The following is a 115343-nucleotide window of genomic DNA, read 5'->3' as shown; positions in this document are numbered from 1 at the left end:
TTATTGTTCTACGTGGTTATCTCTACGCTATTTTCAAGTTTCGCGCACGGGTGTCTTTAAGGTTACTAATTCTTCGGACATCGTCGGGTGAACGGCTACCGTACGGTCAAAATCTTCTTTGGTTGCACCCATCTTTACGGCTATGCCTGCCAACTGGATCAATTCGCCAGCGTGATCTGCGACGATATGACAGCCCAACACCCGCCGGTCCGTTTTAGATACGATAAGTTTCATCATCACCCGGTTTTCACGCCCGGCAAAGCTGGAGTGCATCGGCTTGAACGCTGTTGAGTACACTTCTATCGGGCCCTGTTCAACTGCTTCTTCTTCTGTCAGGCCAATCGTTCCAAATTCAGGCTGGGTAAAAACGGCGGATGGGACAAGATCATGGTCCGGTGCCGTCGGGTTACCTTTGAATACTGTCTCAACGAAAGCAACACCTTCACGAATGGCGACAGGTGTCAGGTTGATCCGGTTTGTCACGTCGCCGACTGCGTAAATCGATGGTACCGCAGTTTGCGAATATTCATCGACAATAATTTCGCCTTTGCGGCCCAGCGCAACGCCGGCGTTTTCGAGGCCAAGGTTTGACGTATTCGGCACCCTGCCCGTTGCATACATCACATGATCATAGACCGCTTCGTCGCCATTTGTACCAACGACTTTCAGGCCATCTTCGACCTTTTCAACCGAAATAACATCTGTTCCAACATGGAGGTTTATTCCATTCGCGCGCATTTCATCTGAAATATGACCGCGTGCTTCGCCATCAAAGCCGCGTAAAATCTGCTCGCCGCGGTAATACTGGGTAACGTCAACACCCAAACCATTCAAAATGCAGGCGAACTCACAGGCGATAAAACCGCCGCCCACGATCAGAACAGATTTAGGAAGCTCATTGAGCAGGAATATCTCATTCGACGTAATCGTATGTTCTGCCCCCGGAATATTTGGCACAAACGGGTGGCCACCTGTCGCAACAAGGATGTGTTTTGTTGAAAATCGTTCGCCGGTAGACAGTTCAATCGTATGCGCATCCACGACAGTTGCGCGCGCGTCATAGGCTGTGACTCCGTTTGTCTTCAGAACATTGCGGTAAACACCTTCCAGCCGATCAAGTTCTGCCCGAAGTTTTGGACGGAACACTTGCCAGTCAAAGCTTCCTGCCTCGGCGTCAGCCCAGCCATAGGAACGGGCGTCTTCAATTGTTTCACCATAGGTGGACGCAAAAACCATCAGCTTTTTCGGAACACACCCACGGATCACACAAGTTCCGCCCATACGGTATTCTTCGGCCAAGCCCACTTTAGCACCAGTGTCGCCTGCTGCCAGACGTGCTGCCCGCACTCCACCAGAACCACCGCCAATTACAAATAAATCATAGTCAAAAGTCATGAAGCACCCTTCGGATTAAAGATCAGAGAAGAGGTTCGCGCTTTCAACAAAGTCTATCTTGTCCTCTTCGACAGTCCCCGCATTTATGTCATGTACTTCGACTTTTCCACTCCCATAACCGATCACAACTGCGTCACAAATATCAATGAACAACCCATTTTCTACCACACCTGGTATCTGGTTGATCACCAGTGACATCTGGCGCGGGTTTGCGATCCGGTGAAGATGAAGGTCAAGAATATAGTTCCCTTCATCCGTCACAAAGGCAGCATCACCATTCATCCGCAATGTCGTAGTGCGGCCAAGAACATCAAGACCGATCAGCGTTTCCTCAACCAATGCCTTGGTTGTCTGCCAGCCAAAAGGAATGATTTCTATTGGCAGCGGAAAGGCACCAAGTGTTTCAACTTTTTTGGAAATATCAGCTATGACAACCATCTGATCGCTGGCGGTTGCCACTATTTTTTCCTGCAACAATGCGCCGCCACCGCCTTTGATAAGGTTGAGGTTGCCATCGTATTCATCAGCCCCGTCAATTGTCACGTCGAGCCAGCGGGCCTCGTCAAGCGAAGTGACATTGATCCCTACCTGGCGTGCCAGATCGGCAGTGCGGCTTGAGGTCGGTACGCCGACAATATTCAACCCGTCATCCCGTACCAATTCACCCAGACAACGCACCATCCACGCAGCCGTTGACCCTGTTCCCAAACCAACGCGCATCCCGTCTTCGACGTAGTCGCAGGCACGCTTGGCGGCAACAAATTTTGCCTTGTCGATTGGTGACAATTCTCCGGTCATGGCAGCGACTCCTTAAAATGCTTATCGCCTTATACGAAATGTCACGCCGGGCTGCGAGGGGGGAAATGACGCTCTTGTGACTGATCTCTGACGGTGCACACACCAAATATACAAAATTCGCAATTCTATGGCGCAAATATCGTCGGTCTGGTCGTTCGGTGTCGCTTTCTGGCGCGCCGAAAACCCCAAAATCGTATCACTTGCCCAAAACGGAGTCGCCCCATGTACAAGCTGCACTATGCACCTGACAACGCATCGCTCATCGTGCGCCTCGTGCTTGAGGAGCTTGCCGTGCCTTACGACTGCGTTCTGGTTGATCGCTCCAAAAATGAGCAACGCAGTCCCGCGTATCTGGCGTTAAATCCTCAAGGCCTGATCCCTGTGCTGGAAACGCCCCAGGGGCCAATGTTTGAGACAGGAGCAATTTTGCTTTGGCTATCGGAAACGCATGGATACATGGCACCTCCCCCAAGGCACCCTGAACGCGCAATGTTTTTAAAATGGCTTTTCTTTTTATCAAACGCCGTTCACACCGACCTGCGGCAAATGTTTTATACGGAAAAATATGTCGGATCCGAACCGATTGCGATTTCCGGCTACCGTGAACTGGTTAAGGAACGGCTTAGAAAAAACCTCTCTGCTTTTGACGGCCTTGTCGGCACCGCACCGGCGTGGCTTGGGGCTTCTGAACCATCTGTTCTCGATTACTATCTTGCTGCATGTCTGCGTTGGTTGGTGCTATACCCAATAGATGACCCAAGTTGGTTTAACCTTTCAGAAACACCAAACTTGTTGACACTGGCACGAAACCTTGAAATCCGGCCTGCGGTTATTTCTGCTGCCGAGGCCGAAGGATTAGGCCTTACACCCTTTTCCAACCCCACCTACGCCTGCCCCTCTGAAGGCGGCGCCACCTGAAAGACCGATCACCATGTTTCTCTCTGTTTTCGACATGTTCAAAGTGGGTGTTGGCCCATCGTCCTCGCACACGATGGGTCCGATGGTTGCCGGTGCCCGGTTTCTGAATTTGCTGCGCGCCAGCCCGTTTAATCCTGCTGGAGTGCGTGGCTCGCTGCATGGTTCACTGGCGTTTACCGGCGTTGGGCATGCGACAGACCGTGCAACCATACTGGGGCTCGCCGGATTTTTGCCGGAGAACTATGACGCCGCCAAGGCGGAGACTACCCTTGCCGAAATTCGTTCCACAAAGACAGTGCATCCAGAAGGCCTGCCAGAGTTGGGGTTTGATCCCGACAGTGATCTGGTCTTTGACTATGGCCCCGCCCTACCCGGTCACGCGAATGGCATGATCCTGATGGCAACAGACAGTCAGGGCGACGTAATCCTTCAGGAGACTTACTATTCCATCGGCGGTGGTTTTGTTCTGACCGAAAAGGAACTGGCCGAAGGCGCCGCAAAGAAACCTTCGGGAGTGGCCTATCCCTTCCCGTTCAACACAGCAAATCAGATGCTGGCCATGGCAGAAGAAAGCGGCAAAACAATCGCTGAGATGAAACGAGCGAACGAACTTGTGCACCGCAGCCATGCAGAGCTTGACTACGACATGGAACGCATCTGGCAAGTCATGAACGACTGCATTGAACGTGGCCTGATCACTGATGGTATTTTACCCGGTGGTCTGTCTGTTCGCAGACGTGCCAAGGGAATTCACGATGCACTTGTCGCCGAACAGGGCATGAACCTGAGCGCACCACATATCATAAACGACTGGATGAGCGTCTATGCGATGGCGGTGAACGAGGAAAACGCCGCTGGAGGTCAGGTTGTCACCGCGCCGACGAATGGTGCTGCTGGCGTCGTTCCTGCGGTTATTCGTTACTGGCTGGACCATGTCCCCGGGGCGACCTCTACACGTGTCGCTGACTTCATGCTCACAGCCGCCGCTATCGGCGGTTTGGTGAAACACAACGCTTCGATCTCTGGTGCAGAATGCGGTTGCCAGGCTGAAGTTGGCTCAGCAGCCGCGATGGCCGCTGCTGGCCTTTGTGCTGTTCTGGGTGGTTCGGTGAAGCAGGTTGAAAATGCTGCCGAGATCGCACTCGAGCATCATCTTGGGATGACTTGTGACCCGGTGAAAGGTCTTGTTCAGGTGCCCTGTATCGAACGAAACGGCCTAGGGGCGATCAAGGCTGTTTCCGCAGCCTCCTTATCGTTGCGCGGTGATGGCACCCATCTGGTGCCGCTGGACAGCGCGATCGAAACGATGCGCCAGACCGGCGAGGACATGAGCGAGAAATACAAGGAAACCTCTCTCGGCGGGTTAGCCGTCAACGTCCCCAACTGCTGATGGGATCAGTCGCAGCCAAAAGTGATCGTGTCGTGCTTGGTGTGCTCTGCATGATGACCTTCTCGATTTTTGGCCCGCTGATTGATGCCTTCGCCAAACTCGTGCCCAGCGAAATTCCGGTCGGTCAGATCATCGCAGCGCGTTTTGCCGTGCAGGGAATTATGCTTTTGCCGATGGCGGCGATGTTTGGGTGGTTGCACCGACCTAATAACCATGAGCTTGGTTTGCATATTGTTCGCGCCGCGCTGATCCTGCTGGCAACCGGGTGCTTTGTTGCCGCGATCCGCGTTATGCCCTTGGCTGATGCGATTGCGATCTTCTTTGTCGAACCCTTTATTCTCACGCTTCTTGGAGGTTTTTTGCTGGGTGAGGCCATCGGACCTCGCCGGATTATGGCCTGTCTTGTGGGCTTTTGTGGCGCGCTCTTGGTGATTAAACCCAGTTTCGCCGCCTTTGGACCCGTGGCTATGTTCCCGCTAGGAACCGCATTTTGTTTTGCGTTTTATATGGTGCTGACACGGCGCATGGCGGTCGCAATGCATCCGGTTACCTTGCAAGCCTATACCGCCATTGCGGCAATCGGATTGGCCTTTCCCGTTCTGTGGTTCTTTGACGGAAGTGGTTCGGTCGCGCTCGACCCGACGTTTCCGGAGCGATATGGGTTCCTGATGCTTCTGGGTGTTGGCATGTCTGCGACCATAGCACATATTTTTGTCAGCTTTGCCTTGTCACTGGCGCCTGCGGCGACGATCGCCCCCTTTCAGTATCTTGAAATCGTTGCGGCAACCGCACTTGGGTATTGGATTTTCTCTGACCTGCCTGATGCGCTGACGTTTCTGGGAATCGCGATCATCGTCGGCTCTGGCATCTATGTGTTCACACGGGAACGAAGGTTGAGCCGCTTGCCAACACCACCCCCTTAACCACCATTGCCATTTTGCATTCCGCCGCCTAGCGTCGCGCGGATGACACCTGACCGCCCTTTCCTTGGCCTTCTTTTAATGATTGGCTTTTGCGTTCTCGCACCCCTTGGTGACGGGATGGCAAAGATGCTGGGCGACACCATCCCATTAGGCCAGCTTCTGATTGTCCGGTTTGCAGCGCAGGCAATCATCCTGGCGCCAATCGTCATCGCAACGCGACGGCACTGGAAAATGTCGCGGCGCGTCACAACGCTCGCCTTTATACGCAGCCTGCTGCATATCGTCGGTATCGGAGCGATGTTCACCTCGCTTCGGTTTTTGCCACTGGCAGACGCGGTTGCAATTGCCTTTGTGATGCCCTTCATCATGCTGCTGCTTGGTCGTTTCGTGCTGGACGAAGAGGTGGGCTATCGCAGAATTATCGCCTGTTGCGTTGGGTTTGCGGGAACGCTTCTGGTGATACAGCCTAGTTTTTCGGCTGTTGGATTACCGGCACTGCTGCCCCTTCTGGTCGCGGTCGTCTTTGCGCTCTTCATGCTTGTTACGAGACAAATTGCCAAAGAAGTCGACCCTATCAGCCTTCAGGCGGTGAACGGGATCATGGCGTGTGTGGCGCTAACCCCCATTCTTTTGTTCGGGGCGGTAAATGAAATTGCGGCGTTTGGTTTTGTATGGCCATCAACGTTGAACTGGCTGCTTCTTGTCGGTATCGGCGTTCTGGGCACTTCGGCCCATCTGCTGATGACATGGTCGCTGCGTTTCGCTCCCTCGGCAACACTGGCCCCGGTTCAATATCTCGAAATCCCCTTTGCCACGGTGATTGGCTGGATGTTCTTCAGGGATCTTCCAAACGGGCTCGCCGCGATTGGCATTCTGATAACGGTCGGCGCGGGTATTTACATATTGCTCAGAGAGCAGGCAATGGCGCGGCTCGCGACAGAAACACCTTGACGCATTCTGCAAGGGCATCTCGCGGCAGGATCAACAGCATCTTTGCCGCAGAAAAACTCAGGCGCACAGGTCCGATAACGATGTTTGACGTGCCTACCAAACCATCGGGCGCAAATGGAATATCATCTATCGCCCAGCGCAAACCTTCGGACGACCCTCTGACAGGTCCCATTGGAAACAGGGAGACACGGCTGCCAGGCTTGAGATTCAGTTCGGTTTCAGTCGGCGCGAGAAAGGTGATGTCGTGGCCCCCAATCAGAATACACGGCTGATCAGGATAGCGCGCCATGACTGAAAGCGCGGAAAGTTCATGATCTAACCGCGCGCCGTTGAACCCAACACCAAGAATAAGAGGCACTGAGATACGTGAAATGCATTTCTCGAAGTCAGTGGTATCCTGCTCGGCAAACTGATGTAAGCGTTCTGCTGGTATGGCTGCTTTTGTCTCAGAACTTATTGAATCAAAATCACCAATCACTGCCAATGGCATATGGCCTGCTGCAAGCGCGACCTGCGCGCCGCCATCTGCCGCCACGAGATTCGGCGCAATTGCCAGAGCCGCCGCAAGTGCACCGTCAGCAGCAGCCCCCCCCCCGATCAATGTTATTGGGCCCGAATCGTGTATAATGTGTCTTTTCATTGTCGTTTGATGCGATTTTTCGCCTTTGGACACAATGTTGCCCTGAAATGATACCGGAAAAATCCCACATCTGGTCCTTTCTAGGATGCATTCGATGGTAAACAGTTTCTTGCAGGTTTAAGAGAAAGCGAGCAGAACGATGGTCGGAGCGAGCAAAATACTTACGGTCTCCTATGGCACATTTTCGTGCACATTGGAGGGGTTCGACGATTCCTTTTCAACGATGAAGGCAATCGCAGAGTATTTCCGTGATCTGGCGGCAGATGACCGCTACTTTGGTGCAGAGCCGGCGACACCGGATGCCGATATGCTAGCCCGGATCGCTGAGCACGAAATTAAGAAACGCGTTGAAGCTAAGGTTGGCGATAACAGCATTTTGTTGCGTGCGTCCGAAGAGCCCACTTCTTTGCCGCAATCCGAAGCTGAACACGTCGAACAAGAACCTGTATCCGAGCAACCTGCACCTGCCGAAGCCGCTGTTCCAGAAGCGCCCGCTACGCCATCTGTAGAACAAGAGGCAGAACAGCCACGCGAAACATTTGCTGCGCCCGAACCAGAAATTGAAATTTCCGAACCCGTTGCGGAGGCCCCAGCCTCGCCTTTTACGCCCGCCCCTGAGGGCGACAGTGAAAGCGTTGCTGCCAAACTTCAGCGTATTCGCGCCGTTGTAGCGCGCAATCAAAGCGTAGTATCAGCGACTCCTTTCTTTGAAGAAGAGGAGGACGCCGACGTATTTGAAGCAGCACCGCAAGAAGCTGCTGTTGAAGAATTAGCTGAGGTTGAACAACCAGTTTCAGAAGCTGCGCCAGCCGTAGAAGAAGAGCCTGTTGCAGAGGACGTATTTGAAGCGGAAGAAGAGTCTTACGTCGAGGACGCACCCGCGATGGAAGACGAACCAGCGGTTGAAGAAACACTTTTTGTTCCCGAAGAACCCGTTTCGGAACAGCTTGTTTCGGAAGAAACACGGCAAAGCGACGAAGAGGCCGAAAGCACTTTCAACAAAGACGCCGCGTTTGATGATGAGACATTTGATGACGAAGCCTCGGTTGAAGCAAGCGATTTAACTGCGCTTCTTGGTCGGGTTGCCGGAGGTGATGCTGCTGAAACAGCACAAGCCCAGCCCGAAGAAACAGCATCTGCTGACGAAGATCAGGATCTCAGCGCTTTTGTTGCCGCTGACCTGGAAGACCATGAAGATGATGACGCGCCTACTGCCGAAGACGAAGCGCCATTAGAAATAATGGCAGAAGAAGACACAGAAGAAGACGCTGAGCGGCTTGAAGCGGCATCGGCTGCTGCGCAACGCGCGCGTGCTCGTGTCATCAAAATGAAAAGCGAAGACTTTGAGGAAGCCGTTTCATCTGGCGCCCTGGAAGACGCAGTTGAAGCAGAGGGTGCGGATGTCAGTGAAGCCGCACCGGACGTCGCTGAAACAGAAGAAACACCTGAAGATGACACCACCGTATCTGATCTGACACCAGAGCAGGAAGCCGAGCTTATGCAAGAGCTGGCCGAGGTGGAAAAGGAAATGGAAGTAGTGCCCGCTGAACGTAGTGGCCGCGCGATTCTCGACAGTGCAAGCACCGAAGACGAAGCTTCTGTTTCGCGTTTGATGGAAGAAACAAATTCACAGTTGGATAGTCCCGAAACAAGCCGCCGCCGCTCGGCAATTTCGCACCTGCGTGCCGCAGTTGCAGCGACAGTTGCGGAACGTTTGATGGGGAGCCCCAAAGCTGACAAACCAGTGGAAGACGAAGCCGACGCTTTCCGCGCTGATCTTGCCTCTGTTGTGCGCCCAAGCAGCCGCCAGGAAGCACGAAAAGAACGCGGCAAAAACCGCCCAGCGCCACTCGTTCTGGTATCGGCTCAGCGCATTGATACCGATAAAGATAGCTCTGCGACTTCAGATGCCGGTGTTCGGCCGCGTCGCGTTCAAAAAAGCAACGCCACGTTGCGTGAAGTGGACGAAAGCTTTGGCAATGACTCAGAGGATGGTTCTTCTGAGGCGAATACAAATATATTTGCTGAAAACACCAGCTTTAGTGAATTCGCAGAAGGCACCGATGCTACGGAGTTACCTGACCTCCTGGAAGCAGCGGCTGCTTACACAGCATTTGTGCAAGGATTGCCGCATTTCACGCGTCCACATGTGATGCGTCTGGTTGCGCAGTTCCAGGGCGACAATCAGTTCAGCCGCGAAGAAGGCCTGCGCGCCTTTGGTCAGCTTTTACGTCAGGGCAAAATCCTGAAAACAAAACGTGGGCAATTTGAAATTGCCGACACAACGAAATTTAAGCCAGAAGCCCGTTATGCGGGTTAGTGAGAGGCCTTAACGGTCGATCATTTTTTTTATTAAGTGAGTCGGAGTACCGAAAGGTTACTCCGCCTTATTCTCATCTGAAACTTCGTCTGGGTCTGGTTTGCCGACACCGCGAAAAACGAACTTAAATGGCAAGGCCCAAAGCACCCCAAGCCCAACATAAATCGCCAGCTCAAGTACAAACGGCGGCCGTTCGAACAGATTAACCACAGAGATTGCCGCAACGATGTATGCCGGCAATCCAACAATCAAAATCAGCAGCGCAAGACGCCGCCTGGCTTTGTAACTCAGCGCCATCAGTCAGCGAACGGATCAGTGACAAGTATTGTGTCATCTCGCTCGGGCGAGGTTGACAACAGCGCGACCGGGCAATCGATCAGCTCTTCGACGCGGCGTACGTATTTAATAGCATTTGCGGGCAGTTCAGCCCAGCTTCGCGCGCCTTCAGTGCTTTCTGACCAACCCTGCATTTCCTCGTAAATCGGTATGCAACGCGCCTGTTGATCAGCGGCGGTTGGCAGATAATCAAGCCGCGTGCCGTCAAGTTCGTACCCCACACAGATTTTCAGCGTTTCGAAGCCGTCCAGAACATCCAGTTTGGTCAACGAAATGCCATTCACTCCGCTCGTAGCACAGGTCTGGCGCACCAGACACGCATCAAACCAGCCACAACGCCGCTTGCGTCCGGTCGTCGTGCCGAATTCATGGCCCCGCTCGCCCAGCATTTGGCCGTCTTCGTCAAACAATTCTGTTGGGAACGGGCCTTCGCCGACACGCGTTGTGTAAGCTTTCACGATACCCAGCACAAAATCAATGGCACCCGGCCCGACCCCGGTACCGGTTGCGGCCTGTCCTGCGATCACATTGGAGGACGTAACAAACGGGTAAGTCCCGAAATCAATATCAAGCAGCGCACCTTGCGCGCCTTCAAAAAGAATGCGTTTACCCGCTTTGCGCTTTTCATTCAGGACTTTCCAGACGGGGGCTGCGTATTCCAGTATCTTTGGCGCAATCTCCTGAAGCTGCGCCAAAAGGTCATCTCGGTCGATGGGCTCCAGGCCTAAGCCGCTCCGTAACGCATTGTGATGGATCAGGGCGCGGTCTACGCGCAACTCCAGCGTCGCTTTGTCTGCAAGATCTGCCACGCGGATCACCCGGCGCCCCACTTTATCCTCGTAGCACGGGCCAATTCCACGCCCTGTTGTACCGATTTTAGCAACCGAATTCTGCCCCTCACGTGCGCGATCAAGTTCGCCGTGAAATGGCAGAATGAGCGGCGTGTTCTCGGCAACCATCAGCGTTTCAGGTGTAATTGTCACACCCTGTTCTCTAAGGCCTTCGATTTCCTTGACGAGATGCCAGGGATCAAGAACAACACCATTTCCTATCACGCTCAGCTTGCCTTCGCGTACAACGCCCGAAGGCAGAGCGTGCAATTTGTACACTTCGCCCTCGATGACCAGTGTATGGCCCGCATTATGCCCGCCCTGGAACCGCGCGATCACATCCGCGCGTTCACTGAGCCAGTCAACAATCTTGCCTTTGCCTTCGTCGCCCCATTGCGCGCCGACTACTACTACGTTGGCCATGTCTCTCTCCGCAAATGCGTTAAAACCCGGCCTCCTATAGCCCTGTTATGCGTGTCGTGAAACCGCAAATTCGCCGCAGGACTGGACAGAGGCCGTTTTATTCGGCAAATCCTGTACAGGGAAAGAGGTTGTATCATGGCGTTTTTCTTACGTTGGGCCTTTGCTTTTGGCTTGTTGGCAATGACATTCAACCCAACCGAGTGGAACTACACTCGGTGGGCGATGGGCAATTACACCGACGAATTGCCAATAACGGTGCTGCTTGGTCTTTTATTGGTCATTGGCTACATCATCTACCTTCGTGCGACCTTAAGATCGATCGGTGGCTTTGGTATGTTCCTGGTCTTTGCCGTTATCGCCGCATTGATCTGGGTTTTAGCTGACTGGGGTGTTTTGACTCTTGAGAATACAAGCATGAATATCTGGCTTGGTATATTCTCTCTCTCTGTCGTGTTGGGTGTTGGGCTGAACTGGAGCCATGTGCGCCGCGTTTTATCAGGACAGGCTGACATGGATGACACGGGCGACTAGAATTGTTCAGCGTAGTTCACACCTGTGGCCAGACCTGGTGCCTCCGGCGGGGATATTTTTGGAAACTGGTAACTTTAAGCGATAACCTCTGCTCGTTCGTAGGGAAATGACGGTCGCAAAGGGGTTGCGGGGCGCGGCCGGAGCGCCTAGATAACCGCAACGAATGCAGTCAAGGTTGCCTTATGGAAAATGTACTTCTCATCGTCCACCTGATCCTCGCTCTGTGCCTCATCGGCGTGGTGCTTTTACAGCGCTCTGAAGGCGGCGGCCTTGGAATTGGCAGCGGTGGTGGTGGCGGCGGCGGCGTGATGTCGGGCCGCGCGGCAGCAACAGCACTTGGGAAATTGACCTGGCTTTTTGCAATCGCTTTCATTGCGACTTCTATCGCTTTGACAGTGATTGCCGCTCAGAAATCGTCTGGGGCATCGGTGATTGACCAGCTTGGTGCGACACCGGTTGAAGAGGAAACGATTCCCGCAATACCGGCGGGCAGCGACCTTCTGCCACCTTCGACAGGTGACGTTTCGCTGACGCCACCGGCTGCAACAGAATAGACATAAACCACAATAATTTGAGCCGGAAAGATTTTGTGCCGCATCATCTTGCGGTCTGGTTGCCTTCGGCGTGCGAATCCTTTATATCTTAAATCCCGTGATGATGCGGTTCTTTTGGGCCGGATAACGCACAAAAAGACGCAAATATTTCACGGGAGATGCCAACCGAATGGCACGATTTGTTTTCATCACAGGTGGTGTGGTTTCATCGCTGGGCAAAGGTCTGGCGTCCGCAGCTTTAGGTTCTTTGCTACAGGCACGTGGCTTTTCAGTAAGGTTGAGAAAGCTCGACCCCTATCTGAACGTCGATCCGGGAACGATGTCGCCGTTTGAGCATGGCGAAGTTTTTGTAACAGACGATGGTGCGGAAACCGACCTCGATCTTGGACATTACGAACGCTTTACCGGCGTGGCCGCGCGAAACACCGATTCTGTTTCATCGGGGCGTGTTTACTCAACGGTCCTCGAGAAAGAGCGCCGCGGAGACTACCTCGGGAAAACGATACAGGTCATTCCTCATGTGACTAATGAGATTAAAGACTTTATTTCAATCGGCGAAGATGAAGTCGATTTCATGCTTTGCGAAATTGGTGGCACAGTCGGCGATATTGAGGCTCTGCCGTTTTTTGAAGCCATCCGACAGTACAGCCAAGACAAGCCACGCGGTGAATGTATATTCATGCATCTGACGCTGTTGCCCTATCTGGCAGCCAGTGGCGAGCTTAAGACAAAACCAACCCAGCACAGCGTTAAGGAACTACGGTCGATCGGGATCGCACCTGATGTTCTGGTTTGCCGGTCGGAGCATCCTATCCCGGAAAAGGAACGTGAAAAGATAGGGCTCTTCTGCAACGTACGCAAAGAGAGCGTTATTGCGGCCTACGATCTCAATTCAATCTACGAGGCACCTTTGGCCTATCATCGCGAGGGGCTGGATCAGGCGGTCCTGGATGCCTTTGGTATTTCCCCTGCCCCAAAACCGGATCTAACCGTTTGGGAAGATGTGGCTGACCGCATCCACAACACAGATGGCGAAGTTAATATCGCAATTGTAGGAAAATACGTTCAGCTTGAAGACGCCTATAAATCGATCAAAGAAGCACTGACACACGGCGGCATGGCCAACCGCGTCAAGGTGAACGTCGAATGGGTTGATGCCGAGATTTTCGATACTGAAGACGCTGCGCCCTACCTTGAAGGGTTTCACGCCATTCTGGTTCCAGGCGGCTTTGGAGAGCGCGGCACCGAAGGAAAAATCAAGGCAGCCGAATTTGCGCGCACGCGAAAGGTGCCTTATCTGGGCATCTGTCTGGGCATGCAGATGGCCGTTATTGAAGCGGCACGCAATGTTGCCAAGCTCGCAGATGCAGGGTCTGAGGAATTTGATCACGAGCTAGGAAAGAAACGTTTTACACCCGTGGTTTATCACCTGAAAGAATGGGTGCAGGGCAACCACAAGGTGGAACGGAAAGTTGGCGACGACAAAGGTGGAACCATGCGATTGGGCGCCTATGACGCGACGCTTCTGGAAGGGTCAAAAGTCGCTGGTATCTATGATTCCACCCACATCGAAGAGCGCCACCGGCACCGTTATGAGGTCGACGTAAAGTACCGTGAAAAACTTGAAGCGTGCGGTTTGAGTTTTTCAGGCATGTCGCCGGACGGGCGTCTGCCAGAGATCGTTGAATGGAAAGATCACCCTTGGTTCATTGGCGTTCAATTCCATCCGGAACTGAAATCAAAGCCTTTCGCCCCGCATCCGTTGTTTGCTGATTTTGTCCGCGCTGCGATAGAGTCTTCCCGCCTCGTCTAAACATTTTCGCTTCGGGAAAGTCTGCACTATACTGCTTGCATGACCCTATGGCGTTTTTTGGTTGCATGCCTGGCCCTGACCATTGCTGCGGAACGTGCCGCCGCCTGCAGCGAGCCTGTCTGTATTGTTGACTATCAAAGTCTTCGTCTTTCAAAGATCATAACGTTCGAAGATTTGCCCAGTTCTATGGGACCGGGGCAAAAAATTGATGACGTTCTTGTGCAAAATGGCGCAAAGTTTGGTGAGCGATTTGCAGGTCAGGTCCGGCAGGCAGACGGCGACTACGACCGCATAGTGGGTCAAGCCAAGAGCCCCCTGACAACACGCGCTGGCAGCACTGATGAATCTCTCGGAATCCAACGGTTGTACGACAGCAATGTACTACTGGGTTACGGACCCAACCGGTATCCGCACCGCGATGCAATAGGTGAAGGTGCAATTGCAGTTCTCTTTGATATTGACCAATCCGCGTTTGGTTTTCGTCTGCGCGGAGGCGAAGACGGGTACGCGAGCATTATTTTCCATCGTCGTGACGGCACGGAAATTTCTTCAATGAGGCTTGGCCCTTTGGGCGAAGATTCCTTTGGGTTTGTCCGGCAAGACAAAGTGCCCGACATCGCCGGGTTCACGCTACACAACAACGATCCGGCGGGAATAGCGATTGATGATCTGATCTTTGACGATTCATTCCAAATCGGTAAGATAGCAACCGTTCAAACCCAACAGCCGGGTTAAGAGCTCTTTCCAAGTTCAACCTACCCCATTGGCAGTAGGTAAATCCTCGACTATATCGGAAACATGTTTGGACAACTTCTTAAACGCCTCATCGAGCCGCAAACCGAACCGCTTCCAGATACTGACGCACGCCTTGCGCTTGGCGCATTGCTGGTACGGATTGCAAAATCAGATCACAGCTATGCGGTGGAAGAGATTTCGCGGATCGACCGGATTTTGGCGAGCCGCTATAACCTGAACGCTGTTGAAGCGGCGAAGCTGCGTGCACATTGCGAAAAAGTTGAACATGACGCTCCGGACACCGTTCGGTTTACGCGCGCCATAAAAGATGCCGTTCCTTATGAAGACCGCGAAGCGGTTGTCGAAGCACTGTGGGATGTTGCCCTTGCGGACGGAATGCGAAGCGACGAGGAAAACTCGATCCTCAGAATGGCGTCCAGTTTTCTTGGTGTGAATGACCGTGACAGTGCGCTGGCACGACAACGCGTTGAAGCGGGAAGAAAATGATTGCGCACTTCGGTATGTACGACCGCGCAGAAACTGCGGAGGCGAATAATCGACTTTGGTCAGCAATACGCACGCAGCTGGGGTACGGGCCGGACACTTTAACGTGTGACGGTGATTTCTTTGAAATCTGGCAAAACCCCGACTTGCTGCTTTCTCAGACATGTGGCTATCCATATCGCGCACGCCTGCACGGGCATGTTACATTGGTTGGAACACCGGACTATGGCCTGGCAGACTGCCCTGCCGGCTATTACAACAGTGTTTTTGTCGCGCGGGCAGATGACCCCAGGTCGGAGCTTAAAGATTTCAATGGCGCGTGTCTGGCGTACAACGACGCGCTATCACAATCCGGTTGGGCTGCTCCGCGTGTTTATTGCGATGCGAACGGAATTTCACTTGGGTCACTTTTCCAAAGCGGTGCTCATGCAGCTTCAGCACGTGCAGTTCATGAAGGGCAGGCGGATTTTGCGGCGCTTGATGCGATAACATGGTCTATGATTGAAAGATGGGACCCCTTCGCCAAAGACTTGCGTGTGCTGGCGCACACGCCCTGCACACCTGGCTTGCCGCTGATTTCAGCAAAAGGCGCGGACAAGGCCAAACTTTTCAATGCGATTGCGAGCGCGATAGAAGATATCACCCAGCAAGATCGTGACACACTGTCGATTTACGGCTTTGTTGACATTCCGGCAGAACTGTATCTGGCAATCGAAAACCCACCATCCCCATGACAGAATGGCCGTTTTTTCCGCCTAAATGACTAAATGTGTTGGAACGATACGTAATTTGAACGTTGCATTAGCTGTTTTTTTCGGAATTACTGCGAGCCTGAAACAATAAAGACAACGGTTTAACGTGAACGACACCAAAACACCCGTCATCGAAATTCGTGGACTTCATAAGGCGTATGGCCAACTTGAAGTTCTTAAAGGTGTAAGCCTCTCAGCTCATAAGGGCGATGTCGTATCGTTGATTGGCTCTTCCGGCTCTGGAAAATCCACACTGCTCAGGTGCTGTAATCTTCTTGAGGACAGCCAACAGGGCGAAATTCTTTTTGACGGTGAACCGATAAAATGGCGCGGCCAGGGCCATTCCCGACACCCTGCTGACAAAGAGCAACTGATCAAAGTTCGCACAAATCTGTCGATGGTTTTTCAGCAGTTCAATCTGTGGGCCCATATGACCATCCTGCAAAACGTGATGGAAGCACCGCTTACAGTTTTGAAGCGTGATCGCGACCAAGTCGAGGCGAGCGCACGCGCCTATCTGGAAAAAGTGGGAATTGGCGATAAATGTGACGTTTATCCTGCGCAGCTGTCCGGCGGGCAACAGCAAAGGGCGGCGATCGCACGGGCATTGGCGATGGAACCACAAGCCTTGCTGTTTGATGAACCGACCTCCGCACTTGACCCGGAATTGGAACAAGAAGTTGTAAAGGTCATCAAGGATCTTGCCAAAGAAGGCCGCACAATGCTGCTCGTCACGCACGATATGCGGCTTGCTGCCGATGTATCAGATCATGTGATCTTTCTTCATCTGGGGCTTATTGAAGAAGAAGGCCCCCCTGCCGAACTATTCCGCAACCCTAAAACCGAACGTCTGAAACAGTTTCTAAGTGCAACAGTTTCAGAGTAAATTACGCGAACCACCATGGGAGAATCTATCATGAAAAAACTTATCTTAACCACTGCTGTCTTGGCGCTGAGCGCTGGTTTTGCAATGGCCGACACCGTTCGTCTTGGTACGGAAGGTGCGTATCCTCCATATAACTTCATTAACGATGCAGGTGAAGTTGACGGCTTTGAGCGTGAGCTGGGCGATGAGCTTTGCAAACGTGCGAGCCTGGAATGCGAATGGGTCACAAACGAGTGGGATTCTATCATTCCCAACCTCGTATCTGGAAACTACGATGCCATTATCGCTGGCATGTCGATCACTGAAGAACGTGATGAAGTTATTGATTTCACACAAAATTACACACAACCTGACCCGTCAGCCTATGTTGCACTGTCAGCAGATGCAGACATTGAAGGCGGTGTTATCGCTGCTCAGTCCGGTACGATCCAGGCGAGCCACATCGCTTCATCAGGTGCCACGCTGGTTGAATTTGCGACACCAGATGAGACAATCGCAGCAGTTAAAAATGGCGAAGCTGACGCAGTGCTTGCGGACAAAGCGTATCTTGCGCCAATCGCCGATCAGGATTCAGACCTGACATTGATTGACCAGGACGTGTTGTTGGGCGGCGGTGTTGGCTTGGGCTTGCGCGAAAGTGACTCGGAACTGCGTGACAAGTTCGATGCCGCAATCCAGTCCATGAAAGATGACGGCTCGCTGGACGAACTGATCACCAAGTGGTTCGAGGGTAACGCAGCCCTCTTCGGATCAAGCTCATAACAAACAAAGGCGGGGCCGACATCGGCCCCGCTTTTCACATGGGGTGAACATGTTTTCCTTCTGCGCCGATCCCGAAACACTATCAGGCCTGACGTGGGTCAGTTGCTACCTGACAACGGGTAAGCACATGGGGTTTTATGCCTCGTTTGGTACTGTGATGTTGTTGCTTCTTGTAACCGCACCTACGGCACTTCTGTTTGGCTTTGGCGGCGCGATGGCTGCGCGATCAGTGGTGGCCCCAATCCGCTGGTTCGGAAAATCCTACACCTCAATTGTTCGCGGTGTTCCTGACATTGCTTTCTTTCTTTTCTTTGTTATTGCGCTGGACCAGGGCATCGAATGGATGCGGCACAAAGTAAAATGCCCCGATTGGCCCGAGGCCGTTCGCCAGGGCAACGACTTTGTCGTCTGCTCTGAAGCCAAGATGCCACTTTCTTCTTCTGCACAATGGGTGCACGAGATTTACGGGTTTTCACTGGCGGTTCTGACTTTTGCCATCGTGTTTGGTGCCTTTGCTGCGAATGTTCTTTTTGGCGCTATGCGTGCTGTTCCGCGCGCGCAAATCGAAACCGCAGAAGCCTACGGTATGTCACGCAGGCAGGCGTTCTGGCGTATTCTGGTGCCGCAAATGTGGGTCTATGCCCTGCCCGGTCTTAGCAATCTCTGGATGATTCTGATCAAGGCGACACCGCTTCTGTTTCTTCTGGGCGTCGAAGACATTGTCTATTGGGCGCGCGAGCTTGGCGGGTTGAAGACCAACGCCTTTGCTTATCCGCACCCGGATTGGCGGCTTTGGTACTTCCTTGGATTGCTCGTTTTTTATCTGGTTCTGACACGGGTTAGCGAAATAGCTCTGGCTCGTATGATGACAAAACTGACACATGGTCAGGCCACAACCGGTGGCGAAGCCCAGAGAAAGGCCGCTGCATGAGCTGTCTTGAAACCATACAGGCCTATGGGTTGCGTTCAATTGGGATAGGTGAACGGCTATTGCCGCGCTCTGATTTCACGCTATGCGATCAGTTTACCCTGATCGGCTCTGGCATGATCTGGAACATTTACTTCGGTGCGCTCGCGCTTTTCATCGGGTTTTTCATGGCAACCGGCCTCGCGCTTGCCAAATTTAGCTCCAATATCTGGCTGCGCAAACCCGCCGAATGGTTCATTTTCATTTTGCGTGGCTCACCACTTTTCATTCAGTTTTTCCTCGCCTACGAAACCTTTGTTCTGCTGCCAAAAGTCGGTGTTGATATCAATCTAGGGTTTGCTGAAATCACCGCTGAAACCCGCTGGCTGACCAAGGCCTGGCTTGGTGCGCTTATCGTATTGTTTTTAAACACTGCTGCGTACTCCGGAGAGATTTTCTATGGTGCGCTTCGCTCTATTCCCAAAGGTGATGTAGAGGCCGCAGATGCTTATGGTCTTACTGGGTGGACCCGTTTCAAGCGCATTATCTGGCCAACCATGCTGCGTCTGGCATGGCCTGCCTACACAAATGAAGCGATCTTCTTGTTTCACGCTACAACACTGGTCTTCTTCTCTGGTTTTCCGGCGTGGCAGCAGCGTGGGGACGCGCTTTATTATGCGAACTATTTCGCAGATAAAACGTTCAACCCCTTTGTGCCTTATCCAATTTTAGCTGGTTATTTCATTTTACTAACCCTTTCTGTCATCACCGTTTTTGGTTTGATAAACCGGAAGCTCAACCGACATCTCCCGCAAGAACAGCGGCGAAAAATGCGGATCCGCCCACAGTTTATGCGCTAGAAACTTTTACTGATTGCCAAATGCTTTCCTAGGCATTGGCCCTTCTAACGAGGTCAGTATTCATGAAAATCGGCATACTGGAATGCGGCCACACCGAGGGTGAAATCGCTGAAAAGCACGGCACCTTACCAACGTTGTTTGCAAATCTGCTAGATGGGCATGGTTTTACCTTCGAGAACTGGGATGTCGAAAACCGGGTTTTTCCACCGGATGAATTCGCCGCGGACGGCTGGCTTGTGACAGGCTCAATTCACGGGGTTTACGAAGATCACGCGTTTATCCCAGCATTGGAAATCTTTGTCAGGCAGGCCTACAGCGCTAGCGTGCCAACAGTTGGCATCTGTTTTGGCCACCAGTTGATTGCACAGGCCCTCGGGGGGCGCGTTGAAAAGTTTCAAGGTGGATGGATGATCGGACATCAGGTTTACGATTTTGAGGAACACGGCGAACTAGGACTGAACGCCTGGCATCAGGATCAGGTTATTGAGCGTCCGACTGATGCACGTGTTATCGCATCGAACGATTTTTGTACCAATGCAGCGTTGCTTTATGGCAATCGCGCGCTGACAATTCAGGCGCATCCAGAACTTGGTGGCCCCATTATCGCAGCCTATCTAAAAATGTGTCGCGGCACACGTGATTACGATGATGCAATTATGGACAGGGCGGAAGAGAACCTGACAAGGCCTGACGCCTCTGCTTTCATTGGCGACCAGATCGCGTCCTTTTTCAAAGCTGCGTATCTTGCTCGATAGTCTGCAAAGCAGTCTCAAGAAACGGTTTTCCGTAATGTAAGAAACAAATGACCTGACCTGCTCCGCTCTGCGGGAGCAGCGCTATTGCAGCTTATACGGAGGCAACTTTTCGCGCGCGAAAACGCGAATTGAAAAAACTGTGGATTTGGTGGAAGAACTGTTCTACTGATTTTCCGAAAAGGTTGTTCAGGAAAGTTAAAATCATGACCTCCAATATATCCTCCACTGCCCCGAATGTTTATGACGCTGAGCCGATCCCGGAAGCTGCGCGCGCTGAAATCGACCGGCTGCTCGCAACGGGTGATCTGTTCCGCTACACCGCCCCTGACGCAGCACCCGTTGCCCTGCTTGAAAAAGAGTTTGCAGACCTGCTGGGAAGCCGGTTCGCTTTGGCTGTGTCTTCCTGTTCCGCTGCATTGTTTTTGTCGCTGAAAGCGCTTGGTTTACCTCGTGATGCTCGGGTTCTGATTCCGGCCTTTACATTCGCAGCCGTGCCGTCGGCCGTTGTGCATGCAGATTGCAAGCCTGTGCTTGTCGAAGTCGGCGAAAACTACCGAATTGATATGGCGGATTTTGAGGCGAAGCTTGATGACAGCATTCAGGCCGTCCTGATCAGCCACATGCGCGGCCATACCTCTGACATGGATGCGATCATGGCACTTTGTGACGCGCGTGGTCTGCCGGTTATCGAGGATGCCGCGCATTCACTCGGCACACTCTGGAATGGCCGCAATATTGGAACAATTGGCAAAGTCGGGTGTTTTTCGTTCCAGTCCTACAAACTGATCAATGCCGGCGAAGGTGGCATACTGGTCACCGATGACGCTGATTTGGTTGCGCAGGCTGTGATTATGTCCGGCGCCTATGAAAACAACTGGAAAAAACACCCGGTTTTGCACGCTGCCTTTGCCAAGTGGCAAAACAAGCTGCCGCTCTACAATCTTAGAATGCAAAACCTTTCTGCCGCCGTGATCCGGCCACAACTGGGCGAACTAGCCCGCCGCGTGCGCGATGGTGGTGCCAACCACGATTGGGTTGCAAAGCAATTGGATGCTTCACCCTGGCTTCATGTACCACCACCTCTGGCCCAGGAAACACGCGCGCCTGATTCAATCCAGTTCAACCTTGTTGGATGTTCAGAGGATGAAACCCATGCCTTTATCAACGCCAGCAAAGCCCGAGGTGTTGGCGTGCAGGTGTTCGGTCTGACAGAGAACAACGCACGTGCATTCTGGAACTGGGAATTTATCGGCCCACAACCCGATTTGCCGCAGACCCGCGCCATGTTGATGCGCGCCTGTGATGTTCGCCTTCCGGCACGCTTAAGCCGCGAAGACCTCTCCTATATCGCCAATGCGCTAACCAAAGCGATAGAAGAGGTTAAATCCACTGCCCGTGCGGTTGCATAGGGGCCAAAACTTATAACAAACGCAATGTGTTGCCGAGCCAGGGGATATTCGCCCGTGCTGGTTTAACGATCATATCGTCAAGTAATTTTCGCAGTCTTACCGCGGCCTGCGCGGGCATATCGCCCAACACATCGCGTCGAGCATTCAAAGAAATCGTGCGCGACAGGGGTGCAAATGGTAGCGGAACAAGGTCTGCTTTATCGCAAAATCGTTGTGCACGCAGATAGCCGAGGGGTGTCAATATGGTCCAGCCTGCACCACTGGCAACCATAGCCATAATCGCGTGATAGCTGTCGAGTTCAAACCGATGCGAAAGCCGCAGATTTTGGCGCGCCAGATGCGCCGCAATTTGACGGCCCATAACATGACGTGCTGTGTACTGAATTAACGGTAGCTTGTTGAGTTGCGCAAGAACATCGCCACCCTGATCAACTAATCCCTTTGGGACGGCAGCTAAAAATGGCTCTTCCAGCAGCGGATGGACTTCCATCCATGGGGCACTTGCACCCAGATCGGCGGCAACAATCACATCCAAGGCTCGCGCATCTAAAAGGTCAAACAACCGGTGACTTGCACCTGTTTCAAGCAAGAACTGGCAACCTTTCAGATCACTCGCCATCTCTGTCAAGAAATGCGGCGTCACATCGGCATCAAAATCCTCAATCATTCCGAGCCTAAACCGGGTCAGGGATGAAAGATCTGCTGTCGCAAGTTCGGCGCGTGCCTGCTCTGCCTCATTCAGTATAGATTGCGCGCGACGGCGGAAAATCTCGCCCGCAGGCGTCAAAGACACCGGTCGCGCACTTCGGTTGAACAATGTCGCGCCAAGGGCGCCTTCGAGATTGGTGATTTGTTGACTGACCGCAGAGGCGCTTGCCCCTAACCTGCGGGCCGCAGCGGAAATCGACCCCTCTTCAGCGGTCGCAGCAAAAACCTCTATTCCCCAAAGGGTGATCCGTCCCGGAGTATCCACCATGTGCAATTTCCACCCGGCTGAGAACCACACGCTGTTTGCTGGTTTGTGCGCCGTTCAATCTTAAAGGTTTGAAAGCTTTTTCTGCAGTTCGGCCAGTTGTTTTTTTATATCGTTAAGGTCGCCCGAATCTTTAGCTTCTGGCTCGGCCTTTTCCGTCTCTTCTTCCTGGCCGGCCCAACCACCTGTCATGGCTTTCATGAAGGCTTCTTGCTGCGCTTTCATGATCTCAAAGCCTGGCATTGATGTTATTGGGTTAATTGAGCCGATCTTTTCCATCACCTGGCTCTGACCGTCACGCAGCATTTCAAAAGACATTGCCAAAAACTCTGGCACAACACTTTGAGCCTGAGTTGTGTAACTGCGCACGAGATCGTTCAAAACGCCAAGTGGCAGCACATTTTCACCGCGGCTTTCATGGTCCGCAATAATTTGCAGCAGATATTGTCGCGTAAGGTCGTCCCCGGACTTCAAATCAATAATCTGCACTTCGCGTCCATCCCGGATGAATCCAGAAATGTCATCAAGTGTCACATAGTCGCTGGTTTCGGTATTGTACAACCGCCGGCTTGCATAGCGCTTTATCAACAGAGGCTTTGTGTCATCGGTCAAGGTCAGTCCCCTTCTGCAGTGCAGAGAAGACTAAGCTTGTGCAGCATAATTGCAAGAAAAAGAAAAAGGCAGGCCCCGCGAGGGACCTGCCAATGCGATAAATATCTTCAGGGAGGGGGAAGATATTCTATCGGGAAAGCTTATTTGCCAGCAGATTTTGCAGCTTTAGCAACGTCAGCAGTTGCTTTCTTAACAGCAACAGTTGCTTCTTCGCCCATGTCTTTGCCAGCTGCGAGCATCAGTTCAACAGTTTCCATTTGAACTTTTTTAGCAACTTCAGCGAAAGCAGCCATGTTTTCAGCAGCCATTTCAGCCGATGCAGATGCGAAATCTGTCAAAGATTTCGAATATTCTGTTGGCTCGTCTTTAACTGCAGAAACATCAGCCAGTTTAGCGATGGTTGCTTTTGTCCAGCTGGAAGAAATCTCAGCGGATTTGTCTGCTGCTTGAAGAGCAACTTTTGACATTTGCTCGCCAAGGCGGGCTTGAGATTTGAAAGCATCCTGAACAGCCGTTGTGTCCACTGGGAATGCGCCCATCATGTCTTGCATGATTTTGGTGAAGTCTTGTGTATTAGCCATTGTCTTGCTCCTGAAACTGCAGGTGGGAGGAACCTGCGTAAATTCTTTCTGTGCAAACAATATGCATGCTGCAGCGCGGCATTTCAAGTAAAAAATGCTGCGCTGCAGAAAGAAATTAATTTACTTATTTTTCAATGTTTTGCGGTGTAACAACATATGTTCCGGGCGCCGCGCACAATACTTTGTTCGTCGAATCACCCGGAATCCGCGCCAGAACCTGTTTGCCAGAACGTGCCGCAAGCCATTCGCTCCAGTGTGGCCACCACGAACCCTCGTTAAAACTTGCGCCCGCCTTCCAATCATCCGGATCACCAGAGACTCCGTCGTTCAGATAATGACCGTATTTCTTCTTCGAAGGTGGGTTTACGATGCCCGCGATATGGCCGGATTCCGACAGGATGAATTTTTTTGACTTGCTGCCAAATTGTTTGATCCCGTTGAAGCTCGACTTCCAGGCGGCAATGTGATCGGTCTCGCACGCAATCGCGCAAATTGGAACGGTGATGTCCTTGAGCGTCAGGTTTTCGCCAAGCAGCTCGTATCCTTCGTTCACAAGTTGGTTTTGCTGACAAAGATCGCGCAAATATTCCATAGTCATGCGCCCGGGCAAATTTGTCCCGTCACCGTTCCAGAACAAAAGATCAAAGGCCGGAGGCGTTTCACCAAGCATGTAACTTTTGATGGCCGGGCCGTACACGAGATCATTCGAGCGCAGGAACGAGAAGGTGCGCGACATGAAGTAGGACTTCAAGACACCATCAGCCTCTATCTGTGCCTCAATGCCATCGACAAAGTCGTCTTCCAGAAATACGCCAAATTCGCCCTGATCTTTGAAATCAGTCATCGTAGTAAAGAAGGTCGCCGATTTGATCGACTTGTCGCCCTTTTTCTTAAAGTAGGCCAGAGTAAGCGAAAGAACCGTACCCGCAACACAATAACCAACCGCATTCACTTGCGGCTCATTCGTAATTTTTTTAACTTCCTCAATCGCCCGAATATAGCCGTCAGTGACGTAGGTATCGAGCCCAACATCTGAATAGCTTGAATCCGGATTTACCCAGCTTACAACGAACAGGGTATAGCCCTGCTCCACAATCCATTTGATCATAGAATTTTGCGGCTTCAGATCGAGAATGTAGAATTTGTTGATCCAGGGCGGAAAGATTATAAGTGGCGTTTTATGCACGGTTTCAGTCTTTGGTGAAAACTGGATCAGCTCGAACATTCTGTTCCGAAAAACAACGGAGCCTTCCGAGGTCGCGATATTCTCGCCGACTTTAAACGCTTTTTTATCGGCGAGCGAAACCAGCAAGTCGCCTTCATTAGCCTCCAGATCGCGCACCAAGTTTTCCAATCCGTCGACAAGCGATTGCCCCTCCGTTTCGATCGCACGACTTAATGCTTCTGGATTTGTCGCCAGGAAGTTGGTGGGCGCAAGCATGTCAACGATCTGACGTGTGAAATATTCCAACCTCTGGCGATCTTTGTCTTCCAGACCATCCATATCGGAGACAGCGGTTTCTATCGCCTCGGTATTGAAAAGATATTGTTGTTTAACAAAGTTGAAATACGGGTTGGTATCCCACATCGGGTTTGAAAAACGGCGGTCTTTTGGACCGATATCTTTTGGTGGCTCAATCATCCCCTGAGTGAGCGCTTGTTGCGCTTCAACATAATGGGTTAGCGCTTTGCCCCAGTAAGAGACCTGATGTTCAAATAACTTCGCAGGATTCTGTACCATTTCGTTCAAATATGCTGCACCTGCTTTCACAAACAAGTCATGGCCAGGCCGTTCAAGGCTGGGATTCGCAGCTTTCTTTTTGGACAATACCGCTGCCAATCGTTGCGCAAGTGCTTCAACTTTAGCCAAATTTTCTGTCATTTGGTCCAATTCGCCACCTGCGTCCTGATGATCAGTTGTCATATAGAAAAATCCACCTTAAGTTCGCTGCAGTTGCAGCATAGCGTTAAAGGCTCTTAGGTCAAAGCGACGAAATGCAGCGGCAAGAAGCGTAAAAAGGAATGCAGATGCGGTATATGGCGACCTACGACCTTATGGAAGCGACGCGCAACACCAACCAGTGGCTCGGCGCAACCGCCCTTGCGATGGCATCGTCTCCTTTCACAGGCCTTATTCCAAATCCGATGTTTCAGGTCATGGCAGCCTGGGGTGAAGTGACTGAACGCACCTTTGCCCGAATGATCACCAAACCCGACTGGGGCATCCGCACATTCACATCCGGCGGTAAGGATCATCTCGTCACTGTTGAAACTGTTGTCGAGCGTCCCTTTGGCGACCTTATTCATTTTAAAGTACAGGGCAGCAAACCCAAGGCTCGAAAAGTCATGCTTGTTGCACCAATGTCTGGTCACTACGCCACCCTTCTTCGCTCTACCGTCAAAAGTTTACTCGTTGATTGTGAAGTCTATATTACAGATTGGCACAATGCGCGCGATATTCCTGTTTCCGAAGGCAAGTTCGATGTTGAGGATTATACGCTCTACCTTGCCGATTTTATGCGCCACCTTGGCCCCGACATTCATATTATTGCTGTCTGCCAGCCAGTCCCTCTTGCACTTGCAGCAACAGCTTATCTGGCTGGGGAAGACCCGGATGCACAACCGCGCAGCCTGACGCTGATTGGTGGCCCGGTTGACCCTGATGCTGCCGCAACAGATGTTACAGACTTTGGGCGCCGCGTAACCATGGGCCAACTCGAAGAAACCGCCATTCAGCGCGTTGGGTTCAAATATGCTGGTGCAGGCCGAATGGTTTATCCGGGGCTCCTGCAGCTTGCCTCGTTTGTATCAATGAACCGGGACCGTCATTTACAAGCCTTCTCAGACCAGATTGTCCGTGCTTCAAAAGGCGAAGCGTCAGACCACGATGCGCACAACCGCTTTTATGATGAGTACCTCGCGGTCATGGATATGACAGCAGAGTTCTACCTTTCAACGGTAGAGCGAATTTTCAAGAATCGTGAAATTGCAAAGAACTGCTTTGTCGTGAATGGCGTTACTGTCGATATAGGCGCGATCACCGATGTCGCCGTCAAAACCGTTGAAGGTGCTAAAGATGATATAAGCGCCCCCGGCCAGTGTGTCGCAGCACTTGACCTGCTGACCGGACTGCCAGAAAGCAAAAAGGCCAGTCACGTAGAGCCGGGTGCAGGCCACTACGGTATTTTTGCTGGTAAAAGCTGGCGGAACAATATTCGCCCGTTGGTCCTTGATTTCATCGATACGAACTCTGGCAAGCGCGAGAAAAAAGCAAAACTTAAAGCCGTCTGATTTCACTGGTCGAGACGGAGCAGAGTATCAAAAATGCGCCCTCTATCTCAGCACGACCGGTGCTGACAGCCATTCGCGCATGATCTCGGTCGTCGTCTCGGGTGCTTCAACGGTAGGCAGGTGGCCGGCGTCTTCAATCACGCGAAACTCGGCATAAGGGATAAGGGTTGCCATAAATTCCTGACGCTGCAACGGGGTCAGCCCGTCGTATGATCCGCAAATGACATAGGTTGGTATTCGTATTGTCCGAAGTGTTTTTTGCTGATCCGGGCGGCGTTGCAAGGCACGGGATTGCCGCACAAATATGTCTGCCCCAATTTCCAGCGCCATGCCTTGGATAAGGTTTAAAACGGTAACGCGTTGTGGACCATGTGCAAGATATTCCGGTTTCAAAACCTCTTGCATCACTTCGCCAAGCCGCCCCGCTTTTGCCCCAACGATCTGCGGTTCACGCTCTGCCGCTTGAGAAGGGGTTTCAGACAAAGCGCTCGTGGAAATAAGCGCAAGTCGACAGACCCGGTCAGGCGCGCGACGAAGTATCTCCAGTGCGACGATGCCACCCAGAGAAAGCCCCGCAAGCGCAAACCTTTCAGGCGCGTTTTGCAGGATGTGTTCGGCCATCACCTCAACGGTTTCGCCCTTGATCGCGGGCGAAATCACCACAATGCGCCCGGCTGAAAGCGCGGAAATCTGCGCCTCAAAAACCCGCGCATCGCACATCATGCCGGGCACCAGCACCAGCGGTTCAGCCATTTCATTCCCCCATCACGGTCTCGTTACCGTAACGCTACGGGAATACGCCGGATTTGCCTACGAAATTTCGGGGTTAATTTGGAAGTTTCGCCAAATTTGGAGATGGAATGCGCAAGCCGCGAAAAACAGGAAAATCGGCATAGCGCGCGCGCCGCTGTTCTTTTGTTTCTGACTCTTGCTCTGCGTGCCGCAGCAAAACGCCATTCCCACCAATCCATGTGCGAATTTCGCGCGTCGGCACCTCGTGCCAAGTCAGGTTAAAAGCACAAAGTTTCGGGAAAAACTGCATTTCCGAATACGGCAGGTGATCATGCACCCACCACGCCAGGTCCCGCCAGTCACGACCCAAGGCGTATTGATCTGCGAACCACGGAATAACGATTGTCGCACAGGCACCGACATGCCCCGCGGCATCGCGCCTGTCCCAGATGTGACCTGCATAGTCAGATACGCTTTTGGCGCAATTCAGAGCGTGTTCATTTCCAAAATCATTGACCGCTTCAGACCGCAAACCCGACCGAACAGATACCACACCAAAAGTTTCGACCATTGGATCAAGCAGATTTCCACACAGCCCCTCACCTGCCTTTATCGCAAGATCAGGATTATCGGGAATATTTTGAAGCTGGTGAAAATTCGCAATTTCCGAATAGAGGAACTCACGCATGAAGAAGTATTTTGACAACCGTACGCGGCCTAAAGTTTCAAGACTCCACATGCTGCCAGGCCGGCGCATTACCTCAGGCTCCATTCCATTGAAATTCCCCCTTCGGGCCAAGCGGTGAAAACGGGTTATGCGCCACTTCCCAGACGTGACCATCCGGGTCGGCAAAATAGCCGTGATAGCCACCCCAGAAGACGTCCTGAGCGGGCTTCAGAATACGTGCTCCCGCGGCTTCGGCCAACTCGAGCAACGGTTTTACATCCGCCTTGTCACGCAGGTTGTGGGCCAGCGTAACACCAGAGAACCCACCAATCGATGCTTCGTCAATGCCAAGCTCCTCGGCCAGTGCGGCGCGTGGATAAAGACCAAGGGTTTGCCCGATCAGGTCAAAGGCAACAACCCCGTCTGGACTATCGACTTTTTCCCAGCCAAGTGCAGCGTAGAAAGCTTCGGACACCTCAGTGTCAGAAACCGCTAAAGTTATCAGACTGATACGTTGATCCATATTTTGGCCCCTTTCCGTTGGAAAATCGCTCGATTTAACTTTTTATAACATCCTCAATGCTTGCAACGATCATCGCCAGGCAATCTTCATCTGAAAACCGGTGGTCAGCACCTTTGACAAGTGTCAGGCGAATGTCGGACCCTGCGGCGTGGTCAAGCAACCGAAGTGCAACAGACATATCAACGTCTTCATCAAGAGTTCCCTGCAAAAACCGTGTTGGAAACGGCAGGCTAAGCGGGCTGCGCAGGACAAGCTGGTTACGGCCGTCCTTGATTAGTTTCTCGGTGATGATGTAGGGGTCGTCCGCATAGTCAGACGGAAGTTCTATCAACCCGTTCTTTGCAAGCTCTTCTTTTTGATTATCCGAAAAACCTGCCCACATACTGTCTTCGGTAAAATCTGGCGCAGCAGCAACCCCAACCAAACCAGCAACCCGTTCAGACATAGCTTTACATACCAACAACGCGATCCAGCCGCCCATCGACGACCCAACTAAAATCTGCGGCCCTGTCGTCAGTTCCAAAATAGCGGCAATAGCGTCTTCAGCCCATTCCCCTATCGATCCTTCAGTAAAAGCCTCTGACGAATGGCCATGCCCGGAATAGTCAAACCGTAAAAACGCGCGTCCTTCAGAGCGCGCCCAAGCCTCAAGATGAAGGGCTTTCGTCCCCTCCATGTCCGACTTGAACCCGCCAAGGAAAACGACACCTGGCGCTTGCCCTTCGGATTTATGGTACGCGATACGGCGGCCCTGAGGCGTGGTGATGTAAGATGGTTGCACGAGAGGTCCTCTTTTTTCGTCGACGCCTTAGCGAAGCGATTATGCCACGCTTTTTCAATTCGATTATGCGTCCCTATGGCCCTGTACTGCAATGCTTGACATCCTGCCCAGCAGATCGCATTTACCCGGAATACCGCAACCGGGCGTTTCGTAGGCGCCAAACTGACGAGGAGGCCAAAGATGGCTCAGATCTCTCTGACTTTTCCCGATGGCAATGCACGTGACTTTCCCGCAGGCGTAACGCCTGCCGAAGTTGCTGCGGGCATTTCGAATTCGCTGGCTAAAAAAGCAATCTCTGCAACCGTAGACGGCAAGCACTGGGATATGCAGTGGCCAATTGAAAACAATGCCTCAATCGCCATTCACACGATGAGGGATGATGTGCAGGCTCTTGAGTTGATCCGGCACGATTTTGCGCACGTTATGGCGCGCGCTGTTCAATCGCTTTGGCCGGATGTCAAAGTTACGATCGGCCCCGTTATCGAAAACGGCTGGTACTACGACTTTGATCGCAAAGAGCCCTTCAGCACCGAAGATCTCGCCACCATCGAAAAGAAGATGAAGGAAATCATCAATCTGCGTGACATTGTTCGCACGGAAGTTTGGGATCGTGCGCGTGCGGTCGCGTTCTACGAAGCAAATAACGAGCCATATAAGGTCGAACTGATCGAGGCAATCCCGGGTGATGAGCCGCTTCGCATGTACTGGCACGGCGATTGGCAGGATCTTTGCCGTGGTCCACACCTGCAACATACGGGACAGTTGCCAGCAGACGCTTTCAAACTGATGTCAGTCGCCGGCGCCTATTGGCGGGGCGACAGTGACCGCGCAATGTTGCAGCGGATTTATGGCGTGGGCTTTCAAAACAAAGAGGGCCTGAAAGCGCATCTTCATATGCTCGAAGAGGCCGCAAAACGCGACCACCGCAAACTTGGACGTGAAATGGATTTGTTTCACATGCAGGAAGAGGCACCCGGCCAGATTTTCTGGCACCCAAACGGCTGGACGATCTATACAGAACTGCAAGACTACATGCGCCGCAAACAGCGTGCAGGTGGTTATGTCGAGGTGAATACGCCGCAAGTTGTTGATCGGAAGCTTTGGGAAGCCTCAGGCCACTGGGAAAAATATCAGGAGCATATGTTTATCGTCGAGGTGGACGAGGAACACGCACGCGAAAAATCTATTAATGCGCTGAAGCCGATGAACTGCCCCTGCCACGTACAGATATTTAACCAGGGTCTGAAAAGTTATCGCGATCTGCCGCTCCGGATGGCGGAATTTGGAAGTTGTAATCGGTACGAACCCTCAGGCGCGCTGCATGGGATCATGCGTGTGCGCGGTTTTACGCAGGATGACGGACATATTTTCTGCCGCGAAGATCAGATTGAAAGCGAAACGCGCATCTATATCGATTTCCTGTCGGAAGTTTACCGCGATCTTGGCTTTGAAAGCTTCCGGGTAAAATTTGCGGACCGACCGGAAAAACGCACGGGTTCAGACGAAATTTGGGACAAGGCTGAAGAGGCGCTGCTAAATGCAACACGTGCCGCCGGAATCGAGCCTGAAATGAACCCCGGGGAAGGTGCGTTTTACGGGCCGAAGCTAGAGTTTGTTTTGACGGACGCAATCGGCCGAGACTGGCAATGCGGCACCCATCAGGTGGATTTTGTTCTGCCAGAGCGTTTGGACGCGAATTATATTGCTGAAGATGGCGCAAAGCATCGTCCGGTCATGCTACACCGTGCGACGCTTGGATCGTTCGAACGCTTCATCGGCATTCTGATCGAAAGCCACGCTGGAAAACTTCCGTTCTGGATTGCACCGCGTCAGGTTGTCGTGGCGGCCATTGTGTCTGACGCAGATGACTATGTTCAAGACGTCACCGCCGCCCTGACAGCAGCAGGCGTTCGGGCAGAAGCGGATGTGCGCAATGAAAAGATCAACTACAAGGTTCGCGAACATTCGCTTGGAAAAGTACCCGTTATTTTGGCGGTCGGTAAAAAAGAAGTAGAAGATCGCAGCGTGTCGATGAGACGGCTTGGCGAAAAACATTCAACTGTAATACTGCTTGATGAGATCGTGAACAGCCTGTCAGTCGAGGCCAAGGCCCCCGACTTGTTGTAAGAAACTGAAAAATTTGGGGCACGCGCGTTGAAACAATTCCACGTGCGTGCCCATATTTTTCAGATACTTAACAAAGAAAAATCTCACAGAAACTGAACTCAGGTAACGCAACCGTGAATGACATCGTTGTGTATAGAAAAAGAGATAAACCTTTTGTTAACCTTTTCGTGTCGCAAGGACGCGATCTGTAAAACCGTTACAAAGGAATCTTTTATGTCTAACCCTGTAAAATCTCTTGTTGTTGCTGGCGCTGTTGCCGCTGCTTTGACTGCCCACACAACAACTCCTGCTGCTGCAGCTGACAACGAAAAATGCTACGGTGTTTCGCTTGCTGGCGAAAATGACTGCGCCGCTGGCGTTGGAACAAGCTGCGCCGGTACGTCAACCGTAGATTACCAAGGTAACGCATGGAAAGCGGTTGCTGCTGGTACATGTGAAACGATGGAATTGCCCGACGGCCGGATGGGCTCTTTGACTGCGCTTGAGCGTGATCTCCCAGCATAAAATTTTTATGCGCCCTCGCTGTTTGGCGGGGGCGCTTTTTTACGTGTACTTTGTTAGGATGTCTGATGCTTGACGCTGCCCGCCATATGTTTGACTCCCTACCGAACCGCCCTGGCGTAGGGTACAAACCTCAGCATTTTTCAGACATACTCGCTGACCCAACACCTGTTGAGTGGCTTGAAATTCATGCCGAAAACTACATGGGCGATGGTGGTCGCCCTCTGGCACAGTTGCGCGCACTTGCCGAACGTTTCGCATTTTCAGTGCATGGTGTCGGGCTTTCTATTGGTGGTGAATCACCACTAAATCCCGAGCATCTTGCGCGCCTCAAACACCTTGTGAACTGGCTGAACCCGGCAAGGTTTTCCGAGCATCTGGCATGGTCCACGCATGAAACGCATTTCCTGAATGACCTGCTTCCAATGCCGTACACCCAGGCAACGCTTGACCGAGTTGTAGAACATATCGACCAAGTTCAAGAAATCGTTGGGCGGCGAATGCTGCTAGAGAACCCGTCTTCTTATCTGGCCTTTGCAGAGAGCACCTTTGAAGAAGTGGATTTTCTTGCTGAGATCGCCAAAAGAACAGGCTGCGGTTTACTGCTGGATGTGAACAATGTTTTTGTTTCAGCAACGAACCAGAAAACCGATCCGCGTGCTTATATTGACGCTTTCGCGCTCAAACATGTTGGCGAAATCCATCTTGGTGGCCACGACGAGGATGAAGACGATACCGGCGCACCGCTTCTGATCGACAGCCATGGAAAAGAGGTTATTGATCCGGTTTGGGCGCTTTATGAATACACGATTGAAAAAACCGGTCCGCTACCGACCCTGATAGAATGGGACAATGATGTTCCTGATTGGCCCGAACTTGCCGCTGAAGCCGCGCGTGCGGCAAAAATACTGGACAAGGTGACGGTATGAGCGTCGACCAGACACAATTCACAGACGCACTGCTGAACCCGAAGCTAAGCGTTCCAAAAGGCCTGGTTGATCCCGAGGGCCGCCCGGCGGGCAAACGATTCTCCGTTTATCGCAACAACGTGGCGGTCAGCTTGACCGAAGTCCTGATTGGCGCCTTTCCCGTAATTTACAGACTGGTCGGCGATGATTTCTTTCGCGCGATGGCTGGTGTTTATCTTCGCAAGCATCCCCCGACATCTGCCTTGATGATGTTCTATGGCGACGAGATGCCAGGCTTCCTGGAAGAATTCGAACCGGCTGAAAACCTTGGCTACTTACCTGATGTTGCGCGGCTCGAAATAGCATTGCGTCAGTCTTACCATGGTGAAGACGTGCCGCCCATTCAGCCCGACATCTTACAAACCTTACCAGTAGACCGGTTAATGAGGGCAAAACTACTGTTTGCCCCGACAGTGCGTCTGGTCCGGTCAAGGTGGCCGATCCACGGAATATGGCTTGCAAACACACAACCAGATGCCCCAAAACCGGAAATGAAAGCTGAAAATGTGTTGGTAACACGGCCTGAATTCGACCCGCTCGTTACTTTGCTTGTACCGGGAGCCGGGCTTTTCATCGACAGCCTGACAAAGGGTAAAACCTTTGGTGAAGCCTATGATCTGGCGGCAGAAAAAGTAGAGAGCTTTGATTTGTCTGCCTTGCTGGGTGTGCTTCTTTCTAGCGCTGCTATTACAAAAATTACTGAAGGAGACAGCCAGTGAACACGCTGATTTCGCTACACAATTCTATCTTTGAAAAGCTTGAAGGTTTACTGGAGGGCTGGTTTATTCCAACACTCGCCCGCTTTACCTTTGCTGCCACATTGCTTGTCTATTTCTGGAATTCGGCAAGCACGAAAGTCGGAGAGGGGATTTTCGGTCTGTTTTCTCCGGCGTCCGGAGCTTACTTCCAGATTTTCCCAAAGGCGATCGAGGCAGCTGGCTATAACCCGGAAAACCTGACCCTTTTCCACACACTCGCCATCATCGCTGGAACAACTGCCGAGTTTTTGTTGCCCTTGCTTATCGTCATCGGGTTGTTCACCCGGCTTGCTGCACTTGGCATGATTGGATTTGTCACCGTACAAAGCCTGACAGACCTTTTCGGGCACGGCGGAATTGAGCATGAAGGCACATTAGGCGCCTGGTTTGACAACCTTTCGGACGGGCTAATTCTTGACCAGAGACTTTTTTGGGTTGCTATCTTGCTGACGCTCGTCGTGAAGGGTGCCGGGCCGCTTTCTGTTGACAAGATCTTGAGCCGTCAGTGACTGTCAGGCTGAAGAGCCGCCAGCGCGAGCACCCCACCCAAGCCACACATTGCAATTGGGAACATGGTGAACACACCGAATCCGAATGCATAGAGCATACCGGCAGCCGACAACAACATAAGGGCTCCACCAATTTGGGCACGGGCGCGTGACATCGCCCCACCCGCAATCGCCAACAGTGGGGAAAACAGACTCACAAAACGGACCAGACCAACGTTTTCAACCTGTTCAAGCACATCAGGCGCTTCGTTTCCCATCCAATCCACGAACTCGGTGTAACCGTAGCTGAAAAAACCGACGATCATTCCAATGATGCCGCCAACAATACCCAAAACCAATGCCGCATTACGCATGTTACGCCTTCCCTTTGCCCAGATCACATAAGAACGCGGGCCTACCTATCCAAGCCAACTTTCCGCAACGTCGCGTGACCAGCCTAACGTTAGCCTGTCCCCGTCTTCTATTACCGGGCGTTTCATAAGTGTTGGATGAGATGCCAGCAAGTCCAATGGCGCAGCATTCTTTTGATTTTCACTAAGCTCGCGCCAGGTTTTGGAATTTTTGTTAAGAAGCGAAGAACCGAAGGTTTTAAAAAAGCGGTCCATATCGGGTTTTTCAACACCATCCGCGCGCACATCTATTACAACCGGCGCGTATTCGGCCGCTTTCAACGCTTTGAGCGCCTTTTTGCAGCTATCGCATGTTTTCAAACCAAAAAAACGCATTGTCCCTCCTGTTTTTCGGCTGTACTATAAGCAAGTCTTTGCGCGGTTCGAGTGGTTTTTCTTGCAATTTCCCTGATTCTTGCGCATATGACTAACGTGACAACAGTTTTCTTTGACGATCGCCTTCTTCAAAAAGGGCAGCTGAAGTGAATGAAGACCTGGCTGCACCACCCCGTCACAATACCGTGGGCGGGTTCTATGAAGGAGATTACGGAATGGCTACTGGCACCGTAAAATGGTTTAATACTACTAAAGGCTTCGGCTTTATCGCACCAGATGGCGGCGGAAACGATGTTTTCGTTCACATTTCTGCGGTTGAGCGTTCCGGTCTGACCGGCTTGGCTGATAACCAGAAAATTGAATACGAACTGCAAGAAGGCCGTGATGGTCGTCAATCCGCAGTCGATTTGAAAGCGTTGTAAGCTTTTATATTTTGAACGAATCGTTAGCTTTATACTTTTTGTTCAAGACCTTTTCTGAATACCAAACGCCCTATTCCAAACGGAATGGGGTGTCTTTATTTAGAAATAACTAGGCGTATTGATCCAGTCTGGACATTACCCAACACCCCTAAGTCGTAATCTGCAAGTAGATGCGACGTTTTTTGAAAGATACTAAAATGGCTACTGGCACTGTAAAATGGTTCAACTCAACCAAAGGTTTTGGCTTTATCGCACCTGATGGCGGAGCAAATGACATCTTTGTTCACATTTCCGCTGTTGAGCGTGCAGGCATGACCGGCCTTGCAGACAACCAAAAAGTAGAATTTGACGTTGAAGAAGGCCGTGATGGCCGTCAGTCCGCGACAAACCTTGTTGCCGTCTAAAACTACCATATGGGAGATCGGAACTAAGCTTGCTCTTTCGGATCGTCTGAGCATCTAAAGCTAAGATTTCCCGCAAAACAAAATGAGACACCCCTTCCGAAAGGAATGGGGTGTTTTTTTATGCGCAATCTCATGGTTTCAGTTACTTTTCTTTGATCTGACATGCAATGCAAAGCCCCTGTAGTGTGCTTATTGCAAATATCCGCCAGAAGAGTGCATGCTCTTTAAGATTAATAAAGGCCTTACTCATGCTTAAATTCACTGTTGCTCTAACCACAAGTTTTTTGCTGTCCTCTGTCCTTTATGCTCAGGAAACAGCGGACGCAGTAGCACCGGAAGCAGCTACTGAAACCGCTGTCGTGGCGTTGTCACAAGCGGCACAAGCGGCACTTGAGGCAAAAGCGGCAGAGCGCCCTGTTCGAGCAAAGAACTGGATGGTTGCCGCTGCAAACCCCTACGCGGTTGAGGCAGGGGCCGAAGTTCTGAAAAACGGTGGGAGTGCGGCCGACGCAATGGTGGCTGTTCAAGCTGTTCTGGGTTTGGTTGAACCGCAATCCTCAGGCCTTGGTGGCGGTGCATTTCTCGTCTGGTATGACGCAGAAAGCGGCGGGATCACCACCTTGGATGGGCGTGAAACGGCACCTTTGGCTGCGACCCCACAGTTGTTTCAGGACGAAAACGGAGAGCCGCTGAAGTTCTTTGATGCTGTTGTCGGCGGCCTTTCCGTCGGCACACCAGGTACGCCCGCACTGATGGAAGAAGCGCACCGTCGCTGGGGAAAGGCGAATTGGGGAAGCCTGTTTCAAAACGCGATCAAGTTGGCTGATGCGGGTTTCTTAGTGTCGCCTCGGCTTGCCCAGCTTGTTCAAAATGATGCAGAGCGGCTTTCGCGATTTCCCGCAACTGCGGCATATTTCTTGCCTGACAGCGTGCCAATCAAGGATGGCGACACACGTCGAAACCGTCCCTATGCCGAAACGTTAAGGGCCTTGGCGGAAAATGGGTCCGAAGCCTTTTACAAAGGCGTCATTGCCGAAGATATTGTCGCCACCGTGCGCAATGCCTCTGGCCGCACAGGGGCGCTTTCAACCGTCGACCTTGCGCTATACAAAGTTATTGAGCGCCCTGCCGTCTGCGCCGACTACCGCGAGTACGATATCTGTGGGATGGGTCCACCATCGTCTGGCGCGCTGACGGTTGGTCAAATCCTTGGTATACTTCAGTCGCATGACCTTGGCGCACTCGGCCCGGAAAGCACCGAGAGTTGGCGTTTGATTGGCGATGCGTCACGTCTCGCATTCGCTGACCGGGGCAGATACATGGCCGATAGTGACTTTGTACCGGTGCCGGCCAAAGGACTGATAGATAATGCTTATCTTGCGGAGCGAGCTCGACTGCTGGATCGTGAACGTGCATTGGAAAACGTTTCCCCCGGAACACCAAGCTGGGATCACGCGCAGCTTTGGGGTGACGATGTGTCAATCGAACTTCCCTCGACCAGCCACATTTCGATTGTCGACGGCGATGGCAACGCTCTTTCGATGACGACAACAATTGAAAATGGTTTTGGCAGCCGTTTAATGACCCGAGGTGGCTTTCTTTTAAACAACGAACTGACAGATTTTTCGTTCCGCACGCATTCAAACGGATACCCGATTGCCAACCGGCTTGAGCCCGGCAAACGCCCGCGTTCGTCCATGGCACCTACAATTGTGTTGTCTGAGGGCACACCGGTTTTGGTGATTGGATCCCCAGGCGGAAGCCGGATCATCGGATATGTCGCGCAAGCCATTATCGCGCATCTTGATTGGGGAATGGATGTACAGCAGGCCGTCGCAATGCCGCATCTGGTGAACCGGTTTGGCACTTACGATCTGGAGGCAGGTACATCTGCGGCCGCGCTGGAAACGCCATTAGGGGCACTGGGCTTTGAGATCAAAACCCGCGACCTGAATTCAGGGCTTCATGCAATTTCGATTAATCAATTTCTCGAAGGCGGGGCAGATCCGCGTCGCGAAGGTATCGCTCTTGGAGAGTAGACATAAAACAAAGCGTCAAATGCTTTCAGATGGACAGCCGCGTTAGCTCTGCTTGCAATCGTGGTGCGGCAAAATCCAGAAACGCCCGAAGCTTAGGGGCAATCAAACGGTTTCGCGGGTAAACAAGATGGACCGGAACAGGGTCTGGAAGAAAATCCTCCAAAACTGTTACTAGTTTCTTCTGACGAACATGATCCGCAACCATGTAGGAGAGCGCCATGGTTATCCCATCGCCTGCAAGCGCAGCGTCTAGTGCTGAAACAGCGTCGTTCACCTCTAGCCTCGGATTGATCGCCACATGCCCTTTTGCATCTTTCGTTTTATAGTGCCACTCGCGATTTGGCATCACGCCCGTAAACCCGATCATCGCGTGTGATTTAAGATCAACTGGGTGAGATGGATGACCACGCCATGCAAGATACCCAGGGCTCGCAAAAAAAATCCTCCGCACTTCCCCAACACGACGCGTAACAAGGCTCGAATCTGGCAGCTCACCGATACGGACGGCGACATCAACCGCCTCGTCCACGAGGTTAACCACACGATCAAGGCTGATCACAGAAGCGGTAATGCGTGGATGTGCGTTTTGGAACGCGCGCACGAGCGGGGTCAAAACAAGCCGCCCAAACATCTCAGACGCCGTAATGGTCAAATGGCCCTGCGGTACACCCGTTTCACCGATCGCTTCCCGTTCTGCGAATTCGATTTCGCTTAACAATCGACGTGTGCTTTCAAGAAACCGACTTCCTGCGTCCGTGAGGCTTAAACGTCGGGTTGTGCGTGTCAGCAAGACAACACCAAGCCGCTGCTCAAGCGAGGCGATAGCACGCGTCACTGCGGGCGGAGACATACGCAAACGTTCGGCGGCTCTTGCAAAACTACCTGTATTGTTGACCGCGTCAAAAACCTCCATCTCAAGCAATCGGTCCATGATTATTCCTATTTTCGTAATAGTATAGTCAACAATAAGCTCATTATTATCTTTTTTAAAGCACCTAAATCTAAACCACGCCGACGATCAGAGCATCAGGGGCGAAACCAAGACGAAAGACCGAACGAACACACTTTCGATGAAACGCCCAAATTTGGCCGCTCAGCGCGACCACATAACCAAGAGGATCAACCTTTGACTTTTTTCAAAACGAATGGCGCTATTGGTGCTGCCTTGTTAACCCTGAACATGATGGCGGGCTTGACGCTTTCACCAAATCAAGCGCTGGCTAATTCAGAAGCCATTGACGCCTCCGCACAGTCGGAAGCAGCGGTCCACTACAAGAACGTTGAAATTGACGGGCTTGATATTTTCTACCGCGAAGCCGGCCCAAAAGACGCCCCTACCCTTTTGCTGCTGCATGGCTTTCCAACTTCATCGCAACAATATCGCAATCTGATCCCTGAGCTTTCAGATGAGTTCCATGTCATTGCTCCCGATTATCCTGGGTTTGGTCGTAGTTCGATGCCGCCTCGCGATGAATTTGACTACTCCTTCGCGTCTTATGCCAGCCTGATGGAAAGCTTCACTAAAGAACTCGGATTAGAAGATTATGCAATGTACGTCATGGATTACGGCGCTCCTGTTGGGTACCGCCTGGCGCTTTCTGAGCCTGAGAAAGTGACTGCATTGATCATTCAAAACGGTAATGCTTACGAAGAAGGGCTATTGGAGTTCTGGGATGTGTTCAAAACCTATTGGGCTGACAACACGCAGGAAAATCGCGAACCGCTGCGTGGTTTCCTGGAAATTGGCGCGACAGAGTGGCAGTACACTCACGGAATTCCAGAGGCGAACATCAGCCTTGTAAGCCCTGACGCCTGGACGCTGGACCAAGCCTACCTGGATCGTCCCGGCAATCAGGAAATCCAGCTTGATCTGTTCTATGACTACCGCACCAACGTTGACCTGTACCCGGATTTTCAAGAGTTCTTCCGCACCTTCCAACCACCAACACTGATTGTCTGGGGCAAGAACGACGTGATTTTCCCGGCTGAAGGTGCGACACCCTATTTGCGCGATCTGCCAAATGCAGAGCTCCACCTGCTGAATGCCGGACATTTCGCTCTTGAAACAAACGGCCCTGAAATCGCTGAGAAGATTCGCGAATTTCTGGAGCGCTCGCTCATCAACTAAAATTGAGCAGGGTGCGGTGGTTTTGCTACACCCTGCTTATACCTTCTAACAACGCGTATTTCATACGCCGCTAAAACGAAACGCACGTAAAACACCTGAGGACATCTTATGGGACATAAATTTGCAGAACTTGCTTTCACCGAAACAGTCAAATCGGTTCAAGCCGCACAGGGAAGCCGTGGCAGCTATAGCCGCATGGAAGAGCGTCCTGAAGATTACAACAATGTTCTTGGTCCAAACGAAACGAACTTCATCTCAGCGCGCGACAGTTTTTACATGGCAACTGTCAGTGAAACAGGATGGCCCTATGTTCAGCACCGCGGTGGCCCAACTGGATTTGTAAAAGTTCTGGACGAGAAAACCATCACCCTGCCCGATTTTCGTGGCAACCGCCAATATGTTAGTGTTGGCAATCTTATGAAAGACGACCGTGTTTCGTTGTTCTTCATGGACTACGCGAACAAAACGCGACTGAAACTACTGGGCCGCGTCCGCATCGCCGATCTTGACGAGGTTGACCTTATCGCGCGGATCGATGTGCAAAACTACCGCGCCCGTATTGAACGGGCCTTTGTGATCACCGTTGAAGCGTTCGACTGGAACTGCCCGCAACATATTACCGAGCGTTACACATTGCCCGACATCGAAAAAAGCGTTTCAACACTCCAAAACAGAATCCAGGAACTGGAAGCGCAGGTTTCATCACTTCAAAACCCGCAAAACTAAAAGATGCCGCGGTTTCGTAATTTCGGCGTTTCATGATCACGAATCGGATTTGCAAACTTCGGTAAAAACCACTCGCCACCTAAGGAACAAACCGCTGTCGTGCCTGCAAAGCTCCTATCCTAACGCTTACTTGTCAGGGGTGCTAAGCTGATACAAGCCACGACTCGGTATGTTCTTCAGTTTTATTATGTCGTGTTTCGAGCCATCTGATTCCCCTTTCGGGCTTGCCTCAATCGAAGAATTCTTCGTGGGAAAAGATCGCATTTTGGCCTTACGTTCCGACACCCGGAGATATAGAAAAGGCTCAACGGTACACGTTGCGGCAAAGCCAAAAAATAAATTCATTAACTACAAGCATTTAATAAAGGCAAAGACACATAGGCAGGTTTGCATTTAAATGGAGCTGTCTGAGCCGAAATCGCGCCTGTGATTAATTTGCATCACGCTCAGAGCCTACGAGATAAAGAGTCTGTTTCCCCGGAACCAAAAACCTTAAGTTGCGCTGCATGTGGCACTTGAGGGCACACGAATCTCTAGAGGGATAGACACCATGAGAAACACTTTTTTATGTACAACAGCCTTAGTACTCGCGAGCGGCGTTTCTGCCTCTGCGATGGACATGGGTGGAAAAGACGTTGAAGCAGGCTCGCTGAGCCTTGGCATTGGCGGTTACTTCGAAGTACTTGCTGGTTTTGCGAACGTTGGCGGTCCAACTGTAGTAGGTCAAGACCTTGACGGTCTGGATTTCAAACAAGATGTTGAAATTCACTTCTCACCATCCATGACACTGGACAATGGTCTGACCATCGGTGCCCATGTTGAGCTTGAAGGTTCTTCCGGTACAGCTGACACCATCGACGAAGCCTACATGACCATTTCTGGTAACTTCGGTAAATTCATCTTGGGTTCAGAAAACTCCGTTGGTTACAAAATGACCGTTGCGGCACCTGATGTAACCCATATCAACGTCAACTCCGGTTCGACAACTGCGTTCGTTCCATACTCAGGAACTGCAGGTACAGCTGGCGTTTCTGTGGGTAGCGACATTTTCCGCGGCACTCTAGGTACAACATACCTTGAAAACCGTCGTAACAACGACGCTCAGCGTATTTCTTACTTCTCACCAGACTTCTCTGGCTTCAGCTTCGGTGTTTCTTACGCACGTGACGGAAATCAGGACTCAAACGGACAGTTGGATTGTAACGCAATCACTTGTGATTACATCGATCTAGCCGTTGCATACAGCGGTTCGCTCGGTGGTGGTGCAGACGTCGCTCTGTCCGCTCGTTGGGGTACTGCAAGCGCACCAGTTGGCGCCACGGACCCAGAAGTTTGGGGTGTAGGCGCTAACGTCAGCTTTAACGGCATCACCATTGGTGGTTCTTATGCAGAGCAAAAAGACACTGGTCTTAACGCACAGGACGGTGAATCTTGGGACTTCGGTGTCGCTTATGCGAACGGCCCGTGGAGCTACTCGCTGACCTACTTCCACGGTGAAAACGACGACAACGAAAACTATATCGCTGTTGGCGCCGCAAACCCAATCGAAGAGCTGGACCAAGTCCTTCTTGGTGCAACCTACCGGTTTAACAGCAACTTCGCTATGGGTGGTTATATCGCTGACGTCGATTTCGACGAGCAAGTGTCTGACGGTGGTGCCGGTACTGGTGACGACGTAGACGGTACAATCGTTGGTATCAGCATGCGTCTTGATTTCTAATCAGACCCACGCAATCGTTATAAGAAAGGGGGGCTTTCGCCCCCCTTTTTTTTGTATATATAGACTGTCACAGTAACAAAACTTTCGAGCATCATGAAATCTATTGTCTGGCTTGCCTCTTACCCAAAATCAGGAAATACGTGGCTACGTGCCTTTCTGGGTAATTATATTTTTGATCGCGACGAACCGATCCCGATCAACAAGCTGCACCGAATTGGTATGGGGGACGCGAGCGCGAATGCCTATCAAATGGTCTCAAAAACACCGTTTGATGGCGACGACCCACAGCAATCAGCACATCTGCGCCACGCTGTTTTGCAAGGTATCGTAAACAACAAAGCTGATGTAAATCTGGTTAAGACACACAATGAAAACGGCATGGCGTTTGGCGTTCAGTTAATGCCACCGAAATTCACCCGCGCTGCTGTCTACATCATGCGCAATCCGCTGGATATGATCGTGTCCTATGCCAGCCACTATGGTTTGCCGATGGATAAAGCAATTTTTACGACTTCAAGCAACCAGAATGCACTTAAAGGCGGAAAAGAGAACGCCTATCAGTTTCTGGGAAGCTGGTCGAACCATGTTGTGGGCTGGACGAGGGAGAAAAAATTTCCCGTTCTTACAATCCGTTACGAGGACATGAAAAAGGACCCGCACGGGACATTTGACCGCGTGATCAAACACGTTGGCTTACCAGACGGCAAAGAACGTTTGGAAAAAGCGATCAGGTTCTCGGACTTTAAAACCCTGAGCAAGCAAGAAACTGAATCCGGATTCATCGAAAACTCGCGAAATCAAGAACGCTTTTTTCGAAAAGGTAAAACCGACCAATGGAAAACTGAACTTACCCAAGAGCAGGTTGACCAGATGATACGGTATCATGGCAGAGTCATGAAAAAATTTGGGTATCTGGAATGAATTCAATGAGAAGAATTGTCTGGCTCGCGTCTTTTCCTAAATCCGGAAATACGTGGACTCGTGCCTTTTTAGGTAGTTATCTTTCTCCTCCCGGGCAGGCAGTTTCAATAAACGAATTATCATCAATAACAACATTTGATGCGCGCCAGGATTGGCATGACCTCGCGATTGGGAAGCCTTTTGTCGGTAAGACGCTTGATGACTCTCTGGTTTTGCGGCCTAAGATTCAAAGAATGATTGCTGCATCCAGACCCGGAAGCCGTTTTGTTAAAACCCATTCTAAAATGGGGCGCGTCGGGGAAGTTGATCTGATCTTGCCTGAAGTAACGGCTGCTGCGATTTACATTATGCGGAATCCATTCGATGTCTCTGTCTCTTACGCAAGGCACAACAATCTTTCAGTCGATGACGCAATCCAACGCATGTGTGATCCGATGAACCTTAACTCAACAGAAACGCTAATCTTTGACTGCCTTGGCCGATGGGATGAGCATATACAGGGCTGGACAACAGCTCCCGGTCTAGCGCGGCACGTCATGCGTTATGAAGATATGGTGGAGAACCCCAAAAAAGCGTTTCAGGGACTTCTTGCTTTCCTAAAAGTGCCTATCGACCCAAAAAAACTTCGCCATTCTCTAAAAGCAACTTCGTTCAAAGAACTGCAAAGACAAGAACGCCAAAAAGGTTTCAAAGAAAAACCAAAGCACGCAAAGTCTTTTTTTGTCTCTGGAAAAGCCGGTGGCTGGAAAGACGAACTGACTGTCGAGCAAGTTGAAACCTTACGCACTGAATTCGCAGATACTTTGGAAAAATACTTTCCTGAGGTCGTTAAAGAGGCGGACGCGTTTATCGCGCAGGAAAATCCTGTCCAGTAGGGATTTTTCCTGAACGCTTTCGCAGTTTTCAGAAGGTTCCACAGAGTGCGGCGCGGGCTTTGGAACTTTCTCATCGCGACACCTCCCCTGTTTTTACTTATACCATGTCTTAGAGAGGTGCCTGAATGGATGAGCTTGATCTCAAAATACTTGCGCTTGTGCAGGACGACGCAAGACAGACCGCTGAGAGGATAAGCGATCTTATTGGGTTGTCTCCGACAGCTATCCAAAAACGACTAAAGAAGCTACGCGACTCCAAAATCATTCAGAAAGAAATTGCTGTTCTGGATCCTGGCAAGCTTGGCCAGACAATGACAGCTGTCGTCGAAGTCTCGCTCGAACGGGAGAACCTAAGCGTTCTGGACGCTTTTAAAAAACGAATGCGCAACGCCCCGCAAGTCCAGCAATGCTATTACACCACGGGCGAAGCCGATTTCATTCTTGTTGTGGTCGTAAAAGATATCAAAGCATATGAAACTTTTACGCATGAATATTTCTTCGGAACCCCAGAGATCAGCAAATTCAAAACCTCAATCGTGATGGACCGGGTTAAAGTCTCACTCAACGTCGACATACAGAAATAAAAAATCTGACAAGCTGAGTGTTAGCCCTTGACCTTCCAGTTGCTGGAATGCCTATCTCTAGGCTACCAATCAATGTTCTGGAGAGCATCGTGTCCGGCATCAAGAAAACAGATTTTCAACTAGAAGGCATGTCCTGCGCATCCTGTGTCGGGCGTGTTGAAAAGGCGTTACGCTCGATCCCCGGCGTGTCAGAAGCGAACGTTAACCTTGCACGCGAAAGCGCCAGCGTAAGCTACAGCGCACCGGCCTCGCTTTCACAAGTCAGCCAAGCGCTGTCAGCCGCAGGTTATCCACTTGTCGCGGATTCAATAACATTTGAAATCAATGGGATGACGTGCTTCTCTTGTGTTGGGCGCGTCGAAAAGGCGCTTCTCGCAAAAACTGGGGTTGTTGACGCAAGCGTAAATCTGGCCAGCGAAACGGCTTTGATCCGTTACATTCCCGGCGAAATCACAATCAGTGAGCTTTCAGAACTGTTGGTAGAAACGGGATACCCCGGAACACCTGCAGAAGAGAATCTTCAGCCTACAGTTGATCGAAAATTGGCTGAAATTGAGCAGTTGCAACGCGTCACGCTAATTGCAGCAGCGCTTGCCCTGCCTGTGTTTGTTATCGAAATGGGGGGTCATCTGATCCCGCAGATCCACGCTTGGATCAGCCAGACGCTTGGCCATCAAACCAGTTGGATCATTCAGTTTCTGCTAACCAGCGCCGTTTTACTTGGCCCTGGACGCAGTTTTTATACCAAAGGGTTTCCCGCCATTTTCAAGGGGACGCCTGACATGAATTCGCTCGTCGCTCTGGGAACCAGTGCGGCTTATGGGTTTTCCATCGTCTCAACCTTTTTCCCAAGCCTGCTGCCCAGTGGTTCGCAAAATGTTTACTACGAGGCAGCAGCCGTCATCGTCGTGCTAATTTTGCTTGGCCGCCTGCTTGAAGCGCGCGCAAAGGGCCGCACTGGTGCCGCTATTCGGCGCCTCCTGCAGCTTCAACCGAAAACCGCCCGGGTTATGGTAGATGGCAAACTGGAAGAGCGGTCTGTCGACGCATTGGTTGTGGGTGATATTGTTGAAACGCGCCCTGGGGAACGCATCGCAATTGACGGGGAAATCACCGAAGGCAGCTCTTTTGTCGATGAAAGCATGATTTCGGGGGAGCCGGTTCCTGTCCAAAAACAAACTGGCGACGCTGTTATTGGCGGCACAGTCAACACTACGGGCGCTTTTCTTTTCAAGGCAACGAAAATCGGCAAAGACACGATGCTTGCGCAGATCGTGCAGATGGTTTCCGATGCGCAGGGTGCTAAACTACCAATTCAAAGCCTGGTAGACCGCATCACCGCTTGGTTTGTACCAGCTGTGTTGGCTGCTGCGGCTGTAACAATACTGGTCTGGCTTCTGATAGGGCCATCACCGGCACTGCAATTTGCGTTGGTTACTGGGGTGGCGGTGCTGATCATCGCCTGTCCTTGCGCCATGGGCCTTGCAACACCCACTTCAATTATGGTGGGCACGGGGCGTGCTGCTGAACTGGGCGTCCTTTTTAAGAAGGGTGACGCCCTGCAAATTCTGCAAGACGTTGATGTTGTCGCCTTTGATAAAACCGGCACGTTGACTGAAGGGCAACCCAGGCTGACAAATATCATGGTCGCCGAGGGCTTTGAGGAAAGCGATTTCCTGAGACTTGTCGGAGCCGCCGAAACAAAGTCAGAGCATCCCATAGCCACAGCCATAGTTAATGCAGCCCGTAGAGAAAACGATGAACTGCCAAAACCCGAAAACTTTCTGTCTGTAACCGGTTATGGGGTTGGGGCCCGTGTCGAAGGAAAAGAGCTTCTGGTTGGTGCCGATCGTCTGCTCCGCCAACAGGGTATTGATCTTGCAGGGTTTGAGGACATCGCAAAGGCGTGGGCAGAACGGGGAAAAACACCCCTCTTCGCAGCAATAGATGGCCAGATCGCCGGTGCCCTTGCTATTGCAGACCCTATCAAGCCATCAACTCCCAGCGTGATCGGGGCGCTTCACAAGCTCGGATTGAAAGTTGCTATGATTACGGGCGACAACCAGGCAACCGCGAATGCAATCGCAGATGAGCTTGGCATTGATTACTTCTCAGCGGAGATTCTGCCAGATGGGAAGGTCGCAGCGCTGAAATCCTTTGCCGAACAGGGCCTAAAAGTTGCCTTCGTCGGTGACGGAATTAACGATGCGCCTGCGTTGGCTGCGGCGGATGTAGGTATCGCGGTTGGGACCGGAACAGATATTGCGATTGAAGCGGCGCATGTGGTGCTTATGTCGGGTGACTTAGCTGGTGTCGCAAACGCATTCGACGTTAGCCAAAGGACCATGCGTAACATTCGTCAGAACCTGTTCTGGGCATTTGGGTACAATGTTCTTTTAATCCCGGTTGCTGCCGGCGTTCTTTACCCGGTGAACGGAATGTTGTTGTCCCCGGTTCTGGCCGCAGGCGCCATGGCATTTTCAAGCGTTTTTGTACTGAGCAATGCGCTAAGGCTCCGGTGGATGAACCCAATGAGTTTAAAAGTGTCTCCGACACCTTATGGGGGCACGAAAATTCCGTCCCCTGCCGAGTGAACAGGAAAAACAAACAGGAACTGGCTGATGAATATAGGACAAGTCGCTGAACGAACGAACCTGCCCGCTAAAACCATCCGGTACTACGAAGATATCGGGCTTGTGAAACCGATGCGAACAGAAAACGGCTACCGCGCTTTTCGGGACACGGATCTTCACAAGTTGACCTTTCTGGGGCGTGCCCGTGCCCTTGGTTTTTCAATCGAGGATTGCCGCGCCCTACTTGCGCTCTACGAAGATCAAAGCCGCGCGAGCGCGGACGTTAAACGCTTGGCGACAGAGCATCTTGTTGAAATTGAAAGTAAAATTACAACGCTGCAAATTATGCATGACACGCTTTCAACTTTGGTGAAATCCTGCGCCGGGGATGATCGGCCAGATTGCCCAATTCTGAAAGGTCTGTCATCTAAAGAAGAGATTCACCGCAAAAACAATGACTGAATCAATACTTCTGACACCGAACAGCGCATCAAGAGTGAATTTTGAAATTGTTCGGAAGATGTCTATTCAGCATCGCTGAATGTTCAATTTAGTCCGAAATTTTCAGACCACAAATGACACCCGCAGCAACATATCCAATCCAACTATTTAGCGAGGGAGATGAAATTCAAGACTCATGCTCATTGCGCAAAACAGTCAATTCACTTCGACTGCTATTGTCGGCAGTGTCGAGTACGGGCGGCGGGTTCGTTAAGGCTTTACGCTTCAGTCCATAGTGTGAATACTGAGGAGTAAGGACTGCGACTGTAGTATTTCGGCAGGAATAGGTGCCGGTCAATAATATTGATATCGGAAGTCTGACTATAGATCATAGCCAAACTTTGTTATCCATTTTTCGACCTTATCAAAGTATTTCTCCAGATGCTCTTGGTAGTTTTTCCAGCGATAACTTGCTGTTTTGTATAAAGGTTGAACAACCTGTGCGTAGCTCGGGGTGTTAATTTGAGCTCGTTTAAGAGCCGTAGTTTGATAATTCGTTAAGCCCTCTTCCCAATCCAAATCTAAAAAATTCAGAAGGTTCGAGACTTCGAGTTGTAAATCATTCACTAAATCTTCGTATCGAATCCTGTGAACCTTCAAAGAGTAACGTTCTTCGCTTATCTCTAGAACACTCATCGCCAAACAATAAAAATCAACGATTCGACCTAACTCGACCATATTTGCCATTGGCGGATTTAGTCTGAAATTTTGCATCCAACAACTTAAGATACTGTCCAAAGGATGTCGAAGAGCTAGTATGTACTTAGCATTCGGAAAAACCTGATGGATAAGTGGGATTTCTATAATGTTGAGTGGTAATTTATCAATGACACAAGGCCGATTTTTCGAAGACAAGTGTTTCTCGAGTTCCTCAAAATAAACTCGGCTTGCCGTCTCCACATTATCATATTTAATATTTTCACTATCGACGATATTTGATGCAGTATTTAGGTGGTTTTTAACTTTGTTCACCATCGGCTGTTCTTCAACCACATCAATTTTTGAATGAGTTCTCAAAATGGTATCAAGAAGCGTTGTTCCTGATCTTGGAAAGCCTACTAAAAATGTGGGCTGAGGCCACGTTGCTTGAAACGTATTTTTTACGTAAGGTTTCGTCGTAGACTGTTTAAGTTGGCTAACTTTATCGGCAAGCTTATCGAAGTAAACTCCTGGATTTTGACTTTTGCAATCTAAAGACTCGCTGATCAACTTATTCATTTGAGCAAAAGCAGAAAAAGCTGCCTTAAAATCTTGACGTTCATGAAAACACTGAGCCTTTAACTTTAGAAACGCTGGTTTTCTTTTGTCGAAAATTTGATCGATTTCGATTGAGTCAATTATTTGGAAGCATTTCTCGTAATCCTTTGACCTGAACTCAATAAGCGCCTCAAAAAACAATAGATCGCCTGGCATTTGGCTAAATATGCTTTTTGCTTCAGCAATGACTTGGCTAGCTTCGTCCAGCCGATTGCTCTTCTCAAAAAGTTCGCATTGATTATTATAGGCTTCAGTCAGGTCTGGTTTAACCTTTAGAGCCTGCTTGTAGCTGTCTATGGCTGCCTCTGGGTCACCCAAATCCTTAAGGGCGTTCCCCATATTGCTATGGGCCTCCGCGTAGTCAGGTCTAATCTTGAGAGCCTGTTTGTAACTGTCGATGGCCGCCTCTAGATCACCCATTTCCTTTAGGACTTTTCCCATATTGTAATAGGCTTCAGCAAATCTAGGTTTAAGCTTGAGAGCTTGTTTGTAGCTGTCTATTGCCACACCTAGATCACCCTTATCTTGCTGGGCATTCCCCATATTGCTGTAGGCCTCAGCATAGTCAGGATTAAGCTTGAGAGACTGTTTGTAACTTTCTATGGCCGCCTCTAGGTCACCCTTGTTCTTGAGGGCGTTTCCCAAATTGCTATAGGCCTCAGCATAATCCGGCTTAATCTTGAGAGCTTGTTTGTAGCTGTCTATGGCTGAATCGATGTCACCCTTGTTCCTGAGGGCGTTCCCCATATTGCTATAGGCCTCAGCATAATCCGGCTTAATCTTAAGAGCTTGTTTGTAGCTGTCTATGGCTGCGTCGAATTGCCTTAAACCCGCATTTGCCGCCCCCAACACATTGTACAGCGTCGCTGAGTTACGGTATTGTTCCAGCATCTGCATCGCGACCAGCAGTACCTGTTGAAGCTGCCCCTGACTGTAGAGATTAATCAGGAATTGTATCTGATCCTGTGGAGGCTCTTGGTTGTTAAATCCTTTGCGAACAACTCCTCCGGTTAGAGTCTTGATCCCATCTAAAGCTTTCTTATTGTCTGGAAACTTGTCGAGGATATCTTGATATATGCTCTTTGCCTCTGCCGCAGATCCTTCTTTGGCCTTCTGTTTGGCCAGCGAGATGGCTTGATCAAGCTCTATAGTGTCTAAGAAATTGGTTTCTGATTGGCGTGAATTATCAGCGTCTGATGTAGTGCCTGCGTCGTTTTCAATTTTCTGGTTAAGTCTTTGCTCAAGTTTTGCAAACGCCTCACCCTTAGCCCCCCTTTTTTTAGCCTGGTCAAGAACGCCCTTCGCTTCAACTGTTCTACCCAATTTAACGAGAGCAGCAGCATAACTCAGCCAGTACTGGGCTATAGAAGGATTTGCTTCCAAAGCGGTTTTAAGAAACGGCAACGCTTCTTGCAACTTACCAACACCAACCGCCAATATCCCCATGTTGTGATTAGCACCAGGATGTTTTGGCTGTGATTGTAGGACTGCTGTATAAAACTTGTTTGCTTCCTGAACTTGTCCCGACCTGTGGGCCGCGATGCCTTTCTTCAGGGCTTCATCTATCGTTAGTTCCATAAAGCATTCCGTTTACTATAGTTCGCCGCACCGTAGCATGCGTGAGACGCTTATTAAATATCGTGTAAATCAAGAATAGTGGGCTAGGCAGTTGACGGTGACGTGGCGAACGAGGGGTGTCCCGGCCAATTCGCGTGTTGATGCTAGTTGAACCTCAAATGTCAGGGTAATTCAGACCTAAAAGGGGAGAATACAAGTGCAGGAATGGAGAAGAAATTCTTTGTGAAATTGGTCAATATTTATATATATTTGCTTTTTGTGGTGCGGGCGGCGGGACTTGAACCCGCACGGCCATACGGCCTCCAGATTTTAAGTCCAGTAATAGGTGGTAGCCGCGACGGGACTCGAACCCGTAAGCCTTTGCAAGCGAGGGATTTTAAGTCCCTTGTGTATACCAATTCCACCACGCGGCCGTGTCACACTTGGCACAGTTTGGCACAGCTTGTGGCACAGTTTTCTTTCCTCGTCCATATTCCAATTTTCTGACCTTGAAGGTTAGTTGAGTCACCTCTACGTTTCGTATTAATTGAACAACTAAAACTTATTAAATAGCCTTTCGCTTGAGATGGAATTGTTGCTTCTACTTAGAAGCAGAGCGTCGAGAAGCAAGGAGTCGAAATTGGAACAAACTAATGGGATCATTCCCCAAGAAAATCCCTCCACAACAGGGCATTGTAAGTATTGTCAAGGTGTAGAAAATTCATTTTTCACAATCACATATTTTGCACAATTACGTCTCAAATCAAGGCCCCATACTACAGATACGACGCACCAAGGCGTAGGAATATGTGGTGGATGTCAGATGGCGACCCTCTTTTTCTTCAACATTCTTAATGATCAAGGCTACCTTGCTAGTGCAAGTAAGGTATCCCAGATTTCAGGCAACGTCCGGAATTACGGCTTGCTTCGTATTCGCCAACTTGGTCAAACTCCTGGACCAAATAAACCAAACATCCCAGATCACTTACCATCAAACGTTGATCGCGCGTTTTCGGACGCCGAAAAATCATACCTTTCAGGACACTGGAACCAAGCAGCAGCGAGTTACCGAAAGACTGTGGATAGAGCCATTTCGCTTTTTGTAGGTGAAGATGAGGCACTCAAAAAAATAAACAGACCGATGCTTGGACAGAAATTAGGAGCACTTGAGCGAGGTGAAGAATTACCACCGGCAATGATCAAGTGGATCAAATTGGTAAAGGACGACGGAAACTTTGCACTTCACGATGAAGACCAGGATTTTAATAAAGAGGAAGAAGTAAAACCAACAAGGTTGTTTACCCGTACTCTGCTTGAATATTTGTTTACTCTGCCGAAGACAATTGAACTGGCAACTGAGACAGAAAATGATGATTAGTTAGCACTTCGAATTATATCAGATTTTCGAACCCTTGGACCTATACTGACGCCATCGGTATGAATCTTAAATAATTGTTTGGAAAGGATAAAACTCCAAATTTTTCGGTCGTTCCGATATCGGATGTATGGCACAAACTATTTTACAAATCTGCCTAGCCTTAAAATACAACCTTAGCGTGAAATTTAAATGTAGAAGAAAAAGTGATTTCCATATTTTAAACAGAAATCAACGTCAAATTTTCAACTTGTAATTGATACTACAGGCAGTTTCTTATTTGTAACAGACATACAAGACTTTTAAGTCTGGTATGTCTACCATTCCATCACGCCCGCATCTGGCGTTGTTTTAGGTTTTTAAACCCACCAACAACTTAGTCCATAATGGGAAATTCATCGGGTCACAATAGCTGTAAGGCCCACTGATTAAACCTTAAATCAAGACAGCATTTGTTCTGTTGTTTCTGTGCACATTTAGTCATCGATGGAACACGCAATTTATAGAAAACTTTCAGAAGAGACCGGTAAAAGCAAAGCGCCTTACAGTTCTTCACCCCTTGGCTCTATCAATAGGCTGCGCTCCGGCAACCAGGGATTAAGCTCTAACGCGTCTCGTAAAATGGATTGCGCGACTTCTGTCCGCCCTAGCCCCATAAGTGTTAGCGCAAGACCGGCTTTTGCGGCAATATGATCAGGAGACAATTCCAACGCATGCTCCAGATCTTCGAGCGCACCAGCAAAATCCTGTCGCAGAAACTGTACAAAAGCACGCTGGTTGTAGCCCTCGGCGTAGTCAGGACAATAGGTTACCAATTCATTAAACGCTTCATTTGCTGCTTCAAAGTTATACTCTGCGCGTTTCCGCATCCCGCGATCAAGCAGCGCCTGCGCGCGGGCGTCTGGCGCATTTGCCCAAATCTCCCACAAATCCCGACTGATCTCGCGTGCTGTCATTTCATTTGGCGCGATGCGTATGGCTGCCATTAGTTCCGCCAAACGTGTTTCATCGTGCTCAACCGGCGGACATGTCTGTGCCTCAACCGGGGCAGACATTAAAAGGGTCAACAATATCCAACGCATACCAACAGACTGCCAAATTTGAATTAATCGTCAAGTCACGGTTTTGAGACCATCTTCTTTCACAGCCTGCATCGCAACATAGGTCGACGTGCTGGACACATAAGGCAAAACCGAAATTTTTTCTGCTAAAACAGAGCGATAGCTGCGCATATCACGCGCGCGAACTTTTAAAAGATAGTCAAAATTCGCCGCCAGCATGTGACATTGCTCTATTTCCGGCACTGCGATTACCGCTTTGTTAAACGCTTCAAGCGCTGCTTCCCTTGTATCTGTCAGGCGCACCTCGACAAAGGCAACGTGATCAAGACCAAGCCGGATCGGATCCAAAAGCGCACGATACCCTCGGATGAAACCATCTTCTTCCAGCCGCTTAAGGCGTGCTTGCGTCGGCGATTTTGACAATCCAATACGTCGCGAAAGCTCGGTAACGCTCATCCGGCCATTCGACGACATTTCAGAAAGAATCGCGTGGTCAAATTTATCCAAACCAATTTCAATCATTTTCCCGCCATTTCAACAAAATTTAGTTATTCTTCCTTCAATATATCATATTACAGCGAAAACGACTTTGTAACCAGTGATATCCTAGTCAAAATTCAGAGTTAGTGGGAATCATCATGTCTGCTACAAGCCTTGGCGCCCTGCGCAAAACAATCGATGCAAATACATACGCAGATGAGCAGAAAAAACTGCTCGAACTTTTGAAAATTGCAAATCTGTCCGAAACGGATCGGACAAATATTGTAGAGCTTGCCACCACGCTGGTGCGCGACATCCGCTGTTCTGCGAAACCGGGCCTCATGGAAGTGTTTCTGGCGGAGTACGGTCTTTCGACTGACGAAGGTGTCGCGCTTATGTGTTTGGCTGAGGCTCTGTTGCGGGTTCCGGATGCGGATACAATTGATGCGTTGATCGAAGATAAGATTGCGCCCTCTGACTGGGGCAAACACCTTGGTCATTCTTCATCTTCTTTGGTCAACGCGTCCACATGGGCGCTGATGCTGACTGGTAAGGTTCTTGATGATGATGAACCCGGCATTGCACGCCACCTGCGCGGCGCCATTAAGCGGCTCGGCGAGCCTGTGATCCGCACCGCAGTTGCGCGTGCAATGAAGGAAATGGGGCGTCAGTTTGTGCTGGGGGAAAGCATCACCTCCGCAATGAAACGCGCGGAAGGGATGGAAGAAAAAGGCTATACCTATTCCTACGATATGCTGGGCGAAGCTGCCCGCACAGAAGCTGACGCACGCCGCTATCATCTGTCGTATTCACGCGCGATTTCCGCTATTGCAAACGCCTGTAATTCCGACGATATCCGCGAAAACCCCGGCATTTCTGTCAAGCTTTCAGCGTTGCATCCCCGCTATGAAGTCGCCCATCACGCGCGTGTTATGGAAGAGCTTGTGCCGCGCGTTCGCGCGCTTGCAGGTCTCGCAAAATCCGCTGGTATGGGCTTTAACATCGACGCGGAAGAAGCTGATCGTCTTGCACTTTCTCTGGATGTGATCGAGGCAGTGCTGTCTGATCCCACACTCGCGGGCTGGGACGGGTTTGGTGTTGTTGTTCAATCCTTTGGTCAGCGTGCCAGCCACGCAATCGATTTCCTTTATGCCCTATCTGAAAAACTGGATCGTCGCATCATGGTACGCCTTGTGAAAGGTGCATACTGGGATACCGAGGTGAAGCTTGCTCAGGTCAACGGGATGGCTGGTTTTCCGGTCTTCACCCGCAAAGCGTCGACCGATGTGAGCTATATCGCCAATGCACGCAAATTGCTTGGCATGACAGACCGGATCTATCCGCAGTTCGCTACTCATAATGCCCATACAGTTGCCGCTGTACTTCATATGGCAACAGATACGCGCACATTTGAGTTTCAGCGTTTGCACGGTATGGGCGAACGTTTGCACGACATCGTGCTGGCAGAGAATGGTACCCGTTGCCGTATTTATGCCCCTGTCGGCGAGCACCGCGATTTGCTGGCCTATCTCGTGCGCCGACTGCTTGAAAACGGTGCGAACAGCAGTTTCGTCAACCAAATTGTTGACGAAGATGTCCCGCCGTCGGTTGTTGCGGCTGATCCGCTGACTGAGGTTGAAGACTATCTTGATGCGCCCGAAAACCCCGCGCTTCAGACCGGCCCAAATCTGTTTGGCGACAGCCGCAAGAACTCTCGTGGTTGGGACCTTGCACATAAACCTGAACTTGTCGCGATCGACAAGGCGCGCAATCCGCACCTATCCGCGACCTTCGTGTCTAAACCACTCATTTCTGGTGTCTTGGAAAAAAGCAAACTATTGCCAGTACTCAATCCATCTGACCCAACAGATACTGTGGGCACAGTTCAACAGGCGACTGCGGCTGACGTTGCCACAGCACTGTCCGCTGCAACACCGTGGAAGGCAGATGCGAGCGAACGCGCGGAAATCCTGTGTCGCGTTGCGGACCTCTATGAGGAAAACTTTGGAAAACTTTTTGCGCTTCTCAGCCGCGAAGCCGGGAAAATCCAGCTCGATGTTGTTGGTGAACTGCGTGAAGCTGTTGATTTTCTGCGGTTTTATGCTGCAGAATCTCTTAAACAAAACGCGTCCTCTGCAGGTCTTTTCACCTGCATTTCGCCCTGGAACTTTCCGCTCGCCATTTTCACCGGGCAAATCTCTGCAGCGCTTGCCGCAGGCAATGGCGTTCTTGCGAAACCCGCTGAACAGACACCGTTGATTGCGGTAGCTGCCGTCGCGCTGTTTCACGAGGCTGGCGTTCCACGCAAGGTACTGCAATTGCTGCCGGGTGACGGGCCAACTGTGGGTGCCGCGCTAACTTCTGATCCGCGCATTTCCGGTGTCGCCTTCACAGGGTCCACTGAAACGGCGCAGATCATACGCCGAGCGATGGCTGCCAATATGGAGCCATCTGCAACGCTTATCGCTGAAACCGGCGGGCTGAACGCGATGATCGTTGATTCAACCGCCCTGCCCGAGCAAGCCGTACAAAGCATCGTCGAAAGCGCTTTTCAATCTGCGGGACAGCGGTGTTCTGCACTGCGGTGCCTCTATGTGCAGGAAGATATCGCGCCACATTTCACAAAAATGTTGTTTGGTGCAATGGACGAATTGGCAATCGGCAACCCGTGGGAGCACGCAACCGACGTGGGACCCGTGATCGATGCCGAAGCAAAAGCCGACATCGACGCATATGTGTCCAAAGCGCGGGCAGAAGGCCGCGTGATGAAAGAACTGAAATCGCCAGTTGAAGGCTTCTTCGTTGCGCCCGTCGCAATACATGTGAATAGCATTGCAGAAATGGAGCGCGAGATTTTCGGTCCCGTCCTGCATATCACAACTTTTAAATCACACGAAATCGACGATGTGGTCGCTGCAATTAACGCAACTGGATATGGTTTGACATTCGGGCTGCACACCCGCATCGATGACCGTGTGCAGCACATCGTCGAGCGGCTTCATGCTGGCAATATCTATGTAAACCGAAACCAGATTGGGGCGGTTGTCGGCTCTCAACCCTTTGGTGGTGAAGGATTATCCGGAACCGGCCCCAAGGCCGGAGGTCCACATTACCTTCCAAGGTTCTGTAAATCTAAAACGAAAGAAGTTACAGAAGCACCAACGACAATAGCAATCGCATCAGTTGTTCGAGACCTGATCAATAGCGCTACCGTGGCAACGGAACGTGGCAGCAGCCAGAACCTTCCGGGCCCAACCGGGGAATCCAACCAGTTAACACTGTCTCCCCGCGCGCCGGTCTTATGTCTTGGGCCTGGAAAATCCGCTGTGCAGGAACAGGAAAACGCAGTTCGCACCCTTGGTGGCTCAGCAGTACCTGCAGACGGGCTCGACGCAGATTCCCTTGCGACCCTAACCGGATTTTCGGGTGCGGTTTACTGGGGCTCTGACAAAGAGGCCCGTGCCTATGCAATGGCTCTTGCAACCCGCAAGGGCGCTATCTTACCGCTTGTTCGCGGATCTATCGAGGTCGCGCACGTCCAGCAGGAACGGCACGTCTGCGTTGACACCACGGCTGCGGGCGGAAACGCAGCACTGCTCGCTGAAGTCGGTTCCTCTTGACCACCGCATGAACATGGGCGAGCCTTCGCCCATGTTCCCGATCCGTGACCACAACCCGTCTGAACGCACGCCCTATGTGACTTATGCCCTGATGGCGATCAATATCGCTGTTTTCATAAGTTACTGGGGCATTCTGAATAATCCCGTCGAAGTTTCACGCTTTTTCCTGAGCTGGGCGCTTACCCCTTACTTGGTTAGCGATGGCGAGATGATCCATACGCTCGTCACATCGATGTTTCTGCATGGTGGTGCCGTTCATCTTGCCGGCAACATGCTGTTTTTATGGATTTTTGGCGACAACATGGAAGATGAGCTCGGGCACATCGGCTATCTTGCCTTCTATATGACCTGCGGCATAGGCGCCGGTGTTGCACAGGTTCTTGCGGATGCGGCCTCTCCCGTACCAATGGTTGGGGCGTCCGGGGCCATTGCCGGGGTGATGGGGGGGTACCTTCTTTTGTTTCCGAAGGCGAAGGTCGACATACTGCTGGTTTTTATTATTTTCTTTAAGATTTTTCCGGTGCGCGCCTGGGTCATGCTCTGTCTTTGGTTTGCCCTGCAATTGCTAAGTGGAGCTGCAGTTAACACTGAGGCTGGTGGCGTCGCCTACTGGGCCCATGCAGGCGGCTTTATAATTGGGCTCATGCTGATCGTACCGTTCTGGATACGTCAGGGCGGAACAGACTTCTGGCGAAAAACAGAAGGGCGCCCACCTCATCCCGAGGCGCGGTACAGATTTTCGCCCTCGTCCATTCCAAAAGTCCGGAAACGAAGATGAAACCAAACAAGCTAACGTGTCATTGTGGAGCTGTAGAGCTGGAAGTCATCCTTTCAAACGGGTTTTCAACAGCTCAACGCTGCGACTGTTCATTCTGCCGTCGCCGAGGGGCAATTGCGGCTGCTGTACCGCTCGACAAGCTTCGCATTGTCAAAGGGGCAGATAACCTTACGCTTTATCAATGGGGCACAAATACAGCGAAGCATTATTTTTGCAGAACCTGCGGAATTTACACGCACCACCAACGCCGCCTTAACCCGAACGAATACGGCGTAAACGTTGGTGCTTTGGAAGGCGTAAACCCTAGCAAACTTGGCGATATTCCGTGGACCGACGGCGTCAATCACCCATCAGATCATAAAAGCTAAGGTCAGATACTACGGATCGCTTTTGCGAACAGATTAAAAAGCTGTTCATTCGCACAGATAACCTCGCCATCCGCTCTCATATCTGCCTCAACCTTCAATGGCTCAATCAAACCACCAGCTTCGCGAACAACGATAATACCGGCTGACAGTTCACAAATATCAAGGTTCCGCTCCCAATATCCGTCAATTCGGCCAGCCGCGACATAGGCAAGGTCAAGCGACGGAGCCCCTAGATTCCGCACACCAGCAGACGCCGGCAAGATGCGTGCAAGATCCTGAAGTTTTTCGGGCAAATCGCTGTCACCACTGGCGGGAAGCCCGGTCGCGAAAGTGGACTCGGCTAACCGGTTACGGCCGGACACGCGCAGGCGACCTTCGTTCATCCAGGCACCCTGACCTTTTTCAGCAAAGAACACCTCGTCTTTTGACGGGTCATAAATCACGCCTGATACAATTTCGCCTTTGTGCTCAAGGGCAATTGAGACCGCAAAATGAGGTAATCCATGCAAGTAGTTAATTGCGCCATCCAGCGGATCGACAATCCAGCGACGAGTCGGGTCTTTTCCTTCAGTTTCCGCGTGACCCTTTATCAACCACCCATAAGAAGGCCTTGCATTCATGAGGTCTTCCCGAAGAAAACCTTCGACCGCAGTAACCGCCCGGCGCGCGAAATCGCCAGCGCCTTTGACCGAAGTCTGGAGGTGTTCAATTTCACGAAAATCTTTCGCGAGGGAACGACCGGCTTTGCGCGCGGCTTTGATCATGACGTTAAGATTGGCACTGCCTTGCATCGAAGGGCTCCTTTGTCAGGCCGCGCGTATACGCCTGTTGTGCTTCCTTGCCAAGGTTTATCCGTTTCAAAAATGAGGCGCGTCCCGCGCCACTCTTTCTGGCACTTCGTGCGGCTTTGTGCTCCGCACGGGGATATTTTTAGAATAAAGATTTCAGCACTGATTTTCTTTGTTCCTAAAATATCCCCGCCGGAGGCAAACAGAGCTCCATAAGGAGCGATCTAAAGAAATGGCTCAGTATGAGCCGCAATTTTACAGAGAGTTGCTGCACCCTATCTACGTTGAAGTTTTAAAGGTTCTGTCCGCGCGAGCCGTATCAGGTGTGACATAAAGGGTTTCGTGGTGTCCTCTACGCGCGTTGCGGCGTAAAGTCGCCGCGTCAGACCGTTTTCCGTAATCCGGCGCGTGACATAATCTGAATTGTACCGAACTTCTCGTACGACCCAATCTGGCAAAACCGACACGCCTCGGTTTGAAGCTACAAGCAGAAGAATAACCGCTGTCAGTTCAACCTGTCGAATTGCGCGCGGCTCAACCTTTGCGGGTGTAAGCAGCTGTGTGAACACATCCAGTCGTGTTCTTTCTACCGGATAGGTAATCAGCATCTCATCGCGAAAGTCTTCAGCGACGATATATTCTTCTGCTGCCAGCGGATGCTGTGCTGAGGCGACAAAAACCGGCTCGTAATCGAACAGGGGTGAAAATTCCACTGAATCAATAATTTCCGGGTCAGAAGATATGACCAGATCGACCTCTTCCTTTTGCAATGCAGGCAGTGCTTCAAATGCAAGACCAGGCCTGATATCAACGTCGACATCTGGCCAGGCCTTTCGAAATTCTTCAAGCACAGGAAACAGCCACTCAAAGCAGGCGTGACATTCAATCGCGATATGCAGGCGTCCCGTTTTACCCGATTGCAACCCACGGAATTCTTCTTCTGTTGCTTCGATCTCCGGAAGAATTTTTTCCGCCAATCGCAGCAATCGCAGACCTGCCGCCGATAGTTTCAACGGTTTTGAGCGGCGTACGAACAACTCTGTGCCCGCCTGATCTTCGAGCCCCTTTATCTGATGCGAAAGTGCCGACTGCGTAATATGCATCAAATCAGCAGCCTTGCCCAATCCGCCTGCGTCGTGGATCGCCTTGATAGAGCGAAGATGGCGAAATTCCAGATGCATTATGATGTCATCCTCATATTGATGTTGAATATTATGAATTTGCCTCATGAATAACGAAGTGGCAAAAGACCTGCAACCCATAGACAGGATCAGTTTGCGATGAACACGCCCAATATTTCGTTTGAATTCTTCCCGCCACAAACATTGGAGGCCTCTTTTCGCCTTTGGGATACAGTACAGGTTCTGGCACCGCTTTCACCAGATTTTGTCTCGGTTACTTATGGCGCTGGGGGTACCACGCGTGACCTAACCCACGAAGCTGTAAGTACCATTCACAACAATTATGGTCTAAACGTTGCTGCGCATCTGACCTGCGTTGATGCAACACGCACTGAAACGCTGGCGATTGCGGATCAATATGCTGCTGCCGGGGTGACCGATATCGTTGCCTTGCGGGGCGACCCGCCAAAAGGTGTTGAGCGTTTCACACCCACGCCCGATGGTTTTGCTGATAGCTGCGAACTGATAGAGGCGCTGGCCGATACAGGGTGTTTCAACATCCGCGTTGGCGCATATCCCGAGAGCCACCCTGAAGCCAGCAATCGTGCGCAGGATATTGATTGGCTGAAGCGCAAGTTTGAGGCCGGGGCCTGTGCGGCGATTACACAGTTTTTCTTTGAAGCTGAAACCTTTCTACGGTTCCGGGACGAATGCACGAGAGCCGGTATCACAGCACCAATAATTCCCGGAATTCTACCGATCGACAACTGGGCGGGCGCGAAGAAATTCGCAAAACGCTGTGGTACGGTGGTGCCTGCGTGGTTGGACGATGCATTTCAGAAAGCAAAACGCGATGGCCGCGAAGACCTTCTTTCAACTGCATTGTGCACAGAACTTTGCAGTGATTTGATTGATGAAGGTGTTAATGACTTGCATTTCTATACGCTGAACCGGCCGCAACTCACACGCGAAGTGTGTCACGCGCTTGGAATTCAACCTAAACTGAGCTTGCAAAAAGTTGCCTAGACAAACCGTTAGGCACCAACCGCAAAGCGACATGGACTTGTTTCTAAAAAACGGCAAAAGGGCAACCCCAAGAAACGCAACTTACCGGGCTACATCCTTTGCCGTGGCATGTTCCTCTCTATTAGAAATGCTTTTGTTTACAGGAAGTTGGTACTTCACGGCGAGCTTGTGATCTTTGGCCGTTTCATGAACAGATTCTGAAGGATCGGCACCGATTACGCGCGCCTTGCGCGCAATGAAGAGTTTACCCCACCCTTTGAAGGTTCCAACGGCTGGGGCGTCCGGATCCACCAAAAGGCGCGCACGCCAATTTTCTGGCAATGCCAATCCGCATCCTTCTGCTTTCTCGAGCATCCAGATCAACGAAATATTCGAAAGCGACCGTGACGCATGGTGCGTGCCAATCTGACCACCTACGTCACCATGCGCACCGCGAAACCAAACTTGCTCCATTTGGCCGGACCAGTCACTTGGGCATTTCCAGATCTCCGGTGCAAAGGCTTCGCGGGTTTCGTCAATAGCGAGAGCCTGATAGCCATTGCGGATCGTGTGGCCAAGGTGGTGGTTATGAAACGCATGGCGGGTTTCATAGAGTTTCCAGACGAGAGGCAGGCGCAGGCCCAGCGCCTTGACCGTATCCCATACGCCGACCATCTCTATCTCGACGTCTTTGTGGCAATAAGCTTGCGCAAACGCCTCTGCGGCAGAGCCGACGGTATCCAACTCGTAATGGCGGTAGGCCTGACGAATGTTTCGTTCAGTTGCGCAATCGCTTCGCAGCAGACCAACCTTATCAATAACTCCGGCCAGAGACCTAACCGCATATGCGCCACGCGAATACCCAAATAGAAAAATCCGGTCTCCCGGGCGGTAGCGAGATGACAGAAATCCATAGGCGCGACGGATTTGCCGGTTAATGCCGACCCCCTGAATCACATCCATTGTGTGACGCCATTGCTGCCACTGAACGCCCGCTTCGTATCGTAAAGACAGACGGGCAGTGGACGAAACTTCGGAAAGCAACTTGTAGGTCAACCCGGCGTTCGTTTCGCAATCGTCGCGCAAGGTAGACAAGGTTCCGTCCAGGATAACAACGTGGTCTACCCTGCCCCGCGTGACAACCGGTAATGACTGGCTGGCCCCAGGTGAAAGACCAAGCCACCGGCCTATGGTTTTAAGTGTCTGCATCGTTGCTTTCGTTTAGCATTTTCCAGACCCGGTGCGGCGTGAAAGGCATATCTGCCTGATGCACCCCTTTCGCCCAAAGCGCGTCCTGAACTGCATTTGCCACGGCCGCTATAGCACCGACAGTACCAGCTTCACCGCATCCTTTCATCCCCATCGCATTCGCAGTTGAAGGGACCGCTTCTGTGGCAAAACCTATCATCGGTAAATCATCTGCACGTGGCATGGCGTAGTCCATGAAACTCGCGCTAAGCAACTGACCTTGCTGGTCGTAGATGACCTGTTCAGTCAATGCCTGACCGACCCCCTGTGCCACACCGCCATGCACCTGCCCTTCGGCAAGCATCGGGTTGATCAGATTACCAAAATCATCGACGACTGAGTATCGCTCCAAACGGACGCCCCCCGTATCCGGATCAATTTCAACTTCAGCAACATGAGACCCATTCGGGTAGGAGCGCGCAGGAAGCGTCGCCCGGCTTTCATGAACCAGCAAATCATCCCGACCAGCGGCGCGCGCCCATTCCACGGCATCAAGCAAGCTTGGTGTCTGGTTGGACGCCTCGGTTCGGAACACGGTATCGTCGAACCCGAGAGTGTCTTCTTCCACAGCAAGCTTTTCAGCCACAAATGGCGTGAAAGCGGCAATCATCTTCTCGACAGTCAACAGGGTTGCATTGGTCTGAACAGTAACGGAGCGCGACCCACCAGTCCCCCCGCCATTTTCTATAAGATCGCTATCGCCCTGAATAACATGGATCATTTTGGCCGGTATACCTGTCTGATCGCTTAGGAACTGGGCATAGACTGTTTCGTGCCCCTGCCCGTTTGACTGGGTCCCGACAAAGATAGAGACGGTCCCATCATCATTAAAACTGACTTTCGCACCCTCGGACGGATCACCCAGAATAGATTCAATATAGTAGCAAAGCCCAATTCCCCGAAGCATCCCCCGAGATTCACTTTCAGCTTTTCGCTTAGCGAAGCCCCCGACATCAGCCTCTTGGTCAGACCTGCCAAGCACATGATGAAAATCGCCTACATCGTAAGTTTCACCTGTCGCAGACACATACGGAAATTGTTCTGGTTTAATAAAGTTTTTCCGACGCAACGCCCACGGATCAACCCCCAGCACGCGTGCGGCGTGGTCCATGGTCCGTTCAAGCGCATAGATAGCTTCCGGTCTGCCAGCCCCGCGATAGGCATCTACCTGGGTGGTATTCGTATAAATCCCTTTCACCGACATAAAAGCGGTTTGTACGTCATAGGTGCCCATCAGGACTTTGGAAAAAAGTTCGGTTTGAATAGGTTGTGCAAACTGCGAGTTATAGGCACCAAGATTGCAAGTCGTCGTTACACGATACGCCGTTATCCTGTGTGTTTCATCAAATGCCAACTCGCAAAGCGAAACCAGATCGCGCCCACTATTGTCGCTTTGAAAGGCTTCACTACGGTCCGACATCCATCGCACTGGTCGCCCAGTTGCGCGCGCGGCCTGTGCAACCACTGCATACTCCGGATAATTCATCGCCTTCATGCCAAAGGCACCGCCAACATCCGGGTTGGTAACACGCACAGCCTCGGGTTCAAGCGCCAGCGCACTTGCCAAATTTTTCTTTTGCCCCCAGACCCCCTGACCGTTTACCGCCAGATGCAAGCGCTTTCCGTCCCACTCTGCAAAACAGCCTCGCGGCTCCATCGAGCTCACAATAATTCGGTTGTCGACCACGTTGAAACGAACGTGATGAGCCGCGCTGGCAAAGGTTGCGTCGCAGGCTTCTTCATCGCCTTTTGCCCAGTCAAACGCGAGATTATTGGGGGCTTCCGAATGAAGCTCTTCACCTCCAACCGATAGCGCGACATGGGCCGGTCGTTCTTTATAGTCAAATTCGATTAGTTCTGCCGCATCCCGCGCCTGATCCAAGGTGTCAGCAATAACCATCGCAATTGGCTCACCCACAAATCGCACACGGTCTTTTGCCATTATTGGGCGCATGGGGGCCGCACCATCGCTTCCGTCGCGGTTCTTAACCGTCATCGCGGCCATCGAAATATCGACACCTGCGTCTTCCAAAGCTGCGGCATCCAAAACAAGGTGTACACCTTCGCTGCCACGTGCGGCTTCTAAACCAAGCAACAATATATCAGCATGCGCAACGGGCGAGCGAAAAACATAGGCAAACAGCGCGCCTTCGGGAGTTATGTCATCAACATAGCGTCCATGACCGGTCAGAAACCGCACATCTTCCACCCGTTTGACCGGCTGGCTCTTTCCAAATTTTTCCATACTGCCCTCAATGCACTTTATGGAATGAAACTAATACCCGCGCGCCCGGTGTCCAGTGCCGCGCACAACAAAAAGACCAAATGCGACCCGTTGTCGGAAACAGAAAAGACAGTACAGAGCGATTCGTCTGAGCGTTAGGTATTACTGCTGAGGAGGGTGCCATGCAAAAGCCTATCAAACTCGCAAACGGAAGTCTGACATCTGACGCGATCCAAAGTTACCATGACAATGGTTTCCTGACTCCCATTCAGGCCATATCTTCTGAACGCGCAACGCATTGGCGCACAAAACTCGAACAGATGGAAAATACCTGGCTTGATAACGGCCTGCCCAAACCATTGAACAGCTACAAACGGGTTAACGCGCAATGTGTGATACCGCTGGCTTACGAGATAGGTGCAGATCCCGCTATTCTGGATGTTGTTGAAGGGGTGCTGGGCCCAGACATTCTTATGTATGCTGTCGAGTTTTTCATCAAAGAGCCGCACACCAGGCACGTCGTCAGCATGCATCAGGACCTGACCTATTGGGGTCTAGGCGCAATCGACGGGCTTGTGACGGCGTGGATTGCGTTGTCCCCCGCAACGCGCGCGTCAGGCTGCATGGATTTTGTGCGGGCAAGCCATAAAAACCCAATCCTTCCGCACGCAGACACCTTTGACGACAACAACCTGCTAAGCCGTGGTCAGGAAATTCAGGTTGATGTTGCGGAAGAAGACAAAGTCTCGATCGAGCTCCAACCTGGTCAGATGAGCCTGCATCATGGGCTTATGATCCACGGATCCGGCCCAAATTCGTCGGATGATCGCAGGATCGGAGCGGTGATCAGATATGTGACGCCCGACGTTGCGCTCGAATCTGGCGAAAAGGATTTTGCGATTCCGGTGCGCGGCACCGACACGCTGGGGAATTTCCTTCACTATGATCCACCGAGCGGCTACTTTTCAGCAAAAGACCTCGCGACTTATGAAAACATCCGGGTTCAGCAAAACAAGGCGCAGGCCGCCGGGGCCGCCCGAGAACTCGTCTATGACAAGGAAGCATAAAGATGGATAAGGTCAAGTTCACCCAGATGAAAGACGGCGACAAGGAAGACTATGACTTCCTGACTGAACATGAGGTTGAGTACACAAAAGGTACCGCTGACCGGCTTTTGAAAGCACTTGTTGAACTGGACGAAGGGCTTTCAGGATACAAAATCACCCGATTAGGTCATTCGGTGCAATCCGCGACACGTGCGTGGCGCGATGGGGCCGATGTGGATTGGGTGGTATCGGCGTTGCTGCATGACATTGGCGACATCTACGCGCCGTATAACCACGATGAATACGCCGCGACCATCCTGCGGCCATTCGTGCGGGAACAATGCGCCTGGGTGGTCGAAAAACACGGTGATTTCCAGATGCTTTATTATGGGCAGCACGTTGGCGGAAACCCTGACAAGCGCGACACCTATAAAGCGCACCCTTATTTCAATGATTGTGCTGATTTCTGCGAACGCTGGGATCAATCAAGCTTTGATCCGGAATATGACACGCTACCGATCGAATTCTTTGCCCCGATGGTACGGGAAGTTTTTGCGCGTAAACCCTATGATCCTGATGTCATTCGCCCGGACGTGCGTGAACCCATGCAAAACGCCAAGCGCGCTGCGGAACGCGCATAAGAGCATAAAATACTCGAATTCAATTTCTGCGCGCTCGGTTCAGGGCGCTGCTCTCTGTTGCCCTTTCTGGGTACATTCGATAAGGCAGAGCGAAATCTGAATTGAGAGCGGAACCAGACCCCCATGGCCATGGAAAAAACCTTTGACGCAGCCGAGGCCGAACCCCGGCTTTATGCAAAATGGGAAAACGAAGGCGCCTTTGAGGCAGGGGCGAATGCCTCCCGGCCCGAAACCTTCTGCATCATGATTCCGCCGCCCAATGTGACGGGTAGCCTGCACATGGGGCACGCGTTCAACAACACGCTGCAGGACATTCTGGTGCGCTGGCACCGTATGCGGGGGTTCGACACGCTTTGGCAACCGGGTCAGGACCACGCGGGTATCGCGACGCAAATGGTTGTGGAACGCAAACTGGCGGAAACCCAACAGCCATCACGCAGCGAAATGGGTCGCGATGCCTTTCTGAAAAAAGTCTGGGAATGGAAAGAAGAATCCGGCGACACGATCATCAACCAGCTAAAACGCCTTGGCGCGTCCTGCGACTGGTCCCGTAACCGGTTTACCATGGACGAAGGGTTCCATGACGCGGTGCTTAAAGTCTTTGTGCAGATGTACAATGACAAACTGATCTATCGCGGCAAGCGACTGGTCAACTGGGACCCGCATTTTGAAACGGCGATTTCGGATCTTGAGGTCGAAAACATCGAAGTCGCGGGCCACATGTGGCACTTCAAATACCCGCTGGCAGGGGGCGAGACCTATACCTACGTCGAAAAGGACGAAGACGGGAATATCACACTGGAAGAAAAGCGTGACTATATCTCTATCGCAACAACGCGCCCTGAAACAATGCTTGGGGATGGAGCGGTTGCAGTTCATCCATCAGATGAACGTTACACGCCAATTATCGGAAAACTTTGCGAAATTCCGGTTGGGCCTAAAGAACACCGCCGCCTGATCCCGATCATCACCGATGAATACCCGGACCCGGACTTTGGCTCAGGTGCGGTGAAGATCACCGGCGCGCATGACTTTAACGACTACGAGGTCGCCAAGCGCGGCAACATCCCGATGTATTCGCTGATGGACACCAAAGGCCACATGCGGGCCGATGGGCAACCTTATGCGGATGAAGCGGCCATTGCCCAACGGATCGCGCGCGGTGAAGAGGGTTTTGACGAAGGTAAAATCGCGGCAATGAACCTTGTGCCCGACGAATACCGTGGCCTTGACCGGTTCGAGGCGCGCAAGCGCGTTGTCGCAGACATCACCGCTGAAGGGCTGGCCGTGATGGTCACGAATGACGAGGGCGAGGCCGTTCCACATATCGAGAACAAGCCGATCATGCAACCGTTTGGCGACCGCTCAAAAGTCGTGATCGAACCGATGCTGACCGACCAGTGGTTCGTTGATACCGCCAAGATCGTTCAGCCCGCGATAGATGCTGTGCGTTCCGGTGAAACAACAATCCTGCCGGAAAGCGACCGCAAGGTGTATTTCCACTGGCTGGAAAATATCGAACCCTGGTGCATCAGCCGCCAGCTTTGGTGGGGGCATCAGATTCCGGTTTGGTATGGGCCAGACTACCAAAATGATCCGACTGATTTGTATTGTGCTGCCAACGAAGATAACGCGGCACTCGCTGCTTTTCAGCGTTACCAATCTTCTGACATTTTTCCCGAGGAAATGTCAGTCGAGCAAAAGTTGGAATTTATAAAAAATTCGTTGAAACGCGACCCCGACGTCCTCGACACATGGTTTTCGTCCGGCCTCTGGCCTATCGGCACACTTGGCTGGCCCGAGCAAACTCCCGAACTCGAAAAATACTTTCCAACCAATGTGTTGATCACCGGCTTTGACATCATTTTCTTCTGGGTCGCCCGGATGATGATGATGCAATATGCCGTTGTTGATCAAAAGCCCTTTGATACCGTCTATGTCCATGCGCTGGTGCGCGACGAAAAGGGCAAGAAGATGTCGAAATCGCTTGGCAACGTGCTCGACCCGCTGGAACTGATTGACGAATACGGTGCAGACGCCGTGCGCTTTACGCTAACGGCGATGGCTGCAATGGGACGCGACCTTAAGTTATCCACGCAACGTATTGCTGGATATAGAAATTTTGGAACCAAACTTTGGAATGCCAGCCGCTTTGCCGAGATGAACGGTGTTTTTGAACGCGAAGTGACCGATGGTATCCCAACCGCTCAGCAAACCGTCAACCGCTGGATCATCGGTGAAACCGCCAAGGTGCGTGAAGAGGTGGACGCTGCACTGTCTGCATACAGGTTCAACGATGCCGCCAACGCGCTTTACAGCTTTGTCTGGGGCAAGGTCTGCGACTGGTATGTCGAGCTTTCAAAGCCGCTGTTCTTTAGCGAGGACGAGGAAATCCTTACAGAAACCCGCGCCGTCATGGGCTGGGTGCTGGACCAGTGTTACATCCTGCTGCACCCGATTATGCCGTATGTGACCGAAGAACTCTGGGGCAATTCCGGCAACCGCGCCAAGATGCTGGTTCACGCAGACTGGCCGACATACACCGCCGTAGAATTGGTCGACGCCAACGCGGACCGCGAAATGAACTGGGTGATCGGGCTCATTGAGGATATCCGCTCTGCCCGCGCGCAGATGCATGTGCCGGCTGGCCTGAAAATTCCGATGATCCAGCAGGCGCTTGATGACCTCGGTCGTGGGGCATGGGCGCGCAACGAGGCGCTGATCGAGAAAATGGCGCGCATCGACAGCCTGACAGAACGCGCTGATCTGCCCAAAGGCTGCATCACCATCGCAGTTGATGGCGGGGTCTTTGCGCTGCCGCTTGCCGATATCATTGATGTGGGTGAGGAAAAGGCGCGGCTCGAAAAATCGCTCGAAAAACTGGCCAAGGAACTTGGCGGTCTTAAGGGGCGTCTGAACAACCCGAAATTCGTTGCGTCAGCGCCCGAAGAGGTGGTGAACGAAAGCCGCACGCGTCTGGCACAGGGCGAAGAAGAGGTTGAAAAGCTCAATGCCGCTTTGGAACGATTGGCAGAACTGGCTTAATTCGAGTTTAAATTGGGGGCTGTTTTCTGGACCAGCATGGCAGTTGGCTGAAAACAGTGCCTTTAGGGAACCAGACGCTCGACTGCGCGCATCATCCCAAGGGATTTGTCATAGACCAGCGTAAGAATGCGCCGACCACCCGTACGGGTCGCAAGCGTTGGAAGTGTGCGGATAGCACCCGCTGCTGCGGTACTGACCAAAAAGCTACGCCGTGAAAGCTTCATGTGATATCGTTCCTTATTTGCGAACGATTCTCAAATAACAGCTGTTCACCGCGTTTCAACCCCTTGCCCAAGCACAATATTTACGTTTACGTCACGTATGACAGAAAAACGCCTAACCCCGCTTGCCGCCAGCCTTCCAGCAACAGTGCCGTTTGTTGGCCCTGAAACACAGGAGCGCGCGCGTGGCAGCACCTTTGCCGCCCGGCTAGGCGCGAATGAAAATGTTTTTGGCCCCTCGCCCAGCGCAATCAAGGCTATGGAACGCGCGGCGTCCGAAATCTGGATGTATGCAGATCCGGAAAGTTATGACTTGCGTGCGGCCCTTGCCGCACACCACGGGATTCCTTCTGAATGCATCATGGTGGGTGAAGGCATTGACGGATTGCTCGGCTATCTTGTCCGGCTGTTTGTCGGACCCGGTGACATGGTTGTTACGTCTGAAGGTGCTTATCCAACGTTCAACTATCATGTGGCTGGCTTTGGCGGTGCGCTGGTGACCGTTCCCTACAGGGGTGATCATGAAGACCCGGAAGCGTTGGTTGCAAGAGCCGCAGAGGTTGGGGCCAAGTTGATCTATCTTGCCAATCCGGACAACCCGATGGGCAGTTGGCATAGCGCCAAAACCATCCAAAGCGCGATTGAAAGGGTCCCCGCAGGCAGTTTGCTGGTGCTGGACGAAGCCTATGTCGAGCTTGCGGAAGATGGTGTTGCACCTGCATGGGATGTGGCGGACAGCAGAGTGATCCGTATGCGCACCTTTTCAAAGGCTTACGGAATGGCAGGTGCGCGCGTTGGGTATGCCGTTGGATCACCAGAGATCATTGCGGCCTTCAACAAGGTTCGCAATCATTTTGGCATGAACCGCGCAGCCCAGGCGGGTGCATTGGCGGCGCTGGCAGATCAGGCTTACCTTGAACAGACATGCCGCAACGTCGCAGACGGACGCGAACGCATAAGCCAGATTGCAGCCCAAAACGGTTTGGCTGCCCTGCCCTCTGCCACCAACTTTGTTGCAATCGATTGTGGTCAGGACGGCACCTTTGCAAAACGCGTATTAAGCGCGCTTGTTTCACAAGGTATTTTCGTGCGCATGCCCTTTGTGGCACCCCAAGACAGGTGCATCCGTGTATCCGCAGGCAGGCCGGATGATTTGGACGCTTTTGAGGCTTTTTTGCCAAAGGCACTGACAGAGGCGCGTGGCTAACACGATCGTGACTTTGAAAAATATTCCCGGGTGCAGTAGACTTACGTTAGCCAGCCCCGGACATGTCATGCACAACAGACCAGTCACACCTGTAGAAGACTTCACCAATCCATTTTTGGTGAGCTTGTTTGTTTTTCTGTTTTCAGCCCTGATCGCAATTTGGGCCGCCTACGGGATGATTCCCGCTCTGACACTTTCTGCGTTTCTGAATATCGGAATTAACCTCGGCAGCTAAGTCTCACTTACCACTGCATATCTTTGCGGCAGCTGCGAGCCCCCCGTCGCCGTGAGCGATACCAAGGTGTTTCATCCCAGCTTCAATCGCCCCAAGTGTTCCCAAAATCATATGCGCGTTCACATGCCCCATATGACCGACACGGAAATACCCGTGCCAGCTTGGGTCACCCGGGGGGGCCATACCCAACCCAATTCCAAGCGTCACGCCAAGATTTCCAGAAAGGTAGTCCCGCAGTGCGGTGCCGTCTGGCGCCCCGATGTGTACCGCTGTAACGGCATTACTTCGCTCTGCCGGATTGCTCACGTTCATTTTTGCCGGGCCTGATTGCGCCCAGACGTCAAAGGCTGCCCAGACCGCGCGGGCCAAAACGGCATGGCGATCCAAAACAGCCTCTAACCCCTCTTCATGCAGGATCATCGTTAACGCCTCGCGCAACCCAAAAAGATGATGCGTTGGCGCAGTGCCCTGAAAATATTGATAAAACATTTCCGGGTTGGCGCGCGGCACCCAATCCCAGTATGGCGAAACAGCGGGCAAGCTCGCGCGTTTCTCCGCCGCTTTTTCATTAAAGAAGACGAATCCCAACCCCGGTGGAGTCATCAACCCCTTTTGGCTGGCTGTAACGGCGACATCGACGCCCCATGCATCCATTTCAAACCGGTCGCATCCCATAGACGCGATGCAATCGACCATAAGCAAAGCAGGGTGCCCCGCCGCGTCGATCGCACGACGCAGTGCTGGGATATCGTTCTTGATCGATGTGGAGGTATCGACATGGGTACCCAGAACCGCCTTGATCTTATGTGCCTTGTCCGCCCGCAACACCTCGGCTATCTGATCAGTCTTCATTGCGTCTGATTTGCCAAAGTCGATCATTTCCACCTCGGCACCCAAGGCGCTCGCAACTTCGCCCCAGCCAAAGCCAAACCTGCCCGTGGCGGGCGCTAAAACCTTATCCCCCGGGGCGACTATGTTGGCCAGCGCCGCCTCCCAAGCTCCATGTCCATTGGCGATATAAATGGCTGCTTTGTGGTGGGTCCCTGCAAGAGTTTTCAGATCGGGAATCAAACCATCCACCATCTCTAAAAGTGGGCCGCTATATATGTTCGGCGCCGCACGGTGCATCGCCTGTAAAACACGATCCGGCATAATAGACGGGCCGGGAGCTGCAATAATATGGCGTCCATTCGAGAGAGTCATTTTTGAAATTCCAGATTCAGTTTCCAAAGACCTATGTGCCAAGGTAGCAATCGTCAATTGGGCCTGTTCGCTTGCGTGCTTTGACGGATCGGGCTAGACCTTCTGGGCAAAGGTCGGAAGAACAGGCAGCCCGTGACCGTTACCCCCAAAACATCCACCGACACTCAGGCCTACACCTCACGCCGGTTATTTTCGCGGCTGTGGCGGGATTATCTGGTCAAGCACAAGTACTGGCTGGTGCTTGCGCTGTTTCTAATGATTGTCGAAGGTAGCACCCTTGCATTGCTCGCGAAGATGCTGGAGCCACTTTTCGATGTGGTCTTTATTGGCGGAGATGCAGATGCGGTCTGGTGGATCGGGGGGATCATTTTTGGCCTGTTTGCGGTGCGCGGCTCTACCGATCTGATCAAGAAAACTGTGCTTGCCCGCGTGTCGCAAAAATCTTCGACCGAAATGCAAACCGAATTGTTACGCCACCTGCTTAGTCTGGACAGCGGGTTCTTTCACAAAAACTCGCCCGGGGCGTTGATGGAGCGGGTGCAGGGCGACACATTGGCAGTTCAGGGTGTCTGGGCCGTTGTAATTTCAGGCATTGGCCGCGATTTCTTCTCACTTGCATGGCTGTTTGCTGTCGCACTCTCGATAGACTGGTTGTGGACCTTGGTTGCAGTTATCTCGGTACCTTTGCTGATCCTGCCAGTTGGTATTTTGCAACGATACATCCGCCGCAAAACACAGCATATGCGCGAACAGGCCAGCCTGAGATCCACCCGTCTGGATGAAGTTTTTCACGGTATAAATCCGATCAAACTGAACCAGATGGAAAGCTACCAGATGGAACGATTTGAAAGGATCGTTGACAGGATCGTTCTGGCCGCAGTCAAAACCGAAGCGAGCCGCGCAATGATCCCGTCCTTGGTTGATATTGTCACGGGGCTTGGTTTCTTTTGTGTTCTCGTTATTGGCGGCGCAGATATCATTTCCGGCGAAAAATCTGTTGGTCAGTTCATGAGCTTTTTCACAGCGATGTCGCTGACCTTTCAACCGTTGCGCAGGCTAGGCGGTATTGCCGGAACATGGCAAGTCGCGGCAACCAGCCTGGAACGGCTCTATCGTTTGTTTGATGAAAAACCTTCGATCCTGCAACCAACGCATTCAACTGCAGAGATCAGGCCCGGCAATACCGAACTTCGCCTTGAAGATGTCCACCTTTCCTATGGTGATCTGCCAGCATTGAATGGCGCGAGCTTCATCGCTGAAGCGGGAAAAACAACAGCGCTGATTGGCGCATCAGGTGCCGGAAAAAGCACCATCTTCAATGTCCTGACCCGTCTGGTGGAGCCACAGTCTGGTCAGGTTACACTTGGTGGGCAGGCGATCAGCGGTTTTACCCTTGACGATTTGCGCGCACATTTTTCCGTTGTTTCGCAAGAAACGCCGCTGTTTGACGAAACAATCCGTGAAAACATTTTGCTTGGCCAACAAAACGTACCCGAAGATACGCTTAAAACCGCACTCGACGCTGCGCATGTTTCTGATTTTCTGTCTAACCTACCTGAAGGTTTGGAAACACACGCCGGACCACGCGGTTCGAACCTATCTGGCGGTCAACGCCAGCGCGTTGCCATTGCACGGGCGTTGCTACGTGATACGCCTGTCTTGTTGCTGGATGAGGCAACATCGGCACTGGATGCACATTCCGAAGCCGCTGTTCAGGAAGCACTTGACCGTTTAAGCAAGGGGCGCACCACATTGGTGATTGCGCATCGCCTTTCAACCATTCAATCCGCGGACAAGATCGTTGTAATGGATAGTGGTCGTGTTGTTGACGAAGGCACACATAATGAGCTTTTAGATCGTGGCGGCATTTATGCTGACCTCTATGCATTGCAAGTGAAATCTGAAACCAACTAAAGACGTCCGGATGTTCCTAACGGCGGTTGTAAGATTGCGATAATTTTTCGGGGTCTACACCGAGGAAATATCGGGTCAAAACAATTAGGTTGCGCGCACCACGCCGCAACCACCCCTCGGCCTTGTAACGCGACGCTCCGGTTTTGGCCGTCGCTGGCAAGATTCTGACCCGCTGTGGCAAAGCACGGACAAGAGCCACGTCTTCCATGAGAGGGATATCAAGATAGCCGCCAACGGCGTCATAATCTTCGCGCCTGATCAGAAGCGCCTGATCGCCATACGGCAATCCAAAAAACCGTGTTCGGAAATTGGCCCATCCCGCAACAAACCACGCCATCACACCCGTTGTATCAAACTGCAACTGGAAAGAGGCTGGTCCGGTGTGCGCCTTTATATGTTCTTGGACAATCTCTGACCACCCGGCGGAAAGCTGGGTGTCCGCATGCAAAAACAGCAACCACTCACCTTTGGCCGCGTCGGCACCACGACGCAACTGCCCGCCGCGCCCCGCCGCTCCTTTAATGATCTCGGCACCCGCTTCACGGGCGATGAGCAAGGTTTCATCTGACGAGCCCCCATCGGTCACCACGAGCTCACGGATGAGTCCCGCTGAAATCCCTTCAATCAGTGACGCAAGTGTCACACCAAGCACTGGTTCGGCATTCAGCGTCGGAATTACAAGACTTATTGGTGCACGCATCTGCTTTCCTTATCCTGAGCTTCCTATATTACATCCTATGCGAATGGGGACTGGAAAATGACTGGCGAAGCTGCACAAAACCGTAAACTCTTTGAAATCTCTGGCCCGGATCGGGTTCATTTTCTGCAAGGGCTTGTAACCAATGACGTTGAGAAGCTTTCTTCCGGGCTTGTCTATGCAGCTTTGTTGACGCCGCAAGGCAAGTACCTTGCTGATTTCTTTTTGCTCGAGCGAGGTGATGCAATCATCCTCGATGTTGACGCCTCTCTGGCTGATGACCTGATCCGCCGGCTGACAATGTACCGCTTGCGCGCCCAAGTCACGATCACGCCTTCGGCTCTGCATGTTTCCCGGGGGCTGGGAACACCGCCTGACGGCGCTTTACCCGATCCGCGCCATGCCGCACTGGGATGGCGGCATTACGCTGACGCACCCGGCGACACACCAGAGATTGATTGGGTTGCGATCCGCGTTGCCCATTGCATTCCTGAAACGGGAATAGAGCTTACTCCTGATACATTCGTACTTGAGGCTGGCTTTGAGCGTCTGAACGGTGTCGATTTCCGTAAAGGGTGCTATGTCGGTCAGGAAATCGCAGCGCGGATGAAACATAAAACGGAACTACGTAAAGGGCTAACAACTGTAACGCTAAAGGGAAGCGCACCGGTTGGCACATCTATTTTGGCTGACGGCAAACCCGCAGGAACCATTTTCAGCCAGTCAGGAGACCGCGCAATTGCCTTTTTGCGATTTGACCGCGCCAAAGGAAACATGCTGGCGGGCGATGCAACGGTGACTTATCCCTGAGATTTCCCCCGTTCAGATGTGGAAAACTGGTGTAAAACACGGTTCCTGATCAATCGAAACGATGTAAAACAATCGACTTGCGCGAACTCAAGACGGCAAAAACAGGCCCTGTGTATAACTGCATAGCATTCCCGTTAACGAACGTATAAACACCGTTTCATTCTTAATTTGGAGAAACCTCAGTGTTGGATATAGAATCAGTACGGGAAACACTCTCAAAGCATTTCGACTTGGCGCCTTCCCTTGAAAAAGCTGAGGCAACAAAAGACATTTACGAGACGACTGATCGTGTCATTTCACCCGCGGATTGGGCGATCTTTGCTCCTTACGTGATCGAAATTAACCGCCTAAAGAAAGAGCGTAACGCTGTCATTCTGGCGCATAACTACATGACGCCGGAAATTTACCACGGCGTTGCGGATTTCGTGGGTGACAGCCTGCAATTGGCGATCAAGGCAACCGAGGTCGAAAACGACGTGATCGTGCAATGCGGCGTGCATTTCATGGCAGAAACCTCAAAAATCCTGAACCCGTCCAAGAAAGTACTTATCCCTGATTTAAAGGCGGGCTGTTCGCTGGCAGAATCCATCACCGCCGAAGGTGTTGCAGAGATGCGCGCGAAATACCCCGGTGCACCGGTTGTTTCGTATGTAAATACCACGGCCGAGGTGAAAGCCGCCTCTGATATTTGCTGCACGTCTGCCAACGCATTGCAGATCGTCGAGGCAATGGAAGGCGACACTGTAATCATGACGCCAGATCAGTTTTTGGCACAGAACGTCGCCGCGCTAAGCACAAAAAACATTGTCTGGTGGGCTGGTAGCTGCATCGTTCATGAACTTTATACAGCCGAGGACATCCGCGCTTACCGCGAGTTTGAACCAGATACCATAGTCATTGCGCACCCTGAATGCACCCCTTCTGTTGTTGCAGAGGCGGATTTCACGGGTTCGACCAGCGGCATCGTTGACTGGATTCACAAAAACAAACCCGCAAAGGCAATGCTGGTTACCGAATGCTCCATGGCAGCCAATATTTCGGATGAGTTGCCAGAGGTTGAGTTCGCCAAGCCCTGCAATATGTGCCCTTTCATGAAAAAGATCACGCTCGAGAAAATCCTCTGGTCGCTCTACAATATGGAGCACGAGGTGGTCGTCGACCCTGAAATCGCTGCAAAAGCACGGTTAGCGGTTGAACGCATGATTGACCTCAGCAAATCGCTCGTGAAGTAGGCGGCACAGATTGTGACTCCGCCAATCCACACCAACCGGATTATCATCGTCGGTGCGGGTCTCGGTGCGCTTTACGCAGCGCTGAAACTGACCCCACGCCCGGTCTTGATGATCTCGCCCGAAACTTTGGGTGAAGGCGCAAGCTCTGCCTGGGCACAGGGTGGTGTTGCTGCGGCGATGGGCAAAGGTGACACGGCAGCCCTGCACGCGGAGGACACCGTTAAAGCGGGTGCCGGGACAGTAGACGCCCGTGTCGCGCGTCAGGTGACGGAGGAGGCACGTGCGCATATCGCAGCACTTACCCGGCTTGGAACGCCGTTTGATCGCGATGAAGACGGTGGATATGTTCTGTCACGCGAAGCCGCCCACAGCTTTGCCCGTGTTGTACGCGTCCACGGCGATCAGGCGGGCCGTGAGATCATGGAAGCGCTGATTGCAGAGGTGGAGCAGACGCCATCGGTTCAGGTGATGGAAGGTGCGCTAGCCACCCGCTTAGAGGTGAGAGACGGTAATGTCAGAGGGATCTGGATACAGAGTTCGTCAAAAGACGCCTCCAGACCTGTTCTCATTTCCGGGTTGGCCTATCTGCTTGCCGGTGGTGGCTCTGGTGGGCTTTTCGCGCTCACGACCAATCCGCCACGCATCAGAGGGCAGGTTATTGGCTTTGCTGCACGCGCCGGTGCAATGATGGCCGACACAGAATTCGTTCAGTTTCATCCGACCGCTCTAGACGTGGGTAAAGACCCGGCACCGCTTGCGACCGAAGCGCTGCGTGGGGCTGGTGCCACGCTCATCAACAAAGACGGTAAGCGGTTTATGCTTGATGTTCACCCTGACGCTGAACTTGCCCCGCGCGACATCGTTGCACGCGCGATCTTTGCACAGACCCAAGCCGGAATGCGGCCGATGCTGGATACGCGCGATGCGATAGGTACGAAAATTATTGAGGAGTACCCGGCCGTCGCCAAATATTGCGAGGACGCAGGGATTGACCCTGTGACAGAGCCTATTCCTGTCGCAGCGGCCGCACACTACCATATGGGTGGTATCGATACGGCAGCAGACGGGCGCGCGAGCCTTGGGAACCTATGGGTCTGTGGTGAGGCAAGCTCGACAGGTTTGCACGGTGCGAACAGGTTGGCATCAAACGGGTTGCTAGAAGCACTGGTTTACGCGCGCAGTTGCGCGGAAAGCATTGTTGGCAGCTTAAGCGTGGAACCTGCAAAAGCCGCTGACGCAATCTCGGTGAAATTTAAAACTGGCGGGACTGCCCCAAAACCGGAACTGGTCGCCAAACTACGTAAAACAATGACAGATAATGTTGGCGTCGTGCGCAATGCTGCGGGATTGAAGAAGGCCCTGCTGGATATTGCTGCTCTGGAAGCAACTGATAAAGACTGCGACCCGTTTCTAAACATGACAGCGACCGCAACGCTAATCGCTGCGGCCGCACTCTTGAGAAAGGAATCGCGAGGCGGACATTTCCGGGACGATTTTCCCGATGCGAAGCCCGATATGGCGCATCGAAGCCACATGACACTGGAACAGGCGATGAAAGTCCGAACGAAAATTTTGAGGAAGCACAATGACCATAGCGTATAGCACCCTCCCGGACCTTATACTTGAGCCTCTGGTCCGAAATGCCCTTACCGAGGATTTGGGGCAATACGGCGACGTCACCACCAGGTCTGTCATACCTGAAGACACAGAGTATCAAGCCCGGATCAATGCCCGTGCCTCGGGTATCGTGTCTGGGATGCAGCTCTCCTCAATCGCGTTTCGTCTCGTTGATCCGACCTTGCAGATAGAAACCAAGCTTTCGGATGGCAGCGCTTGCGACCCCGGTGATACGCTGATGACAATCAGCGGCAAGGCCGCATCAATTTTAATGGCTGAACGCGTTGCACTTAATTTTGCAGGTCGCTTGTCAGGTATTGCAAGCTTAACCGCCCGATTTGTTGCAGAAACCAAGGGCACAAAAACGCGCGTAACCTGCACCCGCAAAACGACACCGGGCCTCAGAATTGTCGAAAAGCAAGCCGTGCTGCACGGTGGCGGTTTTAACCATCGCTTTGGGCTAAGTGACGCGATCCTGATAAAAGACAATCACATCGCAGCGGCTGGCGGCGTCAAAGCCGTGTTAGAGCGTGCCAGAACAGTCGCATCGCATATGATGCGCGTAGAGATCGAAGTGGACACTCTCAGCCAGCTTGAGGACGTGTTGTCAACAAAAGGTGCGGATGTGGTGTTGCTGGATAATATGGATACGCCAACCCTGGCGCAGGCCGTCAATATGGTTGGTGATCAACTGACTACTGAGGCGTCGGGCAACATGACGCTTGACCGGATTGCAGAAGTTGCCGCGACAGGCGTTGATTACATTTCTTCCGGTGCGCTAACCCACTCTGCCCAAACACTGGATCTGGGTTTGGATTTTTAAAGGCCGCTTGGCGATTTATTGTGATGAGGGGCAAAAAAAAGGCGCTCTTGGCGCCCTTTTTATTTCACATTTTACCGGAATCCAGAACCAAAAATCAGGCTCTTTCAGCATATTCCATTGTCTCGGTGTTCACGATGATATCTTCGTCCTGACCCACGAAAGGTGGCACCATGACTTTGACACCGTTGTCCAGAATTGCTGGCTTGAAACTATTGGCCGCTGTCTGGCCTTTTACGACGGGCTCCGTCTCGACAATTTTACAGGTTACCTTTTGCGGTAATGTTGCGCTTAGCGCTTCGTCTTCGTGGTATTCGATAACTGCAATCATACCGTCCTGCAGGAATGGGCGGCGTTCCCCCAGAATATCGGCGGGTAGTTCGATCTGCTCATAGGTTTCGGAATCCATAAACACCAGCATACCGTCATTTTCATAGAGGAAAGTCTGATCTTTCTGCTCAAGCCGGACGCGCTCAACTTTGTCGGCAGAACGGAAACGTTCGTTAAGTTTGGACCCATTACGCAGGTTCTTCATTTCAACTTGAGCAAACGCGCCACCCTTACCGGGTTTCACATGGTCCACCTTTACAGCCGCCCAGAGACCATCGTTGTGTTCCAGTACATTGCCTGGACGAATTTCGTTACCGTTGATCTTTGGCATATCGTTTAAACCTTGAGAAAATCTTGATCCGAGTTGGGCAGCACCTATATATTGGTGGTAGTTAGCTTGCAAGACGACGAGATAAGGTATGCTGCAGAGAAAGCTATGCAGTGAGTGCATGGCTGACATTCCGAAATTGGGATACCGAATCGCAGTGTTTTCGTCGTATTCAACGCTACGCCACAAAATGCAAGAGCAAGAATAAAAAGGACGACGAGATGCTTGATTTCGTTGACGGCACAGCTTTCAACCACGAACAGGGCAACCGCGCAAAGAAACTTTTTGCGGCGGTGGTTCTGGCTGCACTGGATGATGCCATTGCAGATGACAAGAAATATGGTAACGGCCCCGAGCAAATTGCACGTTGGGCACGGTCACGCGACGGACGCGAAGTTCTGTCATGTGCCGGGATTGACCCGAACGAACGCGTTGTCGACGGGTTGATGGATTTTGTTTCGAAAGGTGTTCGCACCTCTGTTGCGCTATCGCGCGAAGAAAGTGAACGTCGCAGTCAACAAGCCGAAGCTGCCTAATACATTTCTGACTGATTGAGAATGACGCGCCCATTTCAGGGCGCGTTTTTCGTTTGCATGGGCGCCACCTTTAAATCTGGCTGCTCGCACCTCTCTGAAGCATTTCCAGAGGGTGATTTAATACCTAAAACCTCGTCTGCTTGATTAAGAGCCCGTGGTGCCGGCGCAATGCAGACCACTCACCTCTTTCCCCTCACTAACGTCGCTTGTAAGAAACGATGAGGAGGAGTCGCGCAAATGGCCAAAGCAATCATGATTCAGGGGGCTGGATCAAACGTCGGGAAATCGATGATCGTTGCTGGCTTGGCGCGTGCCTATTCGTTGCGTGGGTTAAAAGTGCGCCCATTCAAACCGCAAAACATGTCGAACAATGCCGCCGTTACGTCTGATGGCGGGGAAATCGGCAGGGCTCAGGCACTTCAGGCGCTGGCAGCTGGCGTGCCGCCCCACACAGATATGAACCCGGTTTTACTAAAGCCGGAAAGCGAAACTGGCGCTCAGATTATTTTGCGCGGTCAGCGCCTGTCTACACTGCGTGCACGTGACTATGCAAAAGTGAAGCATGACCTTCTACCCGCAACACTTGAAAGCTTTGGCAGGTTAGCCGCCGAGGCTGATCTGGTCTTGATTGAAGGTGCGGGAAGCCCGGCAGAAATCAATCTTCGGAAGGGCGACATCGCCAATATGGGATTTGCTGAAGCCGCAGATGTGCCAGTGGTGCTGGTTGGGGACATAGACAGAGGCGGCGTCATTGCGCAGATCGTCGGGACCCACACAGTTTTACCAGCGGACGACCGAGATCGGATTGTGGCGTTCCTTATCAACAAGTTTCGTGGCGATGTCAGCTTGTTTGACGATGGGCTGGCCGAAATCATTCGCCGGACGCACTGGTCTTCGCTCGGCATTTTACCGTGGTTCGAGGGTGCCTCACGCCTGCCCGCCGAAGATGTGATGGATATCAGATCGACTGAAAAAGGTGCATTCAAGGTTGCGGTGCCGCGCTTGTCGCGCATTGCAAACTTCGATGATCTCGACCCGTTGTCGATGGAACAAAACCTCAGCATTGATATGATTGAAGCAGGTCGTGCACTGCCAGGAGATGCGGACCTGATCCTGATCCCCGGTTCAAAGTCGACGATCGCTGATCTTGATTTTTTTCGTGCACAAGGATGGGATATTGACCTCAAGGCACATGTGCGCCGCGGCGGCCATGTGCTTGGAATTTGTGGCGGCTACCAAATGCTCGGGCGTGAAATCATTGACGAAGATGGTCTCGAAGGACGTGCCGGGCGATATGCTGGCCTTGGGTTGCTAGACGTCGTGACCGTAATGAAACCTGAAAAGAGACTGGCATTGACCGAAGCGACTTATCTGACGACGGGCGACAAGATTGAAGGCTATGAAATCCATATTGGAAGCACAGAAGGCCCGGACTGCGAAAATGGATGGTTAGGCCTTTCCGGACGCACAGAAGGGGCAGCCAGCGCAAATGGCCGTGTGCGTGGGTGCTATCTGCATGGTTTGTTCAGCTCTGACAGTTTTCGATCAGCATTCCTGAGCGAACTTGGTGCCGAGGCGGGTAATACTTCTTACGACGCTGATGTAGAAACAACGCTGGACGCACTGGCCAACCATCTGGAAAGCCATCTAGACCTTGATATGCTGTACGCTCTTGCCAGAGATGTTTAGTCGAAATCGCGCGCAGCCATCGCGCGGTGGATTTCGCGGCGTACCAGTTTGCGCACATTCCGTGTAATGCGTTCCCCGAGCGAGCCCTGTAGTTCCTGACGAACAATTTCGCTGACCAAATCCCGAAGCGCCTCTTCGTCGATGACAGAATCTTCTTCGTCAAAGAAACCTTCTTTTTCGGCGATCATTGCTTCCTCGTTCAGAGTATCATCTTCGTAAAATTCTGACTCATCGGCGGCCGTGTCTTGTTCAGAATCCTCAGTGTTTTCAGGTGCCTCTGCGTTTTCAGATACGTCAGCAAGTTCATCTTTAACGTCGCGCGAATCTTCTGGTGTCGCGTTTACAAGACGCGCTGCTATTCCTGGAACTTCATCCGGGGTTTCTTCGTCAGGTTCCGAACCATCTGGCTCCCATTCGTCAGCCTGTCCACCAACAGCCGCCTCTAGCTCGGCTATCGTCATTTCAAGCGCGCTCAGCGCATCCCGGTCGAATACGATTTCGGCTGCATCAGGTTCTGCATCGACCCATTCTTCAACCGTTTCTGGTTCCTCTTGCGCTTCTGCGTTGTCTTCGGCGACCAAGGCAGCAACAGCGGTGTCTTCAGAATCCTGCTCGGCTTCGGACTCAGCTTCTTCGGTATCGCTCTCGGCCTCGACTTCTTCGGAAACGTCCTCAGCTTCGGCTTCTACGGCAGCGTCCTCAGCCTCAACTTCTTCGGCAGCGTCTTCAGCGTGGACTTCTTGAGTGTGATCTTCGCTTTGCTCTGCTTCTGTTTCTTGCAGGGCTTCGTCTACAGTCTCTGTGTCTTCATCGGCTTCAACCTGATCGTCAGATTCGCTCTGCATTTCCTCAGATTGTTCATCCTCGCTGACATTTTCTGGATTCTGATTCTCTACCGTTTCGTCCTCTGTATTGTCTTCAGAACGATCTTCGGAGACTTCAGCGCCTGAATCTTCGGTCACTTCTTCTGGCGCTTTTTCAGCAGAATCGTCTTCTGACTTATCTTCTGAACTCACCCGAAAAGCCGGTGTCAGCACAAGCTTGCTGCGGACACGTTCTTTGCGTTTTTGGCTAAAAGCATCAGTTTCGGCCTGCGGCGCAGGCTTAACTTCTTCGCTTACAAGTCTGCGTATAGAGGAAAGTACATCCTCAATTTCAGCATTCGTTACTGGATCTGACATGGGTTTTCCCGCTTACGCCTCGCTTGGATTGTAGCCTCAGGTGAAGCTTCGCACAACTAATAGTGTGAATTCTAACGTCAAAACTCTAGTTACGGCCAGTTCTGCGTAACAGGCTATCGAGTCGTGTGCCCTGTTCGCTTACAGGGCGTGAAGGCGCATTGCGTACCGCATTGTAGTATTCTGCCGGATCATAGGTCGTAACCCCAAGACCCAGATGTTTGACTGTCAAATATCCCATCGACGACAAAAGCTGATATGCCGCGACCTGCGCATCTGTCTCTGCAGAAATGCGATTAGCCTGAGCGTCGAGCAGTTCCTGTTCTGCATCCAGCACATCAAGCGTGGTACGTGCGCCTAACGTCGCTTCCTCTTTGGTACCAAGATAAGCAATACGCGCTGCTGTAATCTGCCGGTCAGTGGCCTCGATGCTCGCGCGCGCCACAAGCAAAATGGCCCAGGCGTTCCCAACATTCTGAACAACTCTGTCACCTGCAAGATGCAACTGCGCCCGACTGCCATCGCGGTTCGCAATCGCGGAGCGTTGCAAAGAGCGAAGTTGCCCCCCTTGATATATGATGCCACCTAAATTGAGGCCGATACTCGAAGTGTTGGTGCCATCATCATCAACCTGGGCATCAGCACCGAGGCTGAGCGTCGGGCTCATCTGCGTGCGTGCGCGTTGAACGTTAAGTTCCGCAACAGTGACCAAACGCTGCGATTCACGAATATCAGGGTGGTTCTGCAACGCGATAGCCCGTGCGCTATCGAGTGATGCGGCGGTTTGGGGTGCCGCGGGTGGCGGTGCCAACTGACCCGGATAACGACCAATTGCTGCGTTATATTCTTCACGCGCCTGTGCAAGACTGCCCTGCGCAGCAGCAAGGTTGGCTCGCGAAGCGGCAAGGCGGGCTTCTGCGATTGCCACATCTGTCCGGGTAACTTCACCAACTTCAAAACGGTCTTGGGCGGCCCTCAGTTCCTGCGTGATCAAACGTACATTGTTTTCGCCCAGCGCAACAAATTCGTCTTCACGCCGTACGTTCATGTAAGCTTCCACTGCTCGCTGAAGCACTTGCTGTTCAATCGCGATCAACGCTTCGCGTGTTGCGAGAACAGTTTCTTTTTTCGCCTCCAAGGCAAGTTGTCTTCGGCCAAAATCATATAGCGTCAGATCTGCGGACAAAGAAAGAGAAGATGAAAGCCTGTCACCGACAACTGAATCTGAGGAGTTGTAGCTTGTTCCACCCGCATAGCTAATGACCGGGCGCAAGGTTGAGACCGCCTGCGCGACATCCTCGTCGGCGGCACGAAGAACAGCCCTGTTCTGATCCAGCAAGCCGCTGTTTTGATAAGCCGAAACCAGTGCGTCAGTCAGCGTTTCAGCAGCCGTAACAGAAGGCAACGTCAAGGAAATGGCGACTGCAACCGACCACAACAGGCGACCTTTAACTTTTGGCAACATACCGACCTCCTGACCCGCGAAAATCCGCCAGCGCACCAATATCAAAGGGCGAACACCCGCTTCTTTTCAAAGCCCGGCAAAACAGGTGCAGAGGCATTAAAGGAAAACCGCCAGCTTATCTGGCCATCGATTTTATATCCTACCCGGACAACACCAAGCGCATCTTCCATGAAAAGTGCGCAGAGTCTGCCGCCTTCTTTCAATTGATCAAGAATCGCTGGTGGAACTTCGGCAACGCCGCCCTGAATTGTAATCACGTCATAAGGGCCGTGCTTTGGTGCGCCAACTGTTAATGCTGCTTCGACAACCGCCGCATTATCGATACCGTTTGATGAAAGGAGGGACTGCGCTTCACCAGCCATGCCCTCGTTCTCTTCAACGGCGACAACCGCTTCGGCCATACGTGCAATAACCGCTGCCGAATAGCCCAAACCACAACCGATATCGAGAACAAGTTCATCAGACTGAATGTTCAAAGCGTCGAGCATTTTGGCAAGTGTGCGGGGCTCAAGCATAACGCGACCGCCACCAAGCTCTAAGTTTTCGCCAACATAAGCGGCTTCTTTCATGTCGTCGGGAACAAAAGCTTCCCGGGCAACAGACAGCATTGCATCTATGATTGGAAATTTCGTTACATCCGACGGCCGAACCTGAGTATCCACCATCATTGTGCGTCGAGAAGAATAATTGCTCATTTCTAAACTCATTCGTCTAGTTTCCTTGCTAACGTCTTGCCATAGAACCTATCCAACAGCAACCTGTCTAGATACCCGATAGCGCCTTGCACCTCAAAAAATCCATGCTATAGAAAGCCCTACCCTTCGGCGAGTTGGCGGAGTGGTGACGCAGCGGATTGCAAATCCGTGTACACCGGTTCGATTCCGGTACTCGCCTCCAAACAAAATCAATGACTTAGTGGCTAGTGCCGCGTGTGCCACGAACTAAGTCTAAACAAATGTCTAAACATTCTGTTTTTGTTCTGTTCGCTCTAGTGCCGCAAGCCGCAGTTTGCGCAGCTCCTCAATCCGCCTGCCCAAGAAACCACAGAAGGAAGATCGACAAGAAGGGGCTTCCAAGAAACGCGATCAAAACCCATGCAAATGGTTCACGACCGCGAGCGCGCGCCATGTCCGCTGGGATTGCAATAAATAGCTGATACATAAGCCACACAGCAAAGATCATAGCAAAAAAGGCAATGACCGCCCCTAAAGTACTTTCCATTCCGTTCCTCTCAAACAGATTGATACAACAAGACAAAAACTCGATATCGGCTCACCGACCTCTTTGACTGTTACGACGCCTTTGGGCTTCGACAGCCCGCACCTTCTGTCTGACCTTTTTAGTGTAGTGCAGGACCATCGCCGGACTTTGCCCAGTGACCGAGGCGACCAGATCGTCGCTACAGCCCGCCTCAACAAGCTCGCAGGCGGCGTTGTAGCGCCAGCTATGAATATCATAGCGAACTGCCCCAATGCGCTCCCTAACGTTTCTGATAGCCTGCGAAGCCCCGCGATAGGACCAGCGATTAGTTCCCCGTTCATTGGTCAGGATGAACACCGAATGGCGACTGGCCGCGTCCAAGGCAACTTGTGGCTCTGGCAGGATTGGAACCCAGAGTTCCTTGCCGGTCTTGTTTTGACGAATGACAAAACCACCTTCCTCAATGTCAGACCAACGCATTTCCAATACATCGCCGATGCGTTGCCCTGTGCCGACGCAAAGTTCCATCACAAGCCGTTCTCGCGTCCCCAGCAAACACGCATCCCGAAACGCTTGCAAAAGCTCTTGCGGCCAGGGTTCCCGCTCCTGCTTTTCCGTTTTGATCTCAGAGACACTCTTGGCCGGATTGCTCTCCCGCCAGCCGAGGTCAACGCAATGCTCCATGATTATGCGCAGAACGCGCAGAGAGTAATTCGCGAAGTATGGTTTTTCCGCATTTGCATCACGAAGCCGGATCACATCCTTGCGCTTCATGTTGGCTGGATTGGCATCCGCCATGATCGACAAGAAAAAATCGAGATATTTGTCATAATCCAGTGCGGTTCGTGGCTTGAGCCGCTTATAACGAGGTGACTTTCGGTAATTTTGGATCAGCACCGAGAAATTGCGCACATTGACCCGTTTCGGCTCCGCGTGCCCCGCGAGAATGTCCGCGTACTCTTTCCAAAACTCCGGCGTGCCAAATTCGTTCTGGAATTTTCTGGACTGCCAGCCGCGACGTTGGAAATAAATCCCGTTGCGTTGGCGATAGACATGCTTAGGAAGTTCACGCTTTGCCATGACGCATTTCTATCCTCTCAAATTCATCGACGGTTGGAACACCTTCGAATTTCACTTCGATCCGCCGACCTTCGACCACAACAGACGAGACAGACTTTCCCGCGCGCTCCAGCGCTTGGAGCAATCTGATTGCCTTCTGTTCCGTTGTTGTTGCCGAACTCACTGTCAGCCCTTTCCGTTGCAACGATTTGCGCGTCCGATGGGACGAATGGGACGAAGCCCATGCAAACCACTGTGAAAGGATTCTACGACAACGGATTCACGGCTGACAAACCCCCCTCTTTACTGACACCCTTGGTGCCTCGCTCCGTGGGCCACCCAAAAAGGGTTCAATTCCAAGCGGATATCAGGTAATTGCGAACCATTCGCAATTACCTGAAATATTTCACCCTGATATTGTGATCTCTGCAGCGCAGTTTTTTAGACTGACCGGACCCAGAGCCTCCACTCAAACAATCGCAAATGTTTCAATTACAAGGGTGTCAGTAAATGTATACAGGAACAAGGGGTAGTGTGGATCGGGGCCGGTCTCACCCCCTCCAATACTTGGAGTTTCCGGGGGTAAGACCTTTGCGCTAAGACGCTAATTTATATGTGGTTTATCCTGTTCCGCGCCACGGCTGTAGGTCGCCAATGAAATTGAAAAAAGAGTGATGAAAAACCGGATGAATAACATTACTGCCAGACGAATGATGTCAAGGCTCGTCTTGAAATAGTGAAATGGGAGCCGTTTTGTCATTCACGACGCCAAGCGGACACCTTGTCCTTCTCAAGCTTGTTTGACCTTTCTACGCACTTATGAGCCCTATTCTGGCAGCGGCATTCTAAGCACGCGGTCTTCCAGAGAACGACCGCGCCCGCCGCTGAACCCGGCGAAATCGCGACCACCGCGATATTGAGGGCCTTTACCGCGGCTTCCATGATCAGAGTCATCACCGTGATCATCTCCCGATGTGTGATCGTCCCCATGATCGTCACCGCCAGACGCGTGATCGTCGCCATCAGCGTGATCATCACCGCCGGACGCGTGATCGTCGCCATCAGTGTGATCATGATCATCGTCAGACCCACCGTGTGTTGTATCTGATCCAGAATGCCCACCACCGCCGCGTCCCGAACCGCCTTGCCCTGCACCGGAAGAATGGGATTGTGCACTGGCCGAGGTCGAAACCATGAATCCGGCTGCGATGAATGTACATCCACTCATCAATAACGCGCGACGATCGATCAGGTTGGTCATCTTATGGCTCCTTTAGAAAGTGGATAGGCCGAGAGTTTAACCCCGACCCATCGTGTTTTTTAGTTTGATACCTCAAAGGGACGGTACTTCAAACTCGTGGATGAAGTTCACCACTGTCCGTGCGTCGTCCGCTGCAGTTGTGTAGGCAGCAAGATCGCCCGAGGCGGTTACATCAACCGACCCAAAGACGGTTTCGAAGACATCAATTACAGTTGGCACAAAACTTCCGTCAGGTTGTTCCACCAGAACCTCAACCGTTGTTCCATCATAGGTGTCAGATCGGTCATAAGAGAAGCTGGAATAATCGACGACCGAGTAAGTCACATCTCCCGTGCTCACTGTGTTGATGCCGAGAAACAAATCAATGTATGCGATTTCGTCCGTCGTGAAAGCGCTCGTTTTGTCGGTCGCCGCTGCAAGAAAGACTGCTGACGCAGCAAGATCTTCAGCTGTGTACGTTCCATCGACCAAGAAATCATACTCTGTTCCGGGAAGATCATCGACACCAGGAATGCTGCCGTCTGTCATCAACGCAACATAGATCGCAAGGTTTTCAAGCGGAGAGTCGATGGTTTTGGCTACACCGTCCACCGTCAAAACAAGACGCCCTGCAGCATCGACAGACAAGTCGGTCGCGCTATTCAAAAGAGTAATAACTTCGTCAGCGCGTTTATCCAGAACACTAGTCGGCGCACGACCAACATTCAGTCGCCCTAGTTCAACTTCCACCGTCAGGCTTTCGTCAAGTGGATGGCCTTCGTCATCCAAGGGGATCAGGTTGCCATCCACGTCGAGTGGCTGAACCCAGCCTTCTGCCGTAAGGATCGGAACACCGTCATCGTAGCGCAAAATTACAAATAGATCCCCGAAGTCGTCTCCTTTCTTAGAGCCGGACGTGGGTGGTTGGCCACCGCCAGCACCGTCTTTTCCGCCTGCTTGTCCAGCCCATTCTGGGCGATCGGAATCATCGGAACCATCGTCAGCGGCGGGGTCAACTGCGTCCATGCCTGTGAGGTCCCGAAAGATACCACCAAGACCCTGACCGCCGCGACCACCCTGGCCGCCAGCACCCTTACCGGCACCACCTTGGCCATTGCCTTGACCACCACCTTGTGCTTGTTCGCCGCTGCCTTGACCAGCAGCGAAGGCAAAATCAGGTGCTATAGAAGAAGCAGCGAGCGCGATGGCAGCACATCCCGTAATGAGAGATGCTCTCAGAGAGATTTTTGAGAATGTTTTAGAAATCATAATTTCTACTCCTTTGGTTTTCCAAATAATCGAACTAGAAAAGCGCGAGAAAATCCCGTGTGCCTTTTCGAAGGCAGCATTTCACAAATTTACATTCAAAAATTGATATATATCATCTGAAGGTGGTTAAAATTGAAAAAACATGGGCTGCAGCCCTGAAAGCGATTACTTCACAACTGCAGCCAAGCTTTGTTCTTAGAATTGATAGCTGAGACCAACCCGAAACAGGTTTTCCGATGTGTCAAACTGATCGACACCAACGCCGTAATCCACCTGATGGGCGTCATAGTTGGTATGGGTATAATCAAGCCGAAGGTGGGTTTGCTGGCTCACAGAAAGTTCTACGCCGCCGCCAATGCGGACTCCGGTGAGATAGTCGTCCTGGTCAACCAGATTGCCAGAGAATTGGTAGTTGGTATTGAACTTGGAGCGAACCAAACCGGCCCTTCCGTAAATCAGAACTGACTCGTTCACCACATACCCCGCGCGCAGCGTTGCACCGACGGTGCCTAATTTTTCGACTGAGTAAATACGGCCAACAGGATCACGTTCGATATTCCAGCCCGCTGAAGACAGCTCTAGCTCAGCCTCGCCACCAATGTAAAAGGAGCCAAACTGATGCCCATAACCGCCAAACACGCCAGATGTTAATCCCTGCCCTGATCGTGTCGCAACCAAGGTAAACGGAGGCGAACCACCACCGGGGACTCTTGGCCCTGAATTTTCGCTTTGCAAAGTGCCGTGACCCAGTTGCCCACCAGCATAGAAGCCCGCAAAGTCGACCGGTTCGACCTCAACTTCGTCTTCTGCGCCGAATAGATAAAGTAAACCGAAGCGGGCGACACCTTCTACATTTGCAAAATTGTCATTATTCACACCGCCTAAAGGAGCCCCAATCTGGTAGTCTTCAAAGGCTCTGATCTGGTACTCCATCCGACCAGACAAGCCACCGCCAAGCGGAAACTCGGCACCCAGACCAACGTTAAACCCAAGCTCACGGTCACTAACCGCTGCTTGGTTGGTAAGTGTCTGATAGCGGCTTTCAAATTCAGCAGAAGTGACGCCGAATCTGCCGTATAGGAGGTTGCCGCCCTTTGTTCTAAAACCGGCGATGCCACTCAAGCCATAGGAGTCACCTGCTTTAACAGAATAGTTGCGATTGCCAACATGGGTCCATTCAGCGTCACCTGTTTCGATCTCGGCCTCAACGCCAAGAACAAGTTGTCCGAAATTGGCACGATACCCGGCAAACACGCCGCCGACCAATCCGCGATCACCAAAATCTGCAGTAAGGTTGCCGCCAGCACCGCGCGGGCCATCCAGCTTGGTTTGCAAGGCACTATCGCCGATCTGTACGCCAACGTAAGTTTCAGTTGAACTGGCGGAGGCGGTGCTGTTGGCACGTTCCTGATAACGTGGCTGAAGTTCCGCTCCCACCCCGAGATATATGCGATGCTCGTCAAATTCGGCACCAGCGACATCTGACAATCTCTGCCGGAAAGCATAGTCAGCGTCGACGTAAACTTTGGGATTAATGTAGTAACGCAGCCCGACGCCGGTTTCTGTGAGATGGTCCGTCCGACCAACACCTTGGTAGTCGTTTTCTGTCAGAAAGAAGTAGCTGGCTATGGACATGTTCTGCGCCACACGATGTCGGATACGCGCACCTGCAGTCGTCGAAATGTAGCTGGACGCACCGGAAATAGTTGTCTCTTCAATGGTGCGTTCAATCTCAGCCGTCACCCGCGTGTTGGGGCTTGCGCGCCATGTGACATCCGCACCTATCGCGGGTGTTGTCACGGTTTCGAAACGCGCGTCATCATAATTCTGGCTCAGTATGCCGACCAGCACTTCCCCTGTCAGGTCGCCTAAACGACCAATAAAACCAACAGAACCCTCTATACCCTGAGAGCTCCGCTGGAACCCTAAACCCTGATTGTCGATCGCCTCGTCATACTTGCGATTATTGTAAATACCCTGAATGAAGACTTCTCCATTAGGTGTCTGTGCAACTCCAATTCGTCCACCTATCTCTGTTTGCAGTCTGTCACGGTCATCATTGTCAATAACTGTGCCCGCGGCAGGTGTGTCGTCAAAATTCAAGTCGCGCAGGTTCACACCTAACCGAAACGATCTCTCGTCGAATGTGCCGCCGATACCGAAAAATCCGCTCGCCTCACGAAAATCCGTTGGTTCCAGCCCGTTCACATCATCTGGTGAATTGCGTTCTTCGTGGTCCCACGCGTAATCCAAACCACCAAACGCGAAGAGGCCTTCTCTCAACCGGTAACGCGCTTCGGCACCGAGAGCAAAATCTTCATAGTTTTCACTCGAATTGCTAGAGTACCGGCCAATCTCTGCGCTGGCTTCGAGATCCAGCTTGAAATCGCCTGATTCCATCGAAAGACTCGCCCAAGGCGCAAAAGTCGTCACGAAATCGCTTCGACGATCATTTGACGTAAGAAACACGTTGTCTGTGAATTGTTCGGTCAACGTGACCCCAGCGATAAGCTTTACGGTAGATGTCTGGACTGCAGATTGACCAGTCCTGACGCTTTCATCCGCAGCGGATGCGGACACCACCGCAAAACTCATCAAACCACTACAAACCAGTACGCCTACGGTTGAAGTTACCTGCATGCCTATTCCAATGCTTTCTGAATACTATTTGCCTCAGTCTGCTTGCTAGCAGACCAGATTGCCAGAAGCTTTGACGAAGATCAACTCGCCAATGAAACTAGGCAATTAACATACGTGTCATGGGATAGACCTCCTGTTTTCGAGTAATCTATCAAACTAGCGCGCTATCTATATGCCCCGGCACCGTAGCTGTTTTGATATTGCTAAGCTGGGTTGGATCATATTATCGCGGACCCAATACAAAAGAGAAGTGAGTGCATGAGCGTTTTCGAAAAATATTTATCTGTTTGGATCGCACTGGCGATGATCTCAGGCATCGTCTTGGGCAATGTGGCACCTGCGTTAGTCGGGGCGATTGCAGCAGCGGAATTTGCAAGTGTCAATCTGGTCGTGGCGGTTCTGATTTGGGCGATGGTCTATCCCATGATGGTTGGGGTCGATCCGGGGTCGTTGCGTGATGTCGCACGCCAACCCCGGGGCCTGATGATCACGCTTGTGGTGAATTGGTTGGTCAAACCCTTCACAATGGCTGCTCTGGCTGTAGTTTTCTTTCAATACATTTTTGCGCCTTGGATCCAACCCAAAGACGCAATGCAATACATTGCCGGTCTGATCTTGCTTGGGGCAGCGCCTTGCACAGCAATGGTCTTTGTCTGGTCCCAACTGACACGCGGTGATGCGACCTATACGCTTTTGCAGGTTTCGGTGAATGACCTGATCATGGTCATCGCCTTTGCGCCAATCGTGGCGTTTTTGCTGGGCGTCACCGATGTTTCGGTCCCTTGGGAAACTTTGGTCCTTTCCGTTCTGCTGTTCATTGCGCTGCCTCTTGTTGCTGGGATGCTGACGCGCAAGCGCCTTGGGGATTCCGCCGCGATCGAGAGGTTTCAAGCACGCGTAAAACCCTATTCCGTGGTTGGTTTGATCGCCACGGTGATGATTCTATTTGGTCTTCAGGGCGAGGTGATCGTCTCCAAACCCTTCGTCATCGTGCTCATCGCGGTTCCGATCATCCTTCAAAGCTACGGTATTTTCGCAATCGCCTATGCGGCGGCATTTGCGCTGAAGGTGCCGCACCGCATTGCAGCGCCATGCGCCTTAATCGGCACCTCGAACTTTTTTGAACTGGCCGTGGCTGTGGCCATAAGTCTGTTCGGTCTGAATTCTGGCGCAGCACTTGCAACTGTTGTCGGCGTTTTGGTTGAAGTACCGGTTATGTTGACCCTGGTTGCCTTTGCAAACCGAACACGAAAACGATTTGTAACATGATACAGTTTCACCGTTGAACATGGACATTACAAAGGAAGTTGAAAAAAGAGCAACGTTAGCGAAGGCCCACTTGGTCCGCGAAACAGTCATTGTGCGGTGATGCAGCGAAACCGCTCTGAGCCCAAACTGCCACATGCTGCATCGGGACTGAACCGACGAGAAGTGGCGGTTAGCAGACATCGCCTGCCCTGCTCGCAATGGGGTGCTGTTCCGTTCACTATTGTGGGTTTCACGCTGTCTTTTACCATTCTTTTTTTCTCGCGCTCACCTTTCGTAGGGTGCCGAACCAAACGTGAAATTAGCCAGCCATTAAAAGGAGAAAGCCTGATGAAACAAACGATACTTCCCACACAGCCGGATGCAAAATCTCCGGCCGGAGCCGACATTAGATTTATCATGGATGGTCCCACTGGAAACATGATCCATAGCACTGTTTCGGCAGGTCAAACCAACCGAGCAACCGTTCATGCAACAGTCAGCGAGTTTTGGCACATACTTGATGGACAAGGTGAGATCTGGAGGAGAAGTGGTGATGAAGAATACATCACGTCGCTGACAAAAGGTGTTTCAATCGACATACCAGTCGACACTGCTTTCAGTATCGGAATGTTGGGGACGAACCCCTGCGGTTCGTTTGCATATCTATGCCCTCGTGGCCGGGCGACCATGAGGCCACAACTCTTAAAGGCGCATGGGCGCCCTCACTATGATGCCGCTTGGCGGTGCCCATCCGACCACCCCTCGACTTAAGTGGTGTGCTGAAACATGGCTGCAATAATGGCTTCGGGCGCATCTTCTTGAACCAGATGGCCCGCATCGGGAATGATCTTGATGTCGCCATCCGTCAACATTCCGGCAAGCTTACGACCGCGCTCCAAAGGTATCCACTCGTCTTTCTCACCCCATAGCAGGGTTGTTGGGCAATCGAGCGACGCGTATCGGCCTTCTACTTCATCCGTGTATTTCTGATCCATCTGAGCGATCTGCCGATAGAAGGCAGGCTGCCCAACGTCTCCCTGCCAGGGCGCCATGTAAACTCCAAGCGCTTCTTCTGTCAGCGTCTTGTGAGCAGCGCTCTGCAGATAGGCGCGAAGGAGCGCATCATGTGCGTATGCTGGAAGCCCCGCGAACGCTGCTTCGTATTTTCGAACGTGAGCGACAAAAGGTGAGCCCCAAGGCGCTACAGCTACCGGGTCGAAAATTGTTATCCGCTTGTATCGTAGATCATTGAGGTAGAAAGCCCGCAACGCTGTGGCTCCACCGAAATCGTGGCAGAGCACCTCTGGGCGATCCAAAGCCCAATAGTTTAACATATCGGCTAGAAGATCGTTCTGCACTGCCAACGATACATCCTGTCCGTCGCGCTTCTCGGACTGACCATAGCCTATCAAGTCGAAATAATAGACTTTCCAACGTTCGGCTAGTAAGGGCGCGATTGTTCGCCAGACCTGGGAGGAGAACGGGGTTCCGTGAATGAGAACAAGAGGATCACCTTCGCCTATGCTCCCCCAGGCTATCGAGGTTCCGTTGTGATCATAGCGGTTGGGCAAAGAAAGCATGACATATCCTTTGTAACTCCTTAATCTGAATATAGGGTTACACGATTCGATAAGCAATGTAACCTGAAAATATATCTAAGAGGTTACAATGTGGTCTAAAGCAAATTTGGTAGGTGGTCATCTGGCGCTCGATTTTCTCAACACTGTTGGTGACACAGGCAAAACACGTGACACCAATCATCTGGCGTCTCCGAGGGACTTTGTGTCATGGATAGATTTCTGCGGTTTGCGCGCAGCAATTTCAATGGACCCAGCGCCAACACAAGAGGTGATAACTGATCTGGTTCGCTTTCGGGAAACAGCCTACCGAGCTGTGGTTTCGATATTTGACGAAACAGCTCACCAGAGTCGGGATTCCCGAAGGTATGAGAATTATCTGAAGAGGGCGGTGCAGCGGGCAACATTTGACACTCGAGCGAAACCGCTTGCTTGGCGGGCTACCAAAGAACCAGATCACCACATCTTGGACAGCTTTGTTTTGCTGCTCGATGATCTGTTGCGGTCAGCGGATGTAGTGCGCATACGCCAATGTGAGCGCTGCTCTTGGTTGTTTCTAAACTCTGGCAGGGGCCATGGTCGGAGATGGTGCAACATGGCGACCTGCGGAAATCGACATAAAGTTGAGGCGCACCGTGAGCGGAGCCGCACCACCGAAAGTTGACGTTCCTCCGACGGCAGCGAATGGCAATTTTGTCCGCAGGGCTGCCGTTTGTACTGATCGCAGCTAACGGCTGCTTAGAGCCCGTTGCGGCCCCATCGCAAAATTTCTACATGCACCCGCAAAGAGAGACCTTCGCTGCGGCGCAGTGGGAACTCGCGGTTCACTGCGGCGAAGTTAGCAGTCATTCAACCAAACCGCAGCAAAATCGACGACTTCAATGATCGGGTTGCGGACGGGCTAGGCGTTCATGGCGCGTGCTATGACGACCGCAATCTTCGCGTTGCGAAAATCCGCTCCGAGAGCGCGGCAGAGGGTATCCCGTGAAGAGATGTGAACAGGGCCATTAGGCCTCCAAACGGCAGCTCAATGAGTCGCCGTTTTGGAAAACAGCTGTATCACCAGGATCCCAATCAGGATGAGAGCTATTCCCAAGTAAGCCGGAAAGTCGAGTTGCTGGTCGAAAAAAAACTTTCCCATCGCGGCGATCAGGGCAATGCCGAGGCCGGACCAGATAGCATAGACGATGCCAACTGGCATGAATTTAAGGACTAGAGCCATGAAATAGAAAGAAGCCGCATAGCCAATTACAACTACAATCGCAGGACCCAAGCGAGTGAACTGTTCACTTGCTTGAAGCGCCATGGTAGCGACCGTTTCAGTGAGAATCGCCAGAAGCAGGTAAAAATAGGGCATGTTAACTGCCTCTCTGAGCCCAAACTGCAGGGTGCTCCGCGATATTCGACTGACAGCAATACCGGGAGAAACCGGACATTCATAAAGTTGTTGGTCCCGAGAAGAATCAATGGCTCAAGCGCATTGCTATTGCCGCGTGACCCCATACAACATCACCGCCAAGCAGATGATCTTGTCTTATACAAAATTTGGCTTCTGGGTTATTGGAAGCCACTGCCCCGCTCGCCCCAAGTTGGTTTTCTTTGACATGACCTGAACGTGCCTTCCGCACGCGACGGTTCGGGCCTTGGCACTTACCTCTGGAGGCTGGTTATCACCGACATCACGCAGGACGCTGTGCCTTCTGCCGAACCTGCTGAGCGAATACGAACCCAGTCGTCAGGCGTGACATTAGAAGCTAGCTGTTTCTCAAGCACCGCGAGCCCCGCATCCGATGCATCACCCTTGCGATTGCGAACTCTGGCACGCAGTAGCCCGGGATCGCAGTCCAGCCAGAGTCCGCAGAAATCCACGCCGCTTCGATGTGCCTGCACGCGGAATTGCTCACGCTCGGACCGTGACAGAAAGGTTGCATCAACCAGAACCGGATAGTCGCAACCGAGGATACACCCAGCATCGCGCAACATCCGTGTATAGACACGAGCACTTGTTCTCGGCCGATAGGCTGCTTGCGGCAAACGATCTTCTGGCGGCACATCGAACATGTGCTTACGGGCGACATCCGACCGCAAAACAATGGCACCAATTCCGCCACCAACCTGGGCTGCCACAAGACGGGCCACGGTCGATTTTCCTGAACCGGACAGCCCGCCGATCGCGATCAATCGTGGTTCTTTGGGGCGCTGAAGTATTTCGAGGGCGAACAAAAGTCGTTCCTTGGCAGACGGCTCGTGCGAGTCAGATGTGTCCTGCGAGACAGCGACCAAAGCACGGATCGCCGCCCGCATCGAGATGAAGAGCGACAACAGATCCAGTCCCGAATAGTCCCGCGCTGCCGCCAAATATCGGCTGAGAAAGGCGTTCGCCTGCACGCTCAACACCCGCTCGAGCATATCCATTACCACGAAAGAAATGTCTTAGATGATGTCGGTAGACGCCATCTCTTCGTTGAATTCCAAAGCGTCGAAAGGCATGGGTCGACCCTTGATCAGACAAATATTGCCCAGATGCAAATCACCGTGACAACGACGCACATAGCCGTGACGGCGACGCACATCAAGTTTAACCGCACAGGAGGATAGCGACTGTTCGGTTAATGCCACCCATTCTGCCACCGTCTCGTTCAAGCTCACGGCAGAGGGCGAAGCCATAATCGCCTCAGCAATCTGTTCAATTGTTGCTCTGACCCGCGCCGCGCCTCCGAATTCCGACGCAATGGTAGCGCTTTGGTGCATACTCGCGACCGTATCCGCCAAGGCTTCGACCAGAGTGATGTCCAATTCACCTCGCTCGGCTAGCCGGTCAAACTCGTTGGCACGGTTGAATCTGCGCATCAGGACCACCCAGTCCAATGTTTCCCCAGGGCCGCCAAAACTCAGTCCTCCGTTGCGGCAAATGATCGGCACAACGCCCAAATAGATATCTTTGGCGACAGTGCGGTTCACTTCGATCTCTCGTCTGCAGGCCTTTTCGCGCAACTCTATGGTGCTGAAGTCGAGAAAATTGGTCTTGATCGGACGCTTGAGTTTGAGGACTTCGCTGCCGGACAGAAACAGGTGGAAATGTGGGTGTCAACGCGTTCGACGGGTTGCCCCCCATGTGTTGAGGGCTCGGTCAACCAATCCACCACTGCTGCTTGATCCGGACTACCCTCGGAACAGCCTTGCCCTTTTGTGTATTTGCCGACCACACCGTACTCCAGCAACGGAATCTCCAACCAGAATACATCTGAGGGTTGATCTGATGCCTTGCTTTAGATCAAGGCCCACGGTTTTCCCGGCGCTGTCACCGCAGGTTCGTAACATTCGTCTCTCAAGACCGAAATCGGAGCAAAACCCCATTCGATCCGACCGATCGCTCTCGATGGCTTGGTCCACGCTTTGCGAAGCCAGCGTGCCGGTCAGCGCTTCAACTCTCCGGCTCTGTTCTCTTTCTTGTTTTGGGGCTGCTTTATCAGCACAACAGCGGTTGGATGATCACCCAGCGAAAGCCTGCTTTGAGTCCAAACTTTCCACGCATTGGTGGCCAGTATTTTACAGACGCAGAGAGGTTAGGCACTCAAAGACGGCACACAGCAGTTGTTCGCGATGGTCCCTCAGTGCTGCAGCACAGCAAAGAAAACGGTCATTCAAACGCGGAGCAGCGACGCACCAATTTGATCACATTCCTATCAGTGCGCGGGCGGCCCGTATCAGCACCATCGGGTCAAGGTCAGTACGCGCGACGAGAGGCGGCGGGTCCACCCGGCCCGTCAAGCTCGCCACGGCGGTGCGGGCGGAGCGCACGGAGTATTCCACAGTGAAGACGCAATCCCGAGGCAACTCGCAATATTGCCCGATCACCGCGAAATTCCGCGCACCATTGGGGCGCACATCAGGGCGATCGCCGGGGCGACGGGGCATGAACTGGCTAGTGATAAACGGCATTCTGCAGGGAAGAACCCGCGCGCTGTCGAAACATGCCTTTTGCTTATTGGTCAGCTTAAGGTGCCCGGAAAGCTCGGTGATGATCTCGTCACCTGCCGCCTCCCACATCGGTTTTTTCACGAAATCGCCGGGACGGTCACCGCGCAAACCGTACCCCCAGAAGGTGTAGGTGCCGTGTTTCTGGCCACGGAAATGAGGCTGGTGGAAGAGCACGATGGAGAGTACCCAGCCTGAATCGGCGAATGTGACGAGTCCTCCGGTGCCGGTCCGGTTGTTGGTGAAATCCTCCATGAACTCGAAGAAGTCGGGGCCATCTACGGTAGCGGTGAAGGAATGCCACGCGGTCTTGCCGGTGTCGCCGCAGAACGCCTCGGGGTGGCCGAAGCCTTCGTGTTGCGCCGCGAGCCTGCGCCAGAGTGTCCAAGCACCGCTCTCCTGATCATGGAGTTCCGGTGCGCGGTCGTTCGATCCCATAACAGACCCGTCAGTCATGGAGCCCAGGGTAAGGTAGACGCAGTCGACCTCGTTTGTCTGCACATTGCCATCATCGGTCAAAGCCAAGGCGGTGACACGACGGTCCTGCCGTGTGCCCTCGATTGTTACGCCAATGACTTGTGCGCCGGTCGCAATTTTCACGCCCCGATCCCGCAGCCAGGTCACGATTGGGGCGATCAGAGAGTCGTATTGGTTGTAACGCGTACGCAGTATCCCGGCGATCCGGGTGAAGCCGGGGAAAAGGTGGATGAACCGCCGCAGGTAGCGCCGCATTTCAATCAGCGCATGCCAAGGCTGAAACGAGAACATGGTGGACCACATCAGCCAGAAATTGCTTTCAAAGAAGGAAGGCTGAAACCAGTCCTCGATGCTCTGGCTGCCCAAGAAGCGTTCCGACCGCAGGATTAGGCGGTTGATATCGACGATGTCATGGGCGCTGATCGTGAGGTCGTAGCGATCCTCAGCCGGTTTGCCTTCGCGCACGAGGCGACAATTGGAGGAACCGGGCACCATCCGATTGAAAGCCATGATGTCCTCGGTGATAGAGATACCCGGATCGTTCACGGATGGAATCGTGCCCAGAAGGTCGAACGTGCAGGCGAAATGCTCTTCAAACATTCGGCCGCCGCGGATCACGTACCCGGTCTCGGCGTCGCCCGACCCGTCAAGAGATCCCCCAGTGACGTCGAGCTGTTCATAGATGCGGATGTCTTTGCCTTCGACCCCAGCGTCGCGGATCAGGTAGACGGCCGTTGCCAGCCCGGCGATGCCGCCACCAACGATGTGGTGTTGTTCTTCTGATGCAACATTAGACATTGTATATCACCCCTCAACTGTGAAGCCTGCTCAGGCTATCTCAGGGCGGATGACAGGGCGTTGACATGTATCAGACGAGGGCGTCTCCAATAGTGGTAAAGAAACTACTCCATGTTGAGTGCCGATGACAGGCATTCAGGCGCCATGTAGCCCTTCGGGTGTCATGTTGACTACAGCTGACTTGGAAATGCTTGCAAAATGATAAGCGCAAGGATTGGTGCGCTTTTTGACAAAATTGGGAGGCTCTATGGCACGTGTATTTATAAATATTTATCTTTTAAGCATCCCGATGACCTTCATCTATCTTACATTTTTTGACGGCTATATTTACTCCGCTTGGAATTGGATTGTCGCAATCCCTGTAAACATGATGCTGAGTACAGTTTGGCCAATTTATTGGGGAATCCTTCATTGGGTTTTCTGAGGATAGAGCTCCTCACTCAATATTGAGCCATTTACTGACGTTAAAACACTTAAAATTGCACCGCTGAATCTGTGGAAGATGCACAGAACACTCAGGAATTCAGAGCGTTCCTAGAAAGATCGCAAGGGATGCACCCTTGTTTGGTCCTGCAAATACTGCAAAACTCGATCGCATAGATATGAGAGCTGATGACACATGGCAAGGAAACCCAAACTGCCAGCGCCCGGGCCCCGAACGCGCCAAACGGTAAAACCGACGACCACGAGAAAATCTGAAAACACCAAAAAGACAACAAAACCTACACCATCTTCGGAAACCAAGCCCACTATTCCGATTGTCGGTCTCGGGGCTTCGGCTGGTGGGTTGCAAGCATTGACCGATTTTTTCAAAGTCATGCCAAGTACAAGTGGACTGGCCTTCGTTGTGATTCATCATGTTGATCCGGATCACGAAAGCCTAATGGCCAGCCTTCTGTCTAAGCACACAAAAATGCAGGTTGATTTGGCACAAGACCTGACGCCCATTCGTGCAGATCACGTTTATATCATTCCACCCAACCACTTTTTGAGTATCAAACAAGGCGTCCTTCATCTGTCCGAACCCAAGGCCCGGCGCGGCATGCGTTTGCCGATCGACTTTTTCCTGCGCTCACTGGCTGTCGAACAAAAAAACAATGCCATCGCTGTCATCCTTTCTGGCACCGGCAGCGACGGTACCACTGGTATTAAAAGCATCAAGGAGTACGGTGGGATGGTTCTGGTACAGGACCCAAAAGAGGCCGATTACGATGGCATGCCACGCAGCGCCATTGCAACCGGATCGGCCGATCACGTCTTATCCGTAAAAAAAATGCCAAAGGTCGTCAGTGATTTTGTCAAACATCCATATGTCAGCCGGAAACCTCTTGCCAAGGTTCTGGGAGAGACTGCGCGCGACTCGTTCGAAGAAATTGTATCTTTGTTAAAAGCCCATTCACCGATTGATTTCGAGCGATATAAAGACGGTACGCTGTTACGCCGGATCGAAAGGCGAATGGCGCTCAAGCATCTGGAGAACTCCAAGGATTACTTGGCGCTTCTGCAAGATTCACCTGAGGAATGCGAGCGACTGTGCAGTGATTTTCTTATTGTCGTTACTTCATTTTTTCGAAACCCTGAGGCATTCGAGTATCTCAACGCAAATGTATTACATGACCTAGTTAGCAATCATAAAAAAGACCAGCCAATCCGGGTTTGGGTTCCAGCCTGTGCCACCGGAGAAGAAGCGTACTCGCTTGCAATTTTGCTCATTGAATGGATCTCCTCCCTACGCAAAAATATCAAGTTGCAAATATTTGCCTCCGACGTAGATGAACGAGCGTTGTCCGTGGCACGAGCAGGCGTATATCCAGATTCAATCGCAGAAGACGTGACTCCTGAACGTTTAGACCGTTTTTTTACGAAAGAAGACCACAGCTACCGTGTTTCATCTGAGCTGCGTGAGTCGATCGTTTTTGCCAATCAAAACCTGTTATCCGACGCTCCATTTTCGAAACTCGACCTTATTTCTTGCCGCAATGTATTGATCTACCTAGATCCCTCTGCGCAGTGTCGGATTTTGCAAATGTTCCATTTTGCGTTGATAAATGATGGACTCCTGATGCTGGGACTATCGGAAACCATTGGCAATCAGGACGATCTGTTCGCGCCACTTTCGTCAAAATACAGGCTCTTCAAACGGATCGGCTCATCCCTCCTCCGGAAAGTTAATTTCACGACAAGACCTGCCACCCTCATAGCGGGAAGCCAATCGGCATTGAGCCCGACAAATGTCAATCAAAGAACACGGCTTGCCGACCTCTGCCAAAAGTTACTGATTGAACAATACGCCCCCGCTGCAGTTCTGATCAATGCCAGCATGGAAACGCTTTTTGTACAAGGTGCTGCCGATAAATACTTAAAAGTACCGGTCGGCGAGGCCAGTCAGGATTTGCTTGCAATGGTGCGCGAAGGATTGCGCGCCAAACTCAGCAGCGCCATCCGGCAAGCTATCAAGGAAAACAAGGAGATTTCAGGCACAGCTACTTTGAGCCGTGATAAGCAAAAAATAAAGGTCAACATAAGGGTGCACCCTGTTAACGAGGATGGCTCTCCGCTTTTCCTTGTGACTTTTTCGGACCAGCAAACCATTGTAAAAGAATTGGGGCAGGACAGCACTGAGGGAGACCAGGCCGCCTTTCACCATATGGAACAGGAGCTTGATGCAACCAAGCAGGACCTGCGCAACACAATCCACGATTTCGAACTATCGACAGAAGAGCTAAAGTCTGCCAACGAAGAAGCGATGTCGTTGAACGAAGAGTTCCAGTCAACGAATGAAGAACTCGAAACTTCAAAAGAAGAGTTGCAGTCTTTAAACGAAGAATTACTGACGCTGAACACCCAGCTTCAACAAAAGGTGGAAGACGAACGCAGCATCTCAGAAGATTTGAACAATCTCCTTTCAAGCTCGGAAATTGCAACTATTTTTCTGGACCGGCAACTCAATATCATGCGGTTTACACCTGCAACGCGAAAAATCTTCAATGTTATCGCAAATGATGAAGGAAGACCCTTTAGCGACATTACCGGCAAGATCAATGATCCCGATATACTCAAAGATGCTCGTAAAGTGTTGCAAGACCATACCCCAATCGAAATTGAAGTTCCGGAAAAAACAGGGAAGTGGTATCTTCGTCGTATATTACCCTATCGCACGCAAGAAGGAAAAATCAGCGGGTTGGTGATAACCTTCATTGACGTTTCAGATCTTAAGATCTTGCAGAAAAAGAACGAAGCTGCACAGCTATTTGCCGAAAACATCGTCGATACAGTGCGTGAACCTTTGGTGGTTCTGGACAAGTCATTTCGGATTATCCGTGCCAGCCGTTCCTTTTATGCGGCATTTAAAACAAGGCCCGTTAACATAGAAAACCTTTCAATCTTTGATATTCAAGATTGTCAGTGGGACATTCCAAATTTGCGGAAGTTGTTGGAACGCGTTCTGCCCGAAAAGGAAACCGTCGAATCTTTCGAAATCACTATTGATACCACTGAAGCTGGTGCAAGAGACATGGTTCTAAGTGCCCGCAAGATTGAGCAGAAAGGATTTGGCGACGAACTGATCCTGCTTGCAATTGAGGACGTGACAGAACGTAAGAAAATTCAGAATGAACTGATTGAACGTGAAGCGCGCCTTGCAATCATTCTGAACTCCGCTCCTGATGCCATTATAACGATCACTGACGAAGGAACCGTCCAAAGTTTCAACGCTGCAGCGGAAAGAATTTTTGGATTTACCACCGACGAGATGATTGGTCAAAACGCAAGCAAGCTTATGGCTGACGTAGATAGAGATGCACACGACAGCTATCTCAGTAACTACTTGAAAACCGGTGAGAAAAAAATAATTGGTATTGGCCGCGAAGTCGTTGGCTGCAGAAAGGACGGGCGCGAGGTGCCGCTCCGCCTTACTGTTTCAGAACACTCATTCTCCGGTTCACAACAATTTGTCGGAGTCCTGCACGATTTAACAGAAGAGCGGAAACGTCGAGAAGAACTGCAACAAGCAAAAAAAATGGAGGCCGTTGGTCAGCTGACTGGAGGCTTCGCGCATGATTTCAACAATCTTCTGACTGCCGTCATCGGCAACCTTGAACTCTTGGAAATGAGAGTAAAGGACGATGCTTTAAGGGACCTGCTAAGCGAGGCACAGAAAGCAGCGGAAATGGGTGCTGAGTTAACGACCCGATTGCTTGCCTTCTCAAGGCGCCAGCCTCTTGAACCTAAAAATGTTCAAATCAACGAACTTGTTGTTGCTATGCGCCCACTTCTTAAAAGTACCGTTGGCAAGGAAATCAAGTACCGTGAAAAACTTGATAAAGGTCTGGCAGTAACGTTGACTGATCCTTCCCAGATCGAAAACGCGTTGCTGAATATGACGATAAATGCCCGTGATGCAATGCCAGATGGAGGTGTGCTAAAGATCGAAACCCGTAATGTTGTATTAGATCAAGACTATACCGACACCCAAATCGGAGTATCGGCTGGCCACTATGTCGCCTTGTCAGTGTCAGATACTGGCACCGGCATGACAAATAGTGTTCTTGAAAAGGCATTTGAGCCTTTCTTTACTACTAAGGAAACGGGTTACGGATCAGGTCTTGGCCTTAGTATGATCTATGGTTTTGCCAAACAATCAAATGGGCATCTGGCGATCTATAGCGAACCCGGTAAGGGTACGACGGTCAATCTTTATCTTCCGGTTTCCCATTCAACGGATGAGAATAATGAATCTGAAATTAGGCAAAGTTCTTTAAAAGCAGCGAATGAAACAATCCTCGTTGTCGAAGACGATCCCCTCGTCCGTCGCTTAACCGTGTCACGCTTGCAAGATATGGGCTATCAAGTTGTCGAAGCAGTGGACGGCCCAAAAGCGATTGCAATCCTGAAAAAGAAAAACTCCATCGATCTGGTATTCTCGGATATCATGATGCCTGGCGGCATGACCGGGTTCGACGTGGCAGAGGAGGCCCTATCTATCAATCCTGAATTGAAGGTCTTATTGGCAAGCGGGTTTGCCGATATGTCAGAGATAGAGACCAGCCCACACAAAGTTCTGCGTAAACCGTACAGCATAAGTACTTTAGCCCAGAACCTGCGCAAACTACTAAGCTAGTTGATTATACGTGGATCGACTCTTAATTTACTAACAGATCAGATGGGTCTGTTGCATTAATCTGCCTGAGACTGCAGCTTCGCGGCCATGCCAAGTTTTGGAGGCCCTTTACGCAGCGTAGCCCGTTCAAACATCATCGGTTTCCACCTGAGGTTATCCTTTGCGCCGTGCGCTAGTATTGCCGTTTCGCGCTTTCTTGCCGGGATGTGCGGGATCTTTTGGCGGAGCGAGGTATCGAAATGGATGCTTCCACGATCCACCGATGGGTTCGCAAGTTTGGTCCTGAGATAGCGAAGCGGTCGTTCAAACTCCGGTCGTGGTGTGGTCTGAACTGGTATGTGGACGAGACTTATGTCCGGATGAGAGGTAAAAACGCCCATCTTCGTTCTGAACCTGAAGCGCGGTGAACAGACCGTTTTCGATGTTTCGGGAAGCCCGGTTCGTCTTAAAAAGATAGAAGATACTCTTCCCGATTCGATTGATCGTTTTGAGACTGCAACAGCCCAACAGAGTGTTCGAATGCGGCGATTTAACCCTAAGAAATACAGCCATCACGCATCGGCAACCGGATCGCCGCTTTTCCGGGAAAAGTATTGATCCCGATCATCTCAATATTTTTCGACCGTGCTAAGATTTTTGAGGCTTGGACTATTATCCCGAGGACAGACATGGCTGAACCGAATACCGATGTCGAAAAAACGCTGGGGCTAAGAGCACATAAAAATTATAAACTTAGGTGGATCAAATACGCCATTGTTCTTACCTTTGTTATGGGTGGTATTTGGTACTGGATATCATTTTCGCACTCAAAATCTGTCACCCGATATATTACCTCAGAGGTTTCAATTGGCAGTTTCAGCGTTACCGTAACCGCCACTGGAACCGTCGAACCGACTAATCTCGTAGAAATCTCCAGCGAATTGTCCGGAACTCTGGCAAGCGTGAATGTCGATTATAATGACCGTGTCGAAGTCGGAACTATACTTGCTGAGTTGGACACGACAAAACTTGAAGCCCAATTGGAGGTGAGCAAGGCCTCACTCGATTCCGCAATCGCCCGAGTGGCAATGGCACAAGCGACCTTGGATGAGGCTAAAGAAAAATACGAAGCCGAGCTGAATCTGGAACAACGCGGTGTCACCTCGCACCAGGCCTTCATCTCGAAAAAGGCCGCATACATACGTGCGCAAGCGGAATTGCAATCTGCCATCGCAGATCGTGCGTTGGCCGAGGCCAATCTCAACCTGCAACAGGCTGAGTTGGACAAGGCCTGTATTTGTTCTCCGATTCAAGGCATCGTGCTGAACCGGGCTGTTGATGCAGGGCAAATCGTGGCCTCGTCATTGTCTGCCCCAATCCTTTTTACCGTGGCCGAAGATTTGACGGAGATGGAACTACAAGTCGATGTCGACGAGGCTGATATCGGCCAGATCTGTGTCGGTAACAGAGCCGAGTTCACCGTTGAAGCTTACGATGATCGTCGCTTTCCAGCCGAGATTTCAAAGATACGGTTTGCACCGGAAACAATCGACGGTGTTGTGACTTACAAAGCGATTCTGACGATTGATAACTCAGACCTGCTGCTACGCCCGGGCATGACGGCAACGGCAGACATTACCGTTGCAGAAATCGACGATGTCTTGACGGTTCCCAATGCCGCACTGCGCTATGCCCCACCACTTGAACCCGCAACAGAAGACGAGGAACGCAGTGGGCTTCTGGGTATGTTGATCCCTTCTGGAAGGGACGATGACCGTCGCGAAGATGACAAAACACTCTGGATCTTGAAAGATCGTGTACCAGAGGAGATTGCCGTGCGTACAGGAGCGAGCGATGGAAAACTGACTGAAATCATTGAGGGAAGTGTTTTTGCAGGCGATTTGGTCGTTACGGATCAGATCGATGAATAATGTACCAGCAGCGAAAACACCGTTGATCGCGTTACATCGCATTACCCGCATTTACGGTCACGGCGAGACCGAAGTGCGGGCACTGGACGGCGTTAATCTGAAAATAAACAAGGGCGAGTTTGTTGCAATCATGGGCCCCAGTGGTTCGGGCAAATCAACGGCAATGAATGTCATTGGTTGTCTGGATTCACCGACTGGCGGTCAGTATCTGTTTGACGGTGTCGAGGTTGCTGATCTGACTCAGGATCAGCGAGCATTGCTGCGCCGCCATTATCTGGGGTTCGTGTTTCAGGGGTACAACCTTCTTGCCCGAACAAGTGCGCTGCAAAATGTGGAACTGCCACTGATCTACAAAGGCTTGCTACGAGCGGAGCGAGAAGCTGCTGCCCACGAGGCGCTTGAGAAAGTAGGGTTGGCCCATCGAGCCCTTCACGACCCGTCCGAACTGTCAGGGGGACAACAGCAACGCGTCGCGATCGCCCGCGCACTTGCCGGAAAGCCAAAGGTAATCCTGGCGGATGAGCCCACAGGGAACCTTGATACAAAGCGTTCCGCCGAAATAATGGAAGTTTTACAGCATCTCAATCGCACCGAGGGCCTGACCATCATTATGGTGACCCATGAAGAGGCAATGGCACAATATGCTGACCGCTTGATCTGGATGGTTGATGGTCGCATAGAGCGTGACACTCCAACCCAAAGAGCGGCCTAGTATGATTTGGGAAACGATAAAATTGGCGGTCCAAGCAATCTTTCGCAACGCAATGCGGTCATTCCTGACTGTGCTTGGTATTGTTATTGGTGTAGCCGCGGTCATTGCAATGGTCACAGTTGGGCAGGGGTCTACCGAACAGGTTACCACCGATGTTGAAAAGCTGGGCAGCAATGTCCTGATGGTTCTTCCCGGTCAGGACGCCATGGAGGGTGGCCCTGCTAGTACAGCTTACTCTCTCTTCTCCATCCGGGATAACGATGCTGTTCAGGATCAGCTTAGTGTCGTCGATATCGCCGCGCCACTCAGTATAGCCCGGTCACGGGCGGTCTTTAGCAATGAAAACAGGCGCACTGATATTGTCGGAACGGACAATCGCTATTTTCAGGCCGCCGGGTGGGAACTTGCCCGCGGCCGGTTTTTTGAAACTGCTGAGATTCAATCTGGCAAACCGGTTTGCATCCTGGGCGAAACTGTACGCTCCGAATTGTTCGGGTATGCTGACCCGATCGGCGAAACAATCCGCATCAAAACACTGTCCTGCAAGGTGATCGGTCTGTTGCAATCAAAAGGAGCATCTACCTTCGGCAGTGATCAGGATGATTTCGTAATCATGCCCATAAAGACGTTTCACCGCCGCATTGCGGGAAATGCTGATGTCTCTACGATCTATGTTTCAGTACGCGAGGGCGTCTCTACTGACCGTGCTAAGGAGGAAATAGAAACTCTCATGCGTGAAATCCGGCGGATCGGACGCGGCGAAGATGATGATTTTACCGTAATGGACATGAAACAGATCGCCACCATGCTGTCCGGAATCACTGATATCCTGACCGGTCTTCTGTCTGCAGTTGCAGCAGTCAGCCTGCTGGTGGGCGGAATCGGGATCATGAACATCATGCTGGTCTCCGTGACTGAACGCACGCGCGAAATCGGTATCCGGCTCGCAGTGGGCGCACAAGCACGACAAGTGCTGACGCAATTTTTGGTTGAAGCAATCGTACTGTCGCTAATTGGTGGTTTGATAGGTATTGTTGTAGGGCTGGCCCTGGCGCTGATTGGAGCAAACATGCTTTCCATTCCATTCACACCCGACCCAAAAATTATCGTTTTGGCTTTTGCATTTTCTGCCGCGGTTGGGGTGATTTTCGGCTATTTTCCAGCTCGCCGCGCTGCACGGCTCAATCCAATTGATGCCTTGCGCCACGAATAGCGAACCTGAGGGGGTGCTGTAAAACCAATGCGAACTCTTCTCAGTTTTATTTCTGGGGTTAACGCCTTTAGGACAGATTTGAGGAGTTAGCGTCAGGAGGATTTCTTGTGCATCATAACCGTGAAGGAGTGAAGATGAACAAGCAATCTGGAAGCAGCATAAGGATATCCTTTCCATGAAACGTCAGCCGATCGTCCCCCAACCGACCGAAGCGCTTCTGAAACGCTTGTTTGACTCAGGCGGGTCTGTTCCGCTCAGTTTCGAGTTGTTTCCGCCACGAAGTCAGGTTGGCAGGGCGACGCTCTACGAAACTGTTGATCGTCTGGCAACCGTGGCGTCCAACGGATTTTCGGTAACCATGGGCGCAGGCGGGACAACGAGGACTGGAACCTATGAAACGGCTGTGGAAGTTGCAGAAAGAAGTCAGCGCCCTGTTACCGCTCATCTGACGGCCTGGGGACTAAGCTGCGATCAGGCGCTTGAGGCCGCCGAAGGGTACTGGGCCGCGGGTGTGACACGTATCCTCGCCCTGCGCGGCGATCGTCCGCGTACAACCCAAATGCCGAAACCATCCGGCTTTGCACATGCGACCGAGTTGGTGGAAGCGCTTCGCAAAATTCACCCCTTCGAAATCACTGTTGCCGCCTACCCTGAGAAACATCCGGAAGCAGAAACGCTTGATGCCGATATTGACCATTTGAAGGAGAAGCTCGAAGCTGGCGCCAGCACGGCATTCTGCCAATTTGTTCTTGATCCGGCTGCCTATGGTCGGTTTTTGGATCGTTGCGCCGATCACGGGATCGATGTGCCAATCATTCCGGGCCTGATGCCGCTGGAGGGCTGGGAGCGTCTACGCGGATTTGCCCGTGCGAATGGAACGAACATACCTAACTGGCTCGACCAGTTGTTTGCTGAAGCGGAGAAGACGCCGGAACTGTCTGCTCATCTTGCTACCGCAGCAACAGTCGAGCAGGCTCGTCGCCTGATCGCCTATGGCGCCCCGGCCATCCACGTCTACTCAATGAACCGCTGGCCCACACCATTGGCCTTGGCCCGGCTGCTCGGGTATGCATCACAATGACGATACCTTTCCCGTGGTGCAGATATTCGCGTTGACGGATTTCGACGCGCTCAGGTCTCATGTAGCAAACCCCAAATCCCCCAGACGACCCACAGTGTTACAATTGGCAACACGAACCAATAGGCCGTTGGACTTCCGAGCGTCCAGCCCTCGGCATCTTTCGCGAAATAAACCGCTGCAAGCGAAACGATGAGCCAGTAGACGGTGATGCCAAACGCTGCAGCCAGCCTGATCCGTCCCCAGTGCCGCCCCAAGAAATGGCCAATCAGCCCAGTGATCAAAAGTGGCGTGTAGACTACCAGATCGCCAAAGGCGAACCCTTTCCAATAGACGACCCCAACCTCGGTCAATTGTTCAGCTGACTTTTGCGTGCCCATTTCAACGCCAAGTTGGCTGGTGGAAACCATCAGATGGGCCAGCGGCCATGTGCTTCGCGCTAAGAGGCGAACACAAGACTGCTTCTGACAAAACGCCAAGCACAAAATTGTACTTGCAAAAAGGGAGCCAATGGTATGGACCCCGCCGCCTTTAATCGGTGACCCTTAGAGGATCAACTTAGGGAAAGGAGAATTACAATGCAGATTGTACAAATTGGTTTGGACTTGGCGAAGACGGTCTTTCAAGTCCACGGTGTTGATGATCAGGGTAATGCGGTTCTGCGAAAGACATTACGGCGAGACGCAGTTCCGCAATTCTTTGCTGGTTTGCCGCCCTGTGTTGTTGGCATGGAGGCCTGTAGTGGGTCGCATTATTGGGCAAAAGTACTTGGTGACCTAGGGCATGAGATCCGCTTGATCTCACCGCAATTTGTGACGCCATATGTGAAGTCCAACAAGAATGACCGGAACGATGCTGAGGCTATTTACGAAGCAATCGGCAGGCCGTCTTTGCGCTTCGTTCCACCGAAATCAGCTGAACAACCCGAGATACAGGCGGTGCATCGTATGCGCCACAGACTGGTGTCAGACCGGACACGTCTAGTAAACCAGATCCGAGGTTTGCTGGCAGAGCATGGCGTGGCGATAGCCCGCGATAACTCGCGCCTCAGTATGCTCTTGGGCAGATTGCGGATGGGGTCGACAAGACCCTTGGGGGCTTGATCTTGGAGCTGGTTCGCGATGTGCGCGAAGAACTCAATGAACTGGATCAACGCATTACCTCCTACAATCAACGCATCCGAGACCTCTTTCGATCCAATGAGATGTGCCAACGCATTAGAAAGATTGATGGGATCGGTCCAATAACAGCAACAGCGCTGGTTGCCGCCGTCGGCGACCGGACGTGCTTCAAAAACGGAATGCAGTTTGCCGCTTGGCTTGGGCTCGTTCCCAAACAGCGATCCAGTGGTGGCAAGTCGCACCTGTTTGGAATCGGCAAACGCGGGGACCGATACTTGCGCACCTTAATGATCCATGGCGCCCGCGCCGTCCTTGGGAAGGCGGGCGGCAAGACCGATGCCAAAAGCCTGTGGATTAGACGGATGCGCGACCGGCGACATCCAAATGTGGTTGCTGTCGCGCTTGCCAACAAGAACGCCAGGATCGTTTGGTCAGTCTTGTCTGGTGACTCAGTCTATCAACCAACCGGCTCTGTAAAGATATAATACCAGCAGACGCTAAAAAGCTAAACCGAGGAGGACAAACCCGGAATATTGCAGCAACTTGGCATGGGATGGTGACAACGGCACGACCCGTCGCTTCTTAAACCTGGTGTGTGGATCGGCACAGCAAAGCTGATGTCTTGGAGCCAATGAGGGAGAAGCACGCGGAAATCCATCGGGGCTCGCGGTGACAATGTATTGGGCCGCTCATAGAAGCCGGATATACATCAGCAATCGTGATCCTGAACCAGACCTATCAAGACCGTTGCAATTAGGCGGGATCCATATTCATCCACACACGGCCCCTAAGTGTGGTGGAATGGGTGGCCATGTCAAACCGTCACTAACTCGCAATGACCAAAACCCTTTCGATAGTCGAGAAGCGAGATGACACTCGGGTCAATGCGAAAGATCGCCAACTCGACATCTTCAGTAGGCACATAGTCCGGGATTTGCGGGAACTTCTTGGACATCATTTGGACAACGCCCTCGAATTCCTTGGGGTCCGTGACCAGAACTGCTTTGCCGCCCATAGAGAGCCCAATGATGTCGCTCCAGCTCTTGTAAGGACGGTTGATGGTTAGCGAGACTTTATTGTTTGCGGCAAGATTCTTGGCCTTTTGGCTATCGGCCGACGTTCCAAAATAGATAGTCAGACCCTCATTCATGAAACTGACCGTGGTTGCTTGAGGAAACCCATCCTCGCGCACGGTTGCGATGGTCATGTCATCGGTGTCATCGATGATAGATATGATTTGATCCTTCAGTTTCTGGTCCACAGCGACACCTCCCAAGCGAGAATTGAAAACTAAAAGAAACAGATCACATAATTGGGTCGTCAATATTGACGTGTATCAATCGCCGTACGCGACAGGTCTATATTGAGGGGCATATCATTTGGTTGAAACGGACTCTCGCGCGACCGGAGAATGGTCACGAAGAATAGAGTCACGGTGAGGCCGATGAATCGACAGAACGAGATTTGCTAAACTTCGGTCTCTTGGATCAGCCGGTGGCCGATGCAATCAAGCTAGACAACGGATTTGGTTCTGTAAGCTTTGCTGATGATTGTCTGGCGAGGCAAACCGACCGAAAAGGTATTGATCCATTCTGATCAGGGCTCACAATTCACCAGCCTTGAGTGGGCATCATTTCAAAAGCACCACAATCTACAATACAGCTTGAGCCGCCAGAGTAATTGCCATGACAACGCGGTAGCCGAGAGTTTCTTTAATCTATTGAAACGAGAGCGCATTCGCCAGCGCCTGTACAAAACCCGAGACGATGTCAGGAGCGACGTCTTCGACTACATCGAATTCTTCTACAACCCAAAACGCAAACAGGCTAGAAACGGCATGTTGTCGCCAGTGGATTTCGATAGGCAGCAAATACTGAACCTACAAGGTGTCTAGGAAACTAGAGGCATTCATGAGCCTGCTAGCCATTTTCCGCCTCACAAGCTATGTGGCGTCGAGTTTTCTCGCGTAACTTTCCATCTAAATCCCACAACGCGACTTGAAGAAACTCCGACAACAGGCGACCGTACGGAATGATCAAACTTGGCGTCTATAGCGTAACTTGGCTGCTGGCCGCCATCGCCTTGTTTTATCTGGCATCCTTTGTTGCCCGTTGGTCCCATCGGCGGTTCGCAGGGAAAGCAAGAGGAAAGGCCAGCCACACAATTCCCCGATCTGGCCCACCGACAGAGCTTGATGAACTTTTCGCTCCACTCATCGGCGTATCGGCTAGCTAGGTAGCGTAGAATGCATCCTGTTTCCCATAGGGGTGGGTTCGTTCCGTCCTGCAAAACTGGAATGGTCCGGTTTGGGTTGAGATCAAAAAAATCATCCGTGTCGGTTCCGCCATACTTGTGCCCAGCATCATGGCGTTCAGATGTAAGACCGAGTTCGCCTATACACCACATCAGTGCCTGAACATTGGACGATGTTCTTCTTCCCCAAACCGTCAACATTCTATTCCCTCCTACCCGATAATAATTGAGAGCAGCGTATCTGGAATCAGGCATAGGGCAAGTTCCGCTTTTTCCGCGCTGCCGTCATTCTCTCTTCGCAAATGCTGCGCAGAGCACGAATGGTCGGAATACGAAAGCTGCATCGCGGCGCAAACCGACCCAATGAATGTCTCCTGTGGGCCGTAGCGGGGGTCGCGCCTATTGAGGCCTAGGTCCGGTTTGTCCGGCGGTTTCAATCGGTCGACACTTCTGCGGCGAAAGCCTGTTTTGAGCCCAAATGTGACATTCAGTTGATGAACTCTCTCTTGTGCCTTGGTGGAAAGCCAATAACAATCACAGAGTATTCTTTGTGGAGGTGATCTTGAAAGACATGCCGATCAGAAGGGGTGACTGGGACGACGAGGAATGCATGGGCGCATTGCTTTCTGTATCATTCGTTGACGATCCCTTCGTTCGTTGGCTGTTGCCTAAGTCACGTGACTTCCTGCTTGACAGCAAAAAGCACCCAAGGCGTGCATATTCAGCCGCGTTCGATGCCGGAACGGTCTATGTCATCGGTGATTTTGCTGGAGCGGCGGTCTGGCTTCCACCCGGTGCAAAAAAGGATCGCTCGGAAGCGATTGCGCAGACTGAAACTTCGGTCGCAACTGAGAGCCAAATTTTCCCACCTGAGTTTCAAGCGTTAGTTTCTCAAAGCGCGGCCTATTGCCCAAGTGATCCGCACTGGTACCTTGGCTTGATTGCCGTGGACCCCGCATATCGCGGGCACGGTGTCGGGACGAAACTCTTGGAATATTGCCTCGCAGTCGTCGATCGCGATGGACTACCTGCTTATCTGGAATCGACTAATAAAGCCAACCGATCCCTCTACCGGCGTTTTGGCTTCCAAGAGTTGGCGGAAGTACGCGTTGGTTTGTCGCCACCTCGTTTTCCTATGTTGCGCCCGGCACGAAAACAAAATGTGTAAAAGTCTGGATGACTTTCCAACAGTACTAGATGAGGGCTACCCTCGAAAATCGGCTTTGTACCCTGTGGTTTCAACTGATCGCCGCAACACATGCTTCAAATTTCTCTGCTGGCGTTTGGTATTGCAAGGTCTTTCGAGGTCGCTCGTTGAGTTG

Annotated in this window: 104 protein-coding genes, 2 tRNA genes and 3 pseudogenes; 63 read left to right on the top strand and 46 right to left on the bottom strand. The window is 51.8% G+C overall.

Annotated features, from left to right (window positions below; translation table 11 throughout):
* Positions 1–33: 33 nt before the first annotated feature.
* Both gor and rpiA read right to left on the bottom strand, forming a co-directional pair.
* A complete protein-coding gene (gor, locus tag MWU63_RS14000) occupies positions 34–1395 on the bottom strand; it encodes a glutathione-disulfide reductase (RefSeq protein WP_213890612.1) in 1362 nt (453 codons plus the stop codon).
* 15 nt (positions 1396–1410) lie between these two features.
* Positions 1411–2193 (bottom strand): ribose-5-phosphate isomerase RpiA, encoded by a 783-nt coding sequence (gene rpiA, locus MWU63_RS13995; protein ID WP_213890611.1) that lies wholly within the window; start codon positions 2191–2193, stop codon positions 1411–1413.
* Positions 2194–2415: 222 nt separating this feature from the next.
* Here rpiA and MWU63_RS13990 point away from each other — a divergent pair, with 222 nt between their 5' ends.
* The 4 genes from MWU63_RS13990 to MWU63_RS13975 are packed head-to-tail and all read left to right on the top strand — an operon-like array spanning position 2416 to position 6375.
* Positions 2416–3111: a glutathione S-transferase family protein gene (locus tag MWU63_RS13990; protein WP_213890610.1), complete on the top strand. Its 696-nt coding sequence runs from the start codon at positions 2416–2418 to the stop codon at positions 3109–3111.
* Between the two features lie 13 nt (positions 3112–3124).
* Complete coding sequence (locus tag MWU63_RS13985) at positions 3125–4501, top strand: L-serine ammonia-lyase (protein ID WP_213890609.1); 1377 nt, start codon at positions 3125–3127, stop codon at positions 4499–4501.
* Complete coding sequence (locus MWU63_RS13980; protein WP_246531794.1) at positions 4501–5424, top strand: DMT family transporter; 924 nt, start codon at positions 4501–4503, stop codon at positions 5422–5424. The genes MWU63_RS13985 and MWU63_RS13980 overlap by 1 nt, the downstream gene beginning before the upstream one ends.
* Positions 5425–5466: 42 nt before the next feature.
* Entirely contained in the window at positions 5467–6375 is a 909-nt protein-coding gene (locus MWU63_RS13975) for a DMT family transporter (RefSeq protein ID WP_247078395.1), read from the top strand.
* On the opposite strand, the gene MWU63_RS13970 is transcribed toward MWU63_RS13975, so the two are convergent.
* Positions 6332–7015, bottom strand: a complete 684-nt coding sequence (locus MWU63_RS13970; protein WP_247078393.1) for a thiamine diphosphokinase — start codon at positions 7013–7015, stop codon at positions 6332–6334. The two genes, MWU63_RS13975 and MWU63_RS13970, sit on opposite strands and share 44 nt — an antisense overlap.
* A 139-nt stretch (positions 7016–7154) precedes the next feature.
* Here MWU63_RS13970 and MWU63_RS13965 point away from each other — a divergent pair, with 139 nt between their 5' ends.
* The gene (locus MWU63_RS13965) at positions 7155–9335 is read left to right on the top strand and encodes a hypothetical protein (protein WP_213890606.1); all 2181 of its coding nucleotides are present in this window, start codon (positions 7155–7157) and stop codon (positions 9333–9335) included.
* Positions 9336–9392: 57 nt separating this feature from the next.
* Here the strand turns inward: MWU63_RS13965 and MWU63_RS13960 are convergent, their stop codons facing one another.
* Together MWU63_RS13960 and MWU63_RS13955 are read right to left on the bottom strand one after the other, a co-directional pair.
* Positions 9393–9632, bottom strand: a complete 240-nt coding sequence (locus MWU63_RS13960; RefSeq protein ID WP_213890605.1) for a DUF2842 domain-containing protein — start codon at positions 9630–9632, stop codon at positions 9393–9395.
* The gene (locus MWU63_RS13955; protein WP_213890604.1) at positions 9632–10924 is read right to left on the bottom strand and encodes an adenylosuccinate synthase; all 1293 of its coding nucleotides are present in this window, start codon (positions 10922–10924) and stop codon (positions 9632–9634) included. The genes MWU63_RS13960 and MWU63_RS13955 overlap by 1 nt, the downstream gene beginning before the upstream one ends.
* A gap of 135 nt (positions 10925–11059) precedes the next feature.
* Between MWU63_RS13955 and MWU63_RS13950 the strand changes: the two genes are divergently transcribed.
* The 12 genes from MWU63_RS13950 to MWU63_RS13895 all read left to right on the top strand — a co-directional run bounded on the left by MWU63_RS13950 (position 11060) and on the right by MWU63_RS13895 (position 21392).
* Positions 11060–11455: a DUF6524 family protein gene (locus MWU63_RS13950; protein WP_213890603.1), complete on the top strand. Its 396-nt coding sequence runs from the start codon at positions 11060–11062 to the stop codon at positions 11453–11455.
* 182 nt (positions 11456–11637) lie between these two features.
* Positions 11638–12009, top strand: coding sequence for a preprotein translocase subunit SecG (secG, locus tag MWU63_RS13945; protein ID WP_213890602.1), 372 nt, complete (start codon positions 11638–11640; stop codon positions 12007–12009).
* A gap of 169 nt (positions 12010–12178) precedes the next feature.
* On the top strand, positions 12179–13822 hold the full coding sequence (locus tag MWU63_RS13940) for a CTP synthase (protein ID WP_213890601.1): 1644 nt from the start codon (positions 12179–12181) through the stop codon (positions 13820–13822).
* A 39-nt stretch (positions 13823–13861) separates the two neighbouring features.
* Positions 13862–14557 (top strand): hypothetical protein, encoded by a 696-nt coding sequence (locus MWU63_RS13935; protein ID WP_213890600.1) that lies wholly within the window; start codon positions 13862–13864, stop codon positions 14555–14557.
* Between the two features lie 63 nt (positions 14558–14620).
* On the top strand, positions 14621–15064 hold the full coding sequence (locus tag MWU63_RS13930) for a TerB family tellurite resistance protein (RefSeq protein ID WP_213890599.1): 444 nt from the start codon (positions 14621–14623) through the stop codon (positions 15062–15064).
* Positions 15061–15795 carry a PhnD/SsuA/transferrin family substrate-binding protein gene (locus MWU63_RS13925; RefSeq protein WP_213890598.1) on the top strand — a complete coding sequence of 245 codons (735 nt, stop codon included), beginning with the start codon at positions 15061–15063 and terminating at the stop codon, positions 15793–15795. The genes MWU63_RS13930 and MWU63_RS13925 overlap by 4 nt, the downstream gene beginning before the upstream one ends.
* A 124-nt stretch (positions 15796–15919) precedes the next feature.
* Positions 15920–16699, top strand: coding sequence for an amino acid ABC transporter ATP-binding protein (locus tag MWU63_RS13920; RefSeq protein WP_247078391.1), 780 nt, complete (start codon positions 15920–15922; stop codon positions 16697–16699).
* Positions 16700–16729: 30 nt separating this feature from the next.
* Entirely contained in the window at positions 16730–17461 is a 732-nt protein-coding gene (locus MWU63_RS13915; protein WP_213890596.1) for a transporter substrate-binding domain-containing protein, read from the top strand.
* A gap of 49 nt (positions 17462–17510) precedes the next feature.
* Positions 17511–18392: an ABC transporter permease subunit gene (locus MWU63_RS13910; protein ID WP_213890595.1), complete on the top strand. Its 882-nt coding sequence runs from the start codon at positions 17511–17513 to the stop codon at positions 18390–18392.
* Positions 18389–19228 carry an ABC transporter permease subunit gene (locus MWU63_RS13905; protein WP_247078384.1) on the top strand — a complete coding sequence of 280 codons (840 nt, stop codon included), beginning with the start codon at positions 18389–18391 and terminating at the stop codon, positions 19226–19228. Before MWU63_RS13910 ends, MWU63_RS13905 begins: the two co-directional genes overlap by 4 nt.
* A gap of 62 nt (positions 19229–19290) precedes the next feature.
* Positions 19291–19983, top strand: a complete 693-nt coding sequence (locus MWU63_RS13900; RefSeq protein WP_213890593.1) for a type 1 glutamine amidotransferase — start codon at positions 19291–19293, stop codon at positions 19981–19983.
* A 203-nt stretch (positions 19984–20186) separates the two neighbouring features.
* Positions 20187–21392, top strand: a complete 1206-nt coding sequence (locus MWU63_RS13895; RefSeq protein WP_213890592.1) for an aminotransferase class I/II-fold pyridoxal phosphate-dependent enzyme — start codon at positions 20187–20189, stop codon at positions 21390–21392.
* A 10-nt stretch (positions 21393–21402) separates the two neighbouring features.
* Here MWU63_RS13895 and MWU63_RS13890 read toward each other — a convergent pair whose 3' ends face one another.
* From MWU63_RS13890 to phaC, 4 genes are all read right to left on the bottom strand, one after another.
* Entirely contained in the window at positions 21403–22368 is a 966-nt protein-coding gene (locus MWU63_RS13890; protein ID WP_213890591.1) for a LysR family transcriptional regulator, read from the bottom strand.
* A 60-nt stretch (positions 22369–22428) separates the two neighbouring features.
* The gene (gene phaR / locus MWU63_RS13885) at positions 22429–22977 is read right to left on the bottom strand and encodes a polyhydroxyalkanoate synthesis repressor PhaR (protein WP_213890590.1); all 549 of its coding nucleotides are present in this window, start codon (positions 22975–22977) and stop codon (positions 22429–22431) included.
* Between the two features lie 140 nt (positions 22978–23117).
* Positions 23118–23558 carry a phasin, PhaP gene (locus MWU63_RS13880; protein WP_213890589.1) on the bottom strand — a complete coding sequence of 147 codons (441 nt, stop codon included), beginning with the start codon at positions 23556–23558 and terminating at the stop codon, positions 23118–23120.
* Between the two features lie 124 nt (positions 23559–23682).
* A complete protein-coding gene (phaC, locus tag MWU63_RS13875; RefSeq protein WP_247078383.1) occupies positions 23683–25482 on the bottom strand; it encodes a class I poly(R)-hydroxyalkanoic acid synthase in 1800 nt (599 codons plus the stop codon).
* A 104-nt stretch (positions 25483–25586) separates the two neighbouring features.
* Between phaC and phaZ the strand changes: the two genes are divergently transcribed.
* A complete protein-coding gene (phaZ, locus tag MWU63_RS13870; RefSeq protein WP_213890587.1) occupies positions 25587–26849 on the top strand; it encodes a polyhydroxyalkanoate depolymerase in 1263 nt (420 codons plus the stop codon).
* A 42-nt stretch (positions 26850–26891) separates the two neighbouring features.
* On the opposite strand, the gene MWU63_RS13865 is transcribed toward phaZ, so the two are convergent.
* The 4 genes from MWU63_RS13865 to MWU63_RS13850 form a co-directional block, all read right to left on the bottom strand.
* A complete protein-coding gene (locus tag MWU63_RS13865; protein WP_213890586.1) occupies positions 26892–27602 on the bottom strand; it encodes an alpha/beta hydrolase in 711 nt (236 codons plus the stop codon).
* Positions 27603–27675: 73 nt separating this feature from the next.
* Positions 27676–28338 (bottom strand): hypothetical protein, encoded by a 663-nt coding sequence (locus MWU63_RS13860; protein WP_246531793.1) that lies wholly within the window; start codon positions 28336–28338, stop codon positions 27676–27678.
* A 4-nt stretch (positions 28339–28342) separates the two neighbouring features.
* Entirely contained in the window at positions 28343–28771 is a 429-nt protein-coding gene (locus MWU63_RS13855; protein ID WP_213890585.1) for a VOC family protein, read from the bottom strand.
* Between the two features lie 34 nt (positions 28772–28805).
* Positions 28806–29552: an alpha/beta hydrolase gene (locus MWU63_RS13850; protein ID WP_213890584.1), complete on the bottom strand. Its 747-nt coding sequence runs from the start codon at positions 29550–29552 to the stop codon at positions 28806–28808.
* A 180-nt stretch (positions 29553–29732) separates the two neighbouring features.
* Between MWU63_RS13850 and thrS the strand changes: the two genes are divergently transcribed.
* The 5 genes from thrS to MWU63_RS13825 all read left to right on the top strand — a co-directional run bounded on the left by thrS (position 29733) and on the right by MWU63_RS13825 (position 34415).
* Positions 29733–31679: a threonine--tRNA ligase gene (thrS, locus tag MWU63_RS13845; RefSeq protein ID WP_247078380.1), complete on the top strand. Its 1947-nt coding sequence runs from the start codon at positions 29733–29735 to the stop codon at positions 31677–31679.
* 213 nt (positions 31680–31892) lie between these two features.
* Entirely contained in the window at positions 31893–32183 is a 291-nt protein-coding gene (locus MWU63_RS13840; protein ID WP_213890582.1) for a DUF2282 domain-containing protein, read from the top strand.
* A gap of 65 nt (positions 32184–32248) precedes the next feature.
* A complete protein-coding gene (locus MWU63_RS13835) occupies positions 32249–33109 on the top strand; it encodes a DUF692 domain-containing protein (protein ID WP_213890581.1) in 861 nt (286 codons plus the stop codon).
* On the top strand, positions 33106–33867 hold the full coding sequence (locus MWU63_RS13830) for a DNA-binding domain-containing protein (RefSeq protein ID WP_213890580.1): 762 nt from the start codon (positions 33106–33108) through the stop codon (positions 33865–33867). The genes MWU63_RS13835 and MWU63_RS13830 overlap by 4 nt, the downstream gene beginning before the upstream one ends.
* Positions 33864–34415, top strand: a complete 552-nt coding sequence (locus MWU63_RS13825) for a DoxX family protein (protein WP_213890579.1) — start codon at positions 33864–33866, stop codon at positions 34413–34415. The genes MWU63_RS13830 and MWU63_RS13825 overlap by 4 nt, the downstream gene beginning before the upstream one ends.
* Here the strand turns inward: MWU63_RS13825 and MWU63_RS13820 are convergent.
* Positions 34409–34768 carry a DUF4064 domain-containing protein gene (locus MWU63_RS13820; protein ID WP_213890578.1) on the bottom strand — a complete coding sequence of 120 codons (360 nt, stop codon included), beginning with the start codon at positions 34766–34768 and terminating at the stop codon, positions 34409–34411. The two genes, MWU63_RS13825 and MWU63_RS13820, sit on opposite strands and share 7 nt — an antisense overlap.
* Positions 34769–34813: 45 nt before the next feature.
* Positions 34814–35140 carry an ArsC/Spx/MgsR family protein gene (locus tag MWU63_RS13815; protein ID WP_213890577.1) on the bottom strand — a complete coding sequence of 109 codons (327 nt, stop codon included), beginning with the start codon at positions 35138–35140 and terminating at the stop codon, positions 34814–34816.
* A 215-nt stretch (positions 35141–35355) separates the two neighbouring features.
* Between MWU63_RS13815 and MWU63_RS13810 the strand changes: the two genes are divergently transcribed.
* From MWU63_RS13810 to ggt, 3 genes are all read left to right on the top strand, one after another.
* Positions 35356–35562, top strand: coding sequence for a cold-shock protein (locus MWU63_RS13810; protein ID WP_213890635.1), 207 nt, complete (start codon positions 35356–35358; stop codon positions 35560–35562).
* 197 nt (positions 35563–35759) lie between these two features.
* Positions 35760–35966, top strand: a complete 207-nt coding sequence (locus tag MWU63_RS13805) for a cold-shock protein (protein WP_213890576.1) — start codon at positions 35760–35762, stop codon at positions 35964–35966.
* 248 nt (positions 35967–36214) lie between these two features.
* Complete coding sequence (ggt, locus tag MWU63_RS13800) at positions 36215–38005, top strand: gamma-glutamyltransferase (protein ID WP_213890575.1); 1791 nt, start codon at positions 36215–36217, stop codon at positions 38003–38005.
* A 25-nt stretch (positions 38006–38030) separates the two neighbouring features.
* Here the strand turns inward: ggt and MWU63_RS13795 are convergent, their stop codons facing one another.
* Positions 38031–38936 (bottom strand): LysR family transcriptional regulator, encoded by a 906-nt coding sequence (locus tag MWU63_RS13795; protein WP_213890574.1) that lies wholly within the window; start codon positions 38934–38936, stop codon positions 38031–38033.
* 195 nt (positions 38937–39131) lie between these two features.
* Here MWU63_RS13795 and MWU63_RS13790 point away from each other — a divergent pair, with 195 nt between their 5' ends.
* From MWU63_RS13790 to cueR, 8 genes are all read left to right on the top strand, one after another.
* Positions 39132–40133: an alpha/beta hydrolase gene (locus MWU63_RS13790; protein ID WP_246531792.1), complete on the top strand. Its 1002-nt coding sequence runs from the start codon at positions 39132–39134 to the stop codon at positions 40131–40133.
* Between the two features lie 108 nt (positions 40134–40241).
* Positions 40242–40859: a pyridoxamine 5'-phosphate oxidase family protein gene (locus tag MWU63_RS13785; RefSeq protein ID WP_213890573.1), complete on the top strand. Its 618-nt coding sequence runs from the start codon at positions 40242–40244 to the stop codon at positions 40857–40859.
* A 550-nt stretch (positions 40860–41409) separates the two neighbouring features.
* Positions 41410–42579 carry a porin gene (locus MWU63_RS13780; RefSeq protein WP_247078378.1) on the top strand — a complete coding sequence of 390 codons (1170 nt, stop codon included), beginning with the start codon at positions 41410–41412 and terminating at the stop codon, positions 42577–42579.
* A gap of 93 nt (positions 42580–42672) precedes the next feature.
* Entirely contained in the window at positions 42673–43500 is an 828-nt protein-coding gene (locus MWU63_RS13775; RefSeq protein ID WP_213890571.1) for a sulfotransferase domain-containing protein, read from the top strand.
* 5 nt (positions 43501–43505) lie between these two features.
* Positions 43506–44375, top strand: coding sequence for a sulfotransferase domain-containing protein (locus MWU63_RS13770; protein WP_246531791.1), 870 nt, complete (start codon positions 43506–43508; stop codon positions 44373–44375).
* 125 nt (positions 44376–44500) lie between these two features.
* Positions 44501–44959 carry an Lrp/AsnC family transcriptional regulator gene (locus MWU63_RS13765; RefSeq protein WP_213890569.1) on the top strand — a complete coding sequence of 153 codons (459 nt, stop codon included), beginning with the start codon at positions 44501–44503 and terminating at the stop codon, positions 44957–44959.
* 89 nt (positions 44960–45048) lie between these two features.
* Positions 45049–47553: a heavy metal translocating P-type ATPase gene (locus MWU63_RS13760; RefSeq protein ID WP_348646239.1), complete on the top strand. Its 2505-nt coding sequence runs from the start codon at positions 45049–45051 to the stop codon at positions 47551–47553.
* A gap of 27 nt (positions 47554–47580) precedes the next feature.
* Complete coding sequence (cueR, locus tag MWU63_RS13755) at positions 47581–47994, top strand: Cu(I)-responsive transcriptional regulator (protein WP_213890567.1); 414 nt, start codon at positions 47581–47583, stop codon at positions 47992–47994.
* Between the two features lie 360 nt (positions 47995–48354).
* On the opposite strand, the gene MWU63_RS13750 is transcribed toward cueR, so the two are convergent.
* Both MWU63_RS13750 and MWU63_RS13745 read right to left on the bottom strand, forming a co-directional pair.
* Positions 48355–50868, bottom strand: coding sequence for a tetratricopeptide repeat-containing sulfotransferase family protein (locus tag MWU63_RS13750; protein WP_247078376.1), 2514 nt, complete (start codon positions 50866–50868; stop codon positions 48355–48357).
* A 326-nt stretch (positions 50869–51194) separates the two neighbouring features.
* Positions 51195–51281, bottom strand: a tRNA-Leu gene (locus tag MWU63_RS13745).
* 206 nt (positions 51282–51487) lie between these two features.
* Between MWU63_RS13745 and MWU63_RS13740 the strand changes: the two genes are divergently transcribed.
* On the top strand, positions 51488–52225 hold the full coding sequence (locus MWU63_RS13740; protein ID WP_247078374.1) for a DUF4145 domain-containing protein: 738 nt from the start codon (positions 51488–51490) through the stop codon (positions 52223–52225).
* 539 nt (positions 52226–52764) lie between these two features.
* Here the strand turns inward: MWU63_RS13740 and MWU63_RS13735 are convergent.
* Together MWU63_RS13735 and MWU63_RS13730 are read right to left on the bottom strand one after the other, a co-directional pair.
* Positions 52765–53304, bottom strand: a complete 540-nt coding sequence (locus MWU63_RS13735) for a tetratricopeptide repeat protein (protein ID WP_213890565.1) — start codon at positions 53302–53304, stop codon at positions 52765–52767.
* Between the two features lie 30 nt (positions 53305–53334).
* Positions 53335–53805: an Lrp/AsnC ligand binding domain-containing protein gene (locus MWU63_RS13730; protein ID WP_213890564.1), complete on the bottom strand. Its 471-nt coding sequence runs from the start codon at positions 53803–53805 to the stop codon at positions 53335–53337.
* Between the two features lie 116 nt (positions 53806–53921).
* On the opposite strand from MWU63_RS13730, the gene putA reads away from it, so the two are divergent.
* From putA to MWU63_RS13715, 3 genes are read left to right on the top strand one after another with little or no spacing between them, the layout of a single operon-like run.
* Positions 53922–57383, top strand: coding sequence for a bifunctional proline dehydrogenase/L-glutamate gamma-semialdehyde dehydrogenase PutA (gene putA / locus MWU63_RS13725; RefSeq protein WP_247078372.1), 3462 nt, complete (start codon positions 53922–53924; stop codon positions 57381–57383).
* A 31-nt stretch (positions 57384–57414) separates the two neighbouring features.
* Positions 57415–58161, top strand: a complete 747-nt coding sequence (locus MWU63_RS13720) for a rhomboid family intramembrane serine protease (protein WP_213890633.1) — start codon at positions 57415–57417, stop codon at positions 58159–58161.
* Positions 58158–58529 (top strand): GFA family protein, encoded by a 372-nt coding sequence (locus MWU63_RS13715; RefSeq protein WP_213890562.1) that lies wholly within the window; start codon positions 58158–58160, stop codon positions 58527–58529. Before MWU63_RS13720 ends, MWU63_RS13715 begins: the two co-directional genes overlap by 4 nt.
* A 2-nt stretch (positions 58530–58531) precedes the next feature.
* On the opposite strand, the gene MWU63_RS13710 is transcribed toward MWU63_RS13715, so the two are convergent.
* Complete coding sequence (locus MWU63_RS13710; RefSeq protein WP_247078370.1) at positions 58532–59320, bottom strand: inositol monophosphatase family protein; 789 nt, start codon at positions 59318–59320, stop codon at positions 58532–58534.
* Between the two features lie 272 nt (positions 59321–59592).
* A complete protein-coding gene (locus MWU63_RS13705) occupies positions 59593–60498 on the bottom strand; it encodes a LysR family transcriptional regulator (RefSeq protein WP_247078368.1) in 906 nt (301 codons plus the stop codon).
* Between the two features lie 99 nt (positions 60499–60597).
* Between MWU63_RS13705 and metF the strand changes: the two genes are divergently transcribed.
* The gene (gene metF / locus MWU63_RS13700) at positions 60598–61464 is read left to right on the top strand and encodes a methylenetetrahydrofolate reductase [NAD(P)H] (protein WP_247078366.1); all 867 of its coding nucleotides are present in this window, start codon (positions 60598–60600) and stop codon (positions 61462–61464) included.
* Positions 61465–61545: 81 nt separating this feature from the next.
* Here the strand turns inward: metF and MWU63_RS13695 are convergent, their stop codons facing one another.
* Positions 61546–62652, bottom strand: coding sequence for a DUF2235 domain-containing protein (locus MWU63_RS13695; protein ID WP_247078364.1), 1107 nt, complete (start codon positions 62650–62652; stop codon positions 61546–61548).
* Positions 62639–64936: a xanthine dehydrogenase family protein molybdopterin-binding subunit gene (locus tag MWU63_RS13690; RefSeq protein ID WP_247078362.1), complete on the bottom strand. Its 2298-nt coding sequence runs from the start codon at positions 64934–64936 to the stop codon at positions 62639–62641. Before MWU63_RS13690 ends, MWU63_RS13695 begins: the two co-directional genes overlap by 14 nt.
* 161 nt (positions 64937–65097) lie before the next feature.
* Between MWU63_RS13690 and MWU63_RS13685 the strand changes: the two genes are divergently transcribed.
* From MWU63_RS13685 to MWU63_RS13675, 3 genes are all read left to right on the top strand, one after another.
* Positions 65098–65982 (top strand): phytanoyl-CoA dioxygenase family protein, encoded by an 885-nt coding sequence (locus MWU63_RS13685; RefSeq protein ID WP_247078360.1) that lies wholly within the window; start codon positions 65098–65100, stop codon positions 65980–65982.
* 2 nt (positions 65983–65984) lie between these two features.
* Positions 65985–66602 (top strand): HD domain-containing protein, encoded by a 618-nt coding sequence (locus MWU63_RS13680; RefSeq protein ID WP_247078358.1) that lies wholly within the window; start codon positions 65985–65987, stop codon positions 66600–66602.
* Between the two features lie 123 nt (positions 66603–66725).
* Positions 66726–69647, top strand: coding sequence for a valine--tRNA ligase (locus tag MWU63_RS13675; RefSeq protein WP_247078356.1), 2922 nt, complete (start codon positions 66726–66728; stop codon positions 69645–69647).
* A 62-nt stretch (positions 69648–69709) separates the two neighbouring features.
* Here the strand turns inward: MWU63_RS13675 and MWU63_RS13670 are convergent, their stop codons facing one another.
* Complete coding sequence (locus tag MWU63_RS13670; protein WP_213890554.1) at positions 69710–69871, bottom strand: Tat pathway signal protein; 162 nt, start codon at positions 69869–69871, stop codon at positions 69710–69712.
* 97 nt (positions 69872–69968) lie between these two features.
* Between MWU63_RS13670 and MWU63_RS13665 the strand changes: the two genes are divergently transcribed.
* Positions 69969–71075, top strand: a complete 1107-nt coding sequence (locus MWU63_RS13665; protein WP_247078348.1) for a pyridoxal phosphate-dependent aminotransferase — start codon at positions 69969–69971, stop codon at positions 71073–71075.
* A gap of 67 nt (positions 71076–71142) precedes the next feature.
* Positions 71143–71310: a hypothetical protein gene (locus MWU63_RS13660; RefSeq protein ID WP_213890552.1), complete on the top strand. Its 168-nt coding sequence runs from the start codon at positions 71143–71145 to the stop codon at positions 71308–71310.
* Between the two features lie 3 nt (positions 71311–71313).
* Here MWU63_RS13660 and MWU63_RS13655 read toward each other — a convergent pair whose 3' ends face one another.
* Positions 71314–72513, bottom strand: a complete 1200-nt coding sequence (locus MWU63_RS13655; protein WP_213890551.1) for an aminotransferase class V-fold PLP-dependent enzyme — start codon at positions 72511–72513, stop codon at positions 71314–71316.
* Between the two features lie 132 nt (positions 72514–72645).
* Here MWU63_RS13655 and MWU63_RS13650 point away from each other — a divergent pair, with 132 nt between their 5' ends.
* Positions 72646–74427, top strand: coding sequence for an ABC transporter ATP-binding protein (locus MWU63_RS13650; protein WP_348646238.1), 1782 nt, complete (start codon positions 72646–72648; stop codon positions 74425–74427).
* Between the two features lie 16 nt (positions 74428–74443).
* Here the strand turns inward: MWU63_RS13650 and MWU63_RS13645 are convergent, their stop codons facing one another.
* A complete protein-coding gene (locus MWU63_RS13645; protein WP_213890550.1) occupies positions 74444–75127 on the bottom strand; it encodes a TIGR04283 family arsenosugar biosynthesis glycosyltransferase in 684 nt (227 codons plus the stop codon).
* Between the two features lie 57 nt (positions 75128–75184).
* On the opposite strand from MWU63_RS13645, the gene MWU63_RS13640 reads away from it, so the two are divergent.
* The 4 genes from MWU63_RS13640 (at position 75185) to nadC (ending at position 79606) form a co-directional block, all read left to right on the top strand.
* Positions 75185–75934 (top strand): folate-binding protein, encoded by a 750-nt coding sequence (locus tag MWU63_RS13640; RefSeq protein ID WP_247078346.1) that lies wholly within the window; start codon positions 75185–75187, stop codon positions 75932–75934.
* 182 nt (positions 75935–76116) lie between these two features.
* Positions 76117–77166, top strand: coding sequence for a quinolinate synthase NadA (gene nadA / locus MWU63_RS13635; RefSeq protein ID WP_247078344.1), 1050 nt, complete (start codon positions 76117–76119; stop codon positions 77164–77166).
* Between the two features lie 12 nt (positions 77167–77178).
* Entirely contained in the window at positions 77179–78768 is a 1590-nt protein-coding gene (locus MWU63_RS13630) for an L-aspartate oxidase (protein ID WP_247078342.1), read from the top strand.
* On the top strand, positions 78752–79606 hold the full coding sequence (nadC, locus tag MWU63_RS13625) for a carboxylating nicotinate-nucleotide diphosphorylase (RefSeq protein ID WP_247078340.1): 855 nt from the start codon (positions 78752–78754) through the stop codon (positions 79604–79606). The genes MWU63_RS13630 and nadC overlap by 17 nt, the downstream gene beginning before the upstream one ends.
* 94 nt (positions 79607–79700) lie before the next feature.
* Here the strand turns inward: nadC and efp are convergent, their stop codons facing one another.
* Entirely contained in the window at positions 79701–80264 is a 564-nt protein-coding gene (gene efp, locus MWU63_RS13620) for an elongation factor P (protein WP_247078338.1), read from the bottom strand.
* Positions 80265–80482: 218 nt separating this feature from the next.
* Between efp and MWU63_RS13615 the strand changes: the two genes are divergently transcribed.
* Positions 80483–80797, top strand: coding sequence for a DUF6280 family protein (locus MWU63_RS13615; RefSeq protein WP_213890545.1), 315 nt, complete (start codon positions 80483–80485; stop codon positions 80795–80797).
* Positions 80798–81034: 237 nt separating this feature from the next.
* Complete coding sequence (locus tag MWU63_RS13610) at positions 81035–82486, top strand: cobyric acid synthase (protein WP_213890544.1); 1452 nt, start codon at positions 81035–81037, stop codon at positions 82484–82486.
* On the opposite strand, the gene MWU63_RS13605 is transcribed toward MWU63_RS13610, so the two are convergent.
* The 3 genes from MWU63_RS13605 to MWU63_RS13595 form a co-directional block, all read right to left on the bottom strand.
* The gene (locus MWU63_RS13605; protein ID WP_247078336.1) at positions 82483–83667 is read right to left on the bottom strand and encodes a hypothetical protein; all 1185 of its coding nucleotides are present in this window, start codon (positions 83665–83667) and stop codon (positions 82483–82485) included. The genes MWU63_RS13610 and MWU63_RS13605 overlap by 4 nt on opposite strands.
* Positions 83668–83752: 85 nt before the next feature.
* Positions 83753–85129 carry a TolC family outer membrane protein gene (locus MWU63_RS13600; protein WP_247078334.1) on the bottom strand — a complete coding sequence of 459 codons (1377 nt, stop codon included), beginning with the start codon at positions 85127–85129 and terminating at the stop codon, positions 83753–83755.
* Positions 85130–85170: 41 nt separating this feature from the next.
* Positions 85171–85824, bottom strand: coding sequence for a protein-L-isoaspartate O-methyltransferase (locus MWU63_RS13595; RefSeq protein WP_213890541.1), 654 nt, complete (start codon positions 85822–85824; stop codon positions 85171–85173).
* Positions 85825–85952: 128 nt separating this feature from the next.
* Here MWU63_RS13595 and MWU63_RS13590 point away from each other — a divergent pair.
* Positions 85953–86026: transfer RNA gene (locus MWU63_RS13590), tRNA-Cys, on the top strand.
* Between the two features lie 123 nt (positions 86027–86149).
* Here the strand turns inward: MWU63_RS13590 and MWU63_RS13585 are convergent.
* The 6 genes from MWU63_RS13585 to MWU63_RS13560 all read right to left on the bottom strand — a co-directional run bounded on the left by MWU63_RS13585 (position 86150) and on the right by MWU63_RS13560 (position 92537).
* A complete protein-coding gene (locus tag MWU63_RS13585) occupies positions 86150–86350 on the bottom strand; it encodes a hypothetical protein (RefSeq protein ID WP_247078332.1) in 201 nt (66 codons plus the stop codon).
* Positions 86351–86401: 51 nt separating this feature from the next.
* On the bottom strand, positions 86402–87409 hold the full coding sequence (locus MWU63_RS13580) for a tyrosine-type recombinase/integrase (RefSeq protein WP_247078330.1): 1008 nt from the start codon (positions 87407–87409) through the stop codon (positions 86402–86404).
* Complete coding sequence (locus tag MWU63_RS13575; protein ID WP_247078322.1) at positions 87396–87572, bottom strand: hypothetical protein; 177 nt, start codon at positions 87570–87572, stop codon at positions 87396–87398. Before MWU63_RS13575 ends, MWU63_RS13580 begins: the two co-directional genes overlap by 14 nt.
* Positions 87573–88214: 642 nt before the next feature.
* The gene (locus tag MWU63_RS13570) at positions 88215–88649 is read right to left on the bottom strand and encodes a hypothetical protein (RefSeq protein ID WP_247078320.1); all 435 of its coding nucleotides are present in this window, start codon (positions 88647–88649) and stop codon (positions 88215–88217) included.
* A 72-nt stretch (positions 88650–88721) separates the two neighbouring features.
* A complete protein-coding gene (locus MWU63_RS13565; protein ID WP_247078318.1) occupies positions 88722–89897 on the bottom strand; it encodes a hypothetical protein in 1176 nt (391 codons plus the stop codon).
* 195 nt (positions 89898–90092) lie between these two features.
* Positions 90093–92537: an outer membrane beta-barrel protein gene (locus MWU63_RS13560; protein ID WP_247078316.1), complete on the bottom strand. Its 2445-nt coding sequence runs from the start codon at positions 92535–92537 to the stop codon at positions 90093–90095.
* Positions 92538–92795: 258 nt separating this feature from the next.
* Between MWU63_RS13560 and arsB the strand changes: the two genes are divergently transcribed.
* The gene (gene arsB / locus MWU63_RS13555; RefSeq protein WP_247078314.1) at positions 92796–93806 is read left to right on the top strand and encodes an ACR3 family arsenite efflux transporter; all 1011 of its coding nucleotides are present in this window, start codon (positions 92796–92798) and stop codon (positions 93804–93806) included.
* 327 nt (positions 93807–94133) lie between these two features.
* Positions 94134–94556, top strand: a complete 423-nt coding sequence (locus tag MWU63_RS13550) for a hypothetical protein (protein ID WP_213891305.1) — start codon at positions 94134–94136, stop codon at positions 94554–94556.
* Here the strand turns inward: MWU63_RS13550 and MWU63_RS13545 are convergent.
* The 5 genes from MWU63_RS13545 to MWU63_RS13525 all read right to left on the bottom strand — a co-directional run bounded on the left by MWU63_RS13545 (position 94553) and on the right by MWU63_RS13525 (position 100615).
* Complete coding sequence (locus tag MWU63_RS13545) at positions 94553–95365, bottom strand: alpha/beta hydrolase (RefSeq protein ID WP_213891308.1); 813 nt, start codon at positions 95363–95365, stop codon at positions 94553–94555. The genes MWU63_RS13550 and MWU63_RS13545 overlap by 4 nt on opposite strands.
* Before the next feature lie 1024 nt (positions 95366–96389).
* Positions 96390–96719, bottom strand: a complete 330-nt coding sequence (locus MWU63_RS13540) for a multidrug efflux SMR transporter (protein ID WP_247078305.1) — start codon at positions 96717–96719, stop codon at positions 96390–96392.
* A gap of 293 nt (positions 96720–97012) precedes the next feature.
* Positions 97013–97777 (bottom strand): AAA family ATPase, encoded by a 765-nt coding sequence (locus tag MWU63_RS13535; protein ID WP_247078303.1) that lies wholly within the window; start codon positions 97775–97777, stop codon positions 97013–97015.
* A gap of 18 nt (positions 97778–97795) precedes the next feature.
* Positions 97796–98323, bottom strand: coding sequence for a phosphotransferase (locus MWU63_RS13530; RefSeq protein ID WP_247078301.1), 528 nt, complete (start codon positions 98321–98323; stop codon positions 97796–97798).
* Positions 98324–99037: 714 nt separating this feature from the next.
* Positions 99038–100615 carry an oleate hydratase gene (locus MWU63_RS13525; protein ID WP_247078299.1) on the bottom strand — a complete coding sequence of 526 codons (1578 nt, stop codon included), beginning with the start codon at positions 100613–100615 and terminating at the stop codon, positions 99038–99040.
* Between the two features lie 619 nt (positions 100616–101234).
* Between MWU63_RS13525 and MWU63_RS13520 the strand changes: the two genes are divergently transcribed.
* The gene (locus MWU63_RS13520; protein WP_247078297.1) at positions 101235–105734 is read left to right on the top strand and encodes a chemotaxis protein CheB; all 4500 of its coding nucleotides are present in this window, start codon (positions 101235–101237) and stop codon (positions 105732–105734) included.
* A gap of 56 nt (positions 105735–105790) precedes the next feature.
* Here MWU63_RS13520 and MWU63_RS13515 read toward each other — a convergent pair whose 3' ends face one another.
* The gene (locus tag MWU63_RS13515) at positions 105791–106114 is read right to left on the bottom strand and encodes a hypothetical protein (protein WP_247078295.1); all 324 of its coding nucleotides are present in this window, start codon (positions 106112–106114) and stop codon (positions 105791–105793) included.
* A gap of 288 nt (positions 106115–106402) precedes the next feature.
* On the opposite strand from MWU63_RS13515, the gene MWU63_RS13510 reads away from it, so the two are divergent.
* The 4 genes from MWU63_RS13510 (at position 106403) to MWU63_RS13495 (ending at position 110650) form a co-directional block, all read left to right on the top strand.
* Positions 106403–107644 carry an efflux RND transporter periplasmic adaptor subunit gene (locus tag MWU63_RS13510; protein ID WP_213891165.1) on the top strand — a complete coding sequence of 414 codons (1242 nt, stop codon included), beginning with the start codon at positions 106403–106405 and terminating at the stop codon, positions 107642–107644.
* Positions 107637–108356, top strand: a complete 720-nt coding sequence (locus tag MWU63_RS13505) for an ABC transporter ATP-binding protein (RefSeq protein WP_213891167.1) — start codon at positions 107637–107639, stop codon at positions 108354–108356. The genes MWU63_RS13510 and MWU63_RS13505 overlap by 8 nt, the downstream gene beginning before the upstream one ends.
* A 22-nt stretch (positions 108357–108378) precedes the next feature.
* A complete protein-coding gene (locus MWU63_RS13500) occupies positions 108379–109569 on the top strand; it encodes an ABC transporter permease (RefSeq protein WP_247078293.1) in 1191 nt (396 codons plus the stop codon).
* Positions 109570–109744: 175 nt separating this feature from the next.
* Complete coding sequence (locus MWU63_RS13495) at positions 109745–110650, top strand: methylenetetrahydrofolate reductase (protein ID WP_213891171.1); 906 nt, start codon at positions 109745–109747, stop codon at positions 110648–110650.
* A gap of 50 nt (positions 110651–110700) precedes the next feature.
* Here the strand turns inward: MWU63_RS13495 and MWU63_RS13490 are convergent, their stop codons facing one another.
* Positions 110701–111057, bottom strand: a complete 357-nt coding sequence (locus MWU63_RS13490; RefSeq protein WP_213891173.1) for a hypothetical protein — start codon at positions 111055–111057, stop codon at positions 110701–110703.
* 168 nt (positions 111058–111225) lie between these two features.
* Between MWU63_RS13490 and MWU63_RS13485 the strand changes: the two are divergent.
* Positions 111226–112253: pseudogene (locus MWU63_RS13485) on the top strand (IS110 family transposase).
* 329 nt (positions 112254–112582) lie between these two features.
* Here MWU63_RS13485 and MWU63_RS13480 read toward each other — a convergent pair.
* A complete protein-coding gene (locus tag MWU63_RS13480) occupies positions 112583–113029 on the bottom strand; it encodes a pyridoxamine 5'-phosphate oxidase family protein (protein WP_213891175.1) in 447 nt (148 codons plus the stop codon).
* A 258-nt stretch (positions 113030–113287) separates the two neighbouring features.
* Between MWU63_RS13480 and MWU63_RS13475 the strand changes: the two are divergent.
* Together MWU63_RS13475 and MWU63_RS13470 are read left to right on the top strand one after the other, a co-directional pair.
* Positions 113288–113662 (top strand): annotated as a pseudogene (locus tag MWU63_RS13475) (IS3 family transposase); the annotation flags it as partial.
* A gap of 137 nt (positions 113663–113799) precedes the next feature.
* Complete coding sequence (locus MWU63_RS13470; protein WP_247078418.1) at positions 113800–114003, top strand: hypothetical protein; 204 nt, start codon at positions 113800–113802, stop codon at positions 114001–114003.
* 36 nt (positions 114004–114039) lie between these two features.
* Here MWU63_RS13470 and MWU63_RS13465 read toward each other — a convergent pair.
* A pseudogene (locus MWU63_RS13465) lies at positions 114040–114174 on the bottom strand (glutathione S-transferase); the annotation flags it as partial.
* A gap of 418 nt (positions 114175–114592) precedes the next feature.
* On the opposite strand from MWU63_RS13465, the gene MWU63_RS13460 reads away from it, so the two are divergent.
* Positions 114593–115189, top strand: a complete 597-nt coding sequence (locus MWU63_RS13460) for a GNAT family N-acetyltransferase (RefSeq protein WP_213891178.1) — start codon at positions 114593–114595, stop codon at positions 115187–115189.
* Positions 115190–115343: the final 154 nt, after the last annotated feature.

Origin of the sequence: Pseudohalocynthiibacter sp. F2068 (assembly GCF_023015645.1) — a bacterium.
Lineage (GTDB): Bacteria > Pseudomonadota > Alphaproteobacteria > Rhodobacterales > Rhodobacteraceae > Pseudohalocynthiibacter > Pseudohalocynthiibacter aestuariivivens.
The sequence above is the reverse complement of the archived record's forward strand: the minus strand, read 5'-3'. Positions and strand labels throughout refer to the sequence as shown.

Coding starts and splice junctions, on each gene's coding strand:
- MWU63_RS13595 (WP_213890541.1), bottom strand. CDS start 85,824: ATGAGCAATTATTCTTCTCGACGCACAATGATGGTGGATACTCAGGTT.
- MWU63_RS13970 (WP_247078393.1), bottom strand. CDS start 7,015: ATGAAAAGACACATTATACACGATTCGGGCCCAATAACATTGATCGGG.
- MWU63_RS13890 (WP_213890591.1), bottom strand. CDS start 22,368: ATGGTGGATACTCCGGGACGGATCACCCTTTGGGGAATAGAGGTTTTT.
- MWU63_RS13640 (WP_247078346.1), top strand. CDS start 75,185: ATGACTGGCGAAGCTGCACAAAACCGTAAACTCTTTGAAATCTCTGGC.
- MWU63_RS13550 (WP_213891305.1), top strand. CDS start 94,134: ATGAAACAAACGATACTTCCCACACAGCCGGATGCAAAATCTCCGGCC.
- MWU63_RS13675 (WP_247078356.1), top strand. CDS start 66,726: ATGGCCATGGAAAAAACCTTTGACGCAGCCGAGGCCGAACCCCGGCTT.
- MWU63_RS13660 (WP_213890552.1), top strand. CDS start 71,143: ATGCACAACAGACCAGTCACACCTGTAGAAGACTTCACCAATCCATTT.
- MWU63_RS13600 (WP_247078334.1), bottom strand. CDS start 85,129: ATGTTGCCAAAAGTTAAAGGTCGCCTGTTGTGGTCGGTTGCAGTCGCC.
- ggt (WP_213890575.1), top strand. CDS start 36,215: ATGCTTAAATTCACTGTTGCTCTAACCACAAGTTTTTTGCTGTCCTCT.
- MWU63_RS13730 (WP_213890564.1), bottom strand. CDS start 53,805: ATGATTGAAATTGGTTTGGATAAATTTGACCACGCGATTCTTTCTGAA.
- MWU63_RS13720 (WP_213890633.1), top strand. CDS start 57,415: ATGTTCCCGATCCGTGACCACAACCCGTCTGAACGCACGCCCTATGTG.
- MWU63_RS13645 (WP_213890550.1), bottom strand. CDS start 75,127: ATGCGTGCACCAATAAGTCTTGTAATTCCGACGCTGAATGCCGAACCA.
- MWU63_RS13735 (WP_213890565.1), bottom strand. CDS start 53,304: ATGCGTTGGATATTGTTGACCCTTTTAATGTCTGCCCCGGTTGAGGCA.
- MWU63_RS13925 (WP_213890598.1), top strand. CDS start 15,061: ATGATTGCGCACTTCGGTATGTACGACCGCGCAGAAACTGCGGAGGCG.
- MWU63_RS13560 (WP_247078316.1), bottom strand. CDS start 92,537: ATGCAGGTAACTTCAACCGTAGGCGTACTGGTTTGTAGTGGTTTGATG.
- MWU63_RS13980 (WP_246531794.1), top strand. CDS start 4,501: ATGGGATCAGTCGCAGCCAAAAGTGATCGTGTCGTGCTTGGTGTGCTC.
- MWU63_RS13665 (WP_247078348.1), top strand. CDS start 69,969: ATGACAGAAAAACGCCTAACCCCGCTTGCCGCCAGCCTTCCAGCAACA.
- MWU63_RS13685 (WP_247078360.1), top strand. CDS start 65,098: ATGCAAAAGCCTATCAAACTCGCAAACGGAAGTCTGACATCTGACGCG.
- MWU63_RS13805 (WP_213890576.1), top strand. CDS start 35,760: ATGGCTACTGGCACTGTAAAATGGTTCAACTCAACCAAAGGTTTTGGC.
- MWU63_RS13835 (WP_213890581.1), top strand. CDS start 32,249: ATGCTTGACGCTGCCCGCCATATGTTTGACTCCCTACCGAACCGCCCT.
- MWU63_RS13680 (WP_247078358.1), top strand. CDS start 65,985: ATGGATAAGGTCAAGTTCACCCAGATGAAAGACGGCGACAAGGAAGAC.
- MWU63_RS13705 (WP_247078368.1), bottom strand. CDS start 60,498: ATGCATCTGGAATTTCGCCATCTTCGCTCTATCAAGGCGATCCACGAC.
- MWU63_RS13770 (WP_246531791.1), top strand. CDS start 43,506: ATGAGAAGAATTGTCTGGCTCGCGTCTTTTCCTAAATCCGGAAATACG.
- MWU63_RS13615 (WP_213890545.1), top strand. CDS start 80,483: ATGCTTGATTTCGTTGACGGCACAGCTTTCAACCACGAACAGGGCAAC.
- MWU63_RS13795 (WP_213890574.1), bottom strand. CDS start 38,936: ATGGACCGATTGCTTGAGATGGAGGTTTTTGACGCGGTCAACAATACA.
- phaZ (WP_213890587.1), top strand. CDS start 25,587: ATGCGGTATATGGCGACCTACGACCTTATGGAAGCGACGCGCAACACC.
- MWU63_RS13495 (WP_213891171.1), top strand. CDS start 109,745: ATGAAACGTCAGCCGATCGTCCCCCAACCGACCGAAGCGCTTCTGAAA.
- MWU63_RS13780 (WP_247078378.1), top strand. CDS start 41,410: ATGAGAAACACTTTTTTATGTACAACAGCCTTAGTACTCGCGAGCGGC.
- MWU63_RS13460 (WP_213891178.1), top strand. CDS start 114,593: ATGCCGATCAGAAGGGGTGACTGGGACGACGAGGAATGCATGGGCGCA.
- MWU63_RS13525 (WP_247078299.1), bottom strand. CDS start 100,615: ATGTCTAATGTTGCATCAGAAGAACAACACCACATCGTTGGTGGCGGC.
- MWU63_RS13750 (WP_247078376.1), bottom strand. CDS start 50,868: ATGGAACTAACGATAGATGAAGCCCTGAAGAAAGGCATCGCGGCCCAC.
- MWU63_RS13535 (WP_247078303.1), bottom strand. CDS start 97,777: ATGGATATGCTCGAGCGGGTGTTGAGCGTGCAGGCGAACGCCTTTCTC.
- MWU63_RS13840 (WP_213890582.1), top strand. CDS start 31,893: ATGTCTAACCCTGTAAAATCTCTTGTTGTTGCTGGCGCTGTTGCCGCT.
- MWU63_RS13515 (WP_247078295.1), bottom strand. CDS start 106,114: ATGGGCGTTTTTACCTCTCATCCGGACATAAGTCTCGTCCACATACCA.
- MWU63_RS13860 (WP_246531793.1), bottom strand. CDS start 28,338: ATGCGCCGGCCTGGCAGCATGTGGAGTCTTGAAACTTTAGGCCGCGTA.
- MWU63_RS13915 (WP_213890596.1), top strand. CDS start 16,730: ATGAAAAAACTTATCTTAACCACTGCTGTCTTGGCGCTGAGCGCTGGT.
- MWU63_RS13510 (WP_213891165.1), top strand. CDS start 106,403: ATGGCTGAACCGAATACCGATGTCGAAAAAACGCTGGGGCTAAGAGCA.
- cueR (WP_213890567.1), top strand. CDS start 47,581: ATGAATATAGGACAAGTCGCTGAACGAACGAACCTGCCCGCTAAAACC.
- rpiA (WP_213890611.1), bottom strand. CDS start 2,193: ATGACCGGAGAATTGTCACCAATCGACAAGGCAAAATTTGTTGCCGCC.
- MWU63_RS13965 (WP_213890606.1), top strand. CDS start 7,155: ATGGTCGGAGCGAGCAAAATACTTACGGTCTCCTATGGCACATTTTCG.
- MWU63_RS13910 (WP_213890595.1), top strand. CDS start 17,511: ATGTTTTCCTTCTGCGCCGATCCCGAAACACTATCAGGCCTGACGTGG.
- MWU63_RS13990 (WP_213890610.1), top strand. CDS start 2,416: ATGTACAAGCTGCACTATGCACCTGACAACGCATCGCTCATCGTGCGC.
- MWU63_RS13610 (WP_213890544.1), top strand. CDS start 81,035: ATGGCCAAAGCAATCATGATTCAGGGGGCTGGATCAAACGTCGGGAAA.
- MWU63_RS13985 (WP_213890609.1), top strand. CDS start 3,125: ATGTTTCTCTCTGTTTTCGACATGTTCAAAGTGGGTGTTGGCCCATCG.
- nadC (WP_247078340.1), top strand. CDS start 78,752: ATGACCATAGCGTATAGCACCCTCCCGGACCTTATACTTGAGCCTCTG.
- MWU63_RS13505 (WP_213891167.1), top strand. CDS start 107,637: ATGAATAATGTACCAGCAGCGAAAACACCGTTGATCGCGTTACATCGC.
- putA (WP_247078372.1), top strand. CDS start 53,922: ATGTCTGCTACAAGCCTTGGCGCCCTGCGCAAAACAATCGATGCAAAT.
- MWU63_RS13585 (WP_247078332.1), bottom strand. CDS start 86,350: ATGGAAAGTACTTTAGGGGCGGTCATTGCCTTTTTTGCTATGATCTTT.
- MWU63_RS13670 (WP_213890554.1), bottom strand. CDS start 69,871: ATGAAGCTTTCACGGCGTAGCTTTTTGGTCAGTACCGCAGCAGCGGGT.
- MWU63_RS13960 (WP_213890605.1), bottom strand. CDS start 9,632: ATGGCGCTGAGTTACAAAGCCAGGCGGCGTCTTGCGCTGCTGATTTTG.
- metF (WP_247078366.1), top strand. CDS start 60,598: ATGAACACGCCCAATATTTCGTTTGAATTCTTCCCGCCACAAACATTG.
- MWU63_RS13690 (WP_247078362.1), bottom strand. CDS start 64,936: ATGGAAAAATTTGGAAAGAGCCAGCCGGTCAAACGGGTGGAAGATGTG.
- secG (WP_213890602.1), top strand. CDS start 11,638: ATGGAAAATGTACTTCTCATCGTCCACCTGATCCTCGCTCTGTGCCTC.
- MWU63_RS13930 (WP_213890599.1), top strand. CDS start 14,621: ATGTTTGGACAACTTCTTAAACGCCTCATCGAGCCGCAAACCGAACCG.
- MWU63_RS13955 (WP_213890604.1), bottom strand. CDS start 10,924: ATGGCCAACGTAGTAGTAGTCGGCGCGCAATGGGGCGACGAAGGCAAA.
- MWU63_RS13710 (WP_247078370.1), bottom strand. CDS start 59,320: ATGCAAGGCAGTGCCAATCTTAACGTCATGATCAAAGCCGCGCGCAAA.
- gor (WP_213890612.1), bottom strand. CDS start 1,395: ATGACTTTTGACTATGATTTATTTGTAATTGGCGGTGGTTCTGGTGGA.
- MWU63_RS13695 (WP_247078364.1), bottom strand. CDS start 62,652: ATGCAGACACTTAAAACCATAGGCCGGTGGCTTGGTCTTTCACCTGGG.
- phaC (WP_247078383.1), bottom strand. CDS start 25,482: ATGACAACTGATCATCAGGACGCAGGTGGCGAATTGGACCAAATGACA.
- MWU63_RS13900 (WP_213890593.1), top strand. CDS start 19,291: ATGAAAATCGGCATACTGGAATGCGGCCACACCGAGGGTGAAATCGCT.
- MWU63_RS13905 (WP_247078384.1), top strand. CDS start 18,389: ATGAGCTGTCTTGAAACCATACAGGCCTATGGGTTGCGTTCAATTGGG.
- MWU63_RS13785 (WP_213890573.1), top strand. CDS start 40,242: ATGGGACATAAATTTGCAGAACTTGCTTTCACCGAAACAGTCAAATCG.
- MWU63_RS13935 (WP_213890600.1), top strand. CDS start 13,862: ATGACCCTATGGCGTTTTTTGGTTGCATGCCTGGCCCTGACCATTGCT.
- MWU63_RS13810 (WP_213890635.1), top strand. CDS start 35,356: ATGGCTACTGGCACCGTAAAATGGTTTAATACTACTAAAGGCTTCGGC.
- MWU63_RS13940 (WP_213890601.1), top strand. CDS start 12,179: ATGGCACGATTTGTTTTCATCACAGGTGGTGTGGTTTCATCGCTGGGC.
- MWU63_RS13975 (WP_247078395.1), top strand. CDS start 5,467: ATGACACCTGACCGCCCTTTCCTTGGCCTTCTTTTAATGATTGGCTTT.
- MWU63_RS13855 (WP_213890585.1), bottom strand. CDS start 28,771: ATGGATCAACGTATCAGTCTGATAACTTTAGCGGTTTCTGACACTGAG.
- MWU63_RS13895 (WP_213890592.1), top strand. CDS start 20,187: ATGACCTCCAATATATCCTCCACTGCCCCGAATGTTTATGACGCTGAG.
- MWU63_RS13520 (WP_247078297.1), top strand. CDS start 101,235: ATGGCAAGGAAACCCAAACTGCCAGCGCCCGGGCCCCGAACGCGCCAA.
- MWU63_RS13820 (WP_213890578.1), bottom strand. CDS start 34,768: ATGCGTAATGCGGCATTGGTTTTGGGTATTGTTGGCGGCATCATTGGA.
- MWU63_RS13655 (WP_213890551.1), bottom strand. CDS start 72,513: ATGACTCTCTCGAATGGACGCCATATTATTGCAGCTCCCGGCCCGTCT.
- MWU63_RS13565 (WP_247078318.1), bottom strand. CDS start 89,897: ATGATTTCTAAAACATTCTCAAAAATCTCTCTGAGAGCATCTCTCATT.
- MWU63_RS13865 (WP_213890586.1), bottom strand. CDS start 27,602: ATGGCTGAACCGCTGGTGCTGGTGCCCGGCATGATGTGCGATGCGCGG.
- MWU63_RS13580 (WP_247078330.1), bottom strand. CDS start 87,409: ATGGCAAAGCGTGAACTTCCTAAGCATGTCTATCGCCAACGCAACGGG.
- MWU63_RS13830 (WP_213890580.1), top strand. CDS start 33,106: ATGAGCGTCGACCAGACACAATTCACAGACGCACTGCTGAACCCGAAG.
- MWU63_RS13815 (WP_213890577.1), bottom strand. CDS start 35,140: ATGCGTTTTTTTGGTTTGAAAACATGCGATAGCTGCAAAAAGGCGCTC.
- MWU63_RS13880 (WP_213890589.1), bottom strand. CDS start 23,558: ATGGCTAATACACAAGACTTCACCAAAATCATGCAAGACATGATGGGC.
- MWU63_RS13490 (WP_213891173.1), bottom strand. CDS start 111,057: ATGGTTTCCACCAGCCAACTTGGCGTTGAAATGGGCACGCAAAAGTCA.
- MWU63_RS13715 (WP_213890562.1), top strand. CDS start 58,158: ATGAAACCAAACAAGCTAACGTGTCATTGTGGAGCTGTAGAGCTGGAA.
- arsB (WP_247078314.1), top strand. CDS start 92,796: ATGAGCGTTTTCGAAAAATATTTATCTGTTTGGATCGCACTGGCGATG.
- MWU63_RS13765 (WP_213890569.1), top strand. CDS start 44,501: ATGGATGAGCTTGATCTCAAAATACTTGCGCTTGTGCAGGACGACGCA.
- MWU63_RS13950 (WP_213890603.1), top strand. CDS start 11,060: ATGGCGTTTTTCTTACGTTGGGCCTTTGCTTTTGGCTTGTTGGCAATG.
- efp (WP_247078338.1), bottom strand. CDS start 80,264: ATGCCAAAGATCAACGGTAACGAAATTCGTCCAGGCAATGTACTGGAA.
- MWU63_RS13570 (WP_247078320.1), bottom strand. CDS start 88,649: ATGACCAACCTGATCGATCGTCGCGCGTTATTGATGAGTGGATGTACA.
- MWU63_RS13605 (WP_247078336.1), bottom strand. CDS start 83,667: ATGTCAGATCCAGTAACGAATGCTGAAATTGAGGATGTACTTTCCTCT.
- MWU63_RS13545 (WP_213891308.1), bottom strand. CDS start 95,365: ATGCTTTCTTTGCCCAACCGCTATGATCACAACGGAACCTCGATAGCC.
- MWU63_RS13775 (WP_213890571.1), top strand. CDS start 42,673: ATGAAATCTATTGTCTGGCTTGCCTCTTACCCAAAATCAGGAAATACG.
- thrS (WP_247078380.1), top strand. CDS start 29,733: ATGGCTCAGATCTCTCTGACTTTTCCCGATGGCAATGCACGTGACTTT.
- MWU63_RS13540 (WP_247078305.1), bottom strand. CDS start 96,719: ATGCCCTATTTTTACCTGCTTCTGGCGATTCTCACTGAAACGGTCGCT.
- MWU63_RS13470 (WP_247078418.1), top strand. CDS start 113,800: ATGATCAAACTTGGCGTCTATAGCGTAACTTGGCTGCTGGCCGCCATC.